This window comes from Micromonospora sp. NBC_00617 (genome assembly GCF_045161355.1).
In the GTDB taxonomy this organism is placed as follows: Bacteria; Actinomycetota; Actinomycetes; order Mycobacteriales; family Micromonosporaceae; genus Micromonospora.
The window spans coordinates 4,869,549-4,984,172 of record NZ_CP107751.1 but is presented as its reverse complement, the minus strand read 5'-3'; the positions used below and the strand labels follow the sequence as shown (position 1 = coordinate 4,984,172).

General features: G+C 71.7%; 105 protein-coding genes, 1 tRNA gene and 2 pseudogenes (1 of these 108 cut by a window edge). 62 read left to right on the top strand and 46 right to left on the bottom strand.

The window, feature by feature from the left end:
* Positions 1 to 302: 302 nt before the first annotated feature.
* The 5 genes from OG505_RS22805 to deoC all read right to left on the bottom strand — a co-directional run bounded on the left by OG505_RS22805 (position 303) and on the right by deoC (position 5,146).
* A complete protein-coding gene (locus OG505_RS22805) occupies positions 303 to 1,208 on the bottom strand; it encodes a M56 family metallopeptidase (protein ID WP_405427380.1) in 906 nt (301 codons plus the stop codon).
* A gap of 10 nt (positions 1,209 to 1,218) precedes the next feature.
* The gene (locus tag OG505_RS22800) at positions 1,219 to 1,692 is read right to left on the bottom strand and encodes a BlaI/MecI/CopY family transcriptional regulator (RefSeq protein ID WP_405427378.1); all 474 of its coding nucleotides are present in this window, start codon (positions 1,690 to 1,692) and stop codon (positions 1,219 to 1,221) included.
* A gap of 219 nt (positions 1,693 to 1,911) precedes the next feature.
* Positions 1,912 to 2,730, bottom strand: coding sequence for an aldehyde dehydrogenase family protein (locus OG505_RS22795; RefSeq protein ID WP_405427376.1), 819 nt, complete (start codon positions 2,728 to 2,730; stop codon positions 1,912 to 1,914).
* Complete coding sequence (locus tag OG505_RS22790; protein ID WP_405427374.1) at positions 2,723 to 4,180, bottom strand: aldehyde dehydrogenase family protein; 1,458 nt, start codon at positions 4,178 to 4,180, stop codon at positions 2,723 to 2,725. Before OG505_RS22790 ends, OG505_RS22795 begins: the two co-directional genes overlap by 8 nt.
* 6 nt (positions 4,181 to 4,186) lie before the next feature.
* Positions 4,187 to 5,146, bottom strand: a complete 960-nt coding sequence (gene deoC, locus OG505_RS22785; protein WP_405427372.1) for a deoxyribose-phosphate aldolase — start codon at positions 5,144 to 5,146, stop codon at positions 4,187 to 4,189.
* 123 nt (positions 5,147 to 5,269) lie between these two features.
* On the opposite strand from deoC, the gene upp reads away from it, so the two are divergent.
* Positions 5,270 to 5,902 (top strand): uracil phosphoribosyltransferase, encoded by a 633-nt coding sequence (gene upp, locus OG505_RS22780; RefSeq protein WP_405427370.1) that lies wholly within the window; start codon positions 5,270 to 5,272, stop codon positions 5,900 to 5,902.
* 198 nt (positions 5,903 to 6,100) lie between these two features.
* On the opposite strand, the gene OG505_RS22775 is transcribed toward upp, so the two are convergent.
* Positions 6,101 to 7,774, bottom strand: coding sequence for a phospho-sugar mutase (locus tag OG505_RS22775; protein ID WP_405427368.1), 1,674 nt, complete (start codon positions 7,772 to 7,774; stop codon positions 6,101 to 6,103).
* Between the two features lie 47 nt (positions 7,775 to 7,821).
* Positions 7,822 to 9,888 (bottom strand): serine/threonine-protein kinase, encoded by a 2,067-nt coding sequence (locus tag OG505_RS22770; RefSeq protein ID WP_405427366.1) that lies wholly within the window; start codon positions 9,886 to 9,888, stop codon positions 7,822 to 7,824.
* A gap of 206 nt (positions 9,889 to 10,094) precedes the next feature.
* Here OG505_RS22770 and OG505_RS22765 point away from each other — a divergent pair, with 206 nt between their 5' ends.
* Complete coding sequence (locus OG505_RS22765) at positions 10,095 to 11,678, top strand: methylmalonyl-CoA mutase (protein WP_405427365.1); 1,584 nt, start codon at positions 10,095 to 10,097, stop codon at positions 11,676 to 11,678.
* A 446-nt stretch (positions 11,679 to 12,124) separates the two neighbouring features.
* A complete protein-coding gene (locus tag OG505_RS22760) occupies positions 12,125 to 13,384 on the top strand; it encodes an amidohydrolase (RefSeq protein WP_405427363.1) in 1,260 nt (419 codons plus the stop codon).
* Here OG505_RS22760 and OG505_RS22755 read toward each other — a convergent pair.
* Entirely contained in the window at positions 13,341 to 14,306 is a 966-nt protein-coding gene (locus OG505_RS22755) for a DUF4349 domain-containing protein (RefSeq protein ID WP_405434646.1), read from the bottom strand. The two genes, OG505_RS22760 and OG505_RS22755, sit on opposite strands and share 44 nt — an antisense overlap.
* Positions 14,307 to 14,399: 93 nt before the next feature.
* Here OG505_RS22755 and OG505_RS22750 point away from each other — a divergent pair, with 93 nt between their 5' ends.
* From OG505_RS22750 to OG505_RS22735, 4 genes are all read left to right on the top strand, one after another.
* On the top strand, positions 14,400 to 15,032 hold the full coding sequence (locus OG505_RS22750) for an MBL fold metallo-hydrolase (RefSeq protein WP_405427361.1): 633 nt from the start codon (positions 14,400 to 14,402) through the stop codon (positions 15,030 to 15,032).
* Positions 15,033 to 15,036: 4 nt separating this feature from the next.
* Complete coding sequence (locus OG505_RS22745) at positions 15,037 to 16,017, top strand: hypothetical protein (protein WP_405427359.1); 981 nt, start codon at positions 15,037 to 15,039, stop codon at positions 16,015 to 16,017.
* 98 nt (positions 16,018 to 16,115) lie between these two features.
* Positions 16,116 to 16,853 (top strand): SCO6745 family protein, encoded by a 738-nt coding sequence (locus OG505_RS22740; protein ID WP_405427358.1) that lies wholly within the window; start codon positions 16,116 to 16,118, stop codon positions 16,851 to 16,853.
* 58 nt (positions 16,854 to 16,911) lie between these two features.
* Positions 16,912 to 17,871 (top strand): GNAT family N-acetyltransferase, encoded by a 960-nt coding sequence (locus tag OG505_RS22735; RefSeq protein WP_405427356.1) that lies wholly within the window; start codon positions 16,912 to 16,914, stop codon positions 17,869 to 17,871.
* A 72-nt stretch (positions 17,872 to 17,943) separates the two neighbouring features.
* Here OG505_RS22735 and OG505_RS22730 read toward each other — a convergent pair whose 3' ends face one another.
* The gene (locus OG505_RS22730; protein WP_405427354.1) at positions 17,944 to 18,399 is read right to left on the bottom strand and encodes a gamma-glutamylcyclotransferase; all 456 of its coding nucleotides are present in this window, start codon (positions 18,397 to 18,399) and stop codon (positions 17,944 to 17,946) included.
* A 165-nt stretch (positions 18,400 to 18,564) separates the two neighbouring features.
* Here OG505_RS22730 and OG505_RS22725 point away from each other — a divergent pair, with 165 nt between their 5' ends.
* The gene (locus OG505_RS22725) at positions 18,565 to 19,968 is read left to right on the top strand and encodes an NAD(P)H-quinone dehydrogenase (protein ID WP_405427352.1); all 1,404 of its coding nucleotides are present in this window, start codon (positions 18,565 to 18,567) and stop codon (positions 19,966 to 19,968) included.
* A 42-nt stretch (positions 19,969 to 20,010) separates the two neighbouring features.
* On the opposite strand, the gene OG505_RS22720 is transcribed toward OG505_RS22725, so the two are convergent.
* On the bottom strand, positions 20,011 to 20,667 hold the full coding sequence (locus OG505_RS22720) for a DUF998 domain-containing protein (protein ID WP_405427350.1): 657 nt from the start codon (positions 20,665 to 20,667) through the stop codon (positions 20,011 to 20,013).
* Positions 20,668 to 20,975: 308 nt separating this feature from the next.
* On the opposite strand from OG505_RS22720, the gene OG505_RS22715 reads away from it, so the two are divergent.
* Positions 20,976 to 22,763: a cell wall-binding repeat-containing protein gene (locus tag OG505_RS22715; protein ID WP_405427348.1), complete on the top strand. Its 1,788-nt coding sequence runs from the start codon at positions 20,976 to 20,978 to the stop codon at positions 22,761 to 22,763.
* Between the two features lie 23 nt (positions 22,764 to 22,786).
* On the opposite strand, the gene OG505_RS22710 is transcribed toward OG505_RS22715, so the two are convergent.
* Positions 22,787 to 23,407: a DedA family protein gene (locus tag OG505_RS22710; protein WP_405427346.1), complete on the bottom strand. Its 621-nt coding sequence runs from the start codon at positions 23,405 to 23,407 to the stop codon at positions 22,787 to 22,789.
* Between the two features lie 518 nt (positions 23,408 to 23,925).
* Here OG505_RS22710 and thrS point away from each other — a divergent pair.
* Complete coding sequence (gene thrS / locus OG505_RS22705) at positions 23,926 to 25,143, top strand: threonine--tRNA ligase (protein WP_405427344.1); 1,218 nt, start codon at positions 23,926 to 23,928, stop codon at positions 25,141 to 25,143.
* 57 nt (positions 25,144 to 25,200) lie between these two features.
* On the opposite strand, the gene OG505_RS22700 is transcribed toward thrS, so the two are convergent.
* The 4 genes from OG505_RS22700 to OG505_RS22685 are packed head-to-tail and all read right to left on the bottom strand — an operon-like array spanning position 25,201 to position 29,950.
* Positions 25,201 to 27,273, bottom strand: coding sequence for an ABC transporter ATP-binding protein (locus OG505_RS22700; RefSeq protein ID WP_405427342.1), 2,073 nt, complete (start codon positions 27,271 to 27,273; stop codon positions 25,201 to 25,203).
* On the bottom strand, positions 27,270 to 29,003 hold the full coding sequence (locus tag OG505_RS22695; protein ID WP_405427340.1) for an ABC transporter ATP-binding protein: 1,734 nt from the start codon (positions 29,001 to 29,003) through the stop codon (positions 27,270 to 27,272). Before OG505_RS22695 ends, OG505_RS22700 begins: the two co-directional genes overlap by 4 nt.
* Positions 28,997 to 29,479: a MarR family transcriptional regulator gene (locus OG505_RS22690; protein ID WP_234587371.1), complete on the bottom strand. Its 483-nt coding sequence runs from the start codon at positions 29,477 to 29,479 to the stop codon at positions 28,997 to 28,999. The genes OG505_RS22695 and OG505_RS22690 overlap by 7 nt, the downstream gene beginning before the upstream one ends.
* 24 nt (positions 29,480 to 29,503) lie before the next feature.
* Positions 29,504 to 29,950, bottom strand: a complete 447-nt coding sequence (locus OG505_RS22685; protein ID WP_405427338.1) for a DoxX family membrane protein — start codon at positions 29,948 to 29,950, stop codon at positions 29,504 to 29,506.
* Between the two features lie 84 nt (positions 29,951 to 30,034).
* Between OG505_RS22685 and OG505_RS22680 the strand changes: the two genes are divergently transcribed.
* Complete coding sequence (locus tag OG505_RS22680; RefSeq protein WP_405427336.1) at positions 30,035 to 30,586, top strand: TetR/AcrR family transcriptional regulator; 552 nt, start codon at positions 30,035 to 30,037, stop codon at positions 30,584 to 30,586.
* A 131-nt stretch (positions 30,587 to 30,717) separates the two neighbouring features.
* On the opposite strand, the gene OG505_RS22675 is transcribed toward OG505_RS22680, so the two are convergent.
* The 3 genes from OG505_RS22675 to OG505_RS22665 all read right to left on the bottom strand — a co-directional run bounded on the left by OG505_RS22675 (position 30,718) and on the right by OG505_RS22665 (position 35,642).
* On the bottom strand, positions 30,718 to 31,923 hold the full coding sequence (locus tag OG505_RS22675) for an IS110 family transposase (protein ID WP_405434360.1): 1,206 nt from the start codon (positions 31,921 to 31,923) through the stop codon (positions 30,718 to 30,720).
* A 243-nt stretch (positions 31,924 to 32,166) separates the two neighbouring features.
* Entirely contained in the window at positions 32,167 to 33,606 is a 1,440-nt protein-coding gene (locus tag OG505_RS22670) for a GuaB1 family IMP dehydrogenase-related protein (protein ID WP_405427334.1), read from the bottom strand.
* Between the two features lie 284 nt (positions 33,607 to 33,890).
* Positions 33,891 to 35,642 carry an acetyl/propionyl/methylcrotonyl-CoA carboxylase subunit alpha gene (locus OG505_RS22665; RefSeq protein WP_405427332.1) on the bottom strand — a complete coding sequence of 584 codons (1,752 nt, stop codon included), beginning with the start codon at positions 35,640 to 35,642 and terminating at the stop codon, positions 33,891 to 33,893.
* A 139-nt stretch (positions 35,643 to 35,781) separates the two neighbouring features.
* On the opposite strand from OG505_RS22665, the gene OG505_RS22660 reads away from it, so the two are divergent.
* The 3 genes from OG505_RS22660 (at position 35,782) to OG505_RS22650 (ending at position 38,280) form a co-directional block, all read left to right on the top strand.
* Complete coding sequence (locus OG505_RS22660) at positions 35,782 to 36,393, top strand: PadR family transcriptional regulator (RefSeq protein ID WP_405434644.1); 612 nt, start codon at positions 35,782 to 35,784, stop codon at positions 36,391 to 36,393.
* Positions 36,394 to 36,546: 153 nt separating this feature from the next.
* A complete protein-coding gene (locus OG505_RS22655; RefSeq protein ID WP_355062909.1) occupies positions 36,547 to 37,506 on the top strand; it encodes an ATP-binding cassette domain-containing protein in 960 nt (319 codons plus the stop codon).
* Between the two features lie 18 nt (positions 37,507 to 37,524).
* On the top strand, positions 37,525 to 38,280 hold the full coding sequence (locus OG505_RS22650) for an ABC transporter permease (protein WP_354854032.1): 756 nt from the start codon (positions 37,525 to 37,527) through the stop codon (positions 38,278 to 38,280).
* 204 nt (positions 38,281 to 38,484) lie between these two features.
* On the opposite strand, the gene OG505_RS22645 is transcribed toward OG505_RS22650, so the two are convergent.
* The 5 genes from OG505_RS22645 to OG505_RS22625 all read right to left on the bottom strand — a co-directional run bounded on the left by OG505_RS22645 (position 38,485) and on the right by OG505_RS22625 (position 43,512).
* Positions 38,485 to 39,138 carry an O-methyltransferase gene (locus OG505_RS22645; RefSeq protein WP_355062911.1) on the bottom strand — a complete coding sequence of 218 codons (654 nt, stop codon included), beginning with the start codon at positions 39,136 to 39,138 and terminating at the stop codon, positions 38,485 to 38,487.
* The gene (locus OG505_RS22640) at positions 39,135 to 39,953 is read right to left on the bottom strand and encodes a Maf family protein (protein ID WP_405427329.1); all 819 of its coding nucleotides are present in this window, start codon (positions 39,951 to 39,953) and stop codon (positions 39,135 to 39,137) included. Before OG505_RS22640 ends, OG505_RS22645 begins: the two co-directional genes overlap by 4 nt.
* Before the next feature lie 307 nt (positions 39,954 to 40,260).
* Entirely contained in the window at positions 40,261 to 41,352 is a 1,092-nt protein-coding gene (locus tag OG505_RS22635; RefSeq protein ID WP_405427327.1) for a S8 family serine peptidase, read from the bottom strand.
* A gap of 1,408 nt (positions 41,353 to 42,760) precedes the next feature.
* Positions 42,761 to 43,219, bottom strand: coding sequence for a hypothetical protein (locus OG505_RS22630; protein WP_405427325.1), 459 nt, complete (start codon positions 43,217 to 43,219; stop codon positions 42,761 to 42,763).
* An 89-nt stretch (positions 43,220 to 43,308) separates the two neighbouring features.
* Positions 43,309 to 43,512: an acyl-CoA carboxylase epsilon subunit gene (locus OG505_RS22625; RefSeq protein ID WP_405427323.1), complete on the bottom strand. Its 204-nt coding sequence runs from the start codon at positions 43,510 to 43,512 to the stop codon at positions 43,309 to 43,311.
* Positions 43,513 to 43,602: 90 nt separating this feature from the next.
* On the opposite strand from OG505_RS22625, the gene OG505_RS22620 reads away from it, so the two are divergent.
* Both OG505_RS22620 and OG505_RS22615 read left to right on the top strand, forming a co-directional pair.
* The gene (locus OG505_RS22620) at positions 43,603 to 45,585 is read left to right on the top strand and encodes a protein kinase domain-containing protein (protein ID WP_405427321.1); all 1,983 of its coding nucleotides are present in this window, start codon (positions 43,603 to 43,605) and stop codon (positions 45,583 to 45,585) included.
* An 87-nt stretch (positions 45,586 to 45,672) separates the two neighbouring features.
* The gene (locus OG505_RS22615) at positions 45,673 to 45,906 is read left to right on the top strand and encodes a hypothetical protein (protein ID WP_405427319.1); all 234 of its coding nucleotides are present in this window, start codon (positions 45,673 to 45,675) and stop codon (positions 45,904 to 45,906) included.
* Between the two features lie 82 nt (positions 45,907 to 45,988).
* On the opposite strand, the gene OG505_RS22610 is transcribed toward OG505_RS22615, so the two are convergent.
* On the bottom strand, positions 45,989 to 46,741 hold the full coding sequence (locus tag OG505_RS22610; protein WP_405427317.1) for a GH25 family lysozyme: 753 nt from the start codon (positions 46,739 to 46,741) through the stop codon (positions 45,989 to 45,991).
* A 128-nt stretch (positions 46,742 to 46,869) separates the two neighbouring features.
* On the bottom strand, positions 46,870 to 47,415 hold the full coding sequence (locus OG505_RS22605) for a Uma2 family endonuclease (RefSeq protein WP_405427315.1): 546 nt from the start codon (positions 47,413 to 47,415) through the stop codon (positions 46,870 to 46,872).
* A gap of 90 nt (positions 47,416 to 47,505) precedes the next feature.
* Between OG505_RS22605 and OG505_RS22600 the strand changes: the two genes are divergently transcribed.
* The 4 genes from OG505_RS22600 (at position 47,506) to OG505_RS22585 (ending at position 50,659) form a co-directional block, all read left to right on the top strand.
* Entirely contained in the window at positions 47,506 to 48,249 is a 744-nt protein-coding gene (locus OG505_RS22600; protein WP_405427313.1) for a M50 family metallopeptidase, read from the top strand.
* A gap of 22 nt (positions 48,250 to 48,271) precedes the next feature.
* Complete coding sequence (locus tag OG505_RS22595; protein WP_405427312.1) at positions 48,272 to 49,255, top strand: ketopantoate reductase family protein; 984 nt, start codon at positions 48,272 to 48,274, stop codon at positions 49,253 to 49,255.
* A gap of 62 nt (positions 49,256 to 49,317) precedes the next feature.
* The gene (locus OG505_RS22590; protein WP_405427310.1) at positions 49,318 to 49,818 is read left to right on the top strand and encodes a SigE family RNA polymerase sigma factor; all 501 of its coding nucleotides are present in this window, start codon (positions 49,318 to 49,320) and stop codon (positions 49,816 to 49,818) included.
* On the top strand, positions 49,811 to 50,659 hold the full coding sequence (locus OG505_RS22585) for a hypothetical protein (RefSeq protein WP_405427308.1): 849 nt from the start codon (positions 49,811 to 49,813) through the stop codon (positions 50,657 to 50,659). Before OG505_RS22590 ends, OG505_RS22585 begins: the two co-directional genes overlap by 8 nt.
* A 113-nt stretch (positions 50,660 to 50,772) precedes the next feature.
* Here the strand turns inward: OG505_RS22585 and OG505_RS22580 are convergent, their stop codons facing one another.
* Positions 50,773 to 52,356, bottom strand: coding sequence for an acyl-CoA carboxylase subunit beta (locus OG505_RS22580; protein ID WP_405427306.1), 1,584 nt, complete (start codon positions 52,354 to 52,356; stop codon positions 50,773 to 50,775).
* Positions 52,357 to 52,441: 85 nt separating this feature from the next.
* Here OG505_RS22580 and OG505_RS22575 point away from each other — a divergent pair, with 85 nt between their 5' ends.
* Both OG505_RS22575 and OG505_RS22570 read left to right on the top strand, forming a co-directional pair.
* Entirely contained in the window at positions 52,442 to 53,317 is an 876-nt protein-coding gene (locus OG505_RS22575; protein ID WP_405427304.1) for a biotin--[acetyl-CoA-carboxylase] ligase, read from the top strand.
* A gap of 228 nt (positions 53,318 to 53,545) precedes the next feature.
* A complete protein-coding gene (locus tag OG505_RS22570) occupies positions 53,546 to 54,118 on the top strand; it encodes a PH domain-containing protein (protein ID WP_405427302.1) in 573 nt (190 codons plus the stop codon).
* 50 nt (positions 54,119 to 54,168) lie between these two features.
* Here OG505_RS22570 and OG505_RS22565 read toward each other — a convergent pair whose 3' ends face one another.
* From OG505_RS22565 to OG505_RS22550, 4 genes and pseudogenes are all read right to left on the bottom strand, one after another.
* On the bottom strand, positions 54,169 to 54,918 hold the full coding sequence (locus OG505_RS22565; protein ID WP_405427300.1) for a MaoC/PaaZ C-terminal domain-containing protein: 750 nt from the start codon (positions 54,916 to 54,918) through the stop codon (positions 54,169 to 54,171).
* Complete coding sequence (locus tag OG505_RS22560; protein ID WP_405434642.1) at positions 54,915 to 55,631, bottom strand: GtrA family protein; 717 nt, start codon at positions 55,629 to 55,631, stop codon at positions 54,915 to 54,917. Before OG505_RS22560 ends, OG505_RS22565 begins: the two co-directional genes overlap by 4 nt.
* Positions 55,632 to 55,694: 63 nt before the next feature.
* Positions 55,695 to 56,389: pseudogene (locus OG505_RS22555) on the bottom strand (GtrA family protein).
* A 57-nt stretch (positions 56,390 to 56,446) separates the two neighbouring features.
* Positions 56,447 to 56,536, bottom strand: a pseudogene (locus OG505_RS22550) (GtrA family protein); the annotation flags it as partial.
* A 137-nt stretch (positions 56,537 to 56,673) separates the two neighbouring features.
* Between OG505_RS22550 and OG505_RS22545 the strand changes: the two are divergent.
* The 4 genes from OG505_RS22545 (at position 56,674) to OG505_RS22530 (ending at position 62,156) form a co-directional block, all read left to right on the top strand.
* Complete coding sequence (locus OG505_RS22545; RefSeq protein WP_405427298.1) at positions 56,674 to 58,518, top strand: phosphoenolpyruvate carboxykinase (GTP); 1,845 nt, start codon at positions 56,674 to 56,676, stop codon at positions 58,516 to 58,518.
* Between the two features lie 36 nt (positions 58,519 to 58,554).
* On the top strand, positions 58,555 to 59,415 hold the full coding sequence (locus OG505_RS22540) for a hypothetical protein (protein WP_357573312.1): 861 nt from the start codon (positions 58,555 to 58,557) through the stop codon (positions 59,413 to 59,415).
* A gap of 796 nt (positions 59,416 to 60,211) precedes the next feature.
* Entirely contained in the window at positions 60,212 to 61,354 is a 1,143-nt protein-coding gene (locus tag OG505_RS22535; RefSeq protein WP_405427296.1) for an NAD(P)/FAD-dependent oxidoreductase, read from the top strand.
* Between the two features lie 31 nt (positions 61,355 to 61,385).
* Positions 61,386 to 62,156, top strand: a complete 771-nt coding sequence (locus OG505_RS22530) for an isoprenyl transferase (RefSeq protein WP_405427294.1) — start codon at positions 61,386 to 61,388, stop codon at positions 62,154 to 62,156.
* A 28-nt stretch (positions 62,157 to 62,184) separates the two neighbouring features.
* Here OG505_RS22530 and otsB read toward each other — a convergent pair whose 3' ends face one another.
* From otsB to OG505_RS22515, 3 genes are all read right to left on the bottom strand, one after another.
* Positions 62,185 to 63,009: a trehalose-phosphatase gene (gene otsB, locus OG505_RS22525; protein WP_405427293.1), complete on the bottom strand. Its 825-nt coding sequence runs from the start codon at positions 63,007 to 63,009 to the stop codon at positions 62,185 to 62,187.
* Between the two features lie 67 nt (positions 63,010 to 63,076).
* A complete protein-coding gene (locus OG505_RS22520; RefSeq protein WP_405427291.1) occupies positions 63,077 to 63,430 on the bottom strand; it encodes a hypothetical protein in 354 nt (117 codons plus the stop codon).
* Positions 63,431 to 63,592: 162 nt separating this feature from the next.
* The gene (locus tag OG505_RS22515) at positions 63,593 to 64,036 is read right to left on the bottom strand and encodes an XRE family transcriptional regulator (protein ID WP_405427290.1); all 444 of its coding nucleotides are present in this window, start codon (positions 64,034 to 64,036) and stop codon (positions 63,593 to 63,595) included.
* Between the two features lie 264 nt (positions 64,037 to 64,300).
* Between OG505_RS22515 and OG505_RS22510 the strand changes: the two genes are divergently transcribed.
* The 7 genes from OG505_RS22510 to OG505_RS22480 all read left to right on the top strand — a co-directional run bounded on the left by OG505_RS22510 (position 64,301) and on the right by OG505_RS22480 (position 71,306).
* Positions 64,301 to 64,657, top strand: a complete 357-nt coding sequence (locus tag OG505_RS22510) for a hypothetical protein (RefSeq protein ID WP_405427288.1) — start codon at positions 64,301 to 64,303, stop codon at positions 64,655 to 64,657.
* A 31-nt stretch (positions 64,658 to 64,688) separates the two neighbouring features.
* Positions 64,689 to 65,024, top strand: coding sequence for a hypothetical protein (locus tag OG505_RS22505; protein ID WP_007455629.1), 336 nt, complete (start codon positions 64,689 to 64,691; stop codon positions 65,022 to 65,024).
* Between the two features lie 391 nt (positions 65,025 to 65,415).
* Entirely contained in the window at positions 65,416 to 66,831 is a 1,416-nt protein-coding gene (locus OG505_RS22500) for a PhoH family protein (RefSeq protein WP_405427286.1), read from the top strand.
* Positions 66,832 to 67,109: 278 nt separating this feature from the next.
* Positions 67,110 to 67,790 (top strand): lytic transglycosylase domain-containing protein, encoded by a 681-nt coding sequence (locus OG505_RS22495; RefSeq protein WP_405427284.1) that lies wholly within the window; start codon positions 67,110 to 67,112, stop codon positions 67,788 to 67,790.
* 115 nt (positions 67,791 to 67,905) lie between these two features.
* A complete protein-coding gene (locus OG505_RS22490) occupies positions 67,906 to 68,559 on the top strand; it encodes a rhomboid family intramembrane serine protease (protein WP_405427283.1) in 654 nt (217 codons plus the stop codon).
* A gap of 105 nt (positions 68,560 to 68,664) precedes the next feature.
* The gene (locus OG505_RS22485) at positions 68,665 to 69,633 is read left to right on the top strand and encodes an NAD(P)/FAD-dependent oxidoreductase (RefSeq protein ID WP_405434640.1); all 969 of its coding nucleotides are present in this window, start codon (positions 68,665 to 68,667) and stop codon (positions 69,631 to 69,633) included.
* Between the two features lie 65 nt (positions 69,634 to 69,698).
* Positions 69,699 to 71,306, top strand: a complete 1,608-nt coding sequence (locus OG505_RS22480; protein ID WP_405427281.1) for a hypothetical protein — start codon at positions 69,699 to 69,701, stop codon at positions 71,304 to 71,306.
* 170 nt (positions 71,307 to 71,476) lie between these two features.
* Here the strand turns inward: OG505_RS22480 and OG505_RS22475 are convergent, their stop codons facing one another.
* Complete coding sequence (locus OG505_RS22475; RefSeq protein WP_405427279.1) at positions 71,477 to 71,635, bottom strand: hypothetical protein; 159 nt, start codon at positions 71,633 to 71,635, stop codon at positions 71,477 to 71,479.
* 236 nt (positions 71,636 to 71,871) lie between these two features.
* Here OG505_RS22475 and OG505_RS22470 point away from each other — a divergent pair, with 236 nt between their 5' ends.
* Positions 71,872 to 72,054 carry a hypothetical protein gene (locus tag OG505_RS22470; protein ID WP_405427277.1) on the top strand — a complete coding sequence of 61 codons (183 nt, stop codon included), beginning with the start codon at positions 71,872 to 71,874 and terminating at the stop codon, positions 72,052 to 72,054.
* A gap of 19 nt (positions 72,055 to 72,073) precedes the next feature.
* Here OG505_RS22470 and OG505_RS22465 read toward each other — a convergent pair whose 3' ends face one another.
* Positions 72,074 to 73,045 carry a DMT family transporter gene (locus OG505_RS22465; RefSeq protein ID WP_405427275.1) on the bottom strand — a complete coding sequence of 324 codons (972 nt, stop codon included), beginning with the start codon at positions 73,043 to 73,045 and terminating at the stop codon, positions 72,074 to 72,076.
* On the bottom strand, positions 73,042 to 74,073 hold the full coding sequence (glpX, locus tag OG505_RS22460; protein ID WP_405427273.1) for a class II fructose-bisphosphatase: 1,032 nt from the start codon (positions 74,071 to 74,073) through the stop codon (positions 73,042 to 73,044). Before glpX ends, OG505_RS22465 begins: the two co-directional genes overlap by 4 nt.
* A gap of 158 nt (positions 74,074 to 74,231) precedes the next feature.
* On the opposite strand from glpX, the gene OG505_RS22455 reads away from it, so the two are divergent.
* The 3 genes from OG505_RS22455 (at position 74,232) to OG505_RS22445 (ending at position 77,072) form a co-directional block, all read left to right on the top strand.
* Positions 74,232 to 75,056 (top strand): DUF4245 family protein, encoded by an 825-nt coding sequence (locus tag OG505_RS22455; RefSeq protein ID WP_405427271.1) that lies wholly within the window; start codon positions 74,232 to 74,234, stop codon positions 75,054 to 75,056.
* 119 nt (positions 75,057 to 75,175) lie between these two features.
* The gene (locus tag OG505_RS22450) at positions 75,176 to 75,988 is read left to right on the top strand and encodes a hypothetical protein (RefSeq protein WP_405427269.1); all 813 of its coding nucleotides are present in this window, start codon (positions 75,176 to 75,178) and stop codon (positions 75,986 to 75,988) included.
* Between the two features lie 232 nt (positions 75,989 to 76,220).
* Entirely contained in the window at positions 76,221 to 77,072 is an 852-nt protein-coding gene (locus tag OG505_RS22445; RefSeq protein ID WP_405427267.1) for a hypothetical protein, read from the top strand.
* Positions 77,073 to 77,136: 64 nt separating this feature from the next.
* Here the strand turns inward: OG505_RS22445 and OG505_RS22440 are convergent, their stop codons facing one another.
* Together OG505_RS22440 and xseA are read right to left on the bottom strand one after the other, a co-directional pair.
* The gene (locus OG505_RS22440; RefSeq protein WP_234584122.1) at positions 77,137 to 77,358 is read right to left on the bottom strand and encodes an exodeoxyribonuclease VII small subunit; all 222 of its coding nucleotides are present in this window, start codon (positions 77,356 to 77,358) and stop codon (positions 77,137 to 77,139) included.
* A 30-nt stretch (positions 77,359 to 77,388) separates the two neighbouring features.
* Positions 77,389 to 78,639: an exodeoxyribonuclease VII large subunit gene (gene xseA, locus OG505_RS22435; protein WP_405427265.1), complete on the bottom strand. Its 1,251-nt coding sequence runs from the start codon at positions 78,637 to 78,639 to the stop codon at positions 77,389 to 77,391.
* A 135-nt stretch (positions 78,640 to 78,774) separates the two neighbouring features.
* Between xseA and OG505_RS22430 the strand changes: the two genes are divergently transcribed.
* On the top strand, positions 78,775 to 79,749 hold the full coding sequence (locus tag OG505_RS22430) for a 4-hydroxy-3-methylbut-2-enyl diphosphate reductase (protein ID WP_405427263.1): 975 nt from the start codon (positions 78,775 to 78,777) through the stop codon (positions 79,747 to 79,749).
* Between the two features lie 101 nt (positions 79,750 to 79,850).
* Positions 79,851 to 80,261, top strand: a complete 411-nt coding sequence (locus OG505_RS22425) for a hypothetical protein (protein ID WP_405427261.1) — start codon at positions 79,851 to 79,853, stop codon at positions 80,259 to 80,261.
* 17 nt (positions 80,262 to 80,278) lie between these two features.
* Here the strand turns inward: OG505_RS22425 and OG505_RS22420 are convergent, their stop codons facing one another.
* Entirely contained in the window at positions 80,279 to 81,427 is a 1,149-nt protein-coding gene (locus OG505_RS22420) for a DNA recombination protein RmuC (RefSeq protein ID WP_393043755.1), read from the bottom strand.
* Between the two features lie 54 nt (positions 81,428 to 81,481).
* Here OG505_RS22420 and OG505_RS22415 point away from each other — a divergent pair, with 54 nt between their 5' ends.
* Positions 81,482 to 82,312: a hypothetical protein gene (locus tag OG505_RS22415; protein WP_405427258.1), complete on the top strand. Its 831-nt coding sequence runs from the start codon at positions 81,482 to 81,484 to the stop codon at positions 82,310 to 82,312.
* A 129-nt stretch (positions 82,313 to 82,441) separates the two neighbouring features.
* On the opposite strand, the gene ppc is transcribed toward OG505_RS22415, so the two are convergent.
* The 4 genes from ppc to OG505_RS22395 all read right to left on the bottom strand — a co-directional run bounded on the left by ppc (position 82,442) and on the right by OG505_RS22395 (position 88,020).
* The gene (gene ppc, locus OG505_RS22410) at positions 82,442 to 85,228 is read right to left on the bottom strand and encodes a phosphoenolpyruvate carboxylase (protein ID WP_405427256.1); all 2,787 of its coding nucleotides are present in this window, start codon (positions 85,226 to 85,228) and stop codon (positions 82,442 to 82,444) included.
* 128 nt (positions 85,229 to 85,356) lie between these two features.
* Positions 85,357 to 85,503 (bottom strand): hypothetical protein, encoded by a 147-nt coding sequence (locus tag OG505_RS22405; protein WP_405427254.1) that lies wholly within the window; start codon positions 85,501 to 85,503, stop codon positions 85,357 to 85,359.
* Positions 85,504 to 85,916: 413 nt separating this feature from the next.
* A complete protein-coding gene (locus tag OG505_RS22400; RefSeq protein WP_405427252.1) occupies positions 85,917 to 86,846 on the bottom strand; it encodes a helix-turn-helix domain-containing protein in 930 nt (309 codons plus the stop codon).
* A gap of 259 nt (positions 86,847 to 87,105) precedes the next feature.
* A complete protein-coding gene (locus tag OG505_RS22395) occupies positions 87,106 to 88,020 on the bottom strand; it encodes a cyclase family protein (RefSeq protein WP_405427250.1) in 915 nt (304 codons plus the stop codon).
* 692 nt (positions 88,021 to 88,712) lie between these two features.
* Here OG505_RS22395 and mfd point away from each other — a divergent pair.
* The 4 genes from mfd (at position 88,713) to OG505_RS22375 (ending at position 96,030) form a co-directional block, all read left to right on the top strand.
* A complete protein-coding gene (gene mfd / locus OG505_RS22390) occupies positions 88,713 to 92,411 on the top strand; it encodes a transcription-repair coupling factor (RefSeq protein WP_405427248.1) in 3,699 nt (1,232 codons plus the stop codon).
* A gap of 146 nt (positions 92,412 to 92,557) precedes the next feature.
* Positions 92,558 to 93,325 (top strand): hypothetical protein, encoded by a 768-nt coding sequence (locus OG505_RS22385; protein WP_405427246.1) that lies wholly within the window; start codon positions 92,558 to 92,560, stop codon positions 93,323 to 93,325.
* A 2-nt stretch (positions 93,326 to 93,327) separates the two neighbouring features.
* Complete coding sequence (locus OG505_RS22380; RefSeq protein WP_405427244.1) at positions 93,328 to 94,320, top strand: nucleoside triphosphate pyrophosphohydrolase; 993 nt, start codon at positions 93,328 to 93,330, stop codon at positions 94,318 to 94,320.
* A 90-nt stretch (positions 94,321 to 94,410) separates the two neighbouring features.
* The gene (locus tag OG505_RS22375) at positions 94,411 to 96,030 is read left to right on the top strand and encodes a DUF885 domain-containing protein (protein ID WP_405427242.1); all 1,620 of its coding nucleotides are present in this window, start codon (positions 94,411 to 94,413) and stop codon (positions 96,028 to 96,030) included.
* A 6-nt stretch (positions 96,031 to 96,036) separates the two neighbouring features.
* On the opposite strand, the gene OG505_RS22370 is transcribed toward OG505_RS22375, so the two are convergent.
* Positions 96,037 to 96,729: a hypothetical protein gene (locus OG505_RS22370; protein ID WP_405427240.1), complete on the bottom strand. Its 693-nt coding sequence runs from the start codon at positions 96,727 to 96,729 to the stop codon at positions 96,037 to 96,039.
* 213 nt (positions 96,730 to 96,942) lie between these two features.
* Here OG505_RS22370 and eno point away from each other — a divergent pair, with 213 nt between their 5' ends.
* The 5 genes from eno to OG505_RS22345 all read left to right on the top strand — a co-directional run bounded on the left by eno (position 96,943) and on the right by OG505_RS22345 (position 101,047).
* Entirely contained in the window at positions 96,943 to 98,226 is a 1,284-nt protein-coding gene (eno, locus tag OG505_RS22365) for a phosphopyruvate hydratase (RefSeq protein WP_234584107.1), read from the top strand.
* 78 nt (positions 98,227 to 98,304) lie between these two features.
* Entirely contained in the window at positions 98,305 to 98,943 is a 639-nt protein-coding gene (locus OG505_RS22360; RefSeq protein ID WP_405427238.1) for a septum formation initiator family protein, read from the top strand.
* 34 nt (positions 98,944 to 98,977) lie between these two features.
* The gene (locus tag OG505_RS22355) at positions 98,978 to 99,535 is read left to right on the top strand and encodes a DUF501 domain-containing protein (protein WP_405427236.1); all 558 of its coding nucleotides are present in this window, start codon (positions 98,978 to 98,980) and stop codon (positions 99,533 to 99,535) included.
* Positions 99,532 to 100,053, top strand: a complete 522-nt coding sequence (locus OG505_RS22350) for an amino-acid N-acetyltransferase (protein ID WP_234584104.1) — start codon at positions 99,532 to 99,534, stop codon at positions 100,051 to 100,053. Before OG505_RS22355 ends, OG505_RS22350 begins: the two co-directional genes overlap by 4 nt.
* 52 nt (positions 100,054 to 100,105) lie before the next feature.
* The gene (locus tag OG505_RS22345; RefSeq protein WP_405427234.1) at positions 100,106 to 101,047 is read left to right on the top strand and encodes an exopolyphosphatase; all 942 of its coding nucleotides are present in this window, start codon (positions 100,106 to 100,108) and stop codon (positions 101,045 to 101,047) included.
* 141 nt (positions 101,048 to 101,188) lie between these two features.
* Here the strand turns inward: OG505_RS22345 and OG505_RS22340 are convergent, their stop codons facing one another.
* Positions 101,189 to 101,368: a helix-turn-helix transcriptional regulator gene (locus OG505_RS22340; protein ID WP_405427232.1), complete on the bottom strand. Its 180-nt coding sequence runs from the start codon at positions 101,366 to 101,368 to the stop codon at positions 101,189 to 101,191.
* Positions 101,369 to 102,002: 634 nt separating this feature from the next.
* Here OG505_RS22340 and OG505_RS22335 point away from each other — a divergent pair.
* From OG505_RS22335 to OG505_RS22285, 11 genes are all read left to right on the top strand, one after another.
* Positions 102,003 to 102,335, top strand: a complete 333-nt coding sequence (locus OG505_RS22335; protein ID WP_007455685.1) for a PadR family transcriptional regulator — start codon at positions 102,003 to 102,005, stop codon at positions 102,333 to 102,335.
* The gene (locus tag OG505_RS22330) at positions 102,332 to 103,345 is read left to right on the top strand and encodes an HAAS signaling domain-containing protein (protein ID WP_405427229.1); all 1,014 of its coding nucleotides are present in this window, start codon (positions 102,332 to 102,334) and stop codon (positions 103,343 to 103,345) included. The genes OG505_RS22335 and OG505_RS22330 overlap by 4 nt, the downstream gene beginning before the upstream one ends.
* A 130-nt stretch (positions 103,346 to 103,475) precedes the next feature.
* Positions 103,476 to 103,958 carry a hypothetical protein gene (locus OG505_RS22325; RefSeq protein ID WP_405427227.1) on the top strand — a complete coding sequence of 161 codons (483 nt, stop codon included), beginning with the start codon at positions 103,476 to 103,478 and terminating at the stop codon, positions 103,956 to 103,958.
* Between the two features lie 225 nt (positions 103,959 to 104,183).
* Positions 104,184 to 104,870 (top strand): dienelactone hydrolase family protein, encoded by a 687-nt coding sequence (locus tag OG505_RS22320; RefSeq protein WP_234584100.1) that lies wholly within the window; start codon positions 104,184 to 104,186, stop codon positions 104,868 to 104,870.
* On the top strand, positions 104,863 to 105,603 hold the full coding sequence (locus OG505_RS22315) for a uracil-DNA glycosylase (protein WP_405427225.1): 741 nt from the start codon (positions 104,863 to 104,865) through the stop codon (positions 105,601 to 105,603). Before OG505_RS22320 ends, OG505_RS22315 begins: the two co-directional genes overlap by 8 nt.
* Before the next feature lie 20 nt (positions 105,604 to 105,623).
* A complete protein-coding gene (locus tag OG505_RS22310; protein ID WP_405427223.1) occupies positions 105,624 to 106,433 on the top strand; it encodes a DUF4129 domain-containing protein in 810 nt (269 codons plus the stop codon).
* Between the two features lie 16 nt (positions 106,434 to 106,449).
* Complete coding sequence (locus OG505_RS22305; RefSeq protein WP_405427221.1) at positions 106,450 to 107,037, top strand: hypothetical protein; 588 nt, start codon at positions 106,450 to 106,452, stop codon at positions 107,035 to 107,037.
* Positions 107,037 to 108,044, top strand: coding sequence for an AAA family ATPase (locus OG505_RS22300; protein ID WP_405427219.1), 1,008 nt, complete (start codon positions 107,037 to 107,039; stop codon positions 108,042 to 108,044). Before OG505_RS22305 ends, OG505_RS22300 begins: the two co-directional genes overlap by 1 nt.
* Positions 108,044 to 109,501, top strand: coding sequence for a DUF58 domain-containing protein (locus OG505_RS22295; RefSeq protein ID WP_405427217.1), 1,458 nt, complete (start codon positions 108,044 to 108,046; stop codon positions 109,499 to 109,501). Before OG505_RS22300 ends, OG505_RS22295 begins: the two co-directional genes overlap by 1 nt.
* A gap of 139 nt (positions 109,502 to 109,640) precedes the next feature.
* A complete protein-coding gene (locus tag OG505_RS22290) occupies positions 109,641 to 110,204 on the top strand; it encodes a hypothetical protein (RefSeq protein WP_405427215.1) in 564 nt (187 codons plus the stop codon).
* A 103-nt stretch (positions 110,205 to 110,307) separates the two neighbouring features.
* Positions 110,308 to 111,639 (top strand): NAD(P)/FAD-dependent oxidoreductase, encoded by a 1,332-nt coding sequence (locus OG505_RS22285; RefSeq protein ID WP_405427213.1) that lies wholly within the window; start codon positions 110,308 to 110,310, stop codon positions 111,637 to 111,639.
* Positions 111,640 to 111,731: 92 nt separating this feature from the next.
* Here the strand turns inward: OG505_RS22285 and OG505_RS22280 are convergent, their stop codons facing one another.
* Entirely contained in the window at positions 111,732 to 113,591 is a 1,860-nt protein-coding gene (locus OG505_RS22280; RefSeq protein WP_405427211.1) for a hypothetical protein, read from the bottom strand.
* Positions 113,592 to 113,692: 101 nt separating this feature from the next.
* On the opposite strand from OG505_RS22280, the gene OG505_RS22275 reads away from it, so the two are divergent.
* Positions 113,693 to 113,773: transfer RNA gene (locus OG505_RS22275), tRNA-Leu, on the top strand.
* 111 nt (positions 113,774 to 113,884) lie between these two features.
* Positions 113,885 to 114,624, top strand: partial view of a Bax inhibitor-1/YccA family protein gene (locus tag OG505_RS22270; protein ID WP_405427209.1) — the 5' portion only. The gene runs 76 nt beyond the window's last position; only the first 740 of its 816 coding nucleotides appear in the window; its start codon is at positions 113,885 to 113,887; its stop codon lies beyond the right edge, outside the window.

Genomic DNA, 114,624 nt, shown 5'->3' with positions numbered 1-114,624 from the left:
GTAGCCTGGCTACATAACACTACTACGTCTCGTCGTAGATGATGCTACGACGGGACGTAGTAGGCGTGGTGGTCGGGAGGGGTGGGCGACGCTCCGCCAGACGGGGGGCCACCCACCCACCCGCCCACCCTCGATGCGCCGCCTTTGCTCTGCTTCAACCCACGCAACGGTTCTGCCGCGAATGCGGTGCGTGGGTTGAAGCAGAGCAAAGGGAGACACGACCAGTTGCCCACCCCGACGGCAACACCACGCCGTGACTCCCGAGCAGTGACAGTTGCAGTGGAGCGGGACGGGTTGGCGCGTCAGCTCAGGAAGAGCGTGACCGGGAGGGCGACCAGGGTGGTGGCCACCGCGAGGGCCGTGGCGCCGAGGGCCCGGGGCGGCCGGTCGGCGACCAGCAGGCGCTGTACGCGTACGTCCAGGTCGCGGTCGCCCAGGCCCAGGGCGCCGGCCGGGGTGACCCGGTGCCCGGCGGCGGCGAACCGACGAAGCGCGCCCGCCAGTGGCGCCTCGGCGTGCAGCTCGCGGGCCTTGTCGTCGGCGCGCATCTCGACCAGCAGGGCGACCCGCTCGTGTGCGTCACGGACCCAGCCGAACCATGGCAGCGCCCGGCAGAGCGCGGTGAACGGCAGCAGCACCAGATCGTGTCGCTCGTGGGCGTGCGCGCGCTCGTGGGAGAGCACGGCGGCCAGTTCGGCGCGGTCCAGCAGGCTCAACGTGCCCGCGCTGACCACCACCTGCGGCTTCACGCCCGGCAGGCAGTACGCGGCGGCGCTCGGATGGTCCAGGACGAGCGCCCCGGGGGCGGCCGGGTCGTCCCGGGCCACCAGGGTCAGCAGGTCCCGGTGTCGGCGCTGGGCGCGGATGGTCCCGTGGATGCTGCGGACGGTCGTGGTGACGAGCACCGCTCCGATGCCGAAGCCCACCCCGACGCCGGCGAGGTGGCGGGCGGTCACGCCGATCGGCAGGCTGCCGTGGGCGAGGTCGGTGGTCAGGGCGACCAGCGCGCTGCCGGTCGGCAGGTCGTACGCGGTCAGCCCGAGGGCCATCGGCAGGCCCATCGCGGAGAGGCCCACCGCCAGCCCGACGGCCTGCCAGCAGACGATCGCCACCCGTGGACTGCGCCACGTCCAGGTGGAGCGGGCCAGCACCTGCGCGGTCAGATAGCAGGCCAGCATGGTGGCGGCGAAGTGCACGGCGTAGGCCATGGCGCGTGCCCTACCGCTCCGCTGCCTCGCCGGCCGGCCGTCGGCCCGCCGGCGGATCCACCCGGTCGGTCAGGGCGTCGGCCCCGCCCGTGTCGCCGTCGGCGGAACCCGGCCCGGCCAGCCCGGCCTCGCTGCCCAGGGCGGCCCGCAGCACCTCGGCCTCGGTGCCGGTCACCGAGCGGGCGAAGCGCACCAGCGCGGCGTCGCGGCTGCCGCCCAGGTCGAGGGCGTCGAGCATGAGCTGGGCGATGTGCGCCTCACGGCTGGCCGCCGGCCGGTAACGCCAGGCGCGGCCCTCGCGTTCGCGCTGCACCATGCCCTTGCCGGCGAGCCGGTCGAGAACTGTCATCACAGTCGTGTACGCCAGCTCGCGGCCGTCGAGCGCGTCGGCCACCTCGCGCACGGTCACCCCGTCCGACGTGCCCGGGACCACGTCCCACAGCACGTCCATCACCGCACGCTCAAGATCGCCCAACCGAGTCACAAACGCAATCCTACCCCCGGTAGTAGACCTCCCGGCCCCCGCGCCCGATCGCCCCGCTGACCGGCGACCCGACGTCGGGCAGGACCCGCAAGCCGACCCACCCCGACGAACCCGGCCCACGTCAGGTTTTCCGGGGGAGCCCGCCCACGCAGGGATCAAGCCTGACCGCCCGGAGTGGGCGGGCTCCCCCGGAAAACCCCTAGGCTGAGCAAACGACGATCACACCCCCTTGGGGTGCCACACCGTCTTGGTCTCCAGCAGCGCGGTCATCCGGGTCAGGCCCGGATCGGCGGCCCAGTCCGCCTCAGCCGGCCGGAGCACCCGCTTGAGGTTCTCCGCGGCCTTGACCTCAAGCTCGGTGGCGAGCGACGCGTCGGTCACCCCGGTCAGGTCGATCGCGTTGACGTCCATGTGCGCCGCCAGCGCCGGCGCGGTCTCGGTGATCGCGCCGGTGAGGATGTTGACCACCCCGCCGGGCAGGTCGGAGGTGGCCAGCACCTCGGCCAGCGTCACCGCCGCCAGCGGCTCCGACGGCGAGGCCGCCACCACCACCGTGTTGCCGGTGACGATCGCCGGGGCGATCACGCTGACCAGACCGAGCAGCGCCGGGCGTTCCGGCGCCACCACGGCGACCACGCCGGTCGGCTCGGGCGCGGAGATGTTGAAGTAGGGGCCGGCGACCGGGTTGGCGCCGCCGTACACCTGGGCGAGCTTGTCGGCCCAGCCGGCGTACCAGACCCAGCGGTCCACCGCCGCGTCCACCTCGTCGCCGGGCACGCCCAGGGCGACGAACTGCTCGCGGCGGCCCTCCAGCATCTCGGCGGCCCTATAGAGGATCTGACCCCTGTTGTACGCGGTCGCGCCGGCCCAGCCCTTCACGGCGGCGCGGGCGGCGACCACCGCGTCCCGGGCGTCCTTGCGGGAGGCCAGTGACACATTCGAGGACTGCACGAGATACGACCGTCCCGACTCGCTGCGCGGGAACTTCCCGCCGATGAAGAGCTTGTACGTCTTGCGTACCGCGACCCGCTCAGACATTGAGGTACCCCTCCAGCCCGTGCCGGCCGCCCTCGCGACCGTAGCCCGACTCCTTGTAGCCACCGAACGGCGAGGTGGGGTCGAACTTGTTGAACGTGTTGGCCCAGACGACGCCAGCGCGCAGCCGGTCGGCCATCCACAGGATCCGGGAACCCTTGTCGGTCCAGATGCCCGCCGACAGCCCGTACGGCGTGTTGTTGGCCTTCTCGACGGCCTCGGCCGGCGTGCGGAAGGTGAGCACCGACAGCACCGGGCCGAAGATCTCCTCGCGGGCGATCCGGTGGGCCTGGGTGACCCCGGTGAAGATGGTGGGCGCGAACCAGAAGCCGCGGTCGGGCAGCTCACACGGCGGTGACCAGCGTTCGGCGCCCTCGGCGGAGCCGGCGTCGGACAGCTCGCGGATCCGCTCCAGTTGCGCGGCGGAGTTGATCGCGCCGACGTCGGTGTTCTTGTCCAGCGGGTCGCCGACGCGGAGCTGGGCCATCCGCCGCTTCAGCGACTCCAGCACGCGGTCGGCGACGTTCTCCTGGACGAGCAGGCGGGAGCCGGCGCAGCAGACGTGCCCCTGGTTGAAGAAAATGCCGTTCACGATGCCTTCGACGGCCTGGTCGATGGGGGCGTCGTCGAAGACGATGTTGGCGGCCTTGCCGCCCAGCTCCAGGGTGAGCTTCTTGCGGGTGCCGGCGACGGACCGGGCGATGGCCCGGCCGACTTCGGTGGAGCCGGTGAAGGCGACCTTGTCGACGCCGGGGTGCTCGACCAGCGCGCGGCCGGTGTCGCCGGCGCCGGTGACGATGTTGACCACGCCGGCCGGCAGGTCGGCCTGCTGGCAGATCTCGGCGAACAGCAGCGCGGTCAGCGGGGTGGTCTCGGCGGGCTTGAGCACCACCGTGTTGCCCGCGGCGAGCGCCGGGGCGATCTTCCACGCGAGCATGAGCAGCGGGAAGTTCCACGGGATGACCTGCGCGGCAACCCCAAGGGGTTGCGGGTTCGCCCCGCCGTGCTGGCTCGTCGGCCTCCGGCCGAACCCGGCGTACTCCAGCTTGTCGGCCCAGCCGGCGTAGTAGAAGAAGTGCGCGGCGACCAGCGGCAGGTCGACATCGCGGGACTCACGGATCGGCTTGCCGTTGTCCAGTGACTCCAGGACGGCCAGCTCGCGGGAGCGCTCCTGGATGAGCCGCGCGATCCGGTACAGGTACTTCGCCCGGTCGCGGCCCGGCATCGGACCCCAGACCTTGTCGTACGCCGTGCGGGCGGCGCGGATCGCGCGCTCCACGTCCTGGGCGCCGGCCTCGGCGATCTCGGCCAGCACCTCCTCGGAGGCGGGGTTGATCGACTTGAAGCTGCCGCCGTCGGTCGGATCGACGAACGCGCCGTCGATGAACAGCCCGTACGAGGGCTTGAGGTCCACCACCGAGCGGGACTCGGGGGCGGGGGCGTATTCGAACATCGGCTATCAGTCCAGGGTGAAGTAGTCGGGACCGGAGTAGACGCCGGTCGTCAGCTTGGTGCGCTGCATGAGCAGGTCGTTGAGCAGGCTGGACGCGCCGAAGCGGAACCAGTCCGGGTCGAGCCAGTCCGCGCCGACGGTCTCGTTGACCATCACCAGGTACTTGATGGCGTCCTTGGTGGTCTTGATGCCGCCGGCCGGCTTCACGCCGACCTGTCGCCCGGTCGCCGCGCGGAAGTCGCGGACCGCCTCCAGCATCACCAGCGTCACCGGCAGCGTCGCCGCGACGGGGACCTTGCCGGTGGAGGTCTTGATGAAGTCGCCGCCGGCCAGCATGGCCAGCCAGGAGGCCCGGCGCACGTTGTCGTACGTGGCCAGCTCACCGGTCTCCAGGATCACCTTGAGGTGGGCGTCCCCGCAGGCTTCCTTGGTGGCCACGATCTCGTCGTAGACCTCCTGGTAGCGCCCGGCCAGGAACGCGCCCCGGTTGATCACCATGTCGATCTCATCGGCGCCGGCCGCGACGGCGGCCCGGGTGTCGGCCAGCTTGATCTCCAGCGGCGCCTGACCCGACGGGAACGCCGTCGCCACGCTCGCCAGGTGCACGCCGGACCCGCGCAGCACCTCGGCGACGTACGGGACCATCGCGGGGTAGACGCAGACGGCGCCGACGTGCGGGCAGGACGGGTCGGCCGGGTCGGGGCGCAGCGCCTTCGCGGCCAGCGCGCGCACCTTGCCGGGGGTGTCCGCCCCTTCCAGGGTGGTCAGGTCGACCATCCGGATCGCCAGGTCGATCGCCTGGGCCTTGGCGGTGGTCTTGATGGAGCGGGTACCAAGCTGTGCCGCCCGCTGCTCCGCGCCGACCTGGTCCACGCCGGGCAGGCCGTGCAGGAAGGTCCGCAGAGCGGTCTCGGATCGTCCCAGCTCGGAGAGGTCCGACCGGGCCGACGTCGTTGTCGCCGTCATGCCGAGAAGTCTACGCACGGAACCGCTGAGTGATCTTGGTCACGGTGGGCCCGACGTGAGCGGCGTCGCCGGTCGGACCGCACCCGCACCAGCGCGCCGAACGGCCCGGTAGGTTGGGCGATCGTGGACGTACACGTCATTGACCACCCGCTGGCCCAGTCCCGGTTGACCGCCATGCGGGACGCGCGCACCGATTCCTCGACGTTCCGGGCGGCGCTGCACGAACTGACCACCATGCTGGTGTACGAGGCGGCGCGCACCTTCCCCGTCGAGCGGTACCCGGTGCAGACGCCGGTCACCAGCACCGAGGGCACCCGGCTGGCGAACCCGCCGCTGCTGGTACCGGTGCTGCGGGCCGGCCTGGGCATGGCGGACGCCGCGCTCGGCCTGCTGCCCGAGTCCTCGATGGGCTTCGTCGGCCTGGCCCGCGACGAGGAGACCTACGAGCCGCGCGCCTACATGGAGTCGCTGCCCCGGGATCTCGCCGGCCTGCCGGTGCTGGTGCTCGACCCGATGCTGGCGACCGGCGGTTCGCTGGAGCACTCCTGTCGGCTGCTGGCCGATCGGGGCTGCACCGACATCACCGTGCTCTGCGTGCTCGCCGCGCCGGTCGGCATCGAGCGGCTGGAGCGCTCCGGGCTGCCGTTGCGCCTGGTCACCGCCTCGATCGACGAGGGCCTCAACGACAGCATGTTCATCGTCCCCGGGCTCGGTGACGCCGGTGACCGCCAGTTCGGCGGCATGCCCCGGTTCTGATCTTCCACCCGGTCCGGGCCGGGTGCCTGGCCGCAGCGGTCGACGCGGCGCTCGGCAAGCGCGCCTGACCGTCGGGGCCAGCCCTCCCCCTGACGTCCTTTGCTCTGCTTCAACCCGCGCAACACAATCGGCCGCCGAGTGTTGCCTCCGCTGAAGCAGAGCAAAGGACCCGTGACAGGTGGGTGGGGGCGGTCGCGGTCAGATGCCGAGGGCGGCGGCGATCTCGGCGCGCAGCAGCGCGACCGCCGCGCCGGCCCGGCTCCGGGCGGCGGCGACGCCGCCGTCGGACACCGGCTCCACCACCTCGAGGTACGCCTTGAGCTTCGGCTCGGTGCCGGAGGGGCGAATCACCACCCGGGCCCTCGCGGTACGCAGGATCACCACGTCCGACTCGGGCAGCAGGTCCCGGACGCTGTCGACCGGCTGCCCCAGCAGCGTGGTCGGGGTGGCCGCCCGGATCCGGGCCATCGCGTCGGCGATCTCCCGCAGGTCGTCCACCCGGGCGGAGAGCTGGTCGGTGTGGTGCACGCCGAACTCGGCGGCCAGCTCGTCCAGCCGGTCGGTCAACGTACGACCCTGCACCTTGAGGCCGGCGGCCAGCTCGGCCACGGTCAGCGCGGCGGTGATGCCGTCCTTGTCCCGGACGTGCTCCGGGGCGACGCAGTAGCCGAGGGCCTCCTCGTAGCCGAAGACCAGCGGCGCGCTTCCGCCACCGGCCCGGACGATCCACTTGAACCCGGTGAGCGTCTCGTCGTAGGGCAGGCCCCGGGCCGCGCACATCGCCCGCAGCAGGGACGACGAGACGATGGTGGTGGCGTAGAGCCCGGTCACCCCGCGTCGCATCAGGTGGTCGGCGAGCAGCACGCCCACCTCGTCGCCGCGCAGCATCCGCCAGCCGCGCCCGTCCTCGCCTTCCCGGACGACCACCGCGCAGCGGTCCGCGTCCGGGTCGTTGGCGATGGCGAGGTCCGCGCCGGTGGCGTCGGCCAGCGCGATCAGCCGGTCCACCGCCCCCGGCTCCTCCGGATTGGGGAACGACACGGTGGGGAACTCCGGATCGGGTTCGGCCTGGTCGGGCACCACGCCGGGGATCGGGAAACCGGCCCGGACGAACGCCGCCGTGAGCACCGCCGCGCCCACCCCGTGCAGCGGGGTGTACGCCACCGACAGGTCCCGCGGCCCGTCCGGGTCGATCACGGCGGTGGCCCGTTCCACGTACGCGGCGACGAGGTCGTCGCCGAGCACCTCGCCGGGCCGGCCCAGCGGCACCTGGGTCAGCGGTCCGACCGCCCGGATCGCGGCCTCGATGCCGGCGTCGGCCGGCGGCACGATCTGCGCCCCGGCGCCCAGCTCGCCGCCCAGCTCCGCGCCGAGGTAGACCTTGTAGCCGTTGTCCTGTGGCGGGTTGTGGCTGGCCGTGACCATGACACCGGCCACCGCGCCGAGCTGGCGCACCGCGTACGCCAGCACCGGGGTGGGCAGCGGACGGGGCAGCAGCAGCGCCGGCCGGCCGGCGCCGGTGGCCACCTGGGCGGTGCGCTCGGCGAACTGCCGGGAGCCGTGCCGGGCGTCGTACCCGATCACCAGGGGGCCGGCGCCGCCCTGGGCGGCGAGCCAACCGACCAGCCCGGCGGCGGCCTGGGTGACCACGGCGAGGTTCATGCCGTTCGGGCCGGCGCGCAGCGGGCCGCGCAGGCCGGCGGTGCCGAAGGTCAGGGGACCGGCGAACCGGTCGGCCAGCTCCGGCGCGCTCGCCGGCAGCCGGTCGAGCACCGCCGTCAGCTCGTCCCGGCTGGCGGGGTCGGGGTCGTCGGCCAGCCAACGTCGGGCTTGCTCGCGAATGTCGTCGATGTCAGTGGTGTCCGCCGCCATGCCCCTTGATAGCACGCCGGCGGATCACCGCTGTCGGTTCCCTCGGCTCAGCCGTCGCCGGTGAGCTGGAACGTGCGCACCATCTCGTCGAAGATCGGCTTGCTCTCGGCGAACTTGGCGTCGTTGGCGGTGAGATAGAACGAGTACGCCTTGCCGTCCTGCGCCACGCCGCGCCAGATGCCGTGCCGCATGGTGTCGCCCGCGCCGCAGGTGTATTCGAATTCGGCGGCCGGCTTGTCGGCCAGCTTGGTCTCCGTCGAGGCGACCTGCGCGTACGGCTTCACGCAGGAGGTGCTCCGGGTCTTGAGGCCGTTCTCGGCCGTCTCGGCCCACCGGGTGGAGCTGCTGGACCACTTCTCGGTGATGATGCGCACCTTGCGGCCGCTGTCCTCCGGGTCGATGTAGTCGGTGTACGAGCCGCCGGTGGCCTTCTTCCAGCCCTTGGGCACCATGACCTGGATGCCGCGGGCCGCGTGCTCCTGCATCTCGACGCCCGAGGACGCGGGCGCGGACGGGGTGGGCTGCGCCTGCGGGGTGCTCGGGCCGGGGTCGTCGCCGCCGGAGAGCGCCACGATGCTGATCAGCAGCAGCACGGCCAGGCCGCCGGCCGCGGCGAGCTGCACCTTGCGCGGCCAGCCCTTCACGGTGGTGACGAGTTGGCCCCCGGTGGCGCGGACCTTGTCCAGGGCGCCGCCGCCCGCGGCGGTGGACGGTGTCGTCCAGGGCTGGCCGGTGCCCGGCACCGACCACTGGTTGCCGCCGCCGTAGGTGCTGCCGCCGATGCGCTGGGTGGCGTCGGGCGTGCCGTAGCCGACCGGCTGCGTGGCATCGGGCCGGCTGCCGTAGGTAACCCGCTGGGTGGCGTCGGGGTGCGCGCCGGCGTCCACCCGCTGGGTGGCGTCCGCGCTGCCGCCGTAGGTGGGCCCAGCGGCGGGACGGCCCGGGGTGGGCATCGCGCCGGTCGGCGTGTGCAGCGGACCGGCGAGCGCGTCGGCGCTGGTCTCGTCCAGCGCGGCGGCAGCGGTGGCGGCTGCGCTGGCCGGTTGCGGGCGTTCGCCCCGGCGCAGCGCGGCCAGCCGGTCGGTCAGCGACTCGCCCGGGGCCAGCATGGCCCGACCGCCGATCTGGTCCTCCGGCTTCGGCTCCGGCTGGGCCGGCTGGTGGACGGGGGCCGGGCGCTGCTGCACGGGCACCACGGCGTACGGGTCGGTGACCGAGTGCACGGCGGTGGCGGTGCTGCCCAGCGGGCCGGCGAGCAGCTCACGCAGCATTCCCCGGGAGGTGTGCACGTCCAGTCGGCGGGCCGGGTCCTTCTCCAGCAGACCCATCAGCACCCGGGTCAGGGCGCCGCTGCGCTGCGGCGGGGCCGGCGGGTCCTCGACGACTGCGTGCATGGTCTCGATCGGGTCGCCCTTGTCGAACGGCGGACGCCCCTCGACGGCCGTGTAGAGGGTCACACCCAGCGAGAAGAGGTCGCTCGGCGGGCCGAACTCCTGGCCCATGGCCCGCTCGGGCGAGATGAAGTGCGGTGAGCCGAGCACCATGCCGGGGGTGGTGAGCTGCACGTCGGTGGGCATCCGGGCGACACCGAAGTCGGTCAGCACACAGCGCCCGTCGGTGCAGATCAGCACGTTGGCCGGCTTGACGTCGCGGTGCAGCACGCCGATGGCGTGCGCGACCTCCAGCGCGCCGAGCAGCGCGATGCCGATCTTGGCGACCGCGCGGGGCGCGACCGGACCGTCCTCGATGACCATGTCGGCGAGGCTGCGGGCGTCCAGCAGCTCCATGACGATCCACGGCCGACCGGCCTCGGTGACCACGTCGTACACCTGCACCACGGCGGGGTGCTGGATGGCGGCGGCGGCGCGGGCCTCGCGCAGCGTCCGCTCGTACATGGCGTCGCGGTCGCTGGGTGCCAGGCCCGGGGGAAGGACGACCTCCTTCACCGCCACGTCGCGGCGAAGCAGGGTGTCTGTGGCACGCCACACCGTGCCCATACCGCCGTTGCCCACCGCGGACCGCAGCGAGTACCGGCCACCGATGGTGGTGCCGGGCGCTGCTCGTCCGCTGGCGGGACTTACCTGTCCGCCGCTCCACGTCGGGATCTGAGTCACAGAAAAGCCACCGGGGGAAATCGAGGGGGGCTGGGACACAACCCCCCTATCTTGCTGGTTCCGACGCCCGATGCGAAAGCCGACGCGGCGGACGTTTACCGAAGTCCACAGATCGTGCCCGTGCGTTCACCTCCCGTCGACCGGTCGGGACGCACTGTGCGGTATCCCTCACCCGGCCTCGGGCCAGGGCGTCCTACCATCCGGGGATGAGCGAACCGCGGTCAAGCGAGTCCGGTTTTCCGATCAAGGGCGTCTACACGGCAGCCGACCTTCCGGAGGACCTGGACTCCCGGCTGGGCGGTCCGGGCGACTTCCCGTACACCCGGGGGGTCTACCCCACGATGTACACCTCCCGTCCGTGGACCATGCGCCAGTACGCCGGCTTCGGCACCGCCACCGAGTCCAACGCGCGGTACCACCAACTGTTGCGGGCCGGCACGACCGGTCTCTCGGTCGCCTTCGACCTGCCGACCCAGATGGGGTACGACTCGGACGACCCGATCGCGCACGGCGAGGTCGGCAAGGTGGGGGTGGCCATCGACTCCATCGAGGACATGCGGCTGCTCTTCGCCGACATCCCGTTGGACAAGGTCTCCACCTCGATGACGATCAACGCCCCCGGCTCGGTGCTGCTGCTGCTCTACCAACTCGTCGCCGAGGAGAACGGGGTGCCGGGCTCGGCGCTCAACGGCACCATCCAGAACGACATCCTCAAGGAGTACATCGCCCGCGGGACGTACATCTTCCCGCCGAAGCCGTCGCTGCGGCTGGTCGCCGACACCTTCGCGTACTGCCGCAAGGAGGTGCCGAAGTGGAACACGATCTCCATCTCCGGCTACCACATGGCCGAGGCCGGCGCGACGCCCGCGCAGGAGATCGCGTTCACGTTGGCCAACGGCGTGGAGTACGTCCGGGCCGCGCTGGCCGCCGGGCTCGCGGTGGACGACTTCGCGCCCCGGCTGTCGTTCTTCTTCGTGGCCCGTACGACGCTGCTGGAGGAGGTGGCGAAGTTCCGCGCCGCCCGGCGGATCTGGGCCCGGCTGATGCATGACGACTTCGGCGCCAAGGACCCGAAGTCGATGATGCTGCGCTTCCACACCCAGACCGCCGGTGTGCAGCTCACCGCCCAGCAGCCGGAGGTGAACCTGGTCCGCGTCGCGGTGCAGGGCCTGGCCGCGGTGCTCGGCGGCACCCAGTCGTTGCACACCAACAGCTTCGACGAGGCGATCGCGCTGCCCACCGAGAAGGCCGCCCGGCTCGCGCTGCGCACCCAGCAGGTGCTGGCGTACGAGACGGACCTGACCGCCACCGTCGACCCGTTCGCCGGCTCGTACGTGGTGGAGGCGATGACCGCCGAGATCGAGGCCGCCGCCGTGCAGCTGATGGAGCGGGTGTCCGACCACGGCTCGGCCGTCGACGCGATCGAGGCCGGGTTCCAGAAGCGGGAGATCGAGCAGTCCGCGTACCGGATCGCCCAGGAGATCGACTCCAGCGAGCGGGTGGTGGTGGGGCTCAACCGGTTCACGATCGACGAGGAGGAGCCGTACGAGCCGCTGCGGGTCGACCCGGCGATCGAGGCCGCGCAGGCCGAGAAGTTGGCCCGGCTGCGCGCCGAGCGGGACGCCGACGCGGTGACGCGTGCCCTCGCCGAGCTGCGGGCCGCCGCCGAGGGCTCGGACAACGTGCTGTACCCGATGAAGGAGGCGCTGCGGGCCCGGGCCACGGTGGGCGAGGTCTGCGGGACGCTGCGCGAGGTGTGGGGGCTGTACCGGCCCACCGACCGGTTCTGACCGGAAACGCCCCGGGTGTGTGTCCGCCCGGCGTTGGGGGTACGCCGACGGGATGCGTGCCGTGACGCACACGGTGTGCGGTCGGGATGGGCGGACGTATGTGAGCGTCCTTGTCCAGCCCGTTGCGGAGCGTGGTCGTCTTATTGTCGGAGTGTCAGTTCATCACCCCGACTAATGCGACAATTCGCAGAGCGGGCCCATGGGCCGCAGGGCGATTCGTGGCCACCCGGTTTGGTTACGCGTTGTAGGAGGTGAGGGGGCAGATGACGGCGTTCGAACGCGATCTACCTGCGGTCCCGCACCTTGACGAACGCCCTCAGCAGGGCATACGTGACGCTGCGCGGTCCGATCATCACCGTAACGAGGTTGCGCAGCGTCACCGTCGGAGGTCTAGGCTGTCTGCTGTCCCCGATGATCCATCCATTTCTAGTGATCGAGAATTCGACGTGACGAGTGCGTTGACGCTGCCCACGGGCGGCCAGCTGGCGTCGTCCTGGCCGGAGCCTCCGCCCGGGTCCCAGCCCCTGCCCCGCGACCTGGACCACCTCCTCGCCCTTCGGGTACCAGGGCTCATCGCCACGCGCCGTCACCTCCACTCGCACCCCGAGTTGTCCGGTACGGAGTTCGAGACGGCGGCCCTCATCGCCCGGGAGCTCTCCCTGGCCGGCCTGCACCCTCGGCTGCTGCCCAAGGGCAACGGCGTGATCTGCGACGTCAACGGCCGTCCCGACGGCCCGATCATCGCGCTGCGTGCCGACATCGACGCCCTGCCGCTCGACGACCCCAAGGACGTGCCGTACCGCTCGACCGTCGAGGGCGTCTGCCACGCCTGCGGCCACGACGTGCACACCTCGATCCTGCTCGGCGTCGGCATGCTGCTGGCCCAGCTCGCCGACCTCGGCGAGCTGGACGGCCGCGTCCGGCTCATCTTCCAGCCGGCCGAGGAGATCCTGCCCTGCGGTTCGCTGGAGGTCATCGAGGCCGGCGGCCTGGACGACGTCGTGCAGATCTTCGCGCTGCACTGCGACCCGAACCTGCCGGTGGGCCAGGTCGGCCTGCGGGTCGGCCCGATCACGGCGGCCGCCGACAACGTCACCGTCCGGCTCTCCGGGCCGGGCGGGCACACCGCCCGCCCGCACCTGACCGTCGACCTGGTCGACGCCCTCGGCCGGCTGATCACCGAGGTGCCGGCCCTGGTCAGCCGCCGGGTGCCGGCCAACAGCGGGCTGCTGCTGGTGTTCGGCCACGCTTCGGCCGGCACCCGTTACAACGTCATCCCCTCCGAGGCGTCCGCCTCGGGCACCCTGCGCGTCATGAACCGCGACACCTGGGAGCAGGCTCCCAAGATCGTGGCTCAGGTGGTGCGGGACGTGATCGCCCCGACCGGCGCCACCGTCGACCTGGAGTACCTGCGCGGCCGGCCGCCGGTGAGCAACGACGCCCGGGCGATCCAGGTGCTGACCGCCGCCACCAGCGCCGCCCTCGGGCCGGAGGGGATCGCCGAGACACCCCAGAGCATGGGCGGCGAGGACTTCTCCTGGTATCTGGAGTACGTCCCCGGCGCACTCGCCCGCCTCGGTGTGGGCCGTACCGGGCCCAACGTCGATCTGCACCGCGCGTCCTTCGACGTGGACGAGCGGGCCATCCCGGCCGGCGTACGCGTCATGGTGCAGACCGCGCTGCGGGCACTGGTGGCGGCGCGCTGACCGGAGCGACCAGCGCCGGCGTCTTCCGTCGCCGGCCCAGCACCACCAGCAGAACCGCCAGCGGTACGCCGAACGCCACCAGCCACGGCAGCAGCGCGCCCAGGACGGTGAGCAGGATCGTCATCGAGGTGACGAACGCCTCCCAGCCACCCCTGAGCCCGACCAGGAAGCCGGTCTCGGCCTTCTCCTCGCTGGTCTTCGCCGCCGGCCCGACCAGCGACACCGTGATCGTGGACAACGCGGTCAGGTCGGCCAGCCGCCGCTTCTTGGCCTCCAGCGAGGCCAGGTCCGCCTCGCGGCGACCCAACTCGTTCTCCAACGACACCAGGTCGGTGATCGAGTTGGCGCGGGCGAGCAGCCGCCGTGCGCTGTCCACGCGCGCCCGCTGAGTGATGATCCGGGCCTCCAGGTCGACGGTCTCCTCGGTGACGTCCTGGGTGTTGATCTCCCGGCTCTCCTGCCGGCCGAGCTTCGCGACCTCCTCCACGACCCCGGCGAACTTCGCCGCCGGCACCCGCAGCTGCAACTCCGCCACGTCATCGGCCTCGGCGCTGCGTCGCTGGTCGCCGCCGATGAAGCCACCGGCCCGGGTGACCACGGCGCTGACCTCACGGGCGGCGGCATCCACATTGGCCACCTGCACCCGCATCGATCCGGTGTAGATGATCGCCCGCTGGTCGACCCGCAGATCCGGAGCGCCGGCCCCGGCCGCCCCCGCCGCCGCGTCCGCGCCGCTGCCCTTGTCGGCCGCCCCGGCCTCCACCAGCGGGGCCTTGGCTGCCGGGCCCGCCGAGTCGGCCGATCCGCTGTCACCGGCGCCGCACCCCGCGAGGGCCAGCGCCGCCGTGAGTGCGCCTGCCGCCAGTAGTGCGCCGCGGCGTCGTCCTGTTCGTCCGTCCATCCCCGCTCCCATCGTCATCAGCTCCAGTGGCGATAGTTCGGACGCGACGCGCCCGCCGGCTGGTTCCGGCAGACTGCGCTGAGGACATCACGATTCGATAGTCGAGGAGTCACAATGCGGCTCACCAAGTACGCCCACTCCTGCCTCCGGGTGGAACACGACGGGGGAGTGCTCGTCGTCGACCCCGGGATGTTCAGCGACCCCGCGACGGCGTTGGACGGTGCGGACGCGGTGCTGATCACCCACGAACACCCCGACCACCTCGACCTCGCCGCGGTGCGCCTGCAGCTGGACCGGCAGCCGTTCGGAATCCACGGGCCCGCCTCGCTCGCCGAGGCCCTGGGCGACGCGGCCGAGGCGTTGCGCCCGGTCAGCCCCGGTGAGTCGTTCACGGCCGCCGGGGTCGCCATCCGCGCGTACGGCGGGCGGCACGCCGTGATCCACCCCGACATCCCGGTGGTGGACAACCTCGGCTACCTGATCAATGACGTGGTCTACCACCCGGGAGACTCCCTGGTGGTGCCCGACGAGACGCCCGTCGACACGCTGTTCGCGCCGATCCACGCCCCCTGGTCGAAGTTCTCCGAGGTGGTCGACTTCATCCGGGCGGTCGCGCCGCGGCGCGCGTACGCCCTGCACGACGCGTTGCTCAACGACAACGGGCTGGCCGTGCTCGACCGGCAGTACGCCGCGCTGTCCGGCACCGACTACCAGCGCCTGGAGCCCGGTAGCCGGGTGGACGTCTGACGCGATGCCGGGCCCCTCCGCGGAGCTGGTGCAGCAGCTCTACCGCACTCCACCGGACCGGTTCGTGGCCGCCCGGGATGCCGCGGTGGCCGAGGCCCGCCGGGCCGGCGACCCGACCGCCGCCCGAGAGCTGGCCCGGCTGCGTCGCCCCACGGTCGCCGCCTGGCTGGTGAACCTGCTCGCCATCCGACGTCCCGAGCTGGTCGCCGATCTGGTCCAGCTCGCCGATGCCCTGCGAGCCGCCCAGCGGGAGCTGCGCGGGCCCCGGCTGCGGGAGCTGTCCGCCCAACGCCGGGCGGTGGTCGGGGCCCTGGTCGCCGAGGTCCGCAAGCTCGCCGCCGCGGAGCCGGCGGCGCCGCCGGCCGGTCGACTGCCACTGGCCGAGGTGGAGGCGACTCTGAATGCGGCGCTCTCCGACGCCGAGGTCGCCGAGCAGGTCCGGACCGGACGCCTGCTCCGCTCGGCCACCTACGCCGGCTTCGGTGAGGTGCCCCGACCGCAGCTGCGGCTGGTCACCGGCGACGAGGAGGAGGAGCCGGAGGCCAAGCGCCCTGCCCGCCGGCCGGGCGTCCAGCGCGGGGGCCGCGAGGCCGCCCCCGACCGGGCCGGGGAGCGGGCCGCGCAGGCCGAGCGTGCGGCCCAGCGGGCGGCTCGGACCGAGCGGGCCCGGCGCCGCCGGGCACTGGACCGCGAGCTGGACCGCGCCCGGGCCGACCAGCAGCGGGCCGAGGACGAGTTGACCGAGGCGACCGGGCAGGAGCGCGACGGCACCGCCGTACTCGACGGGATCGAGACCGAGCTGGCCGAGCTGGAGCGACGGCGGGCGGTCGCCGAGCAGGACCTCAGCCGAGCCAAGCTGGCCCGGCGGGCGGCCGAGCGGGCGGTGACGGTGGCCCGGCGGCGCTCGGGCGAGGTCGAGGCCGCCGTCGAGGCATTGGCGGCCGAAGAGGGGGATGCGGACGCGGGCGGTGGCGCGGCAGACTGACCATCGATGGACGACGACGAGCGGGTGGGCCGTCCGGGGCCAGCCGTCCCCGGCCGGAGCGCCGTCGCCGTGCCGCGACCCCCGCAGGCGGCGCCTCGATGACGCCGGAGCAGATCGCCGCCGCCGGCAAACCCGTCATCCTCGATCTCGGCGACGGGTTCAGCAAGTGCCCGAGCACGCTGCGCCGGGCCCGGCAGCTCGGCATCTCCGGCTGGGCCTTCTACATCTCCGGTCGGGCCGGCGCACTCGGTGACGTACGGGCGGAGACGGCCGCCGCGGCCATCGGCTTCGTCGCACCCGACGCGGTCGCCGACGGCTGGGACGCCGCCGTCCGGGTCCTGAGGCCGGCCGAGGTGGCCGCCGCGAGTCTCGTCGAGTGCTGCCGATGGGGGGCGCAGGAGCTGGCGGTGCAGCCGGGGGCCGAGCGCCTGGCCGGCCTCCTCGAGCGGGCGGTGGCCGCCGCGGACGCCAGCGGCATGCCGCTCTTCGCCGCGTGGCGGGCCATGCCGCTGCCGGATCTCTCCCCGGGCGCCCGGAGCGCCGTCGGGCTGCGACTGCTGCGGGAACACTTCACCGGCGCCTATCTGCTGGCGGTGCGCGCCGCCGGCATGACCCCGCTGGAGGCGGTGCTGGCCGGGCCGGAGGGTGAGGCCGGCGCGGTGGCGTACGGTTGGCCGCCGCCGTACCCGCCGGTCGGGCCCTTGGTGCGTCGGCGGCTCTGGGCGGAGGCGGTGACCAACCGGCTGACCGCGCCGGCGTTCGCGGCGCTCGGCCCCGCCGGCGGCGCCGAGCTGGTGGAGCTGCTGCACCGCACCCGTGCCGGCCTCGCCGGCTGAGCGGCCCGGGGCGAAAATAGGCGGCGTCGTCGGCCGGCTGCTGCCAGGATCTTCTGCCGTGACTCTTCCCGCTGGCTGGACCACACGCCGCCCCACCCTCGACGACGTGCCGGCGATCCTCGCGGTGGTGCACGCGGCCGACACCTTCGCCATCGGCCATCCCGACTTCGACGCCGAGGACGTCGAGCAGTCGCTGACGGCCCCCTACTTCGACCCGACCCGGGACTCCTGGCTGGCGTTCGACCCGGACGGCGCCGTGGTCGCCTGGGCGACGGTGGACAACCCGACCGGGGTCGGCCGGGAGTTCGTGGAGGTCTACGTCGACCCGGAGCGGGCCGCCACCCTCCGCGCGCCACTGCTGGCCCGTCAGCTCGATCGGGTCGCCGAGCGCGCCGCCGAGCGGCGACTGCCGGCGCTCACCGTCCGGTGCGCGGTGTTCGCCCCGGAACGCGACTGGGCCCGGGACCTGCGCGCCGCCGGGTTCACCGTGGCCAAGCGGTACGTCCGGATGCGCCGCCCGCTGGCAGACCTGCCGACCGAGCCGTCACCGCCGCCCGGGGTCACGGTGCGGCCGGTTCGTCCGGACGACGAGGCCGAGCTGCGGGAGTTCCACCGGATCCACGACGTCGCGTTCGGCGACACCCCGGATCACGAGCCGCTGTCGTACGAGCGGTGGCGGGCCCGGATCGGTGACGTGACCGCCTGGGACGAGTGGTTCGTCGCCGAGGTCGACGGGGTGCTCGCCGGTGCCTTGCAGTCCTCCGACCAGGCGCTCGACCAGCAGCAGGGCTGGGTGAAGAGTTTGTCGGTGCTGCCCGCGTACCGTCGGCGGGGGGTGGGTGCGGCGCTGCTGCGCCGCGCGTTCGTCCGCTACGCGGCGAAGGGTCGGGAGTCGGCCGGTCTGGGGGTGGACCTCACCAACCCGACCACCCCGCTGTCGCTGTACGAGTCGGTGGGCCTGCGGGAAACCCTGTGGACCGACATGTACGAGCGGGTCGTCCCCGCCGCCGGTGTGTGATTGACGACCCCGGCCGGGCCCGGCGGGCAGTCGGGTCGGCGACGGTTGCAGACTGAGGGCGTGGGATATGCGCTACGGGGACGCGGTGCCGGTGGGACGGGACCGCAGCTCGGTGACGTAGTCGTCCGGCGCACCCGCCTTCTCGGCGGCGTTCGCGATCTCGGACAGGTACCACGAGGTCGGCAGGCCGCCCTCGTACCCGTCGAACACGTAGACCCACGCGGTCACGTCGCCGTCGAGGGTCGAGACCCGGACGTGCAGCTTGCGGTACGTGCCGGCGGTCACCCCCTCGATCTCGTCGAGCTGGGCAGCGTCGTACGGGTGAATGTCGTAGATCGCCACGAACACCCGGTCGCCGGGGGACTCGACGACGGTGCTCACCGCGCCCTCCCAGCCGATCACGTCCTCCCCGGCGAAGGTCAGCCGCCACCCCTCCAGCCAGCCGGTGCCCACCATGGGCGAGTGCGGGCAGTAGGCCCGCATCCGGGCCGGGTCGAGGTTTGAGCCGTAGGCGGCGTGATGACGCACGGCGATGACGATAGCCCGGCGGGCCGGTGGGGGAGAATACGACTGTGCGTGTCGGACGCGTTCGGGAGAAGAAAGTCTCTGTGAGCATCAACGAAGGGCGAACGTGGTGAGCGCGAGGAGTGCAGCGCAGCGGAGCCCCGCAGTCGCGAGCGAAAGGATGGCTCTGTGAGCCGGATCGTGATCATCGGCGGTGGGCCGGCCGGGTACGAGGCGGCGTTGGTCGCCGCCCAACTGGACGCCGATGTCACCGTGGTCGAGGCCGACGGCGCGGGCGGGGCCTGCGTGCTCTCCGACTGCGTACCGTCGAAGACGTTCATCGCCAGTTCCCAGGTGGTCACCGGTTACCGGGACACCGAGGAGTTCGGGGTGCACTCGGACGGCCTGGAGGCGGTCACCGTCGACGCGCAGGCCGTGCACGAGCGGGTCAAGCGCCTGGCGCTGGCGCAGTCCGCCGACATCCACGCCAAGCTGCTCAAGGCCGGGGTCACCTTCGTGGCCGGCACCGCCCGCCTGGGCGAGGATGCCCTCGGGCACACCCACCGCGTCATCGTCACCCCCGCCGACGGCGGCGAGGAGTACTCGATCGCCGCGTCCACCGTGCTGGTGGCCACCGGCTCGACACCCCGCCAGTTGCCCACCGCCGTGCCGGACGGCGAGCGCATCCTGACCTGGCGTCAGGTGTACGACCTGCCGGAGCTGCCCGAGCACCTGATCGTGGTCGGCTCCGGCGTGACCGGCGCCGAGTTCGCCAGCGCGTATTTGGCGATGGGGGTCGAGGTCACCCTGGTCTCCAGCCGGGACCGGGTGATGCCGCACGAGGACGCCGACGCGGCGTCGGCCATCGAGCGGGTGTTCCGCAACCGGGGCATGAACATCCTCAACAACTCCCGCGCCGACGCGGTCCGGCGTACCGCCGACGGGGTCGAGGTGGAGCTGTCCGACGGACGCCGGGTCACCGGCTCGCACGCGCTGATCGCGGTCGGCTCGATCCCCAACACCGCGGACCTGGGCCTGGCCGAGTACGGCGTGGAGCTGGGCCGGGGCGGCTACGTCACGGTCGACCGGGTTTCCCGGACGAACGTGCCCGGCATCTACGCCGCGGGCGACTGCACCGGCGTGCTGCTGCTGGCGAGCGTGGCCGCCATGCAGGGCCGGATCGCGATGTGGCACGCCCTCGGCGAGGCCGTCCGCCCGCTGCGGTTGCGGACCGTCGCGGCGAACGTCTTCACCGACCCGGAGCTGGCCACCGTGGGCGTCTCGCAGGACGAGGTGGACGCGGGCAAGGTGCCGGCCCGGCAGGTGATGCTGCCGCTGTCCGGCAACGCCCGGGCCAAGATGGACGACCTGTCCGACGGCTTCGTGAAGCTGTTCTGTCGGCCGGCGAGCGGCCAGGTGGTGGGCGGCGTGGTGGTCGCGCCGAAGGCCAGCGAGCTGATCCTGCCGATCACCATGGCCGTGGAGAACAACCTGACGGTCAACGAGTTGGCGCAGACGATCACCATCTACCCGAGCCTGTCCGGCTCGATCACCGAGGCGGCCCGCCAGCTCATGCTCCACGAGCTGGAGTGACCCGCCACCCTCTCCGCCGATCGTGGAGCTGTGGTGGGCGGTCTAGGCCGTTAGGTCCCTTTCGCGAGGCACCACAACTCCATGATCGACCGCCGTCGGGCGGCGGGACAGGGTCACGGCGACCGTGCACAGGAGGGTGACCTCGGTGAGGATGAGCAGGCGTTCGGCCAGGCCGATCAGCACCCGGTCGCCCGGGTATGCGGACCAGACCATGGCCGCCGCCAGGGTGACGCTGGCCAGCACCAGGCCGCGGAGCACCCGGGACACCGGAGCGAGCTCGGGCCGGCGGGCGAGCAGCCAGCCGCCGACCGGCAACGCCAGGAACGCGACCATCGAGGCGTACCGGTGCAGGTAGGCGGCGGTCGTCATGGCCGTGCCCGGCTCGTTCGTCGGCACCGCCGCGGCCAGGAGCAGGCCGGCCACCCAGGCGCCGAGCAGCAGTTCCGTCAGCCGGTGGCCACGGCCGGGCGCCGCGCTGCGGATCGACCGGAGGCCGAGCAGAAGGGCGGCGGTGGCCGCGGCCAGCACCACCATGGCGACGTCGATGACGCCGCCCCGGTCGGAGACCGCGAAGTCGCTGACGGTCAGAGCCCACGGGCTCAGGTCGTCGTTGACGTCGAGGTGGCCGATCACGGTGAGCAGCGTCGCGAGGGCGATCCCGCCGAGGGTCAGTAGGCCGGTGCTCCGGGTTCCAGGCATGCCTCAGCCTGGCCTCGCGGACGCCCCAGCCGGATCCGGGACCGCCACCGAGAGTGATCCCCGGGACCACCCCTAGAGGCCCCCTAGAGGGCCGTTGGAGTTCGCCTCGTTGATGTCGCCGGCATGACCCTCAGCCGCGGTTCTCCAAACCCGGTCGCCCGCTCCACCCCGGGCCGCAGCGCGGGGGCGTCGACGAGGCACTGGTGCGTGCGTTGGTCGACCGAGTCGGGGACGGCGCCGCCACATGGACATATCGTTGTGGCTTGATGAGGGATTCGGCAGCCTCGCATCGAGCGTCTACTGCTCTCATGCGACTCGCGAAGTTTGCCGTGCCCGCGGTGTTGACACTGCTCACCACGCTCGTCACGGTGGCCGGGGCGTCGGCCGCGGAGCCAACATACGACGTCGACCGCTTGTGGGGGGCGGACCGTTTCGCCACGTCCGCCGCCGTGTCGCAGCGGTATTACCCCGCCTCGGGGGTGCCGGTGACGTACATCGCGAACGGGCTGAACTTCCCGGATGCGCTGAGCGCGGCGCCGGCCGCCGCTCGTGAGGGCGGGCCGTTGTTGATCGTGCGACCGGACTCGATCCCCGACGTGATCTCCACCGAGCTGAATCGGCTTGCTCCGCGGAAGATCGTTGTGGTGGGTGGGCCGAGTGTGGTCAGCGACCAGGTGTACGCGCAGCTGTCGGCACACGCAGCAACGATCAATCGGGTGTCCGGATCGGACCGCTACGAGACCTCGCTGGCCATCTCGCGGTACGCCTTCCCGGCCGGGTCGAGCACCCGGGCGTTCATCGCCACGGGGCGCAACTTCCCCGACGCCCTCGCCGCTGCGGGCGCCGCCGGTGCCGCAGGCGGGCCGGTGATCCTGGTCGATGGGAGCAGCACATCAGGGCCGACTCCGGCGGTGACCACCGAGCTGAACCGGCTGGGGGTCACGAACGTGGTACTCGCCGGCTCGCCGCCGGTCGTGTATCCGCAGATCGAGCGCCGGCTGAATCAGTCGTACCAGGTGGAGCGGTACGCGGGTGCCGACCGCTATGGCACGTCGGGAGTGATCAACCGAGAGAGCTTCACGAGCGCGGGGCACATTTTCGTGGCGACGGGCGCGGCGTTCCCGGACGCCTTGGCAGCGGCGGCGGTCGCGGGCGCCCGTCACGAGCCGCTGTACGTGTCGCCCGCGAACTGCATTCCGCCGTACGTGCGGGAGGACCTGGAGACGCGGGGCGTGACGGCGGTGACGCTCGTCGGCAGCACCGGCGTGCTCGGCAGTGGCGCGGAGGCGCTCTCGCGGTGCCCCCTGCCCCAGTGGCTGGTCAAGCTGAACCAGGTCCGGAGCGAGGCCAACCTCCCGGCCCTGGTGGAGAACGTCCGCTACAGCGGGGACATCGCGGCTCACATCTTCTATCTGGAGAAGACGGGGCAGTTCCAGCACGGGGAGGATCCGAACAACGAGTGGTACACCGAGCGTGGCGCGAACGGCGGCTCCAACCTCATGGACGGCGGGACGCTACGCACCGAGAACTGGCTGAACGCGCCATTCCACCTCGCCGACTTCCTCGACCCGGGGGTGAACGCGGCGGGGGCGTACGGCCACTACTACTCCGGCGAGGGAACGAGCTGGATCGAGCCCGGCGCCACGGGTGTGCAGGCCGACCCAGTCGCGAGCGGCTGGCCCCGTGCCTGGCCGTCGAGTTCGACCGTTCTCCCCGCCGAGCTCACGGTGATCGGCAACGAATGGCCGAATCCCGTCAGCTCCTGCGGGCGCGCCTACACCGACCGGTTCAACCAGATGTTCCCGCAAATCGGGCTTCCGATCTACGTGGCGTTCGACCCGAACGCCGCCGATATCACGACCGCCACCGCGACCTTCAAACGCGGGTCGACCACCCTGACAAGCTGTGTCGTCACCGGCGCCACCTACACGAACCCCGACGCTGATGCTCAGGCCCTCGGCCGCAACATCCTCAACTCCCACAACGCGGTGTACGTCGTGCCGCTCGACCCGCTCGCTCTGAACACCACCTACACGCTGAGCGTCACCACGAACCGCGGCTCGATGTCGACGAGCGTCCGCGTCGGAAACAGCTAGCCCCGGCCGGTGCCGGCTGGAACTCAGTCGACCGGGAGGTCCGGGACGGCGGCGGTGCGGGCGTGGCGGGCACCGACCAGGGTCATCGCCCATCCGGCTGCGGCGAAGCCGGCCGCCGCGGCGGCGGCGATGATGGCCAGCCGCCAGGCCGACTCGGTCAGCGCGGTGCCGCCCAGGTGCCCGATAAGCGCCCCGTAGGTGGCCCAGCCCAGCGCGGCGATCGTCTCGTAGAGCGCGAACAGCCGGTACGGATATCGGCTGCGGCCGGCCGAGAAGCAGGCCGCCATGCGCCCGCCGGGCACGAACCGGCAGAGCAGGATGACCAGTGGGCCGGGCTGGCGTAAGCCCTGCGTGACCCGGCTTGCCATCCGGCGGGCCCGGCTGGGTTCGGCGTGCCGGGGTGCCCGGCGGTCCGGTGCGCCACGGCCGAGCAGGTAGCAGGCGAGGTCGCCGGCGAACACGCCGAGCGCGCCGACGGCGATGGTGACCGGGAGGCTGAGGCCGCCGTACACGGTCAGCGCGCCGCTGGTGATCATGACGATCTGGGTGGGGATCACCGGCACGAAGGCGTCCACGATCAGCAGGCCGAGCAGCACCAGGTACGCCCACGTCGGCGACGCGACGTCAGTCAGTAGTTCGGGCACGCCTGCCACCTCGCCGGATGCGGCCGATTGAGTGTCTCGAGCCTGACGACGTGTCCGGCGTCACCGTGGACAGCCCCGGCCCGTCGTGACCGTCGACACCACAGGGCCACCCCGTTCCAACGAGGCGAACCGTCCTCAGGTGACGGGTCGGCGGGCGTCCCACAGCGGCCCGAGGCGGTCGGCGGATCGGCGTCCCTCGGCGTACCGTGGTCGGCGCGGCCCAGCGCGTCGGGTCCCCCGTTCCTGACGATTCGGGTCGCCCAGGGCCGCCGGCGGGTCCCGCGCCGGCGGCCCGCCTCCTCTCCCACCGCCGCAAATCCGGGTGCGTCCCCGACCGCCCGAGGGATACCGTCGCCGCATGCGCAGCGCGGTAGTGATGACGACGACGCCGGGTGTCCCCGGCGTGCCGCTCTGACGTAACCACCGTCGACCAGGCCCCGGGGCGATCCGCCCCCGAGGGCCGCACGGCGTTCGGTGTCCAGGTCGCCTCCGGGTCGTCCCCGATCCAGGAGCCCGACATGATCGACCACCGCAAGCTCGGCCGTGAGCTGGAGCTGTTCGTCTCCGATCCGCTGGCCGGCGCCGGCCTGCCCATCTGGCTGCCGGCCGGCGCCGCCGCCCGGCACGCCGTCGAGGAGTACGTCCGGGACCTGGAGCGTCGCTCCGGCCACCAGCACGTCTACTCGCCGCCGCTGGGCAAGCGCGAACTCTTCGAACTCTCCGGCCATCTCGGCTACTTCGCCGACGACATGTTCCCGCCGATGCGGCTCAGCGCCGACGACGAGTTCGTGCTCCGCCCGGCGCTCTGCCCGCACCACGCGCTGGTGTTCCGCGCCCGGGGCCGCTCCTACCGGGAGCTGCCGCTGCGGATCGCGGAGCTGGGCGGGATGTACCGCTCGGAGCGCTCCGGCGTGCTCGGCGGGCTGTCCCGGGTACGTGCCATCTCGCTCAACGACGCGCACACCTTCTGCGCCCCGGACCAGGTCGGCGCGGAGGTCGCCGAGATCCTCCGGCTGATGCGCGCCGCGCACGCCGCGCTCGGCGTCCGCCCTGCGGGGTTCCGGCTGTCGTTGCGCGGGCCGGGCGAGAAGTACGTCGGCGACGACGCCCAGTGGGCCCGCGCCCAGGACCTGCTCCGCGGCGCGCTGGCCGGGGTGGAGTACGTCGAGGCCCCCGGGGAGGCCGCCTTCTACGGCCCGAAGATCGACGTTCAAATCGTCGACGCGGCCGGTCGCGAGTCGACCATCTCCACCATCCAGGTGGACTTCGACAAACCGGAGAAGTTCGATCTGTCGTACACCGATTCCGACGGCAGTCGGCGGCGGCCGGTCATGCTGCACCGCAGCCTGGTCGGCAGCATGGAGCGGCTGTTCGCGTACCTCGTCGAGGTGCACGAGGGCGCGTTCCCGGCCTGGTACGCGCCCGTCCAGTTGGTGTTGCTGCCGGTGGACGACGCGCAGGCCGACGCTGCGGCGGAACTGGCCAGGGCGGCCGTCGACGCCGGCCTGCGGGTCGAGGTCGACACCGCCGGCTCGCTGGGCGCCCGGGTACGGGACGCGGCCCGCCGCCGCGTCCCGTACCTCGGGGTGCTGGGTGCCCGGGAGGTGGCCGACGGCGCACTCGCCCTGCGCCTGCGCGACGGCCGCGCCCTGGCCCCGATGCCCGCCGCCGCCGCGCTCGCCCTGATCGGCCGGCAGGTCGCCGCGCGCGCCGCCGACCTGCTCCCGGCGGACTGATCCGCCCACCGGGCTGGGGTGGACCGTCGATCGTGTGGCGCGCACGGCGGTCCGCCCTCAGACCGACGCCGGCTGGGCCCCGGCGGGCGCGGCTGGTTCCTCGTCGACCGCGGCGCCGGTGAACTGTGAGCGGTAGAGCCGGTGGTACGCGCCGTGGGCGGCGAGCAACTGCTCGTGGGTGCCCTGCTCGACGATGCGGCCGTTCTCCATCATCAGGATCAGGTCGGCGTCGCGGATGGTGGAGAGCCGGTGCGCGATGACGAAGCTGGTCCGGTCCGAGCGCAGCGCCGCCATCGCCCGTTGGAGCAGCACCTCGGTGCGGGTGTCCACCGAGCTGGTCGCCTCGTCCAGGATCAGCAGGGACGGTTCGGCGAGGAACGCCCGGGCGATCGTGATGAGCTGCTTCTCGCCGGCGCTGACGTTGCTGCCCTCCTCGTCGATGACCGTGTCGTAGCCGTCCGGAAGGCTGCGCACGAACCGGTCCACGAAGGTGGCGCGGGCCGCGGCGACGATCTCCTCCTCGGTCGCGTCCGGCCGGCCGTACGCGATGTTGTCGCGGATGGTGCCGCCGAAGAGCCAGGTGTCCTGGAGCACCATGCCGATCCGTCCGCGCAGGTCGTCGCGGCGCATCGTGGTGATGTCCACCCCGTCGAGGGTGATCCGGCCGGCGTCCAGCTCGTAGAACCGCATGATCAGGTTGACCAGGGTGGTCTTGCCGGCGCCCGTCGGGCCGACGATGGCCACCGTGTGCCCCGGCTCGGCGACCAGCGACAGGTCGTCGATCAGCGGCTTGTCCGGCTCGTAGCGGAACGAGACGTGCTCGAATTCGACCCGGCCGTGCGGGTCGACGACCCGGGTCGGCTGAGCCGGGTCGGGGCTCTGCTCGTCGGCGTCGAGCACCGCGAAGACCCGCTCGGCCGACGCCACCCCGGACTGGAGCAGGTTCGCCATCGAGGCGAGCTGGGTCAGCGGTTGGGTGAACTGGCGGGAGTACTGGATGAACGCCTGCACGTCGCCGAGGCTCATCGTCCCCGAGGCCACCCGCAGTCCGCCGACCACGGCGATGGCCACGTAGCTCAGGTTTCCGATGAACATCATCGACGGCATGATGATTCCGGAGATGAACTGGGCGCCGAAGCTGGCCCGGAACAGCTCCTCGTTCTTCGCGTGGAACTCCGCCTCCACCTCGCGCTGCCGGCCGAAGACCTTCACCAGCTCGTGACCGGTGTACGCCTCCTCGATCTGGCCGTTCAACTCGCCGGTGTGCTTCCACTGGGCGATGAACTGCTGCTGCGAGCGCTTGGCGATGCGCTGGGTGACCAGCACCGACAGCGGTACGGCGACCAGAGCCACCAGGGCCAGCAGCGGGGAGATCCAGAACATCACGGCCAGCACGCCGATGACGGTCAGCAGCGAGGTGAGCAGCTGGCTCAAGGTCTGCTGGAGGCTCGTCGAGATGTTGTCGATGTCGTTGGTGACCCGGCTGAGCAGCTCACCGCGGGGCTGGCGGTCGAAGTAGGGCAGCGGCAGCCGGTTGAGCTTCTCCTCCACCTCGGCGCGCAGCCGCAGGACGGTGCGCTGGACCACCCCGTTGAGCAGCCAGCCCTGCCACCAGGACAGCACGCTCGCCGCCAGATAGAGCCCGAGCGCCAACAGCAGCACCCGACCCAGGGCGTCGAAGTCGATGCCCACTCCGGGCACCACGTCCATCCGGGCCAGCATGTCGGCGAAGCTCTCGTTGCCGCTGGCCCGCGCCGCCGCGACGGCCTGTTCGGTGGTCGTGCCCGGGGCCAGTCGCCGACCGACCACCCCACTGAAGATCAGGTCGGTGGCGTGGCCGAGGATCTTCGGGCCGGCCACGCTGAACCCGACGCTCACCACGGCGAGGGTGATGATCGCGGTCAGGTGCAGCCGGTGCGGGCGCAGCCGGCCGAGCAGCCGTCGGGCCGACGGCCCGAAGTTCATCGACTTCTCGGCGGGCATCCCCGCGCTCATCCAGGGCGGGCCGCCGCCCTGCCGGCCGGCCGGCAGCCGCTTCGGCGTCGCCGCGCCGCCGCCGGGTTGCTGCGTGTCACCGCCCGGCTTCTGACTGGGTACGGTAGCGGTCCGCGACTCGTCGGGCTCGCTCATGCCGCCACCTCCGCCGTCTGCTGGGAAGCCACGATCTCGGCGTACGTCGGGCAGGTCTCCAACAACTCCGCATGTCGTCCCACTCCGACGACCCCTCCGTTCTCAAGCACGATGATCTGGTCGGCGTCGACGATCGTGGACACCCGCTGGGCCACGATCACCACCGCCGACTGCGCGGTGACCGGGCGCAGTGCCGCCCGCAGCCGCGCGTCGGTGCCGAGGTCGAGCGCCGAGAACGAGTCGTCGAAGAGGTAGATCTCCGGCTGTCGGACCAGGGCACGGGCGATGGCGAGGCGTTGCCGCTGTCCACCCGAGACGGTGCTGCCGCCCTGGGCGATCGGCGCGTCCAGGCCGCCGGGCATCTGGGCCACGAAGTCGCGGGCCTGCGCGATCTCCAGCGCCGCCCACAGTTCCTCGTCGGTGGCGTCCGGGTTGCCGTAGCGCAGGTTGCTGGCGACCGTGCCGGTGAACAGGTAGGGCCGCTGCGGCACCAGGCCGATGCGTCGCCACAGCTCGTCCGGTTCCAGTTCGCGGACGTCCACCCCGTCGACCAGGACCGCGCCGCCGGTGACGTCGACCAGGCGGGGTACGAGCGACAGCAGTGTCGTCTTGCCCGCGCCAGTGCTGCCGATGATCGCGGTGGTGGTGCCCGCGGTGGCCTTGAAGGAGATGTCGCGCAGCACCGGCTCGACCGCGCCCGGGTACTGGAAGCGCACCTCGCGCAGCTCCAACTCGGCCCGGCTGGGCAGCTCGGTGACCGGCGCGGCGGCGGGGACCACCGAGGAGTCGGTGTCCAGCACCTCGACGATCCGCTCGGCGCAGACCGCCGCCCGGGGCACCATCATCAGCATGAAGGTGGCCATCATCACGGCCATCAGGATCTGCATCAGGTACTGCAGGAACGCGGTGAGCGCGCCGATCTCGATCGCGCCCGAGTCGACCCGCTGCGCGCCGAACCAGAGCACCGCCACGCTCGACACATTCAGCACCAGCATGACCACCGGAAAGATCAACGCCAACAGCCGTCCGGTACGCAGGGCGGTGGCGGTCAGGTCGGCGTTGGCGACACCGAAGCGGTCCGTCTCGTACGGCTCGCGGACGAAGGCGCGGACCACCCGGATGCCGGTGATCTGCTCGCGCAGCACCCGGTTGACCGTGTCGATCCGGGTCTGCATCAGCCGGAAGCCCGGCACCATTCGCCGGATGATCGCGCTCAGCGCGACGGCCAGCACCGGCACGCTGACCAGCATCAGCCAGGAGAGCCCGATGTCCTCGCGCAGCGCCATGAAGACGCCGCCGACGCTCATGATCGGAGCGGCGACCAGCATGGTGCAGCTCATCAGCACGAGCATCTGCACCTGTTGCACGTCGTTGGTGTTGCGGGTGATCAGCGACGGTGCGCCGAACCGGGCCACCTCACGGGCGGAGAAGAGGTTGACGTGTGCGAACAGCCGGGCGCGGACGTCCCGGCCGAAGCCCATCGCCGTCCGGGCGCCGAGGTAGACGGCGGCGATCGAGCAGACGATCTGGACCAGGCTGACCAGCAGCATCCAGCCGCCGGTGTGCACGATGTAGTCGGTGTCGCCCCGGGCCACGCCCATGTCGATGATGTCGGCGTTGAGGCTGGGCAGGTAGAGCGAGGCCATGGTGCCCACGAACTGGAGCAGCACCACCGCCAGCAGCGGTCTCTGGTACGTGCGCAGTTGACCGCGCAGCAGTCGGATCAGCACGACGGTTCCTTCGCGTCGGTAGGTCGTCCGGTCATCCGCGGGTCGTCCCCGCTGCCGATGACCTCGAGCAGGAACTCCCGGATCACCTGGGCTTTCGCCGGGTCGGCGTCGACCGAGGTGAGCGGGCTTCCGGAGTGCATGAGGGCGCCCAGCGCGGCGACCCGCTCCCGCCCGGCGGGGGTGATGGCGAGTCGGATGCTGCGCCGGTCGCTGTCGTCGCGCTGCCGCTCGACCAGACCGTCACGTTCGAGCGTGTCGACGATGCCGGTCAGGGTCGCCGGGCGGACGAACCCCTTCTCGGCGACCTGGCGGTGGGGCAGCTCGCCGTGTCGGGCGAGTGTCATCAGGGTGATCATGCCGGCCTGGGTGAGGCCGTGCTCCTCGGCGAGATAGCGGTTCCACCGTTGCCCGACGAGGTGCCCAGCCACCACCAGCAGCCGACCGAGCGGCACATCCTGGAGGGTGACGAGTTCCACGGGGTTACATTAGCTCCCTGATAGTCAGGGGCCAAACGAAATAGCCGCAGCCGTGGCGACGAACACGAGTTGCAGGACGGTGCGCTGCCCGAGCGGGGTGACCGGGCGTCCGGCGAGGGTCAGTTCGCGGCGCGCGGCCGAGACGTTGGCCGGGAACATCGCGAGCATGAGCAGGCCGAGCCCGGCCGCGGCCAGCCGGGCGGTCGTCGGGATCAGCAGCCCGACGGCGCCGGCCAGCTCCAGCACGCCGGTGACGGTGACCAGCAGATCGGGCCGGGGTAGGCCGGGCGGGACCATCGCGATCAGGTCGGCCCGGCGCTGGCCGACGAAGTGGGCGAGGCCGGTCACCAGGAACAGCAGTGCCAGTCCGACCCGCAGCGCGGGATGCCAGCCGTCGAGTACGGCGACGCCGGCCAGGCCGGCCAGTCGGGCCAGGGCGGTGCCGACCACAAGGGCGATCAGGGGTGCCATCGAAATCCTCCTCGGCGCAATCTTGTCGGTGACAAGATTGCGCGATGCAGTGGCATCTTGTCAATGGCAAGATAAGATCTGGGCATGACCGAGACGCGTGGCTACCACCACGGCGACCTCCGTCGCGCCCTGCTCGCGGCGGCGCTCGACGCGATCGAGGAGGTCGGGCCGACCGCGTTGAGCCTGCGCGACCTGGCGCGTCGGGCCGGCGTCTCGCACGCCGCGCCCGCCCACCACTTCAGCGACAAGGCCGGCCTGCTCACCGCCCTCGCCGCTCAGGGCTTCGACCTGCTGGCCCAGATGTTGAGCGCGGCGGGAGACGACCTGCTGACCGCCGGAGTCGCGTACGTCGACTTCGCCGTCGGGCACCGCGCGCACTTCGAGGTGATGTTCCGGCCCGAGCTGTACCGGGCCGACGACGCGGAGCTGATCGCCGCCCGGGAGCGCGCCGGCGCCGCCCTGCGTTCGGGGGTCGCCGCACTACCAGCCGGAGGCGACCCCAACCGGGACGCCCTCGCCGCCTGGTCGATCGCCCACGGCTTCGCAACCCTCTGGCTGGCCAACGCCCTTCCGGACCGGGTAGGCGACAACCCGAGCGAGGCAGCCCGCCAAATCCTGAGCCGCCTAACCACCTAACTCCAGCCCGCTCCCACCCGCCCCCGCCCTCCTCGGTTGATCATGAAGTTATCGCCCCGACACGCCGATGCGGGAGGCAATAACTTCATGATCAACGGGGTGGGGGTGGGGGGGGTGTCCCTATGGTTTTGTCAAGCGGCGACGGTTGCGGTAGGCAGCGGGCGTTGCTGGTAGGGGACCTTGTCGCGGAGCATCGCGAACAGGACGTCGACGCGGCGTCGGGCGAGGCAGATCAGGGCCGCGTTGTGGCGTTTGCCTTCGGCGCGTTTCCGGTCGTAGTAGGCGCGGCTGACCGGGTCGGCCAGGGCTGCGAACGCGGCGAGGAAGAAGGCGCGTTTCAGCTGTTTGTTGCCGCCCCGGGGTGGGTGTTCACCGCGGATGCTGCTGCCGGAGCGGCGGGTGACGGGTGCCAGGCCGGCGTAGGCGGCCAGATGGCCTGGGCTGGCGAACGCGGTGCCGTCGCCGACTTCGAGCAGGATCCTCGCAGCGGTCCTGACGCCGATGCCGGGCATCGAGGTCAGGACCTCGGAAAGAGGGTGCGCATCAAGCATCCTGTCCACCTCGACGGCGACCTGGTCGCGCTGTTTGAGCACGTCGCGCAGGCTGTCAGCCAGCCGGGGCAGGACCGTTTCCGCAGCGGCCGTGCCCGCGACGACCACGGTCTGCTCGTCCAACGCGGTCATGACCTGCTCGATGAGACGTTCGCCCATGCGGGGCGCGTTCTTGCTGGCGATGGCGGTGAGTTTGCGGCGGCCGGCCTTGCGCAGCCCGGCCGGTCCGCCGCAGCGCGACAGCAGCTCCAGGACGGCTTTGTGCTGCACCTTCGGTCCCAGCACCCGTTCCAGAGCAGGGTGGATTTGCGTGAGCAGCCCGCGGATGCGGTTGGCGACCCGGGTGGCCTCGCCGGCCAGGTCGTCGTCGAAGCCGACCAGGACCTCGAGTTCGGCCAGGGTCTCGTCGCCGACGTCGACGCGGCGCAGCGTGTGCGGCAAGGTGCGGGCGGCGTCGGCGATCACGTAGGCATCGCGGGCGTCGGTCTTGGCGCTGCCGGGGTGCAGGTCGGCGATCCGTCGCATCGCGAGTCCGGGCAGGTAGGCCACTTGATGACCGCACGCTCGGGCTACCGCGACGGGCAGCGCGCCGATCGTCGCGGGCTGGTCGACCACGACCAGGACGCGGCCGTGGCGGCCGAGCTTGTCGAACACCTGCCGCAGTTTCGCCTCGGTGTTGACCAGCGCCGCGTCGTGCAGCCGTTTGCCGTCCCGAGTCAGCGCGACGGCGTGGTGGCCGTCCTTGCCGACATCGAGACCGAGAAACACCTGGTAGTCGCCGTGCACCGCATCGCCTCCCCGCGACGTCACCCGTCAACCCGGTCGATCAGGCGTCGACTGCCGGCAGCCACGTTACGAAGAGACCTACCCCAACAAAACGGGTGGCCGTGTCCCTATCAGCGGTCCATCGGCGCCACCCGGCCCGGCGACAACACCCCCCGGATCATCCGTACGACAGGGGCAGTAAGTCATACCGAGCCGGGCGACCGAGCAGTCCCCGGCTGGGGACGATCAAAAAGGTAACGGGGGTTACCAGCTGGTGGGGAGTGGCATTCCCTCGGTGAAGCCGGCGGCGCTCTGCACGCCGACGATCGCGCGCTCGTGGAACTGCGTCAGGTCCCGCGCTCCGGCATAGGTGAAGGCGCTGCGGACCCCGGCGATGATCTCGTCGATCAGATCCTCGACGCCGGGCCGGGTCGGGTCCAGATACATCCGCGCCGAGGAGATGCCCTCCTCGAACACCGCCTTGCGGGCCCGGTCGTACGGGCTGTCGTCGGCGGTACGGGCGCTGACCGCCCGCGCCGAGGCCATCCCGAAGCTCTCCTTGTACCGCCGACCGTCCGGCTCGGTGTAGAGGTCACCGGGGGACTCGTAGGTGCCGGCGAACCAGGAGCCGATCATCACGTTCGACGCGCCGGCGGCGAGCGCGAGCGCCACGTCGCGGGGGTGCCGCACCCCGCCGTCCGCCCAGACGTGCCGACCCAGCTCGCGGGCCGCCGTCGAGCAGTCCAGCACGGCTGAGAACTGCGGCCGGCCCACGCCGGTCATCATGCGGGTGGTGCACATCGCGCCGGGACCGACGCCGACCTTGATGATGTCCGCGCCGGCCTCGACCAGGTCGCGTACGCCCTCGGCGGTGACCACGTTGCCGGCCGCCACCGGTACGCCCGGGTCCAGCTTGCGGACCGCCCGCAACGCCGAGATCATCCGCTCCTGGTGGCCGTGCGCGGTGTCCACGACCAGCGTGTCCACACCTGCCTCCAGCAGCGCGGCGGCCTTGCCGGTGACGTCGCCGTTGATCCCGACCGCCGCCGCGACGCGCAGCCGTCCCCGGTCGTCCACGGCCGGCGTGTAGAGGGTGGCCCGCAGCGCGCCCTGCCGGGTCAGCACGCCGACCAGCCGACCGTCGGCGTCCACCACCGGAGCGAGCCGGCGCCGGCCGGCGGAGAGCAGGTCGAAGCCGGTACGCGGGTCCGCGTCCGCCGGGATGGTGTGCAGCTCGGTGGACATCACGTGCCGCAGCTGGGCGAACCGGTCCACGCCCGTGGTGTCCGCCTCGGTGACCACGCCCACCGGCCGACCGGCCTCGTCGACCACGATCACCGCGCCGTGCGACCGCTTCGGCAGGAGGTGGATGGCGTCCCCGACGGTCTCGGTGGGGCCCAGGGTGATGGGTGTGTCGTAGACCAGGTGCCGCTGCTTGACCCAGGCGACGACGTTCGCGACGACCTCGATCGGGATGTCCTGCGGGATCACGGCGATCGCGCCCCGCCGAGCCACCGTCTCGGCCATCCGCCGCCCGGCGACCGCCGTCATGTTCGACACCACCAGCGGGATGGTGGTGCCGGTGCCGTCGCCGGTGGAAAGGTCGACGTCCAGCCGGGAGCCGAGGTCGGAGCGGGCCGGCGCCATGAAGACGTCGGTATAGGTCAGGTCGTGCGCGGGAACCGCGCCGTGAAGGAAGCGCACCTGAACATCATTCCTGCTCGCGCGCACTCCCGCCGCCGCTGGTGGCCCAAACCACCCCCACCGCCCGACCTGTGCGGCGGTCACGAGCCGTCGGTGTCGGCCGCCGCGTGCGCCCGAGCCGCTCCAGGTGGACCTGCTCGAGCAGGCGTGCTTCGACGAGGGCGTCACGCTCCATCGATACGCCGTCCGGGACGTGCGCACGCCGCTGCCGCAGACCGCGTAACCGACTTCGCGCCGAGCCAACCGCGGCTGCTCCACCAGCAACAAAGTCTCGCGCTCGCCCCTCAGGCGATGGTGCAGATGGCGGCGCCGGCGGTGATCACGGCACCGACCTCGGCGGTGAGCCCGCTTACCGTACCCGCCTTGTGGGCGTGCAACGGCTGCTCCATCTTCATCGCCTCGAGCACCACCACCAGGTCGCCTTCGGCCACCGTGTCGCCCTCGGCGATCGCGATCTTGACGATCGTGCCCTGCATGGGGGAGGTGAGCGCGTCGCCACCGACCGGGGCGCCCGCCTTGGCTCCACCCCCGCGCCGAGTCGGCTTGCGGGAGGTGGGCGCCGCGGTGGTCGTACTCCCGCCGAAGCCGGCGGGGAGGCTGACCTCGAGGCGCTTGCCGGCGACCTCGACCACGACGGTGTCGCGTTCTTCCGGCGCCTCGGCGGCGCCGGCGGCGGCGACGAACGGCGGCACGGTGTTGTGGAACTCGGTCTCGATCCACCGGGTGTGCACGGTGAACGGTTCGGCGGTGAACGCCTCGTCCCGCACGACCAGGCGGTGGAACGGCAGCGCGGTGGCCATCCCGTCGACGACCATCTCGTCGAGCGCGCGGCGGGCGCGCTCCAACGCCTCGGTCCGCGTCTCACCGGTGATGATCACCTTGGCCAGCAGCGAGTCGAAGTTGCCGCCGATCACGTCGCCGGCCGAGATGCCGGTGTCCACCCGGACGCCCGGGCCGGTGGGCAGGCGCAGCGTGGTGACGGTGCCCGGCGCGGGCAGGAAGTTGCGGCCCGGGTCCTCACCGTTGATCCGGAACTCGATGGCGTGCCCGCGCGGCGTCGGGTCCTCGGTGATCCGCAGCTTCTCACCGTCGGCGATCCGGAACTGCTCGCGGACCAGGTCGATGCCGGCGGTCTCCTCGGTGACCGGGTGCTCGACCTGGAGTCGGGTGTTGACCTCCAGGAAGGAGATCGTGCCGTCCTTGCCGACCAGGTATTCCACCGTGCCGGCGCCGTGGTAGCCGGCCTCCCGGCAGATCGCCTTGGCGCTGTCGTGGATCTGGGCACGCTGGGCGTCGGTGAGGAACGGCGCGGGGGCCTCCTCCACGAGCTTCTGGTGCCGGCGCTGCAACGAGCAGTCCCGGGTGCCCACGACGATCACGTTGCCGTGCTGGTCGGCGAGGACCTGCGCCTCGACGTGCCGGGGCTGGTCCAGGTAACGCTCGACGAAGCACTCGCCCCGACCGAACGCCGCGACCGCCTCCCGGGTGGCCGACTCGAAGAGCTGGGGGATCTCCTCCATGGTGCGGGCGACCTTGAGGCCGCGCCCACCACCACCGAAGGCGGCCTTGATGGCGACCGGCAGGCCGTGGTCGACGGCGAACGCCATCACCTCGTCCGGGCTGCCCACCGGATCGGGGGTGCCGGGGACCAGCGGAGCGCCGGCGCGCTGGGCGATGTGCCGGGCGGTCACCTTGTCGCCCAGGTCGCGGATGGCCTGCGGGGTGGGGCCGATCCAGGTCAACCCCGCGTCGATGACCGCCTGGGCGAAGTCGGCGTTCTCACTGAGGAAGCCGTAACCCGGGTGTACGGCGTCGGCGCCGGCCCGGGCGGCGACGTCGAGCAGCTTGTCGATGCGCAGGTACGTCTCGGTCGCGCTGTCCCCGCCGAGCGCGTACGCCTCGTCCGCGAGCGTGGCGTGCAGGGCGTCGCGGTCGGAGTCCGCGTACACGGCGACGCTGCCCAGGCCGGCGTCACGGCAGGCGCGGATGACCCGGACGGCGATCTCGCCGCGGTTGGCGATGAGTACCTTGCGCACCTCGTGGCTCCTCCCGGCAGGTTACTGACCGGGAGTGTATCGGCCACGCGGGCCGACCCTAACGATCGCTCAGTGTGGGGTGCGGCACTGAAGTTTAGTCAAACTTGGCTATTACGCTTGTGTGGTGTCTGCGACTCGGATGATGATTCTCGGCCTGGTGCGGTGGATGCAGCCCGTACACGGCTACGACGTGCGCCGCGAGCTGCTGAGCTGGAGCGCCGACAAGTGGGCGAACGTGCAGCCCGGCTCGATCTACCACGCGCTGCGCAAGCTCACCGAGGAAGGTTTGCTGCGGGCCGTCGCCACCGAGCAGGTCGGTGCCCGGCCGGCCCGCACCACCTACGAGGTGACCCCGAAGGGGGAGGACGAGTTCGAGACCCTGCTGCGCAACTTCTGGTGGAACTTCACCGAGCCGGTCGACCCCTTCACGGCTGCCTTCTCATTCCTGCCAGCGATGCCGCGGTCCGAGGCGGCGGCGGCCCTGCGCAACAGGGCCAACCTGCTGCGGGCCGGCATGGAGTCGATGCGTGCGTCGCTCCAGTCGGACTGGGTTCGCAACACAAAGCCGGTGCACGTCAGTTGGATGTTCGAGCTGTGGTCGGCGCGGGCGGACGCGGAGCTGAACTGGTGTGAGCGGATCGCCGACCGGATCGAGTCCGGAGTGTCGTACCTGCCTGCTGAGCTGGCGAACGCCGAGGGTTGGTCGGGTCGACGGGAGGGCGAGGAGCGGATCGATCGTGACGCGAAATAATCAACGTTGACTAGAAACGCTATATCGCGTTAGCCTGCTGGCGGCACAGCGGGGGAGTGCGCCGTTCGGCGTCGTCCCACTCGACGGCCGGCACGGCCGGCCCGACCGACACTCGACGGCCGGCACGGCCGGCCCGACCGACCAGGAGCAGAAATGATCGAGACCAGGGGGCTGCGGAAGTCGTTCCGCTCCCGCGCGGGTCGAGAGACGAAGACGGTGGACGCCGTGCGGGGCGTCAACCTCCAGGTCGCCGAGGGGGAGATCTTCGGCTTCCTCGGCCCCAACGGCGCCGGCAAGACCACCACGCTGCGGATGCTCGCCACGCTGATCGAGCCCGACGGCGGCGAGGCCACCATCGCCGGGGCCGACCTGCGCAAGGATCCGGCGGAGGTCCGCCGCCGGATCGGGTACGTCCCGCAGGGCGGCAGCACGTGGGACGAGTCCACCGCCCGCGAGGAGCTGGTCCTGCACGCCCGGATGTACGGCATCGGCAAGGCCGACGCGCAGCAGCGCGCCGCCCGCGCCCTGGACGCCTTCCAGCTCACCGAGTACGCCGACCGCAAGTGCAAGACCTACTCCGGCGGCCAGCGCCGACGGGTCGAGATCGCGCTCGGCATCATCCACGAGCCGAAGATCGTCTTCCTGGACGAGCCGACCACCGGCCTCGACCCGCAGAGCCGCGCGCACATGTGGGACGAGATCCGGCGACTGCGCAGCGACGGCATGACGGTCTTCATCACCACGCACTACCTGGACGAGGCCGACGCGCTCTGCGACCGCATCGCGATCATGGACAACGGCGAGGTCGTCGCCGAGGGCACCCCGGCCGAACTCAAACGGGAGATCTCCGGCGACGTCGTGCTCGTCGGTCTCGACCTGGCAGCCACCCCGCAGGCCGCCCAGGCGCTCGACGGCGAGCCGTACGTCAACAAGCTGGAGACCGCCGACGAGGGCGGCCTGCGCCTCTACGTCGACGAGGGCGCCACCGCCATTCCCCAGGTGCTGCGCCGACTCGACCACGCCGGGCTGGAGCTGCGCTCGATCGAGCTGCACCGGCCCAGCCTGGACGACGTCTTCCTGACCAAGACCGGCCGCTCGCTGCGCGAGTCCTGACCACCGGAGAGACGACTCATGAAATTCGCCCGCGACACGTGGCTGATCTTCCAGCGGCAGATCCAGCTCCTGCTGCGCAACCCGGTCTGGGTCTTCGTCGGCGTGTTCCAGCCGGTGATGTACCTGCTGCTCTTCGCCCCGCTGCTCAAGCCGGCCCTGAACGCGCCCACCCAGGCCGCCGCCTACAAGATCTTCGTGCCGGGTCTGCTGGTGCTGCTGGCCATCTTCGGCGGCCTGTTCCAGGGCTTCGGCCTGATCGCCGAGCTGCGCGCCGGCGTCATCGAACGGTCCCGGGTCACCCCGATCAGCCGGCTCGCCCTGCTGCTCGGCCGCTCGCTGCGCGACGTGGTCTCGCTCATCGTGCAGGCGGTCATCATCACCCTGCTGGCGCTCCTGTTCGACCTGCGGGTGTTCATCGGCGACCTGCTGCTGGCGTACCTCATGCTCGCCCTCATCGCGCTCATGACCTCGGCCGTCTCGTACGGCGTCGCACTCAAGGTCAAGAGCGAGGACGCGCTGGCCCCACTGATGAACACCGTGGCGCAGCCGGTGCTGCTGCTCTCCGGCATCCTGCTGCCGCTAACCTTCGCGCCGGGCTGGTTGCAGGGCATCGCCGACTGGAACCCGTTCTCCTGGGCGGTCGACGGCACCCGTGCGCTCTTCGCCGGCGACCTGGCCAGTGACAAGGTCTGGCAGGGCCTCACCATCACGGCGGTCCTCGCCGCGCTGGGGGTCTTCTGGGCCGCCCGCCAGTTCGCCCGCAGCGTCCGCTGACGCTGGCGCCTGCCGAAATTCGGGGTGCCCCTCCTGCGGGCACCCCGAATTCGTGCTGACGGCGCTGCGCGCCAGGCGGGTTGCCGGCGTCTCCTCGGTGCTCAGCGGTCGTGGCGGTGGCGGCGGTGTGCTCAGCGGTCGTGGCGGTGGCGGTGGTCAGCGGTGGCGGTGCTCAGTGGTGGCGGCGTTCAGTGGTGGCGGCGTTCAGCGGACCCGGGCGAGGGTGAGGCCGTCCGCGATCGGCAGCATCACCGGGTCGACCCGTACGTCGGCAAGCACCTCGTCGTTGAAGGCGGCGATCGCCCGGTCGTTGGCGTCCCGCGGGGCGATCACCCGTCCGCCGCGCAGCACGTTGTCAACGGCGATCACCCCGCCCGGTCGCATCCGGGGCACCAGCTCGGCCCAGTAGACCGGGTACCCGGTCTTGTCCGCGTCGATGAACGCGAAGTCCAGGTGACGCTCGTGCGGCAACTCCCGCAGCGTCTCGCCGGCCGGGCCGATCCGCAGGTCGATGCGGTCCTGCACGCCGGCGCGGGCCCAGTACCGCCGGGCGATGCCGGTGAACTCCTCGGAGATGTCGAAGCAGGTCAACCTCCCGCCCTCGGGCAACCCCCGGGCGATGGCCAGCGCCGACAGGCCGGTGAACGTGCCAACCTCGACGGCCTGCCGTACGTCCAGCAGTCGGGTCAGGAACGTCAGGAACGCGGCCTGCTCCGGCGCCACCTGCATGGAGGCGTGCTCGGGCAGCACCGACCGGGTCTCCTCGGCCAGGTCCTGGATGATCTCGTCCGGTGGGGCGCCGTGCGCGACCAGGTAGGCGTGCAACTCGTCGGTGAGTGGGATCGACTTCGTGGTCATGAGCGGACGTTACCGAGCGGCTCGACCGATTGGCCGCCCGGCGCGACCTTTGTCCACAGGTCCGTGATCTGCAACCCCAGTTCGGCGAGGAGCCGACGCAGCAGCGGCATCGACAATCCGACCACGGTCCCCGGGTCGCCCTCGATCCGCTCTACGAACGGCCCGCCCAACCCGTCGATCGTGAACGCGCCCGCCACCGCCAGCGGCTCGCCGGTGGCGACGTACGCGGCGATCTCGTCGTCGCTGATGTCCGCAAAATGGACTGTCGTCGAGGCAACCGCCTCCGCGCGCCGCCCACTGACACCGTCGATCAGGCAGTGCCCACTGTGCAGCACACCGCTGCGTCCCCGCATCCGCAGCCAACGCCGGGTGGCGTCGGCCGGATCCGCCGGCTTGCCGAGAATCTCCCCGTCGAACGCGAGCACCGAGTCACAGCCGATGATCAGGGTCCGCTGAGCGGTGCCTGCGGTGCTGGGAGTGGTGTTTCCGCTGGCGTCGGTGCCGGTGCCTGCAGTGCTGGGGGTGGTGTTTCCGCTGGTGCCGGTGCCGGTGCCGGTGCCTGCGGTGCTGGGGGTGGTCGCGGCGGTGGTGGCTCGCCCGTTCGCCGTGACGGCCGGACTCAGTCGGGCCAGCACTGCCTGCGCCTTGAGCCGAGCCAGCTCCAGGCACAGATCCTCGGCCCGATCGGTCACCACCAGGGACTCGTCCACCCCACTGACCAGCACATCCGGCTCGATGCCAGCGGCCTGGAGAGACTTGCGACGGGCAGGGCTGGCCGAGGCGAGCACGAGGCGGAGCGGCAGGGAATCAGACACCAGCCCGACGTTACCGGCTCACCACCCGCCACACCGGTCCACCCGCCCGCGTCGCTCTCGACGCTGTGCTCGTCATGCCCACACGGCCCCGCGCTCTTGATCCCATGGCGGACCCGTGCCCTTGATCCACTCCACATCGCCGATATCGGCCTATCAACCACCCACGAAAGCCCCACATCGCCGATATGAATTCGATCAACCCGCCGACCCCACCGTGATCGACTCGACTTCATGGATATCGGGGTATCCGCTCGCCCGGACACCCCGATTTCAAGGATCCCGAGTCGATCAACGCGCTCCGGCTCGCTCAGCGACTGATTCTGGGCGGCGGATCATCACCACGCCGACGACGTCGTACCACCAGCGCCCATCCGACGCCAGCGGCCACGATCACGCCGAGAGTGGCCAGACCACGAGCTGTCGCGCCAGCACTGCCCTCACCAGGCCGAGCGTCGGCCGTCGTGGTCGGGCCAGCGCTGGCCGGAGCGCTCACCGACTCAAACCCCAGAGGGGGTACGTCTGCCGTCAGCGCTGCCACAAGATCGATCACGCCGTACCCGTACTCATCGTCCCGGCCCGGCGGACCCTTGTCGATGGCAGTGGCCGTAAGTCGATGCGCCACCTCCTGCGCCGGCAGGTAGGGGTACTTCGACCTGATCAACGCCGCCGCCCCAGCCACAATCGCCGTCGCACTCGAAGTGCCCGTGCCCTTCGAGTACTTTCCGCCGTAGCTGGTGCTGTAGATATCGACCGCTGGTGCGACCACGTCGATCTCCGGGCCGGTCACCGAAACGGCGGCATGCTGTCCGTTGCGATCAACGCCACCAACAGCAATTACGCCTTCCTCGGTCGCTGGATAACGCACGCCCGTATCGGCGGGCTCATTTCCTGCAGCAGCTACGATTACAATGTTGGCGTCTTGGGCGGCTCTTAGAGCTTGCTGAAGTCGCACACTTGCGCCGGCGACTGCTGAAATGCTAATGACATCTGCGCCGCTCTCAATGGCGAACTCGATGCCAACGGCCAAGGCGTCTGGCTCGCCGTTACCGCCGGGCGGGGTATCGAAGATGGGTAAAACCTTCGCCTTCGGTGCGATTCCAAGTGCCCCTTGATTATTTCTCCCGTGCGAAGCTATTAACCCGGCCATTGATGTCCCGTGGCTGTCCCGATCTTGACGTCCGTGGCCCTCTCCTCCTGGGATTACGTCAGTGCCTTCCAGGAGGTTTTCTCGCAAGTCTGGGTGAGCGTCAACCCCAGTGTCTGGTACCGCTACGACCACCCCCGAACCCTGGCTTACCAAGTGCGCTTCGGGGACGTGCAGAAAGGGCAGATGCCATTGATCGCCTCGGATAAGTTCTGCTTCTTTTGGTGAGGGCGCAGATCCAGCTGGTAGCAACATTGCGGCCACAGCGAGTCGAAGTGCGCCGGATCGGAGTGACCCGATCACCTGTTAAAGCCAATAGCCGGTCCGGGATCGATTGGCCCTTCTCCCTCCGGTGGAAGGACTACCGGTGCCACGCCTTGTTCTGTTTCCCATGGGTGGTCAGGGTCCCACGAGGGCAAATCATTTCCGTCTGGCCGGGCCTGCGATCGGGTGCTTCCGCTAATTCCGGGTGCCCCACCGAGTGGAAGATTGTGGCTCCCAATGAAACTGCGACCTCCGCTTGGCCGGGTGCCTGCAGCGCCAGTGGGGGAGGTCCCGGCACCGCCGCCACCAATGACCCCGCCCACTGGATTGACCCTCCGAGGTGGCGTGGGTTTGTTGGTGGATGAACCGGTGCCTGAGCCTGGAATCCCTCCGATTAGGCCGCCGGCGGGCGGAGCGGAGCGGCTAGGAGGAATGGGGCGGGAGTTTGTTGCATCGGTGCCTCCGCTGACCGGCCTTCCGGGGAAGCCAGGCGATCCCTTGCGCAGCTCTGATGACGGCCTTAGAGATCCCGATATCGAGGGTGGCGTGGGTATTGGACCAAGTCCGATAGTGGTGGGCGATCCCGCCGTTCCCGGTAACTGAATGGAGGGGGGCGTAATGCTGGACGGTGAGAAATTCCCAGCGGTAGCGCCACCTAATATTGGGCCGATTGTGGGCCCTGACGAGGGTGAGGGTGTAGACGACGGCCGCGAAGGCGCGCTCGGCGAATTGGTGTTGGGAGGGGGTAGAGGTACCGGCATGATCGGCGGTATAACGGGCACTGTCTGATCGCCGTAGACATCGGGGTTGTCTGGCTGCTTCGAGATTCTCGGCGCCGCAGGGGGTTTTTGGAGGGTGGCTTGGGCTTGTTGGAGTTCGCCACTGAGGTTGAACATCATGGCCCGCGCCTGCACGTTCAGCCGTTCCAGGTCGCTGTCCGTCACCGGTGACTCGACCACCCGGTTGCCCATGATCGCTTTGGGGTCGGCGGCTGTGGCGTCGTACGCCTGCTTCTGCTGGAGCTTGGTCGCGTACTCCTCGTGGATCTTGCGAAGCTCGGCGCGGGTGGTGCCGATGGCCTGGGTGGCGGCGGACAGCGCGGTGTAGTTCGCGGCGGCGGCGTCGTGGGTGTGCCGCACCTTGGCGATCAGGTCGTCGAGTTGGGCGATGTACGTGCCGGAGGCGGCGCTGGTCTCCGGGGGCCACGCTTCGGCGAGCCCGCGCCGGTACTCCTGGAGTCGGCCGAGGTGGATCTGGGCCAGGTCGCAGACCTTGCGCCAGCCGGCGACCTGTTTCCAGTGGTTGGTGGTGTCATGGTCTTGGAGGCACGCCCACATGCTGTTGACGTCCATCAGGTGCCAGTCGGTCTGGCCGGAGGTGCGGCCGCCACCTCGTTCGATCATGGCAGGACCACCGGCCTCTGGCTGTCGGGGCCGGTGGGATCGGTCAGCGTCGGCGTCCGGCCGCCGGGCAGAACGGTCCCGGGGTCGGCGAGGGCCCGCTGGACGTCCACGGCGCGGGCGGCGGAGAAGGCGTCGCTGTCGGCGTACTGGGTGGCGACCCGGTCGGCGACGGCGGCGAGGTGGCCGGTTGCGCCCCGGACGGCGTACACCATGTCGGCGGTGGCCTGCTGCGTCTCGTGGTGGGCGTGCAGGAAGGTGACCAGCTCGATGAACGCGTCGCAGGGGTTGGGCACCTTCGCGGACATGTCGTCGGCGATGTACGACAGGTGGGGCGCGTAGTTGCGTTCGACCTCGGCGGCGAGCCGGTCGGCGAACTCGCGGAGCTGGCGGATGTCGGCCTCGATGCCGCCGTAGCTGTGCAGCCAGGGCGCCGGCTGGTCCTCTTCGGGGATCATCGATCCTCCCTATCCGTCACGGCACCGTTTCCCTGAGTGAGGTTAACGGCTGCGCGCCATCCTGGCAGCCCCCACCGGGGCGACCCGGGTCAGCGAGGAAGACGAGGAAGGCCGGAGGCACGCCAGGTGTCGGGGCGGGCCGGGCGACCGCTGCGGGCCCACGCGGACGTGGTCGCCGGTGCGGGGGCGGCGGCCGGGCGGGACCGCACGACGATCGCACCGACCAGAGCGGCCAACTCCTCGGCGGTGGGCACGCCGCGAACGACCCGGAACAGCGGCTCTTCGGCAGACATGCCGCCAGGGTACGCGGCCCGAAGTCATCCGAAGCGAACAGTGGCGTGCCGGCGGTGTGACCGTCGGCGGGTCCGGGTACCGTCTCAGCGATGTCGAACGCGCTTCCCCAACTCGTCGCTGACCGATACCGGCTTCTGTCGCCGCTCGGCCAGGGCGGCATGGGTCGGGTGTGGAAGGCGCGCGACGAGGTGTTGCACCGCGACGTCGCGATCAAGGAGTTGGTGCCGCCTCCGGGCCTCACCGACGAGGAACGCCGCGAGATGCGGGAGCGTTCGCTGCGCGAGGCGCGGGCCATCGCCCGACTCAACCACGTCAACGTGGTACGCATCTTCGACGTTCTGCGCACCGACGGCGACCCGTGGATCGTCATGGAGTACGTGGCGTCGAAGTCTCTGCAGGACACCCTCGCCGAGGACGGGCCGGTGTCGGTGGCCCAGACCATCGAGATCGGTCTGGGTGTGCTGGGCGCGCTGAACGCGGCCCACAAGGCCGGCGTCATGCACCGCGACGTCAAACCGGGCAACGTGCTGCTGGGCGATGACGGCCGGGTGGTGTTGACCGATTTCGGTCTCGCCACGATCCCCGGCGACCCGAACGTCACCCGCACCGGCATGGTGCTCGGTTCGCCCGCGTACATCTCGCCGGAGCGGGCCCGGGAGGGCACCGCCGGTCCGGAGGCCGACCTGTGGTCGCTGGGCGCGACGCTCTACGCGGCGGTCGAGGGCAAGTCGCCGTACGCGCGGCCGTCCGCGATCGCCACGCTGGCCGCGCTGGCCACCGAGCCGATGCCGCCGCCGAAGAACGCCGGCCCGCTCAAGCCGGTGCTCAACGGGCTGCTCCAGAAGGACCCGAACGAGCGGATCACCGCCGAAGTGGCGGAGCGGCTGCTGCGCCGCGCCGGAGGCAAGCGGGCGCGGGGGATCTCACTGCTCGATGGCGTACGCCGGCCGGGGCCGAACGGTCCGCGTGAGCCGCGCCCGCCGCTCGTGCCGGCGCCGCGCCCCGCCGAGGAGAGCGCCGCCCGTCCGGTGTCGCCGCCTGCGCCGCGTACCCCGCCGCCGGTCGCCGCCGCTGCGACCGGGCCGGCGGCTGTCGACGCGACGCCGACGGAGGTCGTGCCGGCCGACGCCGACCCGACGGCGGCGGTGCCGGCCGAGCCGACCGCGACGATTGACCGCCCGGCCACGCCAGAGGCCGACCCGACCGCGACGGTGGCGGCCGCCGACGACAACCCCGACGACGGTACGGCGGAGGCCGACGAGCCGACGGCGGTCGACGGTCCGCCGGTGGCACCGGAGCAGCGCAAACCCCCGACCCCCACGTCGGTCATGCCCCCGGTGAGTCCGGCGGGGCGCGCGGCGGTGCCGGTGTTCGACGGTACGAAGCCGAACAACACCCGCCGGAACGTGCTGATCGGGGCGCTGGTGGCCCTGCTGCTGGTCGGCCTCGTGGTGATCGTGCCGATGCTGACCAAGGGCGACGACACCGAGACCCCGGGGGCCGGCCCGACGACCGGGGCAGTCGCGTCGTCGGCCCCGGCGCAATCCTCCGCTCCGGCGGCGCCTCCACCCACCACTGGCGCACCGAGTGCGACGCCCTCGGCCACGCCGTCGGCAGACCCGAACGCGCTGCCGGCGGGCTGGAAGCTGCACAAGGGGCCGACCTTCTCCATCCCGCTTCCACCCGGCTGGAGCGGCCGTCAGACCAGCTCGGACACGGTCGTCTTCAACCAGTCCAACGGGCCTGGCAAGATGCTGGTCCAGTGGAATTCCGACCCGAAGAAGGACGCGGTCGTCGACTGGAAGGGTCAGGAACCGAACCGTCGGAGGCTGGTCAGCAACTATCAGTTGGTGGGCAGCATCAAGGCCTGCGACTGGTATCGGACCTGCGCCGACTGGGAGTGGTTGGAGACCCGGAACAACACCCGCATCCACGTGCGCAACCGGGGCTTCGTAACCGCAACCAACCGGGGTTACGCCATCCGTTGGGAGATCGCGGATAAGGACTGGCAGGCCAACCTCGCCAACTTCGACCAGGTCGTCAAGGGCTTCGACCCCGACCGGGTCAACTGAAAGGCGTTCCGCACCTTCGCGAACCTGTCTCGCATGATCTTGCGTCGTTCGGGGTATCTGATCTCCAACGACGGAGGGAGGTGCGACATGGGTTACCGATACAGGAACGCCCGGCCCCGGCTGGCACTGTGGATGCTCGTCGCACTCGGCGATGTGGCACTGCTGCTGATCAGCGTTGGGCTTCCGGTATTCGTCGCGCTGTTGGGCGTCGTTGCCATCACCGTTGGTGCGGTGGGCGTCCGGCGGCTCAGCCGGCGGGACGCGCTGGTCCGCGAGGATGCTCCGGTGATGGTGCCGGCGATGAGCCGACGGCGGGCCTGACCCGTACGCGGTGGCGTGGCGGCAGCCGGACCGATTGTCGACCGTGAGGTGACCGTCGATCCCGCTGCCGCCAACCGCCCGATCAGGTGTTGTTGGCCAGCGCGATCAGTCGGCTCCGGTCACCGTTCCAGTAGTTGCGGTCCACGTTGCCGCTGATCCCGGAGACGGCGCCGCTGCTGGTGTACTGCCAGAAGCTCCACACCGGCGCACCGGCCGGCAGGGCGCCCGGCGTGCTCGCCCAGCGGGCCAGCCAGAGCGGGTGGTTGGCCCACGGGCCGGTCCAGCTGCCCGTGCACTGGTTCCACCAGCTGGTGGTGGTGTAGATGACCGCGTACCGGCCGGTGCGGGACCGGTAGGTGTTCAGGAAGTCCTGCACCCAGTTGCGCATGCCGGTCGTGCTGAGGCCGTAGCAGTAGCCGCCGCTGTACGGGTTGCCCTCGATGTCGAGCGCCGCCGGCAGGGTGCGGCTGTCCGCCGACCACGCGCCACCGTTGGACGCCAGGTAGTTGGCCTGGGTGGAGCCGGCGGAGATGTTCGGCCGGGCGAAGTGGTACGCCCCGCGGATCACCCCGGCGTTGTACGCGTTGACGTAGTTCGCGTTGAAGCTCGGGTCCTTGTAGCTGGTGCCCTCGGTTGCCTTGATGAAGGCGAACTCGATGCCCGCGTTGCGGACGCTGGTCCAGTTGATGCTGCCCTGGTAGTTGGAAACGTCGACGCCGGCGGTGGTGGCCGCCGCCGCCGGGCCGGCGGTCGCGACCAGGGTCGCCGCTGCGGTGGCGAGGACAGTGAGGCCGGCCGCGAGCGCGCGGCGCAGCGATGATCGGGTACGGGCCATGAGTGCCTCCAAGCACGCGGTCTATTGACGACCATCTTTGGAGGTTACTGCCCTAGATCACAAGAGTTGTCGAGAAAACTTTCATCGATGGCTGTCGGTGGTTTCCGAGGACTGCGGCGCGGAAACGATCAGCGCAGGGCGGCCGGGTCGAGCTGCCAACGGAACGGCTCGACGATGCTCAACGTCTCGCCGGCCTTGGCGACCTGGTCCTCGACGTAGTGCTCGCCGTCCAGCCGATAGAGCCGCAGCGAGTGACCGTCACCGTCCTGCTCGACCAGCAGATACCACGGGATTCGCGCGATGGCGTAGAGCTGCATCTTGACCAGCCGGTCGGCGGCGGCGTTGCCGGGCGGCAGGACCTCGCCGACGAGGACCACCTCAGCGGCCTCCACCACCGTGCCCTCGTCGTCGGTGTCCGCGACGACCACGTCCGGGATAGCGATCCGGTCCACCCCGAGCCTGACGTTTACCGCTCTGAACACCGCGAGGCCGCCTGCGGAACACTCGACGTGGTTTGCCAATCGACGTGACACCAATTGATGCCGCTTGCTCGGGACCGGGCTCACAAGCAGGATCCCGTCGACCAGTTCGATCCGGTCCGGCGTCTCACCAAGGGCAAAGTAGTCGTCCTCGGTCCAGGGGCCGATGTGGTGTTCCAGGGGTACCGATCTCATCCGCAATCACCTCGTTCCCCGCTCAGTCTCATGCCCTGCGAGCGGGTGCCTCGGGAGCGACACGGAACGCCGCCGGTAGGCTCGCGCCCCATGATGTCCATCGACGGGCTGGGCGAGAAGTGGGACACGCTGTTCGGCGCTCAGCCGGACCCGCCCCCGCTGCTGGTGTTGATCACCGCTGCGGTCGCGCTGGTGGTGGTGTCCACCCGGCTGCCGTGGCGGATCGCCCGCAACGCCATCACCATCGCGCACGAGGGCGGGCACGCGCTGGTCGCCCTGCTCACCGGCCGCAAGCTGCGCGGCATCCGGCTGCACTCGGACACCTCCGGCCTGACGCTCTCCGCCGGTCGGCCCAGCGGGCCGGGCATGATCCTCACGCTGCTCGCCGGCTACGTCGCTCCGCCGCTGGTCGGGTTGGCCGGCGCGTGGCTGCTCGGCGGCAACCGGATCACGCTGCTGCTCTGGGTGGCGGTGGTGCTGCTGCTCGCCATGCTCGTCATGATCCGCAACGCCTTCGGCGTGGTGTCGCTGCTGGTCACCGGGGCTCTGGTGCTCGTCGTCTCGTGGTACGCCACGCCGCAGGTGCAGGCCGCGTTCGCGTACACCGGGGTGTGGTTCCTGCTGCTGGGCGGGGTGCGGCCGGTGGTGGAGCTGCAACGGCTGCGCTCCCGCGGCCGGATGCCCGCCTCCGACGCCGACCAGCTCGCCGGACTGACCCCGTTCCCGGCGTTCTTCTGGGTGGTCCTCTTCGCCCTGGTCAACCTGGCCGCCCTGGTCGCCGGCGCGCTTCTGCTCACCGGCTCCATCCTCACCGACGCCGGCCTGACGCTCTGACCTTACGGGGCAGAATGAGGCCATGCGATACGTGATCATCGGGGCGGGAGCGGTCGGCGGGACCATCGGCGTACGGCTGGCGCAGGCCGACCGGGACGTGACAGTGGTGGCGCGCGGCGCGCACCTGGACGCGATCCGGGAGCGCGGCCTGACGCTGCGGCAGCCGGACGGCGACGTGACCGCCCGGCTCGCCGCCGTGGACGGCCCGGACGACCGGCCGCTGCCGGCCGACACGGTGCTGGTGCTCACCGTCAAGTCGCAGGACACCGAGGCCGCGCTGGCGACCTGGGTGGACGCGCCGGTCGCCGGTGGTGGCACGGCCGGCGAGCGGCTGCCCCTGGTCACCGCGCAGAACGGGGTGGCCAACGAGCGGGCCGCCCTGCGGCTCTTCGCCGACGTGCACCCGGTCTGCGTCTGGCTGCCCGCCACCCACCTCGACCCGGGCGTGGTGGTGGCCAACGGGCACCCGCACCCCGGGATGCTCCACATCGGCCGGTACCCGGGCGGCGCCGACGACACCGACCGGGCGATCGCCGCCGACCTGACCGCCGCCGGCTTCGTCGCGCCGGTGCGCGAGGACGTGCTGCGCTGGAAGTACGGCAAGCTGCTCAACAACCTCGGCAACGGCCTCCAGGCGTTGCTCGGGCAGGACATCCCGGACGCGTTGGCCGAGCGGGTACGCGCCGAGGGCGTCGCCGCGCTCGCCGCCGCGCGCATCGGGCACACCTCCCCGGCCGAGGAGAAGGCCGAACGCGGCGACCTGGTGCAGCAGCGCCCGGTCGACGGCACGAGCCGCTCCGGTGGATCCACCTGGCAGAGCCTCGCCCGGGGCGCCGGCTCGACCGAGGTGGACCACCTCAACGGAGAGGTCGCGTTGCTCGGCCGGCTGCACGGCGTACCGACGCCGGCCAACGTGGCCGTGCAGCGGGCGGTACGGCGGGCCACGCGGGAGCGGATCGCGGCCGGCGCGTTCCCGCTCGCCGAGCTGGAGAAGATGATCGCCTGACCGGGGCAACCGACGGCCGTGTCCGGCGCGTGTTCCCTGCGACCGACACGGGGAGGTAGCGGGTGCCGGACGTCGACGGGTTCGACGAGTTCTACCGGGGGAGCCGACAACGGCTGCTCGGTTTCGTCTACGCCCTCACCGGCGACCGGGTCGAGGCCCAGGACGCGGTGCAGGAGGCGTACATCCGGGCGTGGCAGCGCTGGTCGACGATCAGCGGGTACGACGACCCGGAGGCGTGGGTGCGGGTGGTGGCCAGCCGGATCGCGGTCAGCCGCTGGCGCAGCCTGCGCAGTCGCGCCCGCGCGTACCTGCGTCACGGCGCGACCGAGACCGTTCCCGGGCCGGGCACCGACACGGTCGAGGTGGTCGCCGCGCTGCGTCGACTGCCTGAGGAGCAGCGCACCGCCATCGCCCTGTACTACCTGATGGGTATGCCGGTCGCCGAGGTGGCGCGGGAGACCGCCGCCCCGGTGGGCACGGTCAAGGCCCGGCTCTCCCGGGGGCGTACCGCGCTCGCCGGTCTGCTCGCCGTCTCTGATCTGGAGGAGGCCGCCGATGCGTGACGACCTGGCATTCGTCGAACAGATCCACCGGGAGTTGCAGGGCGTGCGCTGGCCAGCCGCGCAGGAGATCCGCGCCCGGGCCCGTCGTCGCAGCCAACGCCGGATCGTGGTGGCCACCGTCGTGTTGGCTCTCACCGGTGCCTCCGCCGTGGCGACCGCCGCCCCGGGACAGTCCCCGGCGCCCGGTCTACCGGCGGCCGCGCCGACCCGGCACGAGATTCCCCTCGACGCACTCCTGCAGCCGGCAGATCTCCAGCAGCAGGTCTACACGCAGCTCAGCCAGTCAGGGCTGGGCGAGCCGGTCCGGCTGGAGGAGACGCTCGGCTACTGCCGGACGAGCCAGGGACTGTCCGACGGATGGCAGACGTCGAACGTGTCCCGCTCGCAGACCCTCATGCGTAGGCACTCCCCGGACCACCTCGTGGAGGGTGATGTCCTGCTCATGCAGGATCTCTTCCGGCTGGCGCCCGAGACGGCCAGACAACTCTTCGTCGGCTTGGACGACGTGGTCGCCCCGTGCGCCCGGTGGCGGACCGTCGGGCAGGCAGAGGTGAACGGGACCACGCAAATGACAGAGGTGATCCACCGGTGGTCGGTGGCCCGGCGGGGTTTCGCCGGGGATGACGCGGCGATCCTGCGGGATTCGCTCACCGCCGACCGGGACGTGCAGACCGGGCAAGCGTTGAGCGACGAGCCGACGCCCCTCCTCCTGGCCGTCGTGCGGGTCGGCGACACCGTCTCGGTGCTTCGTCCCGGGTACGACGGCACCGAATCGGATCTCGTCCAGCTCGCGGAGGCGGCGGCGGCCCGAATGTGTGCCGCAGCGAACCCGGCCTGCTGACCCTTCCTGATCGCACAACTACGGGGATGTTGCTGCCTCCCGGCGCTGGGAGGCAGCACTTTCCCCGAAGTTGCGCGGATCAAGCGGGCAGGGCGTCGCGCGGGAGAAGCGCCTCAGAGCGGGATGTTGCCGTGCTTCTTCGGCGGCAGGGTCTCGCGCTTCGTGCGCAGGACGCGCAGCGCCCGGACGATCTGGGTGCGCGTCTCGTGCGGCGGGATCACCGCGTCGACGTACCCGCGCTCGGCGGCCACGTACGGGTTGGCCAGGGTGTCCTCGTACTCGGCGATCTTCTCGGCCCGGACCGCCGCCGGGTCCTCGGCGCCGGCCAGCTCCGAGCGGTAGAGGATGTTCACCGCGCCCTGCGCGCCCATCACGGCGATCTGCGCGGTCGGCCAGGCGAAGTTCAGGTCCGCGCCGAGGTGCTTGGAACCCATCACGTCGTACGCCCCGCCGTACGCCTTGCGGGTGATCACGGTGACCTTCGGGACGGTCGCCTCGGCGTACGCGTAGATGAGCTTGGCGCCCCGGCGGATGATGCCGTCCCACTCCTGGCCGGTGCCGGGCAGGAAGCCGGGCACGTCCACGAAGGTCAGCACCGGGATGTTGAACGCGTCGCAGGTGCGCACGAACCGGGCGGCCTTCTCCGAGGCGGCGATGTCCAGGGTGCCGGCGAAGTGCATGGGCTGGTTGGCGACAACGCCGACCGGGCGGCCCTCCACCCGGCCGTAGCCGACCACGATGTTCTGCGCGTAGAGCGGCTGGACCTCCAGGAACTCCCCGTCGTCCAGGACGTGCTCGATGACCGTGTGGATGTCGTACGGCTGGTTGGCCGAGTCCGGGACGAGCGTGTCCAGCTCGCGGTCCTCGTCGGTGATCGTCAGGTCGGCGGGAGCCTCGAAGACGACCGGCTCGTCGAGGTTGTTCGACGGCAGGTACGACAGCAGGGCCCTGACGTAGTCGACCGCGTCGTCCTCGTCGGTGGCGAGGTAGTGCGCGTTGCCGCTGCGCGTGTTGTGCGTGCGGGCCCCGCCCAGCTCCTCCATGCCGACGTCCTCGCCGGTCACCGTCTTGATCACGTCGGGGCCGGTGATGAACATGTGCGAGGTCTGGTCGACCATCACGGTGAAGTCGGTGACCGCCGGGGAGTAGACCGCGCCCCCGGCGCAGGGCCCCATCACCAGCGAGATCTGCGGGATGACCCCGGACGCGCGGACGTTGCGGAAGAAGATCTCCCCGTACAGGCCGAGCGACACCACGCCCTCCTGGATGCGGGCGCCGCCGGAGTCGTTGATGCCGACGACCGGGCAGCCGATCTTCATGGCCAGGTCCATCACCTTGACGATCTTCTCGCCGAAGACCTCGCCGAGCGAACCACCGAAGACCGTGAAGTCCTGGGCGAAGACGCACACCTGCCGGCCGTCCACCGTGCCGTAGCCGGTCACCACACCGTCGCCGTACGGGCGGTTGCGCTCCAGCCCGAAGGCCGTGGACCGGTGCCGGGCCAACCCGTCCAGCTCGACGAAGGAGCCCTCGTCGAGCAACATCTCGATCCGCTCGCGGGCGGTCTTCTTGCCCCGCGCGTGCTGCTTCTCGACCGCACGCGCCGACCCGGCGTGCACCGCCTCGTCGACCCGGCGCTCCAGGTCCGCCAGCTTGCCCGCGGTGCTGTGGATGTTGGTCCCGGTCTCGGTAGTCACCCAGGGAATATAACGATGGTTCAGGTCGGCGCTGCTGTGCAGTACGCCTCAGTACCTCCCGCGGTCACCGCCGTAGGCTGACGGGATGCCGGGTTCCCCGTACACCGATCTGGACCGACCGCCGCTGTCGGCGGCCCGGCTGCGGCGCGCGCTGGTCGCGCCGAACGGGCCGTGGGCCCGCCTGGAGCTGCACGCCCAGACCGGCTCCAGCAACGCGGACGTGGCCGAGGCCGCCGCGGCGGGCGAGCCGGAGGGCCTGGTGGTGGTCGCGGAACGGCAGACCGCCGGCCGTGGTCGGCGCGGCCGGGTCTGGCAGTCACCGCCGCGCGCCGGAATCGCCACCAGCGTGCTGCTGCGGCCCGGCGAGGCCGTGCCGGACCGCGGCTGGGTCGCGGTGCCGTCCACGGCGTACGGGTGGCTGCCGCTGCTCGCCGGCGTCGCGCTGGTCGAGGCGGTGGACCGGCTGGCCGAGTTGGAGGCCACCCTCAAGTGGCCCAACGACCTGCTCATCGGCGACGCCAAGTGCGCCGGCGTGCTGGCCGAGGCGGTGCCCGGGCGCTCCTTCGCCCAACCGCCGGCCATCGTCCTCGGCGTCGGCCTCAACGTGACCCTGCGCGCCGACGAGTTGCCGGTAAACCCGACCGGGCTGCCGGCCACCTCGCTGCAACTGGCCGGTGCGACGGCCACCGACCGGGATCCGCTGCTGCGGGCCCTGCTGCGGGCCCTAGCCGACTGGTACGACCGCTGGCGTTCCACCGGCGGGGACGCCGTGGCCAGCGGCCTGCGCGACGCGTATGTGGCGGCCTGCGCGACGATCGGCCGACAGGTACGCGTTCTGCTGCCCAACGGCGGCGACCTGACCGGCACCGCCACCGGCATAGACAACGACGGCCAGCTCCAGCTGTCCACCCCCACCGGAACCCGCGTGATAGCCGCAGGAGACGTGCTCCACCTCCGCTGAACCCCAACCCCCGCCCCGCCCCGCCCCCGCCCCGCCCCCGCCCCGCCCCCGCCCAGCCCCGCCCCCGCGATCTTGCGGTTTCTGTCGTGGCAAAACCGGCTTAGGCCGCGTAACGGCGACCGAAAATGCAAGATCGCGGAAGGTGGGGTGGGGCCGCGTGGCGGATGTTGCGGTGGGGCTCGGGGGGTTTACCGTCGGCGCGTCGAGTAACTGGCGTTGGAGGTTGTCGTGGCGTTTCCCGAAGACGTGCTCACGAAGGACGAGCACGTCGTGCTGCACCTGCACCCGCACTGGAAGGCGCTGATCCGGCCGATCGTGGTGCTGGTGCTGGCCATCGCCGCGGTGGTGGTCGGCGTGCTCCTGCTGCCCGAGAGCAGCGGTGGTTCGATCGCGCTGGCCGTGATCGGGGTGATCGCCCTGGTCGCGGTCCTCTGGCTCGGTCTGTGGCCGTTCCTGGTCTGGCGTACCACCCACTACCTGTTCACCAACGAGCGCGTGCTGTTGCAGCAGGGCGTCTTCTCCCGGGACCGGCGGGACCTCCCGCTCACCCGGGTCAACGACCACTCGATGAACCAGCACTTCTTCGAGCGGCTGCTCGGCTGCGGGACCCTCACGATCGAGTCAGCCGGCGAGCGCGGCCAGTCGGTGCTCGTCGACGTGCCGGGTGTCAGCCGGGTGCAGACCACGCTCTACGAGCTGGTCGAGGAGCAGCACGACAAGCACTCGCTGGGCGACGGGGAGATGCGCGACATCCTCGCCGACATGCGCGAGGGCAAGCCGTTGCGCGACACCACGAGCTGATTCCGTTCAGCGCTGACCGTCCCGGCCCCGAACGCGCCGGGGCGGGGCGGTCAGGCGCGTTGTTCGGCCACGGGCCCCGCGGACGCTGACGGCCGTCCGGCCTCGGACGGCCCGGCCTCCGCTCGTCCGCCCTCGGACGGCCCGATCTCCGCTCGTCCGGCCTCGGCTGGCGGGGGCCCGGCCTCGGCTGGCCCGGTTTCCGCCGGTCCGTCCTTGGCTGCTCCCTCCTCCGCCGGTCGGGTCTTGGCGGCGTCCCTTTCCGGCGGGCCGCTCTCGCCTGGTGTGGCCTCGGGGGCCGTCTCGACCGGGCGTAGCGCGAACCAGCCACGGAAGCGGGTCCGCAGCACCTCCTGCTCGGGCCGGTTGTCCGGGCCGAGGCGGAGCATGGTGCCGGTGAGGATGACGGTGCCGAGCCCGGGGCGGGCGGCCGACGGGCGGGCGCCGATCACGTCGACCCGGACGGCGAGACGGTCCCCGGCGCGTACCGGGGCGAGCCACCGCAACTCCTCCAGACCGGGGGAGGCGTCCGCCGCCGCGCGGGACAGCAGGTGATCGACGTACGCCCGCATGAACAGGCTGACCGTGTAGAAGCCGCTGGCGATCACGCCGCCGTGCCGACTGGCCTCGGCCAGCTGCGGGTCGACGTGGTACCACTGCGGGTCGAAGCGACGGGCGAAGGCCAGCATCTCGTCGCCGTCCACGGTCACCGTCCCGAGGTCCACGGTGAGCCCGGGGACGAGATCCTCGAAGAACAGCGCGGCGGGCGCCCCGGTGCCGGAGCGGATGGCGGGAGGCGTCACCGGCGGGGCGCTCGACGGGTGCCGGCGTGCAGCTCCGCGGCGAGTTCCGCGTCCAGATCGGCGGGGAGGCCGGCGGTCAACGGTGCGGGCCGTTGCTGGGCGGGAGCGGCGCCGGTCGGGCCGGGTGTCGGGTCGGGGCGGTCACTGGACTGCGACTCTTCCAGCTCGGAGACGGATTCGGCCAGCTCGGCGACCGGGTCCATCTCGGCCATGGTGTCCCACTCGTCGCGCGGGATGTCGTGCCAGGTGGGCTCGGCCTTGGTCTCGTCCTCGGCCGGGGAGACGGGCTGGAAGACGAAGGTCCGGTACGACCAGAACCGGAACAGCGTGGCCAGCAGCACACCGGCGGTCTTCGCCACGTTCAGCCCCAGCAGACCGTGCACGCCGAGCCCGTACTTGGCCGCGGCCACGGCGCCCAGTTCGATGAGCAGGCCAGCCCCGTTGAACACGAAGAACAGGATGTACTCCCGACGAAGCGCCGATTTGGGGCGATCCCGGTACGTCCAGTGGCGATTCATCAGATACGACGTGATCGTTGCGACGATGGTCGCGATCACGGTCGCCTTCAACTGACCGTTGACGAAAACGGTAAGTGCAAGGACATTGAACACCGCGTAATTGATGACGGTGTTGACGCCGCCGACGATGCCGAATTTGAGCGCCTCGTTGATGAACTTCTGCCAACGTTTAGGCAGCAGACGGACAAGACGCATGCGAAACACCTTAGGGCAGTCGGTGAAGCCGGCGATCACCGGCCGGACGAGGTGGGCGGCGGGTCACGCACCGTGGTCTCGGTCGTGCTCCACCTGCGGAACGATCGGAGTTCCCGCTTCGACGAAGACGAACCGCCGGTACGACCAGAATCGGAACAGCGTCCCGAGGCCCGTGCCGACGACGAAGCTGGCGATGTTGTCGGCCAGCTGTGTCTGGAACACGCCCGGCCAGATGCTGCCGAGCCCGTACCGGCTGATCGCGAGGCAGGCCACCGCGATGCCGAGGCCGACGGCGTTGAAGAAGAAGAACAGCGCGTACTCCCGCGCGGGGTTGCTGCGCTGGCGGTGCCGCCAGGTCCAGAACCGGTTGCCGAGGAAGGCGAAGGTCGCCGCGATCACGGTCGAGATCGTCTTCGCCGTCACCTGCTCCATGCCCTGCGCGGTGGTCAGGTAGTTGAAGAGCGCGAAGTCGATGAGGAAGGCGATCCCGCCCACGGTGGCGAACTTGCTCAGCTCGCGCACGAGGTGACCGAAACGGTCGAGCAGTCCGCGGATCAGACCCGGTCGGGTCTGCCGGGGACCCGGTTGCTCCCCGGTCATCGTGGCGGCCACGGGGCGAGCCTACCGGCTGTCGGCCCGTCGGCGGGGTAGCAACGGCGACCGCGCATCGTCGCTCGTGCCGGCCCTTTTCACCCGGTACGCCGCAGGTGAACGCAGCGTGACCAGGGGGGAGGACTGACGCGCCCCGGAACGGGAATCCCCGTACCGGTCGGCCGGGCGGGTTGGCGGCCCGACCGCAAAGCGCGTCGACCGGGGTGCACGACAAGATTTGCGTGAAACTGCGCAGGAAAGCGGGTATCAGATCGTGATGCCGCAGCGTGGCCGTACCTTGTGCAGTTCTTCACAACGAGTCCCACTGACTAGGAAGGCTGCCCGGTTTACGCTGAGGCCAATCCCAGGTTTCCACGAAGGCGGCGCGTGGCGTCGCTGAGAACTCGTGCATCCCATAGATCGGTCAGCGTCGACCACAAGGAGATGTGTCATGGTTGCTCCGGCTGTAGTGCGGGGTATCGATCAGGCCCCGACGTCCCATCCGAAACTGCTTGCCTGGGTCCGTGAGGTCGCGGAACTGACCACCCCCGACCGGGTCGTGTGGGTGGACGGGTCGGACGAGGAGTGGCGTCGCCTCACCGATGAGCTGGTCGAGGCCGGCACCCTCATCCGGCTGAACCCCGAGAAGAAGCCGAACTCGTTCTACGCGCGCACCGACCCGACGGACGTCGCCCGGGTCGAGGAGCGCACCTACATCTGCTCCGTCGACGAGGCGGACGCCGGCCCCACCAACAACTGGATGGCGCCGGCCGAGATGAAGCGGACGATGACCGAGTTGTACCGCGGCTCGATGCGCGGGCGCACCATGTACGTCATCCCGTTCGTGATGGGCCCGGTCGAGGCCGAGAGCCCGATGTTCGGCGTCGAGATCACCGACAGCCCGTACGTGGTCGCGTCCATGCGCATCATGACCCGGATGGGCGCGAAGGTCCTCGATGCAATGGGGGACGACGCGGGCTTCGTGCACGCGTTGCACTCGATCGGCGCCCCGCTCGCCCCCGGTCAGCAGGACGTGGCGTGGCCGTGCAACGACACCAAGTACATCTCGCACTTCCCGGAGACCCGGGAGATCTGGTCGTTCGGCTCCGGGTACGGCGGCAACTCGCTGCTCGGCAAGAAGTGCTACTCGCTGCGGATCGCCAGCGTGATGGGCCGGGACGAGGGCTGGCTCGCCGAGCACATGCTCATCCTCAAGATCACCTCGCCCGAGGGCAAGGTCCACCACATCGCCGGCGCCTTCCCGTCGGCCTGCGGCAAGACCAACCTGGCCATGGTGGAGCCGACCATCCCGGGGTGGAAGGTCGAGACCATCGGCGACGACATCGCCTGGATGCGGTTCGGCCCGGACGGCCGGCTCTACGCGGTCAACCCGGAGTACGGCCTCTTCGGCGTCGCGCCCGGCACCGACTGGAAGACCAACGCCAACGCCATGCGGACGTTGGACCGGGGCAACTCCGTCTTCACCAACGTCGGCCTCACCGACGACGGTGACGTCTGGTGGGAGGGCATGGGTGAGCCCCCGGCGCACCTGATCGACTGGAAGGGCAACGACTGGACGCCGGAGAGCGACAGCCTCTCCTCGCACGCGAACAGCCGGTTCTGCACCCCGATCACCCAGTGCCCGATCCTCGCCGACGAGTACTTCGACCCGAACGGCGTACCGATCGACGCCATCCTCTTCGGTGGTCGCCGCCGGGACACCATCCCGCTGGTGACCGAGGCCCGCGACTGGGTGCACGGCGTCTACATGGGCGCCACGCTCTCCTCGGAGACCACCGCCGCCGCGTCCGGCGCCGTCGGTGTGGTCCGCCGCGACCCGATGGCGATGCTGCCGTTCATCGGCTACCACGCCGGTGACTACTTCCGGCACTGGATCGAGATGGGCAAGGGCGCCGACGGCGACGAGTCCAAGCTGCCGAAGATCTACTACGTCAACTGGTTCCGCAAGGACCCGGACGGCTCGTTCCTCTGGCCCGGCTTCGGGGAGAACTCCCGGGTGCTCAAGTGGGTCGTCGAGCGGATCGAGGGCACCGCCGACGCGGTCGAGACCCCCGTGGGCATGGTGCCGACCGCCGACGCGCTCGACGTCGAGGGCCTGGACATGACCCCGGAGGACGTCCGAATCGCGCTGAAGGTCGACCCGGACGAGTGGCGCAACGAGCTGCCCCTGATCACCGAGTGGTTCGAGAAGTTCGGTGACAAGCTGCCCGGCGTGCTCTGGGCCGAGTTGGACGCGCTGCGCGCCCGCCTGGACGCCGTACAGCCGCAGCGCTAGGTGTGAACATCGCCTGACGCGGGCAACAACGGACCCATGAGGACGGCCGCCGAGACCGAGGTCCGGCGGCCGTCCGCCGTCCGGGTGCTCACCTTCCTGCTCGCGACGACGGCGGCGGCCACCGTCGTGGTCGAGCTGCTCAACTGGTGGTACGCCCCGGAGCAGGGCTTCGGCCTGGCCGTGCGCACCGGCTGGGCCATGCTGCGCTCGTTCGGTTTCCTGCTGCTGATCGGGCACGTCCGCCGGGGCCGCACGGTGGCCCGTCCGTTCGGGCTGATCCTCGCGGTCACCACGATCTTCGCCGTCGGCCGGCTGATCGTGCCTCGGCAGGGCGTGCCGCCGCTGCCCGGGCTGCTCGGCTTCGCCCTGCTCACCGCGCTCTGTGTGGCGGTGGTGTGGATGCTCTACCGCTCGTCGGCGCTCGCTGGGCATCTGGTTCGGCACCGGCCCCGGCTGGTCATCGACAGGGCCGGCATCTCCTGGCGCGAAATCCCGCCGCGTCGGCCGCAGGCCAGCGGTTGGTTGCTGACCAGCCGAGTCGCGGCGTTCACCTACAGTCCGTTGATGCTGGTGCCGGCGCTGGTGGCCGGAGGCGCGATCCTGGACGACCGTCTGTCCGCCGTACCGGCCGTGCTGTTCTGGTTCGGCGCCGGCATCGCGGCCAGCTACGCGGTGCTGTTCTGCACCGCGTTCCTGATGCGCGGCAAGGACTGGGCGCGGGGTCTGCTGGTCGTCGTCACGCTGGCCGTGCTGGCCGTGGACCTGCCACTGTGCTGGTGGCTGTTGGGCGTGGACGGCCTGATCCGCGACGGCGCCCCGCTGCTCGCCGCCGCCGCGCTGGCCCTGTACGGCCTGCGCCGGGCCTCCCGCGCCCCAGACGCCGCCGCCCCGGTCTGAGAGCCCCGCAGGCTGCTCCCGGGTCCGAGCGGTGCGCGAGCTGACGGGTTGGCGGGTGCTGTCGGGTTGGCCCGGGTGTGGGCTGGCCCTGCGGTGGGCGGGGTTGGTGGGTGCTGTCGAGCTGCTCCGGATATGGGCCGGCCCTGCGGTGGGCGGGGTTGGCGGGTGCTGTCGAGCTGCCCCGCATATGGGCCAGCTCTCCGTGGCCCCTGCATGCCGCTTCGGCAATGGTGGGGAAACTGGCGCCCTGGGTGGGCGGCGGGCGTGGCTCCGACCATGATCGACTCGCGATCGCCGATATCGGGGTGATCGGGCGACCTGGATACCCCGATATCGGCGATCCCGAGTCGATCAATGCCTGACGTCGAGCCATCGGAGCCACTCTGCCCCACCTTTGGGGCAGCTCGACAGGCAACGCAGTAGGCGGCAAGGGTGCCGCTCCGGACCCGTTGGTTCAGCCGTCCGCTTCGTGGCCGCCGCTTCGTCGTCGCCGGTTTCCGTAGCCGCCGGTTGGTGGCCGCGCGACCGTGGCCGCCGGTCTGGGGTTGTCGGTCTGGGGTTGTCGGTTTGAGGGCTTGGGATGTTCGGCTCGGCGGGGTCGTTCGGCTTTCGGGGCGGCCCGGCCGTGCGGCCCGGCCGTGCGGCAGCGGTGCGGGCGGGCGGCAGCGGTGCGGGCGTGCGGCCAGGGGGCAGGATGGCGGGTGATGTCGGTCCCCGCGGCCGGTGTCGACGGCCCAGGTGATCGTCGGGCGGGACGGGTACGAGCCGCGCCGCCCCGGTCGGAGGGAGGCGCGCGGTGAGCGACGAGTTCGACGTGGTGGTGGTGGGGGCGGGGCCGGCCGGGGCGGCCGCGGCGCTGGCGGCGCGCCGGGCGGGCGCCAGTGTGTTGCTGTTGGACCGGGCGGACTTTCCCCGGGACAAAGCCTGCGGCGACGGGATCGCCGCGCACTCGGTGGACGTGCTCGCCGAGCTGGGCGTGACCGAGGCGGTGGCCGGCTACGCCGCGCTGCCCGCGCTGCGGATGGTCTCCCCGGGCGGCCAGGCGGTCGCTCGGGCGCTGCCCCGGCCCGCGTACACGGTGCCTCGGGAGGTCTTCGACGCGCGGCTCGTGGCGGCCGCGGTGGCCGCCGGGGCGCAGTTGCGCCGGCACAGCGTCCGGCGGGTCCAGCCGCGCTCCGACCGGGTGGTGCTCGACGGGGAGCTGTCCGGCCGGGTGGTGGTGGGTGCGGACGGCGCCGGGTCGGTGGTGCGCCGGGCCCTCGGCCACCCGGTGAACCCCGACCGGCACCTGGCACTGGCCATCCGGGGTTACGCCCCGGCGCTGCCCGGCCCACCCGAGCAGCTCATCGTCACCTCGAAGGCACGCTGGCCGGCGTACGCCTGGTCGTTCCCGATCGGCGACGGGCGGGCGAACGTCGGGTACGGGGAGGTGCTGCGCGGCGAGCCGCTGAGCCGGGCGTACCTGCTGGACCGGCTGGTCGCGCTGCTGCCCGGCACCGACCTGTCGACGGTGACCGCGCTGCGCGCCCACCACCTGCCGCTGTCCACGCACCGGCCGGCCCCGGGCCGGGACCGCACCCTGCTGGCCGGCGACGCCCTGTCGCTGATCAACCCGTTCACCGGGGAGGGCATCTTCTACGCGCTGCTCTCCGGTGCGCTGGCCGGTGCCGCGGCGGCGCGTGCGCCCGAGGCGGCGGCCCGTCGCTACGCCGTAGGCCTGCGTCGTCGCCTCGGCACCCACCTGCGGCACAGCTCGGTCGCCGCGTGGTTGGCACGACGGCGGCGGGTGGTCGACGCGGCGGTCCGGGCGGCCCATCGAGATGACCGTGTGTTCGACGATGTGGTCGAGCTGGGGCTCGGCGACGGGCGGCTCACCGCCCGTACGCTGGGCATGATCGGCATCGAACTGTCCGGCGGGGATCGGCCTCCGAAGGGGTGATCCCGCTGACGGGTCGCTACGCTGCTAGGTGATGACGCTGCGGAACCTTATCTACTCCGTGTACGAGCGCCGGCTCACGGCGAAGCTCGCGGGCAAGCCGGTGCCCCGACACGTCGGGGTGATGTGCGACGGCAACCGCCGGTGGGCCAGGGAGATGGGCTTCGTCGACCCCAACGACGGGCACCGGGTCGGCGCGGCGAAGATCAAGCATGTCCTCGGCTGGTGCGATCAGGCCGGCATCGGGCACGTGACCCTCTACCTGCTGGCCACCGACAATCTGCGCCGCCCGGCCAGCGAGCTGGACCCGCTGCTGCAGATCATCGAGGACCTGGTGGTGGAGCTGGCCGAGGAGGGCAACCCCTGGCGGCTGCGCATCGTCGGCGCGCTGGACCTGCTGCCCGCCCAGACGGCGGCGGCGCTCAAGGGCGCCGAGGAGCGCACCCGGGACCGCAGTGGCGGCGCGGAGGTCAACATCGCCGTCGGGTACGGCGGCCGGCGGGAGATCACCGACGCGGTCCGTTCACTGCTGCTGGAGCACGCCGCCTCGGGCGGCACGATCGAGGAACTGGCCGAGGTGCTGGACGTCGAGCACATCGCCGAGCACCTCTACACCCGCGGCCAGCCCGACCCCGACCTGGTCATTCGCACCAGCGGCGAGCAGCGGCTGTCCGGTTTCATGCTCTGGCAGTCCGCGCACTCGGAGTTCTACTTCTGCGAGCTCAACTGGCCGGATTTCCGGCACATCGACTTTCTGCGCGCGCTGCGCTCGTACGCCACCCGCCAGCGCCGGTACGGCGTCTGAGCCCTGCTGCCGGCGGAGGTGAGCCCGGTCAGGGCAGCCGGGTCAGAGCCCGGGTGAGGAAGTCACCCAGTGCGGCCGGAGACTCGATGGTCAGGTCGGCGGCGTTGGCCACCTCCTGACCGGTCTCCGGGTTGGCGACGGCCACGCAGACGCCGAAGAAGTCCGGGTCCGCCTCGGCGCGGGCGCGTAGCGCCGCGAACGCCTTGATGTCCGAGACGTCGTCGCCGAAGTACCAGGCGCCGGTGGCCCCCTGGACCACCTCGCCGATCACCATGCCCTTGTCCCGGTCGACGGGCGGCTTGAGCTCCAGCACCATCCGCCCCGCCTGCACCCGCAGCCCCAGCCGGTCGGCCTGCGCCTGCCCCCACTGCTGCACGGTCGCGCCGAGCTGCGGCGCGGTACGCCAGTGCAGCGCGACCGAGAGCCGCTTGAACTCGACGAGCGTGCCGGGTGGCAGCTCCGCCCGGGCCAGGTCGGCCAGCTCGGCCATGGTCGGCACCCACGGCAGGGCGGTGGGCTCGGTGACGGTCTCGCCACCGGAATGGCTGTGCTCCAGCCCGTAGAGACCGTAGAGGTCGACGCCGCTCACCTCGCCGAGGCGGTCCCGGAGGAACTCCACGGGCCGCGCGGAGACGATCGCGATCCGCTGCACCATCGGGGCCAGCGCCTCGATCGCGGCGAGCGCGTTGGGCGCGGGGCGGACCGCCGTCGGGTCGTCGTCGACGGGCGCGAGTGTGCCGTCGAAGTCGAAGAAGAGTACGGTCCCCGCCGCCCGGCCGGCAGTGATCTGCCATGCCTGATCGGCGTTCAACGGGGTCCTCGGCTGGTGGTTGCCCAGATTCAACGGCGGCACGCGCGTCAGCGTACCCCGGCGTTGAGGGCTCATTCCTGGCCGAGCACCACCGCTCGGCGGCGCGCGATCAGCGTTCGGCGGCTCCCCGTCCGCGGCGTCCGAATGGCACCACCGCAGCATCCTGCCCGTGGCTGAGCAGGTAGCCCTCCACGAAGCCGGTGTTGCGGTCCCCGGTGCGGGTCTCGATCTCGTTGAGCCGTGCCACCAGGAACTCGGTGAGTGCGCTGATCCGGTCGTTGAGCCGCTCGTGCAGCTCCGCGACGACGGCCAGGACGACCGCCGTGCCGGCGCTGGTGAGGGCGAGAAGGTTGACGAGCAGCGGCAGCTGCCCACCGTTGACCGCGAGGGTCACCACGTTGCCGGTCGCCCACAGTGTCATCGACACCGTGGCGACCACGACTGCCCACCACTTCAGGGTCATGGAGAGACCCCTCCTTATGTCCCGCAGGGCTGGGTTCGGCCTTGTCCCGTCCCCCCGCCGATGACGAGCCCAAGCAGTACGAGTACGGACGCTAGCGTGCCCGTTCCTGCCCCGGAGCGAAACGAATGAACCTGACCAGGCGTTCTTTCGCCATCTGAGGAACTAGCCTGCCTGATTGCCTCTATTTCGGACATCGACCGGCAGCGTTGGGCGGTATGCGAGATATTTGATGGTTTCGCGGATGTGGAACTTCTCCGCGTCCGACACGTTCGGGTCGACGAGGCGGCGCAGCAGAGCCTCCACGTCCGGGTCCATCGGTGGGGCCGGCTGGCCGGCGCGGGGGCCGTTCGCGGTGCGGTCCCAGCCGAGCGCGGCGAAGGCGGCGGCCGGATTCAGGCCCAGGCCCTCGCAGAAGGCGACGACGCGTTCGGCCTCGGGGTCGCTGGCCCAGTCCCCACGGACCCACCGGTTGATGGTCTGCCGGGAGACGCCGGTACGTCGGGACACCTCGGTGCCGCTCCAGGCCCGCGTCGCCCGCGCCTCGTCGAGGGCACGCCGGACGAAGGTGGCGAAGGCGATCTTTCGCGCATTGGCCGTCTCGGTCACCCCGTGACGGTACGGCCAGCCTGGCTCGGGCGTACGCCCAGGCACGCTGCTGTCACGCGGACGTGACGGCTCTCTCGGATTCGTGGCAAACGATCCAGCGTCGCTCTGGAGGGGTGTCACCCGGGCAGGATAGATGTCCGTAGTGGCGAATGTAAGCGGACGAAAAGCTGATACTGTCACGCTCATGGGACAATCTACGGTGTGTCACGTGCATGAGACGACTGGTGCTCACATGCGTCACGCCCCCGGTGCCGAGGGGGTGTGGTGACCGAGCTCGCCACCCGAGCCCAGGCCTTCGGGCTGATCGCCGAGGGAGTGGCCGCGGGACTGAGTGCCCCGTGGCGCCTCTATCTCGCCCAAGGCTGCCGATACCTGTCGCTGAGCGTGGGCGACCGCACCGAGTGGAACGCCTGGCGTACCCACCTCGGCTGCCCCGAGTTGAGCGTCCGGGTCTACGACGCCGGCGGGGAGATTCGCCGTTCCTCCGTCGCCGAGGTCGTGCTGGACGGCTGCCGGATCAGCGTCGAACTGGTCGAGGAGGTCAGCACCGACGATCTGGACCGGCTGCTGGTCGCGGATCCCACCGCCGACCCCACCGCGGCCGAGCCGGAGGAACGATGACGCGGCGTCCGGGCCGGGCCGGGGCCGCCCGATGAGCCCGTTCCTCGTGGTCTTCCTCGTCCTGGTGCTGGGTGCCACCAGCTACGCGGCTGGTCGGCTGCACGGGCAGCTCAGCTACCGCATCGGCTACCGCTTCGGCTATCGGCAGGGCTACTTCGACGGTGACCGGGGCGCCTGGAACCGGCGTCGACGCGACGCCCAGGCGGCGATCGCCTCCGCCCTGTCGGTCTCCTCGGCGGGGGCCGTCCGCTCCGCCGGCACGGTGGCCCGCCCCGGCACCACGTACACCGGCTCGTCGTTCACGGCGCCGGCCGCCCCCATCACCGGGCGGCACCCGACCGGCACGCTCGTTCGACGGACCGGCTGAGCCGGCCGGCGGGCCGCCGCGAGCGGTCCCGCCGACCGGCGCCGAAGAACGCGGTGCGTCGTCCGCGGCGGACACGCACCGTCGGGGCCACGTCAGACCGGTGACGGTGGCCCCGCCGGCCGGGATGCGCGTAGGGGGCATGCATCCCGGCCGGCTCGCCGCGCCGCGCCGCCGGCTTCTGCGGGGCACCGTTGCCGGAGATCCACGATCGCCCCTAGCCGGGACGGTCCGCCGCCGCTAGCGTCTAGGCATGGCACGGGGTTTTCCCGAGCCAGCCGGTCCGCCCGGATCTGCGACCTCGCGCACGGGGTTCCGCATCCGACCCCGTGTCCCCGGGCACCGGACGAGGCGGAACACGGGTGGCCGGGTGCCCATCCGTCGGAGCAGGCCTGTGACGACTCGCCGTACCACCGCCGGTGCCGACCAGACCCTGGCCGCGACTGCCACGACCCGCCGTGCCTCCCGGAGCCGCCGTACGGCGGCAACCGCGCCGGCCGACCCCAAGGAGCCGCGACCAGCGGGCCAGGCGTTCGTTCTGGACACGTCCGTGCTGTTGTCCGACCCGGCGGCGTTCCACCGCTTCGCCGAGCACGAGGTGGTGCTGCCGCTGGTGGTCATCACCGAGTTGGAGGGCAAGCGGCACCACCCGGAGCTGGGCTGGTTCGCCCGGCAGTCGCTGCGGATGCTGGACGAGCTGCGGATCCGGCACGGCCGGCTGGACACGCCGGTGCCCGCCAACGACGCCGGCGGCACGCTGCGGGTGGAGCTGAACCACACCGACGACGGTGTGCTGCCGCCCGGTTTCCGTACCGAGAGCAACGACGCCCGGATCCTCTCCGTGGCGCTCAACCTCGCCGCCGAGGGCCGGGACGTCACGCTGGTCAGCAAGGACATGCCGCTGCGGGTCAAGGCCGCCTCGGTGGGTCTGCGCGCCGACGAGTACCGCCACGGCCAGGCCAGCGACCCGACCTGGACCGGCATGTCCGAGCTGGAGTTGGGCGAGGAGCAGATCTCCGCGCTGTACGCCGGCGACACGCTCGACGTCGACGAGGCGGCGGGTCTGCCCTGCCACACCGGCCTGGTGCTGCACTCGACGCGCGGCTCCGCGCTGGGTCGGGTGCTGCCGGACAAGTCCGTCCGGTTGGTGCGGGGCGACCGGGAGGCGTTCGGCCTGCACGGCCGCTCGGCCGAGCAGCGCGTCGCCCTCGACCTGCTGCTCGACGAGACGATCGGGATCGTCTCACTGGGTGGGCGGGCCGGCACCGGCAAGTCGGCGTTGGCGCTCTGCGCCGGGCTGGAGGCGGTGATGGAGCGTCGCCGGCACAAGAAGGTGATCGTCTTCCGCCCGCTGTACGCCGTCGGCGGTCAGGAGCTGGGCTATCTGCCCGGGTCGGAGTCGGAGAAGATGTCGCCGTGGGCGCAGGCGGTCTTCGACACGCTCGGCGCGGTGGTGCACGAGAACGTGCTGGAGGAGGTCACCTCGCGGGGCATCCTGGAGGTGCTGCCGCTGACCCACATCCGGGGGCGCAGCCTGCACGACGCCTTCGTGATCGTGGACGAGGCCCAGTCGCTGGAGCGCGGCGTGCTGCTGACCGTGCTCTCCCGGATCGGGCAGGGCTCCCGGGTGGTGCTCACCCACGACGTCGCCCAGCGGGACAATCTGCGGGTCGGCCGACATGACGGCGTGACCGCGGTGATCGAGGCGTTGAAGGGTCATCCCCTCTTCGCCCACGTCACGCTCAGCCGGTCGGAGCGTTCGCCGATCGCCGCGATGGTGACCGACCTCTTGGAGGACATCCCACTGTGATGGGGGTTTTGTAGGCTTTCGTCCGCATTTTTGATGTGGCACAGATCACAAAGGTGCCGGTTGGTTTCCCATCAGTCTCACTGTGCGCGATGGTGTCCCACGAGCGCCCACGCACCACAGGCATCGTTGGCGATCGTTCGTCCAGGCTCTGGGCGGCATCGGTGGCGGTCGGTGCGTCGGCGCGACCGGCTCACCGGTCGGGGCGCTCACGGCACGGCTGAAGGCCCACCTGGCCTGGCGTCGCGTCGTGTCCTTGCCCCCAACGAAGGGACCACTTCGTGAGTCGGCTGTGGAGCCGGTTGGGCGCCCGTACGGCCGCTGTCGCGCTGCTCTCCGTGGGCGTTGCCGGTGGCTTCTACCTGGGCGAAGACCGGGAAACCCAGCAACAGGGCCTGTCCGCGCAGGAAAGCGTCGAGGTCGACCGGATCGACTTCGCCTACCAGCGCGAGCGCCAGGCCAGCCACCAGATCGCGTTCGCCCGGCAGCGGGCCGCCGAGTACCAGGCCAAGCTGCGGGCGGCTCAGGCCGCCAAGGAGGCCGCCGAGCGGGCCCGCCGGGCCGAGGCCGCCGCGGCGTCGCGCAAGCGCGAGCGCGAGGCCGCCGCCAAGGAGGTCGCCAAGCCGTACGACGGGCCGATCCCGGCGTCCTGCGCGGAGTACAGCGGCAACCGCAAGATCGGCTGCGCGCTGATGATCGAGGCGGGCTTCGGCATCGCCGAGTTCCCCTGCCTGGAGAAGCTCTGGACCAAGGAGAGCGGCTGGAACCACAAGGCCAGCAACTCCTCGTCCGGCGCGTACGGCATCCCGCAGTCGCTACCGGGCAGCAAGATGGGCTCGATCGCGGACGACTGGCGGACGAACCCGGCCACCCAGATCAAGTGGGGGCTGGGCTACATCAAGGGCCGGTACAAGACGCCCTGTGGCGCCTGGAGCAACTTCCAGAACAACGGCAACTACTGACGCTGTCGAGCGGCGGGGCGGGTGGGCTACCACCCGCCCCGCCGTCGCGCGTACGCCGGGCAAGCCGGCGGGACGCGAGTGGCGGCCGGCCCCTTTTGCTGATAGCAGTTGTGGGGTGACCCTGCACCCGCACAACGACGACCCCTACCGGTTCGGCACCGAGGCGTTCTACGCCGCGCTCGGCCGGGCCTTCGTCGCCATGTGCGCGGTCGTCCCGTTCCTCTTCCTCATCGAGGCCGTCGACCAGGGGCTCGCGTTCGGCCTGGACGCGACCGCCGGCATCATCCCGCACCGCATCGACGGTCTGGACGGCGTCTTCTTCTCGCCGTTCCTGCACCACGGCTTCGACCACCTCTACAGCAACAGCATCCCGCTGATCCTGCTGGGCACCTTCGTGCTGGCCGCCGGCGCCCGCCGCTTCCTCTGGTCAACCCTGATCATCATTCTGGTCAGCGGGCTCGGGGTCTGGTTCACCGGCTCACCCAACTCGGTGGTGGTCGGTGCCAGCGGGGTGATCTTCGGTTACCTGGGCATCCTGCTCACCCGGGGCATCGTCGAGCGCAGTTGGTGGAACTTCGCCGTCTTCCTGCTCGTCGGTCTGCTCTACGGCTGGCAACTGGTCGGCATCCTCCCCACCGACGAGCGGATCTCCTGGCAGGGCCACCTGTTCGGGCTGCTCGGTGGCGTGGTGGCGGCGATCCTGTTCCGCCGCCGAAGGCCGGCAGTGGACGGCCCGGACTACTCGGGATCCCCCCTCAGCCTGCCCTGACCTGCTCCTCGGCGCGCCCCTGGGACATGCTTGCCCGACCGCTGCGACCCGCCTACTGTCGAGATCAGCAAGCGTTGATCCGTGAGCGGAAAGCGACGGTACGCCATGCGCGAGGTCGACGTCGCCGTGATCGGGGCCGGTCCAGCCGGCCTCTTCGCCGCGTACTACGCCGGGTTCCGAGGGTTGTCCGTGGCGGTGATCGACGCGCTTCCGGAGCCGGGCGGTCAGGTCACCGCCATGTACCCGGAGAAGCTGATCCTCGACGTGGCCGGCTTTCCCGCCGTGAAGGGCCGCGACCTGGTCGCCAACCTGGTCGCCCAGGCGGCGCCCTTCGGCCCGCAGTACCTGCTCGGCACGAGGGCCGAGAAACTGTCGTACGCCGATGACCGGCCGGTGCTCGGCCTGGCCGGCGGCGAACAGCTCGGCTGCGGCGCGGTCGTGATCACCGGCGGGCTCGGCAGCTTCAGCCCACGGCCGCTGCCCTGCGCCGACGGCGCTCCCGGCGCCGGCATCGTCTACTTCGTGACCGACCCGGCCGAGCTGACCGACCGGGACGTGCTCATCGTCGGCGGCGGCGACTCGGCCTTCGACTGGGCGCTGGCCCTGCAACCGCTGGCCCGCTCGGTGACCCTGGTGCACCGGCGGGAGAAGTTCCGGGCACACGCCTCGACGGTCGCCCGGGTGCTGTCGCTGCCGGTGCGGGTGGTGGTCAACGCCGAGGTCACCCGCCTGATCGGGGACGCCACGGTGACCGGCGCCGAGGTGACCGTGCGCGGTGGCGCGGCCGAGACCCTTCCGGTGGACACGGTCGTCGCCGCCCTCGGCTTCACCGCCGACCTGGGCCCGCTCGCCGAGTGGGGCCTCCGGCTGGACCGCCGGCACATCCTGGTGGACAGCGCCATGGCGACGAACCTGCCCCGGGTCTTCGCGGCCGGCGACATCACCGAATACCCGGGCAAGGTGCGGCTCATCGCCACCGGCTTCGGCGAGGCCGCGACGGCGGTCAACAACGCGGCGGTCGCCATCGACCCGAGCGCCCACCTGTTCCCCGGGCACTCCTCCGACGCGGGCTGACCGTCGGTATCGGACACACACCGGCGCGTGTCCGGACCGAGACGCGCCGGGTCGATCCTGAGGCTATGACGGGGCCCGAGACATCGCGTGACGGCGCACCCACGACGCTGGCGTGGCTCTGCCACCCGGCCACTCTCCTGGCCTTGGTCGTGCTGCTGGTCAACGACCACGTGTTGAAGGCGGCGTTTCCCGGCCTGCTCACCGGCAAGCTGAGCGACGTCGCCGGCCTGGTGCTCGCGCCGCCGCTGGTGGCGGTGCTGCTGACTCTCGTGGTGCCGCGGCTGCCGGCCCGGGCGGCCGCGCTGGTCGGCCTGGTCGCGGTGGGCGCCGGGTTCGCGGTCGTCAAGTCGAGTGGGTACGCCGCTGAGCTTGCCTCCTCGGCGTGGACCGCGCTGGCGGGGCCGTCACTGGTCCGGGCCGACTGGACCGACCTGTTCACCCTGCCCGCGCTCGGGCTGGCGTGGTGGACTTGGACCCGGGCTCGGAGGCGACCGGTGCGTCACCGGGCGGCTCGGCTGGTCCGACTGCTGGTGGTGCTGCCACCGGCGGTGTTGGCGGTGGCCGCCACCAGCGCGGTCCACTACCCGTACGCGCTCGGGACCACGACGCTCGACGGCCGCCCGGCGATCTCGATCGGCGCAGGCTTCGAGGATCCGTACATGCCGGACGAGCCGGCCGACGGCCGTTGGCGGGTCAGCGAGGACGGCGCGACCACCTGGCGAGAGTCCACCGACGACGAGGAGGCCCGGCTGGACGCCCAGGAGTCCCCGCGCCAGCAGGCGTGTGCGCCGGACGACTCCCGACGCTGCTACCGGGTGGTCGCCGGGCACCTGCGGGTGGAGCAGAGTGACGACACCGGAGTGACCTGGCGGGTGGCCTGGGAGGTGTCGGACGCGCGGCGCGACGAGTTGGCCCATCGGTACGAGAGGCCCGGTGACCCCCGCCGCCACTTCTCCGCACGGGAACTCGTCGTCTACCCGCATGCCGGGGGTGGCCACGAGGTGCTGGTCGCCAACGGCCGGGACGGATTCCTGCGCCGTCTGTCGGACGGCGGATGGCGGCGCGAGGGCTTTCTCAGCCTCCGGTCGTACATGGCTGACACGCCCGAACTGCCCGCCGTGTACGACGGCGGGCGGGTCCAGCGCACGATCGACGTGTGGCTCGCGATCGCGCTCGCGCTGCTGCTCGGCTGCGCGGTCACCGTGGTCGCCGGTCATCTGGCGATCCGACGTGGTGGCGGCGGTCGCGGCTGGGGGATCGCCGGGGCCCTCACGATTCTCCTGGCCGGACTCTTGTTGGAGGCTTCCTGGTCCCAGGCCGACGGCACCGGCGTGGTCACAGCGCTGCTCGTCGTGTTATTGGGCGCGCTGGCGGTGGCAGTGCTGCTCCTCGTACCGTGGCTCGGCCCCGCGCCGGGCCCTTGGGTCGGGTGGACCGTGGGCAGCCTCCTGCTTACCGTGATCCTGGCCGGGCTACCGATGGCCGGTTGGCTGAACGGGACCCCGGAACAGACCCGGGTCGCGGTCATGCTGGCCCTGCTGGCCACCGTGCCGGGACTGCTACTGGCCGTTCGGCTCGCCAGCCTGGCAGACCCGACCCGTGCGGAGAACCGGCGCGACAGGCCGCCCTACCCGCCGTACCAACCTCTGCCGCCACGGGCACCGCTCCACTGACGCCTGGGGCGACCCGTCCCAAGGCCGTCCGGGGCGCGGGAGGTCGTTGGCAGGGTAGATCTTGGACACTTTCCGTTAGCAGCTAACGGAAAGTGTCCAAGATTGCCAGCGATGGCGGGTGAAGCGGTCGACCGACGGGCGTTCGCGGTGAGGCTCTTGGAATAGATCATTTAGGTGAACGGTGTGCGCCTGGTCCACCCGACGAACCGAGTGAACAGCGCCTCTGGTCCGGGCATCTCGTCGGGGTTGAGCCGCACCAGGTCCCCGGTCGCGTCGAACAGGTAACCCGCCATCTCGATTGCCAGCCCGACCGGGTCGTCGTCGTACACCGCCCGCAGGGTCAGGCGGGCGGACGGGCACGGCCAGGTGCCGCAGCCACGCCGGCAGACCCAGATCGGGCGGACAGGAGCGTGCCCAGCGGAAATCGGAAGGCGATGAGCAGGCGTTGCGGTGCGCGACGACATGCTCCCATCATGCGTTGCCCGTTTACGTCCGTCAACAATCAAAACCAGCAACGTGCCACGTTGCTGGACAGCTAGCACACGTTGTTGCTTACCGTCAAGGCATGGATCTGGTCGGCGTTGCGGAGATCCGGGACATGCTCGGCGGGATCAGCCGGCAGCGGGTCAGCATCATCGCGAACAGCAAAGGGTTCCCCGACCCGGTTGCCGTGCTCGCGATGGGCAAGGTGTGGCGTCGGCGGGACGTTGCCCGCTGGATCGCCGAGCACCGACCCAACCAGGACTGAGCCGAAACCCCGGCGTCGGTCAGCGGCGGGCGGGTGGTGCCAGCGCGGCGATCAGCACGGCCACCATGGTCAGCGCGGCCCCGAGCAGGGTGTTCACGCCGGGGTGCGAGGCCGCGGTGGGCAGCACCAGGTCCAGCAGGACGGCCCCCACGATCTGACCGGCGATGGTGGCCAGGCCGAGCAGCAGCACACCGGTGAACCGCACGATCGCGGCGGCGATCGCGATGAACACGATGCCGATCGGGCCGCCCAGGTAGAGCCACGGCTCGCTCGGCAGGTGCCCGGTCGGCCAACCTCGTACCGCGATGTCGATGGCGAACGCGACGAGCAGGGTGGTCGTGCCGACGGCGAAGTTGACGAGTGTGGCGGTCAACGCGCTGTCGGCCGCCGCCCGGACCCGCCCGTTGACCGCCTGTTGCCAGGCCGTGCCCACCCCGGCGACCAGTGGCAGGAGGGCCAGCGCCAGCGCGCCCGGAGCACCGAGCCGGTCACCGACCGCCAGGCCGACCGCCAGCACGGTGAGGACCGCGCCGGCAAGCCGTTGCCGGGTAACCGGCTGCTGGCCGCTCGGGCCGATGCCGGCCCGGTCCACGGCGAGGCTGCTGCCGGACTGACCGGCGACCACGGCGACGGTGAAGACCGCCACGCCCAACGTGCCGATGGTGAGGCCCTGGGAGGCCACCAGGAACGCGCCGCACATCCCGCCCAGGCACTGCCACGGTCGGAGCGCGCCCGCCGCGAGGGCGCGACGCAGCGCGGTCAGCCCCCGTCGCCCGCCGGGGGTGGCGGGCACCAGCACCAGCAGCACCACCAGACCCAGCCCGAACGAGACCACCGCGGCGGCGAACCCGTCGGCCAGGCGTACGCCCAGCTCGCCGTTGATCCGGGACTGCACCGCCACCGCGACTCCCGAGACCGACGCCAGCGCGACACCGGCGATCCGGCGGGTCGCGGAGAGAGCCTGCGGTGTCGCGGCGCCGGTCGCGATCACTCCTGCTCGGCCAGCGGACGACCGTCGAAGTCGACTGCGGAGTAGAGCGCCAGCTTCTCCAGCCGGTGGTACGAGTCGATCACCCGGATGGTGCCGCTCTTCGAGCGCATCACGATCGACTGGGTGTACGCGCCGCCGGCCCGGTACCGCACCCCGCGCAGCAGGTCCCCGGAGGTGACCCCGGTCGCCACGAAGAAGCAGTTGTCCCCGGTGACCAGATCGTCGGTGCCGAGCACCCGGTCCAGGTCGTGCCCGGCGGCGAGCGCCTTCTCCCGCTCCTCGTCGTCGCGCGGCCAGAGCTTGGCCTGCATCGCCCCGCCCATGCATTTCAACGCGCAGGCCGAGATGATGCCCTCCGGCGTGCCGCCGATGCCCATCAGCACGTCGACGTCCGACTCGCCCCGGGCGGCCGCGATGGAGCCGGCGATGTCGCCGTCGGAGATAAAGCGGATGCCCGCCCCGGTCCGGCGGATCTGGGTGACCAGGTCGTTGTGGCGGCTGCGGTCCAGCACGCAGACCGTCACCTCGGACACATCGGTGCCCTTGACCTTGGCGATCCGGCGCACGTTCTCGGCCACCCCGGCGTTGATGTCGATCACGTCGGCGTACGCGGGACCGACGGCGAGCTTCTCCATGTAGAAGACCGCGCTCGGGTCGAACATGGCACCTCGCTCGGAGACGGCGAGCACCGCCACCGCGTTCGGCATGCCCTTGCTCATCAGGGTGGTGCCGTCGACCGGGTCGACCGCGACGTCCACCTCGGGGCCGGTGCCGTCGCCGACGTGTTCGCCGTTGAAGAGCATCGGGGCGTTGTCCTTCTCGCCCTCGCCGATCACCACGACGCCACGCATCTGAATGGAGTTGATCAGCTTGCGCATGGCGTCGACGGCGGCTCCGTCGCCACCCTCCTTGTCGCCCCGGCCGACCCAGCGGCCGGCTGCCATCGCCGCGGCCTCGGTGACCCGGACCAGGTCGAGGGCCAGGTTCCGGTCGAGATCCTGCGGGATCCGCGTCCTGGTGTTCGTCATGACGGCTGCTCCTCCTCGCGACGGTGCGGGGACGGCCGGCGGCGGAGCGGTCCCGCTGCCGGCTTTGTCGCTGATCCTCACACGATGGCCGACCGGGCGTCGGCGCGGGGCGGTGATGGGCCGGATACCGCCGGTCGGGCGGCTGCGAAGATGGCAGGGTGGAACCCGCACAGCCTGCCGACCGCGTACCCGTCGACCGCACGCCGCCCGATGGCCAGCCGCCGATCGACCAACCCGCCGACACCGAGCCTGCCGCGACCGGCCCGACGACGCCGGCCGCCGGTGAGCCGGCCCTTGTCGCTGGTGAGCCGGCGCCGGCTGCCGATGAGCCGGCCCTCGTCGCTGGTGAGCCGGCGCTGGACCCGTCGGCGCGGCCTTCGGTCGCCGGGCCGGGTGACGCCGCCGGTGGGCCCGACGACGTCACGGGCACCGGTGAGCGGTCCGCGCCGCCGCCACGGGTGGCAGTGGCGGCGATCAAGGCCGAGCGGTCGCCCAAGGACATGGCGATCTCGCTGTTGGTGCTGCTGATCCCGATCGCGCTGCTGCTGGCGTTCTACCGGGGTTTCCTCGGCGGCGATCAGGCCACCACGGTCGATTCGGCCCCGGCGATCGAGCAGGCGCGATCGGCGAACACCTTCGGTGTGAGCGAGCCGCAGGGGCTCGACTCCGGCTGGCGTACGGTCAGCGCCCGCTACCAGACCGTCCAGGGCGGCGCGAAGCTGCGGATCGGCTACCTGACGCCGGAGGGGCGGGGTGTCCAGCTGCTGCAGAGCAACGTCCCCGCGGAGCAACTGCTCCCCGCCGAGCTGACCGACCAGAGTCAGCCACAGGGCCCGACGGAGCTGGCCGGGCGCACCTGGCAGCGCTACACGGCCCGGGGGAACCAGCAGGCGCTGGTGCTGCTGGAACCGACCCGCACAGTGCTCGTCGTCGGTGATGCCCGGGACGACGAGCTGCGCGACCTTGCCGGCGCGCTGCGCTGACTGTCCGACATCGATACGCCCGCCGCGTCGCTGGGGGGCGTATCCGTTAGGCTCCCTCGGCTCGGTCCGGTCCGCACACAGCGGCCGGGCCATGTCCATCTCTGTGAAGTGAGATCTCAGTGAACATTCGACGGTGGAGCTTCGGCTTCCTCGCCGCCACCCTGCTCGTACCCGGCCTGGCCGCGTGCAAGTCCGACGCTGCCGAGCCGGCCGCTGCGCCCAGCCCGTCCGCCCCCGCCGTACCGGCCGACCCGAAGGAGGCGCTGCTCGCCTCCACCAAGGAGATGGCCAAGGGCGACTTCACCTTCACCCTGACCGGCGCCGACCTGACCGGCAGCGGTCTGGTGCACAAGCCCAGCAACAGTGCGCAGTTCACCATGAAGCTGGGCGACGCCTCCCAGGACGTGTCGATGGAGATGGACCTCGTCTACATCGACTCGGAGAGCTGGGTGAAGTTGGAGATCGGCGGGGCCATGGCCGCCATGATCCCCGGCGCGGCGAAGAACAAGGGCAAGTACCAGCACCTCGACAAGACCAAGGTCAAGGACGTCAAGGACCTCCAGCTCGACCCGGAGACGCTCGACCCGGTCGACAGCGAGACGCTGGTCAAGGGCGTGACGGACGTGCAGAAGACCGGCGAGGGCACCTACGCCGGCAAGATCGACATCAGCGCCTCCACCGAGTCGGTCGCCCTCGACGAGGACGTCGTGACCGCGCTGGGCACGCAGGCCAAGGCGCTGCCGTTCACCGCCAAGCTGGACCCGCAGGGCCGCCTCACCGAGCTGGTCATCTCGGTGCCGGCCGCCGGCGAGACCGCCGCGCACGACATCAAGATCGGGTACGCGGGCTACGGCACCGGCACCGGCGCGAAGAAGCCGCCGGCGGACAAGGTCGTCGAGGCCTCGGCCGAGACGTACGAGCTGTTCAAGTAGGTCGGCACGACGGATCGGGGTGGCCCTGGGCCACCCCGATCCTGCTTTCGGGGCGGATCGGCGCGAGCAACCGGACGACAAGGGTGATTGTTCGACGGGTCGACAGGGAACAAGGAGGGAGTGATCCGGGCGCGCTGCTCGGCCCGGATCGCGCGACGTGGCCGAAGGGCTGCCGCGTCGCCCGGTTTCCGGCGCCGACCAGGTCGTCGGGTGACCCCCTTGGGAGACACGTATGACTGTTCGACGACTCGGTGCCGGCCTGGTAGCCGCCGCCCTGTTCACGCCCGCCCTGGCAGCCTGCGCCGGCGGTACGACCGGCACCGCCGGATCGACCGCGTCCTCCACGGTGAGCGCGTCCGGCGCACCCAGCGCGTCCGGCGGCACGCCCGTGCCGGGCGACGCCAAGCAGGCGCTGCTGGACTCCACCAAGGAGATCAGCAACGGCAACTTCCGGTTCACCCTCTCCGGCGCCGGCTCGGCCGCCGAGGGGCTGGTGCACCAGCCGAGTCAGAGTGCCGCGATGAAGATCTCCATCGGCGGCCCCTCCTCCGACCTGGCGATGAAGCTCGACGTGATCCACGCCAAGCCGGACAGCTGGGTGAAGCTGGAGCTGACCGGCCCCACCGCCGACAGCCTGCCCGCCATCAAGCAGCTCAACCTCGGCAAGTACCAGCACCTCGACCAGGCCCGCATCAAGGGCAACAAGAACCTCGGCTTCGACTTCGAGAAGGTCGACCCGGCCGGCAGCGCGGTGCTGACCCAGGGCATCACCGAGGTCCGCAGCACCGGCACCGGCACGTACGCCGGCACCATCGACGTCACCAAGGCCGCCGAGGCCGGTTCGCTGAACGCCGCCACGATCGCCGCGCTGGGCACCCAGGCGAAGACGGTCCCGTTCACCGCGAAGGTCGACCCGCAGGGCCGGCTCAGCGAGTTGGTGCTGCAACTCCCGGCCGCCGGGCAGACCGCCGCTCAGGAGATCAAGATGACGTACTCCGACTACGGTTCCGCCACCGCCGCGCAGAAGCCGCCGGCGGCCCAGGTCGTCGAGGCGCCGGCCGAGCTCTACAGCCTGTTCAACTGACCGTCGTACGCCGGTGGGGCGGTTCCGGCCGCCCCACCGCCGGTTCCGGTCACCCCGTCCGAGGTCAGGACGCGGGGTCCTGCCGGGCGGCGTCGATCCGCGCCCGAGCGCCGTCCAGCCAGCGCTGGCAGATCACCGCCAGCGCCTCGCCGCGCTCCCAGAGCGCCAGCGACTCCTCCAGGGACGTGCCGCCGGCCTCCAGCCGCTCGACCACCGAGGCCAGTTCGGCGCGGGCCTGCTCGTAGCTGAGCCGCTCGTCCGGCCCGGCCTTCGTGTCGTCAGTCATCGCGTCCATCTCAGCACGCCCCCGTCCGGGTCACCGCGTCGCCACTGCGCCGTCGACCGTCGCGGTCAGCTCACCGTCGGCGAGGCGGACCCGCAGCGGGTCGCCCTTGCCGACCTCGGCCGCTGCCCGTACGACGTGCCCGTCGGCGCGTTGCACGATCGCGTACCCCCGGTCCAGGGTGGCGGCGGGGGAGAGGGCGCGCAGCCGGGCCAGGGTGTGCCGCAGATCGTCGTCGGCGCCGGCGAGCCGGTGGTCCAGGCAGCGGCCGGCGCGCTGGCGCAGCCCGGCCAGCTCCGTCGCGCGGTGCTCCACCATCACCTGGGGCCGGGCCAGCACGGGCCGGGACCGCAGACCGTCGAGGCGGTGGGACTCCCGGTCGACCAGGTTGCGGACCGCCCGCTCGAGTCGGTGCCGGGCCTGACCGATGAGGCGTACCTCCTCGGTGAGGTCGGGGACCACCCGCTTGGCCGCGTCGGTCGGGGTGGAGGCCCGCAGGTCGGCGACGTAGTCGACAAGCGGCGCGTCCGTCTCGTGACCGATCGCGCTGACCACCGGCGTACGGCAGCCGAACACGGCCCGGCAGAGCGCCTCGTCGGAGAAGGGCAGCAGGTCCTCGATGCCGCCACCACCTCGGGCGATGATGATCACGTCGATGCTCGGGTCGGCGTCCAGGACCTTGAGCGCGTCGACGATCTGCGGCACGGCGGACGGGCCCTGCACGGCCACGTTGACCGTCCGGAACTCCACGGCCGGCCAGCGCCGCCGGGCATTGGTCAGCACGTCCCGCTCGGCGGCCGACGCGCGGCCGGTGATCAGCCCGATCCGGCCGGGCAGGAACGGCAGCCGGCGCTTGCGCGCCCGGTCGAACAGCCCCTCGGCGGCGAGCAGCTTCTTGAGCTTTTCCAGCCGGGCCAGCAGCTCACCGAGCCCCACCTGCCGGATCTCGTCGGCCCGCAGGCTCAGTGTGCCCCGCGCGGCGTAGAACTCCGGCTTGGCGTGCAGCACCACGCGGGCGCCCTCGCGCAGCTCCGGCGCACCGGCGTCCAGCACGTCGCGGTTGGTGGTGACGGTCAGGCTCAGGTCGGCCGAGGGATCACGCAGGGTCAAAAAGACCGTGGTGGCCCCGGGACGGCGGCTGATCTGCGCGACCTGTCCGTCCACCCACACCCAGCCGAGCTTGGCGATCCACGCACCGACCTTCTGCGAAACGACCCGAACCGGCCAAGGCTCCTCCGCGCTGCTGCGCGCCGCGTCCCCGCCAACCCCACTCACCCAACCCACCCTACGGATCCTCTCGGTGATCAAGAAGTTTGCGTCATCCTCGGGCGTGGTTTTGACGCAAACCTCTTGATCACCGGGTCGGGGGCCCGGGTTGTGGGCGGTGGTGGGTTGTCGGCGGGCACGTACGATGGGGGGGTGACTGATCTCCGGACCGGCAAGCGCGTGCTCCTGGCCAAGCCCCGCGGCTACTGCGCGGGTGTTGACCGCGCCGTGCAGACCGTCGAGGAGGCGCTGAAGCTCTACGGCGCCCCGATCTACGTGCGCAAGCAGATCGTGCACAACAAGCACGTCGTGCAGACGCTGGAGGCCCAGGGCGCGATCTTCGTGGAGGAGAACGAGGAGGTGCCCGAGGGCGCCACCGTCATCTTCTCCGCGCACGGTGTGGCCCCCGAGGTCTACGAGCAGGCCCGGGAGCGCTCGCTGAAGGCCATCGACGCGACCTGCCCGCTGGTCACCAAGGTGCACCAGGAGGCGAAGCGGTTCGCCGCCGAGGACTACGACATTCTGCTGATCGGCCACGAGGGGCACGAGGAGGTCATCGGCACCGCCGGTGAGGCTCCCGCGCACATCCAACTCGTGGACGGCCCGGACGGCGTCGACAAGATCACCGTTCGCGACCCGGAGAAGGTCGTCTGGCTCTCCCAGACCACGCTCTCGGTGGACGAGACGCTGGAGACGGTCGCCCGGCTCAAGACCCGGCTGCCGCTGCTCCAGTCCCCGCCCAGTGACGACATCTGCTACGCCACGTCCAACCGGCAGCACGTCGTCAAGGAGATCGCCCCCGAGTGCGACGTGGTGATCGTCGTCGGCTCGACGAACTCCTCCAACTCGGTCCGGCTGGTCGAGGTTGCCCTGGACGCCGGCGCCCGCGCCGGCCACCTGGTCGACTTCGCCCACGAGATCGACGACGCCTGGCTGGCCGACGCCCGCACGGTCGGGGTGTCCTCCGGCGCGAGCGTCCCGGAGGACCTGGTCGACGATGTGCTGACGCACCTGGCCGCTCGCGGGTTCGACGACGTCGAGGAGATCACCACCGCCAACGAGCGGCTGACCTTCTCGCTTCCGCAGGAGCTGAAGCGGGACATGAAGGCCGCCGCGACCCGCGGCTGAGCACGTTCGGGCGCCGGAGCACGGCGGCACGCCGTGCCGCCGGTGATCAGGCGGCGAATCACGGTGGGAACGCCGCGCCGTCCCGGCGCGTCGAAAGCGGCATGAAGAACCTTCGGCTCGTCGTCCCCGCCCTGGTCGCCCTCGCGGCGCTGAGCGCCTGCGGGGGGACGGACGGCTCCACCACCCCCGGAGCGCCGACGGCAACGGCTGGGCAACCCACCCCGGCGTCACCCAGCAGTTCCGCACCGGCGATCACGCCCTCCGACCCGCTCAAGTCGCCGGGCGGGCCCACCGTCCCGCCGCCGGTCGGCGCCACCGAACTCACCGGCACGATCACCGCCGGGGTGGAGCCGAACTGCCTGCTGCTCGACGGCTACCTGCTGGTGGGCGGCCCGCGGGACGTGCTGGCCGCCGGCACCCGGGTCACCGTCACCGGTCGGGTCGAGACCGGCATGATGACCACCTGCCAGCAGGGCACGCCCTTCGTCGTCGAGAGCGCCAACCGCCGCTAGGAAAAGGCGCGGTGCGGTCAGCGGTCGGCGTCGTCCAGCAGCTCCGGCGCCTGGGGCTGGCGGGGGGTCAGCTCGACCTGGGCGGGGGTCGCCAGCTCGTCGTCCGAGACGCCCAGCTCGGCGAGCTTGCGGGCGCTGACCAGCACCCGCGCCTCCAGCGAACCGACCGCCCGGTTGTACGCGGTCACCGCGCCGGCCAGCGACGAGCCGAGCTTGCCCACATGGTCACCGAGGGTGGAGAGCCGGCCGTACAGCTCCCGGGCGAGGGTGTGCACCGCCACCGCGTTGCGGGCCAGCGCCTCCTGCCGCCACGAGTAGGCCACCGTGCGGAGCAGGGCGACCAGGGTGGCCGGCGTGGCCAGCACCACGTTGCGGGCGAACGCGTGCTCCAACAGCGTCGGGTCGCGTTGGAGCGCGACGTCGAGGAACGGGTCGGCGGGCACGAACAGGACCACGAACTCGGGCGAGCTGTCGAACGCCGTCCAGTACGACTTGGCGGCCAGGGCGTCGACGTGCCCCCGCAGGTGTCGGGCGTGGGCGTCGAGGTGGGTGTCCCGGCCGCGCTCGTCGCGGGCCTCCATCGCGGTGAGGTACGCGTCGAACGGCGCCTTCGCGTCCACCACCACCGACCGGCCCCCGTGCAGGCGGACCACCAGATCCGGGCGGACGACCTGGTCGTCGGTGGCGGCGGTGACCTGCTCGGAGAAGTCGCAGTGCTCCAGCATGCCGGCCGCCTCGACGATCCGGCGCAGTTGGTGCTCGCCCCAGCGGCCCCGCACCTGCGGCGCGCGCAGCGCGGCGACCAGCTGCTTGGTCTCGGTGCGCAGCTCCCCGGAGACCGCATTCATCGAGCGGACCTGCTCACGCAGCTCGGCGTACGCGTCGACCCGGTCGTGCTCCAGCTCGGCGACCCGCTGCTCGTAGCGGCGCAGGCTGTCGTGCAGCGGCGCCACGGCACGGGCCACCGCCTCCTGCGACTGCGCCGTGGCCTCGTAGCTCAGCGCCCGCATGGACTGCTCCAGCCGCCCCTCGCCCTCCCGCGTCGCCGTCAGGGTGGCATCCAGCCTGGCGATGTCGGCTGCCGACCGGGACCGGGCCGCCAGCCAGCCCACCGCCCCGCCGGCACCGAGGCACACGATCACCACCAGCAGCGTCGAGACGTCCATCACCGGAGCTTGCCAGACGGGTACGACGTGACACCCGGGGGTACGTTCGATGACATGGAACTTGTGCTGTGCCTCGCGATCGTGCTGGTCGGTGCACTCGGCGCTGCGGCGCTCATCCGCGCCCAGGGCACCGCCCGCCGGCGCACGGAACTGGGCGACGCCCGCGCCGAGGCGCACCGCTGGTACGAGCGCCTCGGTGGTCAGCTGTTGACCCTTCAGGGCGACGAGCCGGCGGTCCGCCAGGCGCTGGCCGACGCCGGTGAGCGGTACAACGCGGCGGGTTCGCAGTTGGAGCAGGCGCGTACGCCGCACCAGTTCGCGCTCGCCCGGGAGACCGCGCTGGAAGGACTGGCGTACATCCGGGCGGCGCGGACCGCGCTGGGGATCGATCCCGGCCCCGAGGTGCCGGCGCTGGCCGCCGCGCGGGGCGTCGGGCAGCTCACCAAGGAGCGCGAGGTCGACGTGCAGGGGCAGACGTTCCGGGCCGGCCCGCAGCCCGGCCGGCAGACGCCCTACTACTACCCCGGCGGCCGCTACCAGGGTCGGCCGGTGCCGGCGGGCTGGTATTCGACGCCGTGGTGGAAGACCGCGTTGGGCGCGGGGGCCGGTGTGCTCGGCGGCATGTTGATCGCCGACGCGCTGTTCTCGCCGGCCTTCGCCGACCCGGGCTACGGGTACGACGAGGGCTACCAGGAGGGCTTCGGTGACGGCGCCGACTACGCCGACGGCCAGGGCGGCGACTACGGCGACCAGGGCGGCGACTTCGGTGGCGGCGACCAGGTGGGCGGCTTCGGCGGCGGTGACTATGCCGCCGGCGACTTCGGCGGTGGAGGTTTCGGTGGCGGTGACTTCGGCGGCGGCGACTTCGGCGGCGGCGACTGGTGAACGCCGGGCGCCCTGACTGAGGGCGGCGACTGGTGATCGGCGAGGGCCGCTGATCGTTGAACACCGCTGGCTGATCATGCGGAACGGGCCCCGGTCGTGGTGACCGGGGCCCGTTGCCGTACTGCCTGATCAGCCGGTGTTGCGCATACCGGCGGCGATGCCGTTCACCGTGGTGAGCAGCGCCCGCTCCAGGGCCGTGCCGTCGCTCGGGGCGCGTCGGCCACCCGGGGCGGTGGCCACCGCACGGCCGGCCGCTCCGGACTCCCGGTACTGCCGCAGCAGCGCCACCTGGAGGTGGTGCAACGGCTCCAGGTAGGTGTCCCGGACGGCCAGGGTGCGCTGAAGCACTGGCGAGTTCTCCAGCAGGGCGGGTGAGGACGTGACCGCCAGCACCTCGCGCTTGGTCAGCTCGTACTCCAGCTCGATCTGCTCGAAGATCGGGTGCAGCTTCTTCGGCACCAGGGTCTCGACGTATCGGCGGGCGATGCTCAGGTCGGTCTTGGTCACCATCATCTCGACGTTCGACAGGAACGTGCGGAAGAAGTGCCAGTTGCGGTGCATCTCGGCCAGCACGTCCGCCAGCCCGGCCTCGCGGGCGGCGGCCAGCCCGGAGCCGACGCCGAACCAACCCGGCACGATCTGCCGGGTCTGCGTCCAGCCGAACACCCACGGGATGGCCCGCAGCCCGGAGAGCCCGGCGCCCGTGTTGGGGCGCTTCGCCGGCCGGGAGCCGATGTTCAGCGCGCCGAGCAGCTCGGTGGGGGTGGACGCCCAGAAGTACGCCGGCAGGTCCGGGTCCTCGACGAGCGACCGGTACGACCGGAACGCCGACTCGGAGACCACGTCCATCGTCGCGTCCCAGCGTTCCAGCATCTCGGCCGGCTGCCGGGGCGCGGTGTGCAGCAGCGTCGCCTGGAGCACGGCGGCGAGGGTCAGCTCCAGGTTCTCCCGCGCCAGCGAGGGCAGGGTGTACTTGTCGGAGATCACCTCGCCCTGCTCGGTCACCTTGATCGCGCCGTCCAGCGTGCCGTACGGCTGCGCCAGGATCGCCTCGTGCGTCGGGCCGCCACCGCGGCCGACAGTGCCGCCGCGACCGTGGAACAGCCGCAGGCGTACGCCGTGCCGGGCGGCCACGTCGCGCAGCGCGCGTTGGGCCCGGTGGATCGACCACTGGCTGGTGGTGATCCCGGCCTCCTTGTTGGAGTCGGAGTAGCCGAGCATGACCTCCTGCACGTCGCCCCGGGCCGCGACGAGCGCCCGGTACGCGGGCAGCGACAGCAGCTCGTCGAGGATCTCGCCGCCGGCGTTCAGCTCGCCCGGGGTCTCCAGTAGCGGCACGAAACCGATCCGGGCCCGGCCGCTGTGCACGTCGACCAGCCCGGCCTCGCGGGCGAGCACGACGGCGGCGAGCACGTCGTCCACGCCGAGGGTCATCGAGATGATGTACGACTCGATCACCTCGGTGCCGAACCGGTCCTGCGCCTCACGGATCGTGCTGAACACGTCGAACGTCTTGCGGGCCGTCTCGCTCAGCGGGGTGTCCAGGGTGGACAGCGGCCGGCGGCCGGTGAGCTCGTCGGCGAGCAGCTTGGTGCGCTCCAACGGGCTCAACGCCGGGTAGTCGGACACCTCGCCGACGGCCTCGTACAGCTGGGCGAGCACCGCGTGGTGCGCCTCGGCGTGCTCCCGGACGTCCATGGTCGCCAGGTGCAGGCCGAACGCGGAGACCGTCCGGATGGTGGAGGCCAGCCGGCCGACGGCGGTGAGCTGCCCGGAGTTGCGGGCCAGCGAGGCGCGCAGCAGGTCCAGGTCGACGATCAGCTCGGCGGAGCCGCGGTAGTCGCGGCCCGGAACGTGGGCGGTGCCCTGGCGGAGCCGCTGCCGGGTGTTGGCCAGCTTCGCCTTCACGCAGCGTGCCTTGAGCCGGTACGGCTCCTCGGCGTTGACCCGACGGAACCGGGGGGCCACCTCGGGCAGCGCGTCGAGGTCGGCGGCGAGGCTGGCGGAGAGGTCCAGCGACACCCCGCGCAGTCGGCGGGACACCGAGACCTCGTTGATCAGGTGATCCATCGCCTTCTCGGTGGCCGCGATGCCGTGCTCGTGCTGGATGGTCAGCACCTCGCGGGTGACCGCCGGGGTGACGAACGGGTTGCCGTCCCGGTCGCCACCGATCCAGGTGCCGAAACTCAGCGGGCGGGCCGTCGGCGACGTCTCCACGCCGAGGGTGCGCAGCGTGTCGGCCAGGTCGTCGAGCACCTGCGGCGCGGCCTCGGCGTACAGGTCGCGCAGGTAGTAGATGGCGTTGCGGGCCTCGTCGGTCGGGTCGGGCCGGTCGAGCCGCAGCTCGTCGGTCTGCCACATCAGGTCCAGCAATTCGGCCAGCCGGCGGTTGGCCGGGCCCTCGTCGCTGGCGCCGTAGAGGATCGCGTTGGCGGTCTCGGTGTCCAGCTCGTCGGCGATGGCCCGCAGCTTGGACAGGATCGAGCGGCGGGCCGCCTCGGTCGGGTGGGCGGTGAAGACCGGCCGGACCGCCAGCCGGCGGGCCGCGGCAGCGATCTCCTCGGCCGGCACCCCCCGCTCGGCGATCATCTTGGCCGCCTGGTCCAGCCAGCCGCCCTGCACGGCGCGGCGGCGACGCAGATCCCGAGCGCGGTGCACCTGCTCGGTGATGTTGGCCAGGTGGAAGTAGGTGGAGAAGGCGCGGGCCAGCTTGGTGCCGGTGGTCACGTCGAGCCCGCCGAGCCGCTCGGCGGCGGCCGGGACGTCGGAGCGGACCTGGGCGCGGATCTCCTCGACGAGGTCGAGCAGCGGGCGCCCCTCCTGGCGGGCCAGGGTCTGGCCGAGGAGGGTGCCGAGTCGGCGGATGTCAGCGCGCAGCGCGGCGTCCGGGCCGTCGTGGTCGTGCTGGTCGGTCACGATGCGCTCCTTACGCGAGTACGAAGGACAGCGCTGTCCGACTCCCTGGATGGTATCCGCGTCGGGCCGGCTGGCAGGAGGGGCTCTCCGCATGCCGCGCCGTGACACGGAACACCCCGGAGATCACTTCAGGGTCTTGCGCCGGCGGTCGCCCGATGCCCCCGCACCCGGGTCGCGCCGGAGCCCGGGTCGGCGTACTCGATGGCCTTGATCTTGTCGGTCCGGTCGCGGACGGCGGCCAGGACCGTGCGCGCGGCCTGGTCGCTCGTCGCCACGCCGACCGGCACGTCCCGGGGTGGGGCTGGTGCAGGGCGCCGACGTACGCGGCGATGAAGGCGGTGGCCAGCGCGAGGGTGCCGAGCAGGAAACCTGCGGTGCGGGGGAGCCAGTCGCGTACCCGGGCCTCCGGCACCTCGTCCACCAGGCCAGCCTAGGGGGTGTTTGCCCTGTTCACGGCATTTCCCGGCGAGCGGCGAAGGTGAGCAATTTTCTTCAAGACCGTCCCGGGTGCCGCTCGGGAGGATGGTCTCCGTTGGTCCGGAAGTCACCCGTCAGGGGTGGCCGGATCGGGGCACACGGGCCTGTTCGGGGGGGTCCGACGCCTCGGTCGGACCGGTCGCGGGCCGCTTCGTGCGCGACTGAAGGAGGTGCCGTACCCCCCGTACGGCACCTCCGCCCGCCTCCGGGCTCAGGCTGTCGCGGACGGGTCCTCGCCGGTCGCGGTGAGCAGGCGGCGCAGTCTGGCCGGCGGGTGACCCACCTGCTCGCGGACCACCCGGGTCAGGTGTGCCTGGTCGGCGAAGCCGTACTCGCTGGCGAGCGCGCCGAGCGGGCGGCCGTCGGGCTCGGCGAGGGTGTCCAGCACCGCACGCACCCGCAGTCGGTTGCGGTAGGCGGTCAGGCTGCTGCCGGTCATCCGCTGGAACACCCGGCTGAGGTGGTGCGGTGAGCTGCCCACCTCCCGGGCCACCTCGTCAAGGCCCATCGTGAACCCCGAGTTGGCCAGCACCTCCCGGGCCCGGTCGGCGAGCCGCCGGTGCGCGGCCAGCGTCGCCGGCCGGCGACGGACCGCCCGCTCCACCGCGCCGTCCTCGCTGTCCTCGCCGTCGGAGGTGAGGGCGCTGTGGCCCAGCAGGCGAGCCAGGAACCGCTGGAGCCGCTCGGCCATCTCGAACCCGTCCAGCCCGCGCCGGAACTCCGCCACCAGCAGACGGTGCGCCAGGTCCAGCGTGGCGTCCGAGGTGCCGGCCCAGCCGGCCCGGTCCATCCAGCGCTCCGCGTCCGGCCGTTGCGCCAGCACCGCCGAATCAATCTCCAGGCAGGTGTACGAGTCACCGCAGCCGAACGGGTGCGCCACCGCCATCTCGTCGCCGGGCCGGGTCAGCAGCATCGAGGTGGCGTCGGAGAGTTCCACGCAACCGTTGAGCCGGCGCCGGTACGCCCCGGAGCGCCCCAGGACGATCTTGTGCCGGTCCTCCGCGACCGTCTCCGTCCAGCCGTGGTTCTCCACGATGCAGCGCACCTGGTAGATCAGCATTCCGTCCGGATGCCCCAGCACCCGCCACCGGGCTGGCGTGGTGCGACGACGTGGATCACTGCCGACTCCCTCAGCGGGCATCGTCCCCCCTTGGTACGGCGATCTCGGCACTACCCGGCTCGATTCTGATCACTCACCAACCCCCTGGTCCACCTCGAGCGGCGGATCGCTCCGACCCGGCTCTGCGGGTTCGCCCCGGCCGTGCCCGGCCGACCTGGGCCGCTGCGGTCAGACCGGCTCGTTCTCGGGTCGGTCGGCTCGTTCTCGAATCGGTCGGCTCGTGGGGTTCCCGTGGCGGATGGTCGGCCGGGTGTTCCGCCGATCGGGGAGTTGGCGTGGATCAGGGATTGACGACGGCGAAGGCGCGGACCGGGAAGGTGCCCATGCCGGCCACCATCGGTGGGGCCGCAGTGAAGCGGAACCCGCTCGGCGGCAGCGCGCCCAGGCCGGTCAGGTGCTCCACGATCGGGACGCCAGCGGCGAGCAGCGTGCTGTGCGCGGGGCGTACGCCTCCGGCCGCCGGGCTCATGTCGTCGATGTTGATCGAGTCGATGCCGACCAGGGCCGCGCCGGCGTCGACCAGCGCCCGGGCGGCGTCCCCGGTCAGGTACGGCGCCTCCGGTGCGCCGTACCGCTCGGTGCCGAAGTGCACGTCCCACCCGGTGTGCAGCAGCACAGCGCGCCCGGCCACCTCGTACGGGGCCAGCATCAGCCGGTCCACGGCTCGGGTGCCGGCCGGTACGCGGACCAGCACCCCGGGCAGGTCGGCGAGGCGGTCCAGCGACACCCCGGTCAGGTCATCGCCGCCGGACCAGCGGTGGGCGGGAGTGTCCACGTACGTGCCGGTGTTGGCGATCATGTCGATCCGGGCCACGTGGAACTCGGTGCCCGGCGCGTACCGCTCGCGGGACGCCGCGAAGGTCAACCAGTCGGTGAGCCGAGGAGCGGGCCACCCCGGCAGCGTGGTCATCCCGTCGCGGATCAGGTGGCTCAGCTCGACCAGCCGGCGATCGGCGCCGGACTCGTCGACGCCGACGCCCCGGCCGCCCTTGTGCGGCTCCTCGATGATCGTCTTCGCGCTGATCCGTACCTCGGCGACCATCAGCAGCCCGACGTGCCGGACGAACAACGCCGCCAGATCTTCGTCGGTGATCTCCCGACCCGGAATGTCCAGCCGGAACCCCTCGGTGCGCAGCCCGCCGCCGTTGGCGAAGCTCACCTCCGCGTCGAACTGTGCGCGCCACTGCTCACCCATCCCGAAACCCGACCACGCCTGCCGGCGGCGGTCAAGATCTGTTTGTGGTTTTCGGCCACCTCGAGCATGCGGGGGTTCGGCCGTCTCGGGCACGGCCAAAGCTGGCCCGCCGCTCTTCGCCTGTGATCCGCCGCCTGTGATCCGCCGCCTGTGATCCGCCGCCTGTGGTCGGCCGCCTGTGGTCGGCCGCCTGTGGTCGGCGTCTTCCAGTCGGCCAAGATCGTGCTCGATCCGGGAAAGAGTGCCCTCCGCCGGCTCGGAGACCACTGCATCCTGGAACGAGCACGATCTTGGTCGGTGTCGCCCCATGCAAGGCGGCAGCGCGCCCCATCGCCCCGCGCGCTCAGCGTGTCCGCGCGCTCTGGCGCGGCCGACGGCGCTCCCACCCGCAAGATCCGCACAACATCAGGGAAGTTGCTGCCTCCCGCGCCCCGGAAGCAGCAACTTCCGGGAAGTTGCGTGGATCTTGGAACGAGGGGTGGCCTGCGCAGGAGCGGACCCGTGCCGGGTCCGCGGACCTGGGTCGGGGGTGCGGATCTAGGCCGGGGGCGGGGTTCGGGGCGCGGGGCGACGCGACCTGGGCGGAACGGGGTGGGTGTCGGTGCACGGGGATAGGCTGGTTGGCGTGCACCCCCCGTCCGGCTGGACGAGGGGCCGAAGTGGTGTGCGCCGACTCCCCTGAAAGGATTCCCTTGCTCACCGGTCTGTTCTCCGCCGCCCTGGCCGACCCCGGGCTGACCCGGGCGCGTGACCTGGCGCGCTCCGGTGCCGCCCAGGTCGACGGCCTCGACATCACCGCTCCGGCCGCGCTGCGCCCGTTCGCGGTGGCCGCCGTCGCGGCCGACCCGGACGGCACCGGTGGCGGGGCCGGGCGGCCCGTGCTGGCGGTGACCGCCACCACCCGGGAGGCCGACGACCTGGCCGCCGCGCTGGGTGGGTTGCTTCCGGCCGAGCAGGTGGTGGTCTTCCCCTCCTGGGAGACGCTGCCGCACGAGCGACTGTCGCCACGCTCCGACACGGTGGGCCGCCGGCTGGCCGTGCTGCGCCGCCTCGCGCACCCCGAGTCGACCGACGCGCACGGCCGCACCGGGCCGCTGCGGGTGGTCGTGGCGCCCGTCCGTTCACTGCTGCAACCGCAGCTCAAGGGCCTCGGCGACCTGGAGCCGGTGCAGCTCGCCGCCGGCGAGGAGGCGGACCTGGAAGAGGTCGCCCGCCGGCTGACCGACATGGCGTACGCCCGGGTCGACCTGGTCACCAAGCGCGGCGAGTTCGCGGTGCGCGGCGGCATTTTGGACGTCTTCCCGCCCACCGACGAGCACCCGTCCCGGGTGGAGTTCTGGGGCGACGAGGTGGAGGAGATCCGCACCTTCGCCGTCGCCGACCAGCGGACCATCGAGCAGGTTCCGCTCCTGTGGGCGCCGCCCTGCCGCGAGTTGCTGCTCACCCCGGCGGTCCGCGACCGGGCCGCAGCGCTCGCCGAGCAGCACCCCGAGCTGGCCGAGATCCTGGACAAGCTGGCCGAGGGCATCCCGGTGGAGGGGATGGAGTCGCTGGCCCCGGTGCTGGTCGGCCCCGACTCGCTGGAGTTGCTGCTGGACGCCATGCCGGCCGGCACCCACGTCCTGCTGTGCGACCCGGAGCGCATCCGCACGAGGGCGCACGACCTGGTGCGTACCTCGGAGGAGTTCTTGCAGGCCAGCTGGGCCGCCGCCGCGGTCGGTGGCCAGGCCCCGGTGGACGTCGGCGCCGCCGCCTTCCGCACCCTGGGCGAGGTCCGCGCCACCGCCGCCAACCTCGGCCAGCCGTGGTGGACGCTGTCCCCGTTCGGTCTGGGCGACGACCCTCATTCGGTCCGGAGTGCCGGCTCCCGGCGCGGAGGCCGAATTATGGGCGAAGCCGAGACGGCGCAGGCGCGGCAGCCCTGGGAGGACGCGCCCGAGGAAGCCGTGGTCACCCCGGACGACGCCATCGCGGTGACCCTCGCCGCCCAGCCGGCCCCGCTCTACCACGGCGAGACCGCGCGGGTGGTCGACGACCTCAAGCGCTGGGCCGGCGAGGGCTGGTCGATCGCGCTGGTCTTCGAGGGGCACGGCCCCGCCCAGCGGGCGGTGGAGGTGCTGCGCGACGCCGGGCTGGGCGCCCGGCTGACCGAGGAGGTGCCGACCGCGCCCGCCCCCGGCGAGATGGTCGTCACCTGCGGCGCGCTGGGCAGTGGGTTCGTCGACGAGGCGTCCCGTTTCGTGCTGCTCACCGGCAACGACGTCACCGGCGGTCGGGGCACTTCGACGCGGGACATGCGCAAGATGCCGAGCCGCCGGCGCAACACCATCGACCCGCTGGAGCTCAAGGCCGGCGACTTCGTGGTGCACGAGCAGCACGGCATCGGCCGGTACGTCGAGCTGGTGCAGCGCACCGTCAACGGCGCCAGCCGGGAATACCTGGTCATCGAGTACGCGGCCAGCAAGCGTGGCCAGCCCGGCGACCGGCTGTTCGTCCCGACCGACCAGCTCGACCAGCTCTCCCGTTACGTGGGCGGTGAGCAGCCGACGCTGCACAAGATGGGCGGCTCGGACTGGCAGAAGTCCAAGGCCCGCGCCCGCAAGGCCGTCCGGGAGATCGCCGCCCAGCTCATCCAGCTGTACGCCGCCCGCAAGGCGTCCAAGGGCCACTCGTTCGGCCCGGACACCCCGTGGCAGCGGGAGCTGGAGGACGCGTTCCCGTGGCAGGAGACGCCGGACCAGCTCGCCGCGATCGACGAGGTCAAGCGGGACATGGAACAGACCGTCCCGATGGACCGGCTGATCTGCGGCGACGTCGGCTACGGCAAGACCGAGATCGCGGTCCGGGCCGCCTTCAAGGCGGTGCAGGACGGCAAGCAGGTGGCGGTGCTGGTGCCGACGACGCTGCTGGTGCAGCAGCACTACAACACGTTCGCCGAGCGGATGAGCCAGTTCCCGGTCCAGATCCGGCAGCTGTCGCGGTTTCAGACGCCGAAGGAGACCGAGCGGACGTTGGAGATGGTCGCCGACGGCACCGTCGACATCGTCATCGGCACCCACCGGCTGCTCCAGACCGCGACCCGGTTCAAGCAGCTCGGTCTGGTGATCGTCGACGAGGAGCAGCGGTTCGGCGTCGAACACAAGGAGCACCTGAAGACGCTGCGCGCGTCGGTCGACGTGCTGAGCATGTCGGCCACCCCGATCCCGCGCACCCTGGAGATGGCGATCACCGGCATCCGGGAGATGTCCACCATCGCCACCCCGCCGGAGGAGCGGCACCCGGTGCTCACCTTCGTCGGCGCGCAGGACGACCGGCAGGTCGCCGCGTCCATCCACCGTGAGCTGCTCCGCGACGGGCAGGTCTTCTACCTGCACAACCGGGTCGAGTCGATCGACCGGGCGGCACGGCGGCTGCGCGAGCTGGTGCCCGAGGCGCGGGTCGCGGTGGCGCACGGCCAGATGGGCGAGGAAGCCCTGGAGAAGGTCATGGTCGGCTTCTGGGAGAAGGAGTTCGACGTCCTGGTCTGCACCACGATCGTCGAGTCGGGCATCGACATCCCGAACGCCAACACGCTGATCGTGGAGCGGGCCGACCTGCTCGGCCTGGCCCAGCTGCACCAGATCCGCGGCCGGGTCGGCCGGGGTCGGGAGCGGGCGTACGCGTACTTCCTCTACCCGCCGGAGAAGCCGCTCACCGAGCACGCCCACGAGCGGCTGGCCACCATCGCGCAGCACACCGAGCTGGGCGCCGGCATGTACGTGGCCATGAAGGACCTGGAGATCCGGGGCGCCGGCAACCTGCTCGGCGGCGAGCAGTCGGGGCACATCGAGGGCGTCGGCTTCGACCTGTACGTGCGCATGGTCGGCGAGGCCGTCTCCGCGTTCAAGGGTGAGCGGCAGGAGGACGAGACCGACGTCAAGATCGACCTGCCGATCGACGCGCACCTGCCGCACGACTACGTGAGCGTGGAGCGGCTGCGTCTGGAGATGTACCGCAAGCTCGCCGAGGCCCGCGACGAGGAGCGTCTGCGCGAGGTCGTCGCCGAGATGACCGACCGGTACGGCGAGCCGCCGGCCCCGGTGCAGAACCTGGTGGCGGTCGCCCGGTTCCGCCTGCTGGCCCGCCGGTACGGCCTCAGCGACGTGACCATGCAGGGCAAGCACATCCGGTTCGGGCCGCTGCCGCTGCCCGACTCGAAGCAGATGCGGCTCAAGCGCTACCACCCGGACGCCGTCTACAAGCAGGCCACCGACCAGGTCAGCGTGCCCCGACCGACCACCCGTCGGATCGGCGGCGAGCCGCTGCGTGACCAGGCGCTGCTCGAGTGGTGCGCGCAACTGCTCTCCGACGTGCTGGGCGCCCCCGCCCCGCTGGTCGCCGCGGCCGGCTGAGCACGGCGCCTCCGTCGTACCGGCCGGCCGCCGGTGCGGTGGAGGCGCCGGGGGCGCGCGGCGGGCGGAGTCGCCGGGCCGGCGCGCGGCGGGTGGAGGTGGGGGGCGTCACAGCGCCGGGGCGCTGACGTGAGAGAGTGACGGTCATGCGTGCTCGCCGTCTTGTCGCCGTCGCCACCGTGGCGGTCGGCATCGTCGCCCTCTCCGGTTGCCGTGCCGAGCCCGGTGTCGCCGCCTACGTCGGGGACCACCGCATCACCCAGGATGCGGTCACCGCCGTGCTGGACGACCTGCGGGCGAAGAATCCGACGCCCCCGGCGGACGACCCGTCCGCCGCCGCGCAGCCGCCGCTGCCCGGCCCGGCCCAGGTGGCCAGCGTGCTGGTGCTCGGCGAGGTGTGCGCGCGGGTGTCCAAGGAGAAGAACTACCAGCCGCGCGCCCAGGTGTCGCCCGAGCAGGCCGCCCAGCAGTTCGGGCTCTCGCCCGACACCCGGTACGTGCGCTCGGTCGCCGAGCTCTACACCTGCCTGTCCGGGGTGCCGTCCGGCGAGGCGGTCGCCCCGACCGACGAGGAGCTGGCCGACGTGGTCGCGGCGGGTCGCAAGGCCGCCAAGATCCCGGCCAACGTGAGCGACGAGGACGCCGCCCGTCAGCTCGACGGCGAGCAGTCGCGCGACCAGTTGCGCGCCGCGCTCGCGACCCGCAGGTCGCTGGTCGAGGCGGTCGAGAGCCACGACGTGACCGTCAACCCCCGGTACCGGCCGCTGGAGTTCCCGGTGCTGACCTTCGAGGGCAACGCTCCCGCGGTGAGCGTGCCGCTGGGCGAGGCGGGCTCCGGAACGGTCACCGACGTCTCCACCCCGGACGCGGTGCCGTCGAGCGCGAACCCGGACGCTGAGGGCACGGCCAGCTGAGCATGACGGCCCGGATCGTCCTGCTGGTCACCTCACCCCGGCTGCCGGCCGGCCTGCTGACCTCGGCCGCCTGGGATGTCGTACGCCAGCATCCGGTTCTGGCCGGCGCGGAGAGCGAGTTGACCACGGCCGTGCGTCAGGCGGGCGCCGAGGTGAGGATCGTGGAAGGCCCGGCGACGCAGCCACTGCTCGACACGGTCGCGGCGCACGGCACGGCGGTCTGGTTGGCCGGCCCGGCCGGCGACGAGGCCCTGGCCCGGGAGCTGGGTCTGCGGCTGGCCCGGGAGCCGGGGCTGGCCGAGTTGGAGCTGATGTACGGCTCGTGGGACCCGCCGGGGGCCCGGCTGCTCGACGCGGTGGCGGTGCTGGACCGGCTGGCTTCGCCGGGTGGCGACCCGTGGAAACGGGCACAGACGCACCGCAGCCTCGCCGGCTACCTGCTGGAGGAGAGCTACGAGGCGTACGACGCCATCAGCGCCGACGACACCGACGCGCTGCGCGAGGAGTTGGGCGACGTGTTGTTGCAGGTGGTGCTACACGCGCGGCTCGCGGAGGAGCTGCCCGAGGGCGAGCGGTGGACCATCGACGACGTGGCGGGTGGCCTGGTCGACAAGATGATCCGGCGCAATCCGCACGTCTTCGCCGGCGCCGAGGCGGGCACGTTGGACGAGATCACCGCCAACTGGGAGCGGATCAAGCGCGCCGAGAAGGCCCGGGATTCCGTCCTGGACGGTGTGGCGCTCAGCCAACCCGCCCTGGCCCTGGCCGCGCAGATCGTGGAACGTGCCACCCGCAACGGCATCGAGGTCCCGCCTCCGCTGGCCGCCACGCAGGTGGATGCCGAAGCGAGACTGGGTGCGAGCCTGCTGGCGACCGTCGTCGCGGCCCGGGCGGCGGGTATCGACCCGGAGGCGGCCCTGCGCCGGACCACCCTGGCCTACGCCCAAGCCGTCCGAGCCGCCGAAACCCAACCCCCACCCGTCGACCCGCGGTGATCAAGAGGTTCGCGTCAGGATCCGGCTCGGATCTGACCCAAACCTCTTGATCACCGAGGTGGGCGCGGAGGGCTGGGTAGGGTGGGGCCGGTGGAGGAGTTTGGGGTACTCGCGGAGCGGGTCGTTGAGGCTCTGCTGGAGTCGCGGCCGGGGGTCGCCACCGCTGCCGGGGATCATCGGTTCGATTCCCAGCTCCCGGATCTGTCCGCCGACGCGCTGGCCGACGATCGGGTGATGCTCTCCGACGCGGCGAACGCGCTGTCCGAACTGGACCCCGACTCGCTGGACGTCGACGAGCAGGTGGATCACGCGCTGCTCACCTCATTCGTGGACCGGGAGTTGTTCGAGCTGACCGAGATCCGGTCGCACGAGTGGGACCCGTTGCTCCACAACCCAGGCCCGCTGCTGCACCCGCTGCTGGCCCGCCCGTACGCCCCGGCCGAGGTGCGGTTGACCCAGCTGGCGGGCCGGCTCGCCGCCGTACCGGATGCCCTCGCGACCGCCCGCGCGACGCTGCGGGACATGCCGCGGATCCACGCCGAGACGGCGGTCGGGCAGTTCACCGGCACGGCCGCGCTGATCCGCGACGAGCTGCCGCCGCTGCTCGCTCAGGCCCCGAGCGCCCTCGACCGGGTCGAGCCGGCGGCCACCGCCGCGATCGCCGCGCTGGAGGAGTTCGTCGCCTGGCTGCGCGCCGGCCTGGCCGCCGACGCCGGCCCCGGCCGCGACCCGCGACTGGGCCGCCGCCGCTGGGAGGCGCGGCTCTGGCACACCCTCGACACCGAGCTGGGGGCCGCCGAGATCCAGCGCCGCGCCTGGGCCAACCTGGACCGGGTCACCGCGGAGATCCGTGCGGCGGCCGTGGAGCTGGTCGGCGGTCCGGCCGACGACGCGACCGTACGCCGGGCGCTGGACGTGCTCGCCGCCGAGCACCCGGACGACTCGACAATCGTCGAGCTGGCCGGGGTGACCCTGGACGAGGCGACCGACTTCGTCCGCACCCACGACCTGGTGACAGTGGTCGACGACCGGTGCGTGATCCAGGAGATGCCGGAGTTCGCCCGGGGTGTCGCGGTGGCCTACTGCGACGCGCCCGGCCCGCTGGAGACCGCCGTCCTGCCGACGTTCTACTGCATCGCGCCCACCCCGGCGGACTGGTCGGCGCGGCGCGTGGACTCCTTCTACCGCGAGTACAACGACCACATGGTCCGCAACCTCACCGTGCACGAGGCGATGCCCGGCCACTTCCTTCAGCTCGCCCACGCCCGGCGGCACGCCGGTGGCACGAGGGTGCGGGCGCTGGCCCGCTCCGGCCCGTTCGTCGAGGGGTGGGCGGTGTACGCCGAGGAGCTGATGGCCGGGCTCGGCTTCGGTGGCCTGCCGGTGCGGTTGCAGCAGCTCAAGATGCAGCTACGGATGACCATCAACGCGCTGCTCGACCAGTTGGTGCACGCCGAGGAGCTGCCCGAGGCCGAGGCCATGGCGCTGATGACCGGGCGCGGCTTCCAGGAGGAGGGCGAGGCGGCCGGCAAGTGGCGTCGGTCCCTGCTCACCTCGACGCAGCTCTCCACGTACTTCGTCGGGTACAGCGAGGTGGCCGAGATCGCCGCCGCCCGCCCGGAGGGGGTGTCGGCGCGCGACTGGCACGACGCGATGCTGGCCCACGACTGCCCACCCCCGCGCCACCTGCGCACGCTGCTGGACGTCTGAGGAAGGTCAGGAGCCGCCCGGCCGACGGTCCACCACGCCGGCTCCGGCGGGCGGGTCGAACGCGTTCTTCTCCACCGTCTCGGAGTAACTGCTCAACGCCAGCTCCATCGGTTTGCCGTCGACTTCGCCGAGGAAGCTGCCGAGCACGCCCTCGGTGGTCACGCAGGCGCTGAAGTCGCCGTCCGAGCGCTGCACCTCGACGCACGCGGCGTGATGCCCGGCGACGGTGGTGTCGCTCTGCTTGATCACCGCCTGCGGGTCGAGTGCGGCGGCGGTCAGCAGCCCGACCACCACCGGCGGGGTGAGGAGACCCTGCCGGTTCGCCTCGGTGAAGAGCGCCACGGTGGGCTTGCTGCCCGGGGTGGGTGGCGCCACCAGCGTGCACGCCATCCGACCGCCGGTCGCCGTGCAGCGGGTGACGGCATCCGGCGTGACGGTGAGCCGCCCACCCGGGTAGGTGTACGCGGAGCGGGCCGGATCCTGCGCCTGCACGATCGCGGCGGTCTGGCCGCCGGGCAGTTGGTAGGCGGCCGAGTAGGTCAACTCCAACGCCCGGTCGAGGCGGGCGGCGAGGTCGTTGACGAGATCCGAGCGACCCATGGCGGTGCCGGCGTCCTCGTATGTCTGACAGCCGGTGACCGTGAGCGACGCGATGACCGACACGGCGAGCATGCGGAGGGTGGTCGAGGCGGCGGGCATGGCGACCAGCCTGGTGGATCAAGTCGGCGCAGCGCAAACCCGTTGCCGGTTGACGCCCGGAAATCCGGGAATGTCCGTCAGTGCGGGGCGACTCGGGTGCGCGGGCGACGCCGTGCCCGATCCCGCCGCCCGATACGCTGCGTTCAACACCTGCCTCAGCCGCACCGTCGCGGCCCACCCACGGACCGGATCACAACAACGAGGAGCGACTCAGTGGCAACCATCGAGGGAATCGTCGCCCGGGAGATTCTCGACTCGCGGGGCAACCCGACGGTCGAGGTCGAGGTCGGCCTGGACGACGGCACGGTGGCTCGCGCCGCGGTGCCCTCCGGCGCCTCCACCGGCGCGTTCGAGGCGATCGAGCTGCGCGACGGTGACGCCGACCGCTACCAGGGCAAGGGCGTGGAGAAGGCGGTCTCCAACGTCGAAGACAAGATCGTCGACCAGATCATCGGGTACGAGGCCAGCGAGCAGCGGCTCATCGACCAGAAGATGCTCGACATCGACGGCACCGACAGCAAGTCGGAGCTGGGCGCGAACGCGATCCTCGGGGTCTCCCTGGCGGTGGCGAAGGCGGCTGCCGGCAGCGCCGAGCTGAGCCTCTTCCGCTACCTGGGCGGCCCGAACGCGCACCTGCTGCCGGTGCCGATGATGAACATCCTCAACGGTGGCGCGCACGCCGACTCCAATGTCGACATCCAGGAGTTCATGGTCGCGCCGATCGGTGCGCCCACCTTCCGCGAGGCGCTGCGCTCGGGCGCGGAGGTCTACCACGCGCTGAAGTCGGTGCTGAAGAAGAAGGGCCTGTCGACCGGGCTCGGCGACGAGGGTGGCTTCGCCCCGAACCTGCCCACCAACGCGGCTGCCCTGGACCTGATCGCCGAGGCGGTCGAGAAGGCCGGCTACCGGCTCGGCACCGACATCGTGTTCGCCCTCGACGTGGCGGCCACGGAGTTCTTCGACAACGGCACCTACACCTTCGAGGGCGCCGCGAAGTCCGCCGAGGAGATGAGCAACTACTACACCAAGCTGGCCGGTGACTACCCGATCGTGTCGATCGAGGACCCGCTGGCCGAGGACGACTGGACCGGCTGGCAGACGCTGACCGCGTCGATCGGCGACCGGGTGCAGATCGTCGGCGACGACCTGTTCGTGACCAACCCCCAGCGCATCGCCCGCGGCATCGCGGAGAAGGCGGCCAACGCCGTCCTCGTCAAGGTCAACCAGATCGGTTCGCTGACCGAGACCCTGGACGCGGTGGACCTGGCTCACCGGGCCGGCTTCAAGTGCATGATGAGCCACCGTTCCGGCGAGACCGAGGACACCACCATCGCCGACCTGGCGGTGGCCACCGGCTGCGGCCAGATCAAGACCGGTGCGCCGGCCCGCTCGGACCGGGTCGCCAAGTACAACCAGCTGCTCCGGATCGAGGAGGAGCTGGCCGACGCGGCGCGCTACGCGGGCGCCGGCGCGTTCCCGCGCTACCGTTCGGCCTGAGACGTGGTCGGGAAGCCCCACCGCGGGGCTTCCCGGCAATCTCTGTAACGCATGGAGCCTCGGGGGAGGGGTGTGACGATGCAGCGCCGCACACCGGGTGGTCAACGTCCCGCCCGTCGACCGGGTCAGTCCGGCCGACCGGGTGCTGGCCGGGCCACCCGTGGGTCGGTCCGCGAGACCGGTGTACGCGCCGAACCACGCGGCGCGGCCGGCCGGGCACCGGGCGCGGCCCGGGGCGCCGACGGCGTGCGCTCGGCGAACCGCCCGGCCGCCGCTCGGCGTACCGCCGCCGGTGGTGCCGTGAAGCGGCTCGCCGCACCCCAACCCCGCCGCTTCACCGGCCGGGCCACCGTGCTCTTCGCGGTGCTGATCGCGCTCGCCCTCGCGTACACCTATCCGGTCCGGGTCTACCTGGACCAGCAGGCCGACATCGAACGGATGGAGGCCGCGCAGGCGGCGCAGGAGGAGGAGATCGCCAAGCTCGCCGCCGAGGCCGCGAAGTGGAAGGACAAAGCGTTCATCGAGACCAAGGCCCGGGAGCGGTTCTTCATGGGCCGGCCGGGCGAGAAGTTGATGGTGGTGCTGAACGACCCGGAGGGCGCCGCCCGTGACGCCGGGAAGTCGCCCGGCCCGGGCGCCCCGGCCGGTCCGACGACCTGGTACGACACGCTCTGGTCGAGTGTGCGGGCGGCGGACAGCCAGCAGCCGGGCAAGTGAGCCACCGACCAGCACACCAGGAGAGACGAGCACCGTGACTGTCGCACCACCGCCGGAGCCGGCGGCGGATTCCGTACCCCTGCCGCAGCGGGAGCCGGCCACCGAGGCCGACCTGGCCGCGGTGGCGGCGCAGCTCGGCCGGACGCCCCGGGGCACCCGGGCGGTGGCCCACCGCTGCCCGTGCGGCCTGCCCGACGTGGTGGAGACGACGCCCCGCCTCGCCGACGGCACCCCGTTCCCGACGCTGTACTACCTGACCTGCCCCCGGGCCACCGCGGCGTGCAGCCGGTTGGAGTCGGCCGGGCTGATGCGGGAGATGGCCGATCGGCTGACGACGGATCCGGAGCTGGCCGCCCACTACCGGGCCGCGCATGAGGACTACCTGGCTCGCCGGGAGGCGATCGGCGAGGTGCCGGAGATCGCGGGCATCTCCGCCGGTGGGATGCCGGGCCGGGTGAAGTGCCTGCACGTGCACCTCGGCCACGCCCTGGGCGCCGGCCCCGGCGTGAACCCGTTCGGTGACGAGACGTTGGCGCTGGTCGAGCGCTGGTGGGCGAGCGGCCCCTGCGTCGACGTGCCCTCGGCCGAATGACGGCGCAGGCCGAGGGGCAGATCCTGGTGCGGCGGGCCCGTACCGGGGACGTACGGGGCATCCGCCGGTTGGTCGACACGTACACCGACGACCGGCGGCTGCTGAGCAAGGCCACCGTCACCCTCTACGAGGACGTGCAGGAGTTCCGCGTGGCGGTCCGGCCCGACGACGGCGTCGTGGTGGGCTGCGGAGCGTTGCACGTGATGTGGGAGGACCTGGCCGAGATCCGCACGGTGGCCGTCGACCCGTCCTGCCGGGGCCAGCGGATCGGGCACCGGCTGGTGGGTGAGCTGATCGACGCGGCCCGGGAGCTGGGCGTGGCGCGGATCTTCGTGCTCACCTTCGAGACCCGGTTCTTCGGCTCGTTCGGGTTCCGGGAGATCGACGGCGCTCCGGTGCCGCAGCCGGTCTACGAGCAGTTGCTGCGCTCGTACGACGAGGGTGTCGCGGAGTTCCTGGACCTGGAGCGGGTCAAGCCGAACACGCTTGGCAACACCCGGATGCTGCTGCGCCTCTGAGTGCGCGGGCTCGCGTCCGGGCGTCGACGACGGGCTGTCGTAGGGTTGCGGGGTGACGACGCGTGTTGCGGCCATCGACTGCGGGACCAACTCGATCCGACTGCTGGTCGCCGACCTGCCCGAGGAGACGGCCGGGCCGCAGGCCCCGCTGACCGACGTGACCCGGCGGATGGAGATCGTCCGGCTCGGGCAGGGCGTGGACCGGACGGGGCGGCTGGCACCGGAGGCGATCGAGCGGACGCGGGTGGCGCTGGCGTCGTACGCCGCCGACATCGAGAAGTTGGGCGCCCAGCGGGTGCGGATGTGCGCCACCTCGGCCTCCCGGGACGCTGCGAACGCGGCCGATTTCACCGAGATGGTGCGGGCCACCCTCGGGGTCGAGCCCGAGGTGGTCAGCGGCGACGAGGAGGCCCGGCTGTCGTTCACCGGCGCGGTGCGCGGCCTGCCCGCCGACGCTGTGGAGCCGTTCCTGGTGGTCGACATCGGCGGTGGCTCCACCGAGTTCGTGGTCGGTGACCGCGCCGGCGGCGTGCGGTCGGCCATCTCCGTGGACATCGGCTGCGTCCGGATGACCGAGCGGCACCTTCCGGGCGACCCGCCCACGCCGGAGCAGGTCGCGGCCGCTGAGGCCGACATCGCCGCCGTCGTGGACCGGGCGCTCGCGGCGGTGCCCGGCCGCGAGGCCGCCACCCTGGTCGGTCTCGCCGGTTCGGTCACCACCGTGGTCGCCATCGCTCAGGGCCTGCGGGAGTACGACCCGGAGCGCATCCACCACGCCCGCGTGTCGTACGAGGCGGTGGCGCGGGTGACCGCGGACCTGCTGTCCCGCACCAGCGCACAGCGGCTGGAGATCCCGGTGATGCACCCGGGCCGGGCCGACGTGATCGGGGCGGGCGCGCTCGTGCTCCGCGTGATCATGGAGCGGGCCGGGATGCCCTCGGTGGTCGCCTCGGAGCACGACATCCTCGACGGCATCGCCTGGAGCCTCCAGTAGGCCACCCCGGCCCTTGATCGACACGACATCGCCGATATCGCGGTATCCAAGCCACCCGGACACCCCGATTTCGCCGATCTCGTGTTGATCTCGGGTTCTGGCGTCGTCCTGGAGGTAATCGGCTTGGCGTAGGGCCGTACCTCAGTCTTCGTCGTCCAGGTTGGGGCGGTGCACCCGGATCCACGCTTCGATGTCTTCGGTCCGCCAAATCCGCCCCGTGGCCAGCGTCTCATACGGATCCGGCCAGTCGGGACGCTTCATGAGCTGTTCCACGCGCTGCCTACTGACGCCCAGCCGCGTCCGAATCTCGTGCGCGCCCATGAGATTCCGCCCCATTCCTCGGAGGCTAGACATGCCCCTACTAGGGGACGCCCTAGTTGGGCAACACCCTACTAGGGCCTTGACTAGAGGCTACGGTGCGACCACGCTTGGGGGATGGCTGCTCCCAACGTTTCCCCGGTTCACGACCGTCAGCGTCGGGCAGTGCGCCCACACCTGCCGATGCGACCACTCTGGCTGTGCCGAGTGTGCGCCGCCGCCTGGCCATGTCAGCCGGCGCGGCTGTTATTGACCATGGAGTACCGACGTGACCGGGTTGGCCTGAGCGTCTACATGGCTGGCCTGCTGTTCGAGGCCACCGCAGATCTGATCAAGCTCAATCCGAATCCGGCGCCATCCCCGGCCGACCTGTTCGCCAGATTCGTGGGCTGGACCGCCAGGGGGTGCGAGCCTGGCCCGACCGGCCCTGAAAGTCGTACCGTCGACCCCGCAGGCCGGGACGCGCCCCCGCACTCTCGGTGATCGACTCCAGGTCGGCGATGTCGGGGTATCCCCGATGGGCGGACGTCCCCACCTCGCCGATCTGGAGTCGATCACCGTCCCGCCGCACGACTGGCGCATGTCGGAGGGGCCGGATCGTTGACGCTACTCCGCATTGCGCACTAGCGTGCAATGCGTGGACACCACACAGTTGTTGAAGGGCGTGCTCGATCTGGCCGTCCTGGCCGTCCTCCGGGAGGAGGATGGCTACGGCTACGACATTCTGCGCCGGCTCCGCGAGGCCGGCCTGGAGGAGATCGGCGACGCCTCGGTCTACGGCACGCTGCGCCGTCTCTTCGCCGCCGGCCTGCTCACCACCTACGTCGTGCCGAGCGAGACCGGCCCGCACCGCAAGTACTACTCACTCAACGCGGCCGGGCGTGACCAGTTGACCCGCTCCGGCAAGCTCTGGCGCTCGTTCGCCACCACAATGGACACTCTGCTCGACGATCGGGGGCTGGCGGCATGACCGTCACGGAGCAGGAGATCACCGACTACGTGGCGCGGGTCCGGGCCGCTCTGGCCGACCTGCCACCCGACCGGCTCAACGAGCTGACCGAGGATCTCGCCGACCATCTCACCGAGGTCGCCGCCGAGGCCGAAGGCACCCTCGTCGAGCGGCTGGGCGAGCCGGAGACGTACGCCGCCGAGCTGCGCGCCGCTGCCGGCGTCGGCCTGGGTGGCGGGCGCAACCTCGACCAGCGGGTCGCCACCGCAGTGGTCCGGCTCCGCGGCCGGCTGCGCGCGATCGACACCCGGCTCGGCCCACCCCTGGGGTACGCGACGGCCAGCGACTTCCTCGGCCTGCTGCGCCCGGGTTGGTGGGTGCTGCGCGGCTATCTGGCGGCGATGCTGGTCACCGTGATCACCACGGGTGGCAGCTTCGGCCTGCTGCCCCGGTTCGGCGGGGAGCTGCTGGCCGGCCTGATCATGCTGGTCGGTTTCGTGCTCGCCTCGATCTGGCTCGGTCGCCGATCCGGTCAGTTGAGTCGCTGGCCACGGTCGGCGTTGCAGGTCGGCAGCGCGGTGCTGGTGGTGTTCGCGCTCTCCGCCCTGATGCAGGCCGAGGACCGGATGCGCTACGGCGACTACGGCTACGACCCGACGTCGGTCGACAACCCGTACGACCGGATCAGGGACGTCTTCGTCTACGACAGCGAGGGTCGGCTGGTGGAGAACGCCCGGCTCTTCGACGAGAACGGCAACCCGATCCGACTCGGCTATCCGGACTGCGTCGACCCCGCCGCGGCCTACGGCAATCCGCTACTGCGGGCCTACCCGTACTGCCCGGACCAGGCGCCCTTCGGGCCGCGGGGCCCGGGCATGCCCGGCCGGCCGACGAGCGGGCCGCAGCCGACCGACACGTCGACGCCGAGCGAAACCCCGGCGGCTCGGACCCCTGCGCCGACCCCGGCGAGCCCGAGCGTGACACCGAGCGCCACACCGAGTGGCGACCCGACGCCGACCGCGACGAGCTGACGGACGATGTGAACCAGATCATGCAGACGATGCTGGGAAATAGCTGAACGGACGAGGCGAGCGGGACGACACCGGAAATCAATGATCGTTACGGTGTCGTCTGCTCATCCACCCCTCGGAAGGAACCCCCGTGTCAGAGCAGGTCGCACCGCCCCCCGCGTCCGACGCCGCGCCGCAGCAGCCGGCCGTCGAGACGCCGCCCCCGGCCGAGCCGGAGGCGAAGAAGTCCGGTGGGAAGAAGGCGCTCGGCATCATCGGCGCGATCGTCGTGTTCCTCGTCATCGCCGGCCTGAAGTTCGGCATCGGCACGGCGATCGGCAACTTCTTGAACAAGGACGAGACGGCCGACGCCAAGGCCGGTGACTGCATCGCGGAACTGCCCGAGATCAAGGGCACCAAAGAGGAGAAGGTCGACGGCGCCAAGGTCGTCGAGTGCACCTCCACCGACGCCGCGTACAGCGTGGTCGGCCGGCTCGACGGGCAGACCGAAGCCCAGGCCAAGGCCGAGACCACCTGCAACGAGTTCTTCAAGGAAGACCAGGAGGGGTACGTCTTCTACAGCATCGAGTCGGGCAAGAAGGGCTACGTGCTCTGCCTGACCAAGAAGGCCTGACCGACAAGGTCTGACCGACAAGGTCTGACCGAGCGGAGAGACCGATGACGGCGGCGGGGGAGCGTTCCCCGCCGCCGTCGGCATACCCCGGTCACCGTCCGGCGAACAGGAGGTGAATGCCACTGTTCCGGCGTCTTCCCGGCGAAGACGCGGCATGGCAGGCTACCGGCACGTAGGACCACTGGGCGACCAGCCAACGATGACTGACCGCTAGGAGGACGGCCGATGGGCGACATGGTGAGCTACCGCAGCAACGGGGGTACGAGCGAGGGGTATCTCGCGATACCCGCCAGCGGCACGACCAGCCCCGCCGTCATCGTCATCCAGGAGTGGTGGGGTCTCGTCCCGCACATCCGGTCGGTCGCGGACCGGTTCGCCGAGGCCGGCTTCGTCGCCCTCGCCCCGGACTTCTACCACGGTGAGACCACCAGCGAGCCGGACGAGGCGCAGCGTCTGCTGCTGTCGATGCGGATGGACGAGGCGGCGAAGGACATCGCCGGCGCCGCCGACTACCTCGCGGGGCGGCCGGAGGTCGCCGGCAAGGTCGGCGCCGTCGGGTTCTGCGCCGGCGGCAGCCTGGCCCTCTGGTCGGCGACGCTCTCCGAGCGGATCGTCGCCACCGCCGGCTTCTATCCGGTGCTGCCCTGGGAGTCGATGCGCCCCGACTGGGTCGACTACGCCGGCAAGACGGCCGTCATCCACTGCTCCGAAGAGGACGGCACCTCGACCGCCGACGGTGTGCAGACCGCACGCCGGGCCATCGAGGAGGCCGGCGGCACCTGCCAGCTCTACGACTACCCGGGCACCTCGCACGCGTTCTTCAACGACGACCGGCCGGAGGCGTTCGACCAGCGTTCCGCCGCCAGCGCCTGGGCCCGCACCCTGGAACTCTTCCGGGCCAAACTTGGCTGAGCCGCGTACCCCCGAGCAGGTCGTCGCCCGCGCCGCGCGGGCGACCGACCTGGCCGACCTCGACGCGGCCGTCAGCGACTGTTTCGCCTGTCCGCGGCTGGTCCGCTGGCGGGAGGAGGTGGCCCGCACCCGGCGGGCCGCCTTCCGCGCTCAGGAGTACTGGGGTCGGCCGGTGCCGGGCTTCGGCCCCGCCGACGCCCGGATCGCCATCCTCGGGCTCGCGCCCGCCGCGCACGGTGGCAACCGCACCGGCCGGATCTTCACCGGCGACCGCTCGGGTGACGTGCTCTTCGCGGCCCTGCACCGGGCCGGGCTGGCGAACCAGCCGACCAGCGTCTCCGCCGACGACGGGCTGGCGCTGCGCGACACCCGTATCTTCTCGGCCGTCCGCTGCGCCCCGCCGGACAACAAACCCACCCCCCACGAGCGGGACACCTGCGCGCCCTGGCTGCACCGCGAGGTCACGCTGATCCGGCCCACCCTGCGCGTCGTGGTCGCGCTTGGCGCGTTCGCCTGGGCCGCGTGGTGGCCGGCGCTGCGCCAGGTGTACGGGCAGCGCCCGCCCAGCCCGCGACCGGCGTTCGGTCATGGGGCACACTGGTCCGGCGCGGCCGTGCCGGAGTTGCTCGGTTGCTATCACGTCAGCCAGCAGAACACCTTCACCGGGCGGCTGACACCGGGGATGTTGGACGATGTCTTCGGCCGGGCCAAGCAGCTGGCCGAAGTGGACTGAGAACGCGTGGGGTGGTGGCGATGACGAACGCAACACGCCCGCCCACGCCGTCCCCGGTCGCCGGATCGGGTGTGGTCCGCCCGGTGCTCGGCCTGCTGCGCCGGTGGTGGCCGGTGGGTGCGGTCGCGGCGCTGCTCGCGGCCGCCGCGCTGGCGTCGGCGCACTCGTCGATCGGCGCCAGTCAGATCCCGCCGGCCGCGGAGAACCTCCCCTGGGTGCCCGAATACCCGACGGACACGCCGTCGCCGCCCCCGTCGATCCCGGTCGAGCCGAGGGACGCCGGCGAGGCCACCCAGGCGCACATCCCGCAGTGGATCGTCACCGTGGCGATGGCTCTGCTCGGGCTGGCCATCCTCGCGGTGCTGGGTTATCTCAGCTGGATCCTGCTGCGTGGCGCGCTACGCCGCACCTCGCGGGCGCTGCCGGCGCAGCGGGCCCGGCGTACGGCCGAGGGCACCGCCCGCGAAGTGGTCGCCGCCCTGGACGCCGGCCTGGTGGAGCTGGACGACCAGGCGACCGATCCGCGCGTCGCGGTGATCGCCTGCTGGGTACGCCTCGAGGAGGCCGCCGCCGCGGCCGGTGTGCCCCGGCGTACCGGAGACACCCCGACCGACCTGGTCACCCGGCTGCTGCGGGGTGACCCGTCGACCGGGGTCCCGGCGATCGTCAGCGCCGACGTGCTGGCCGAGTTCGCGCACGTCTACCGCGAGGCCCGGTACGCCACGCGTGAGGTCGACGAGGGCACCCGCGACCAGGCCCGCGCCGCGCTGCGGCGGCTCCGCGGTGAACTCACCATCGTGACGGCGGGCGCCCCGGAGGTGCCGTCATGAACGGGACGGTGGAACTGTGAGCGGCAGCGCCAGCATCGACGACCTGCTGACCTTCGAGGAGGAGCGGCCGAGGCGGGACGACCGTGACCGGGGTGGCCGGGCCGGGCGCGTGTTCCGGGCCCTGGCCGGCAACGCCGGCATGGTCGCCGTGCTGGTCGTCGGGCTCCGGGCGGTCGGTCTGCAGATCTCGCTGATGATCCTGATCGCCGGGGTGTTCGCGGTGTCCGCGGTGCGCCGGATCGCCGCCGCCCTCGCGGCGCCACCGCCGCCGGCGTCCCGGCGCTCCTCCACCGCCCAGTACGAAGACGGCACCTGGAACTGGGGCGCCCGGGACGCGCTGCGCACCGCCATCAACGGCTGGCAACTTCCGCTGGACTGGTCCACGACGCGATCCGAACGCTTCACCGGGGTCATCCTGCCCCGGCTCGCGGAACTGGCCGACGAGCGGCTGCGCCTGAAGCACGCTGTGACCCGCGAGTCGGACCCGGTCCGCGCCCGTGCCCTGTTGGGTGACCGGCTGTGGACGTTCCTGGAATCCCCGCCCCGCCGCCCCCCGTCGCCGCGCGATCTCGCGGTGATCGTCGCCGAACTGGAGAAGATCTGATGAACGACGTGGACCGGAGCATGCCCGCCGCCGAGGTCGGTCGCCTGGCCCAAGCCGTCCTGGACGCGGTCGGCACCGTCGTGGTCGGCAAGCGGGACGCGTTGGAGCTGGTCCTCGCCGGGATCCTGGCCGGTGGGCACGTGCTCCTGGAGGACCTGCCCGGCCTGGGCAAGACGCTCACCGCGCGCTCCTTCGCCCAGGCGCTCGGGTTGGACTTCCGCCGGCTCCAGTTCACCCCGGACCTGCTCCCCGCCGACGTCACCGGCTCCTTCCTCTACGACCAGCGCAACGGCGACTTCACCTTCCGGGCCGGGCCGGTGTTCACCAACCTGCTCCTCGCCGACGAGATCAACCGGACGCCGCCGAAGACCCAGTCCGCGCTGCTGGAGGCGATGCAGGAGAAGCAGGTCTCGGTGGAGGGCGTGACGTACAAGCTGGACGAGCCGTTCCACGTGCTGGCCACCGCCAACCCCATCGAGTACGAGGGGACCTATCCGCTGCCCGAGGCGCAGCTGGACCGGTTCCTGCTGCGGGTCTCCTTCGGCTATCCGGAGCACGAGGAGGAGTGGGAGGTGCTGCGCCGTCGGATGGGCCGCCGCCGGGAGGAGGCGGACATCAAACCGGTCGTCGACGCCGCCACCCTGCGGGCGATGCAGGCAGCCCTGGAGGACGTGGTGGTGGAGGACTCCATCGGCCGGTACATCGTGTCGCTGACCGCGGCCACCCGGGAACATCCGTCGGTGCTGGTCGGCGCCTCGCCGCGTGGCTCGCTGGCGCTGCTGCTGCTGGCCCGGGTACGCGCGGTGTTCGGCGGCCGGGACTACGTGGTGCCGGAGGACGTCAAGGAGGTGGCGGCACCCGCCCTGGCCCACCGGATCACCCTGCGCCCGGAGATGTGGCTGCGCCGCGTCGACCCGGCCTTCGTGGTGGGTGAGGTGTTGGAGGCCACGCCCGCCCCGGCCAGCGGCGCGCTGCCCAGCTACGCCGCCGGCGGGCTCCGGCGCTGATGACCGGCCCGACCGCGCCCGCGTCGCGATCCACCGAGCCGGAGTCGGCCGCCGGCTGGGCGCCCACCCCGGCGCTCGGCCGCGCGGTGCTGCTCGCCGGCCTGTTGCTGGTGGCGGGGGTCCTGCTGGGGCGGGTCGATCTCGTCGTGCTGGCGGCCCCGTTCGCGTTGGGCACCGCGTACGCGCTGCGCCGCCGGCCCACGACGCTGCCGCAGGTCTGGATCACCACCGGGGACGACGGACCGCTCGTCGAGGGTGGCGAGGTGTCGGCCGCCGTCAGTGTCGGCAACCCGGACGCGATCGACTACGACCTCGTGGTGGTGCGGTCCCGGGTCTCGCCGTGGTTGCGGATCGCCCGTGCCGGTTTCGCCGGCACCGGCCCCGCCGACGATGCCCTGCCCGCCGACGCCCCGCCTGCCGGCGCCCCGCCCGCTGCCGGCACGTCCGCCGGCACTCGCCGTTCCGTCGCCGATCGGCCGTTCGTGACCTCGGTGCCCGCCGCCGCGGCGGTGGACCTGGAGTTGGCCGGCCGGGCTCTGCGCTGGGGCCGGCACCCGGTCGGTCCGGCCGGCGCGCGGGTCGCCGCGGCGGGCGGCCTGCTGGTCTCCCGAGCGGTGTACACCGAGCCGGTCGGGGTGCGGGTCTATCCGCGTACCGAACCGTTCGAGGCGGTGGAGGCGATGCCCCGCGCCGCCGGCCTGGTCGGCGCGCACCACTCCCGCCGACCCGGTGAGGGCGGCGAGCTGGCCGGCGTACGGATCTTCGCCCCCGGCGACCGGCTCCGCCGCGTCGACTGGCGGGTGTCGCTGCGCGCCCGGCAGTTGCACGTGGCGGCCACCCTCTCCGACCGGGACGCCGAGGTGGTGGTGCTGCTCGACGTGCTCGCCGAGGCCGGGCGCTCCGGCGGGGTGGACGGCTCCGCGTCGGTGCTGGACACCACCGTGCGGGCCACCGCGGCGATCGCCGAGCACTACCTGCACCGGGGCGACCGGGTGTCTCTTGTGGAGTACGGGCCGGGTGCTCGCCGGTTGCGCGCGGCCGCCGGCCGCCGGCAGTACCTGACCGTCCTGGAGTGGCTGCTCGACGTACGCGCCGAGGCCTCCCAGCACGAGCCGTACGACCAGGTCTTCGGCCCGCAGCAGCTCTCCTCGGACGCGTTGGTGGTGGTCCTCACCCCGCTGCTGGACGAGCGGTCGGCGCAGATGCTGGCGCGGCTGGCCCGCGCCGGTCGGTTCGTGGTGGCGGTCGACACGCTGCCGGCCAACCTCACGCCGCCGAAGGATCGGGGTTGGGCCGAGGTGGCGTACCGCCTGTGGCGGCTGGATCGGGAAACCATGATCGGGCAGCTCCGGGAGCACGGAGTGCCCGTCGTGCGCTGGGCGGGCGCGGGCAGCCTGGACCAGGTGCTGCGGGACGTGGCGCGGCTGGCGACGGCCCCAAGGGTCGGTTCCCGGTGAGCGCGAGGAGTGAGCCGGGTTTGCGAGCCCCGCAGTCGCGAGCGACAGACGGCCCGGTGAGCGCGAGGAGTGAGCCGGGTTTGCGAGCCCCGCAGTCGCGAGCGACAGACGGCCCGGTGAGCGCGAGGGGTGTGGGCAGATGATCGACACGATCACCGGACGGGTTCGGGCTGCTCAGGACGCTGTTTCCCGGATCAGCGCCGTTCCGCTGCTGGTCCGGGCCGCGATCTTCGTCACCGCCCTGGCCGGGCTGGCGCTGGCGTTTCCCGCCGAGGTGTTGACCGGCCGGCCGCTGCTGTTGCTGACGGTGGCCGCGCTGCTGCCCGCGATGGGTCCGCGGCGGCTGTGGCCGACCTTCGTGGCGCTGGTCATGGCCGGTGGCTGGCTGCTCGCCACCGACGGATACGGCCGACCGGTGGCGTTGTGGCGGCTGCTCGCCGTCGCCGCGCTGTTGTACCTGGGGCACTCCCTGTGCGCGCTGGCGGCGCTGCTGCCGTACGACGCGATGGTGGACCCGGAGCTGGTCACCCGGTGGTTGCTGCGGGTGGCGGCGGTGCTGTTGGGCACGGCCGTGCTGGGGGTGCTGCTGTTGCAGGCGGCGGGCCTGGGCGGGGAGGCCGGTCATCAGTGGGTCACCGTGCTGGGGCTGTTGGTGGCGGTGGGTCTCGTCGCGTTGCTGGGTTGGCTGCTGCGGCGTAGGTGAACCCCTGAGGAGACGGGGTTACGCAGGTCACAGGGGTTGTGCTCCGTCACAGATGAGGGGCGCGAGCGGGATTACCTGAGCCGGGCGGGGAAAGATAGACGACGTGAATCCGAAGCGGATCCTTGTGGTGGGTGCCGGGCACGTCGGTCTCTACGCGGCCCTGCGCCTGTCAAAGAAGCTCAGCTCCCGTGAGGCTGAGGTCATCGTCGTGGACCCCCAGCCCCACATGACCTACCAGCCGTTCCTGCCCGAGGCTGCGGCGGGGAACATCTCCCCCCGGCACGCCGTGGTGCCACTGCGGCGGGAGCTGCGGCGGTGCAAGGTGGTGGCGGGAACGGTCACGCGCGTCGAGCACGACCGCAAGGTGGCCACCGTGCAGCCGATCGTCGGCCCGGCCCGGGAGATCGCGTACGACCACGTGATCGTCGCGCCGGGTTCGGTGTCCCGGACGCTGCCGATTCCCGGCCTGCACGAGCAGGGCATCGGGTTCAAGACGATCGGTGAGGCGATCTACCTCCGTAACCACGTGCTGGACCGGCTGGACGTCGCGGCCGTGACCCCGGATGCGGAGGTGCGCCGCTCGGCGCTGACCTTCACGTTCGTCGGTGGCGGTTACGCGGGCATCGAGGCGCTCGCCGAGATGGAGGACATGGCCCGGGACGCCCTGCGCTACTACCCGGAGCTGAAGCCGGAGGACATGCGCTGGGTGCTCGTCGAGGCCACCCAGCGGGTGCTGCCCGAGGTCGACCGGGACATGGGCGCCTACACGGTGCAGCAGCTCATGAAGCGCGACATGGACATCCGGCTGGACACCCGCCTGGAGTCCTGCGTCGACGGGGTGGTCAAGCTCTCCGACGGGGACAGCTTCCGGTCCGACACGATCGTCTGGACGGCCGGCGTGAAGCCGTCGCCGATGCTGGACGCGACGGACTTCCCGCGTGACGAGCGCCGGCGGGTCACCTGCATCCCCACCCTCCAGGTGGTCGACGGTGACCGGGTCATCGAGGGCGCGTGGAGCGCCGGTGACTGCGCCGCCGTGCCGGACCTGACCAAGGAGCCGGGCAATTTCTGCTCGCCGAGCGCCCAGCACGCCGTGCGTCAGGCGGCGCGGATGGCCGACAACATCGTCGCGGTGATCCGGGGCCGCGAACCGGTCAACTACAAGCACAAGCACGCCGGCAGCGTCGCCAGCCTCGGCCTGCACAAGGGCGTCGCCCAGGTGTACGGCATCAAGATGACCGGCTGGCCGGCCTGGTTCATGCACCGGACGTACCACATGAGCCGGATCCCCTCGTTCAACCGCAAGGTCCGGGTGGTGGTGGACTGGTCGCTGGCGTTCTTCCTCAAGCGCGAGGTCGTCGCCCTGGGCCAGCTGCACGACCCGCGCGAGGAGTTCGTCGAGGCGTCCCAGCCGGTGGGCGCACCCCGCGTCTGACCCAGCCGAAAGGAAGGGCCCCTTCTTATCGGTTTCGGTATAGGAGGGGCCCCTTCCTAACGCCCGCCTGACATTGGCTGAGCGCGGCGGCGTCAGACCCGCCAGATCCAGGCGTCGGCGATGCGGGTGGCCGGGCCGTACAACTGCTCCAGGGTCGCCCGCAGGCTGTCGGCGTGCGGCGCGTCGTCGGCCAGTGCCACGCAGGACGCTCCCCAGAAGTCGACGTCCCGGGCGGCCTGCCGGCGCTGCTCGTCGCCGATGGCCGGCTGGTCGCCGCGGCGGGCGACGTCGGCCAGCAGGGCCGAGGTGGGCTGCTTGAAGGTGCCCATGGCCGCGGTGCCACCGCGCCCGTACGGGCCGATGAAGAACCCCTCGGGCAGACCGAACCCGGCGTCGGCGGCGGCTGCCCAGCGCATCGGCCACGGTTCCTTGGGGGTGGGCAGTGGCACCGGGACCAGCACCCCGCCCGGGCGGACGCACTGCCGCCAGTGCCCGCCGGTGATGAACTCCGGCACGGCGGGCCGCTCGGCGGTCGGCAGTGGGGTCGGAAAGATCGGCAGCAGGGCGGCGATGACGGCCAGCGGCACCAGCCGCCGCGCCCGGCCGGTGCCGCGCAGTGCCCGGTCGACGGCCACGACGAGCACCGTCGCCACGATCGGGAGCAGCGCCAGCCCGAACCGCATCGGCAGCGCGCCGTCCACCACCGGCAACCCGGCCAGCAGGGCGTACGGGCCGGGCAGCGCGGTGCGGGTGCCGCCGAGCACCACCTCCGGGCCGAGGGAGAGCGCGCCCATCACCAGCGCCGCCACCACGCAGGCGAGCACCAGCCGGCGCCGGCCGGCCCAGACCGCGCAGACGGCGGTGACCAGCAGCAGCGGCCAGCCGAGGAAGGTGTTGTACTCGGCGGGGCCGGTGGTCAGCCGGGACGCCTCGTCGCTGCCGGCGACCGACAGCGGGGAGACCGCCCACCAACTGCTGAGGTCGGCCGAGAAGTAGGCCGGGCTGAACATCCCGTCGGCGACGCCCTGCGGCCCGGCGAACTGGAACCACAGCGGGTAGCCGAGCACCAGCAGCGCCAGGCCGGCGGCGATCGCCAGCCCGCCGGCGAATCCGGGCAGCGCGCGCCGGGCGAGGTCCCGGTCCGCGACGGCGTAGCTGATCACCATCACCAGCAGTGCGACGGCGGAGAGGAAGAGGACCTCCTCGCCGATGAAGACCTGCGCGGTGACGGCCGCGGCCAGCCCGGCCGCGGAGCTGATCATCCGTCGTCGGTCGGGGCCGGCCGATCGGGCGCGGCCCGTCGCGTCGGGTGTCGTGGGGCCGGGGTCGGATGCGCGGAGCAGCCGGAGCACCAGCCAGATGATCACCGGCACCAGCCACTGCGCCGTCATGTGCAGGTGGCTGTTGGACTGCGAGATCATGCCCGGACCGAAGCCGCACAACCCGCCGCCGAGCGCGGCGGCGAGGCGGTGGGCGCGCAGCGTCCGGTGGAACAGCAGGTACCAGGCGAGGGCGGTGCCGGCCAGGTTGGCGGCGGCGAGCAGCGCGAACGTGGTGGGCGCGCCGAGTAGGAGGGTGATCGGCGCGCAGACCACACCGAGCGCGATGACCGTGGTGTTGGCCATCAGGTTGACGCCGTCCGGGGCGTTGAGCCGGTCGGTGAGCAGGTGGAAGTCGCCGAGCAGCGCCCTCGCGTCGACCGCCAGGAACCATTCGTAGAGCGTCTGGTCCTCGGGGTTGAGCGCCAACGTTCGCCCACCCGGGTCGGGCCACAGGCCGTGGGTCAGCCAGCCGGCCAGCGCCACCCAGGCCAACGCGATCAGCAGGTCTGCCCGGTGGCGGCGGACGGCGGCCAGCAGCCGGACGGCCCGGGGTCGGCGGTTGACCTGATCCTCGAGACGGAAGACCTGGTCAGGGGCGGCGTCGGGGGCCGTTGGGGCTGCGCTGCTCACGGCATCGACCCTAATGTGGCCAGCCCGGCGGGGTACGCCGGGTCGCCGCCGACCGGCTACGGTGACACTGCACCGTGCGTGTCGGCGCGCGGGTGCCACCCGCCCGGGTGGTGGAACGGCAGACACGGCCGCCTTAAAAGCGGCTGCCGAAAGGCGTGCGGGTTCGACCCCCGCCCCGGGCACCCAGCCGCCACGGCCTCCGCGTTCCCATCGTGATCACCAGGAGTGGGTCGGGCAGTTTACTCTTGGAGCGCACGTTCACGTGCAAACGACCCCCTGAGGGAGGCCAGACAGTGAAGACCTCGAACCCGGTGCTCGCCCGGCTCGGCCAGGCGGCCGAGCGGGAGCGCTCCGCCGGGTACGCACCGACCGGGCCGTACGGACAGCCCGGCATTCCCCAGCAGTACCCGTCCCAGGCCGGCTACCCGGCCGCGCCGCCGGCCGTGGCGCCGATGACCGTCGACGACGTCGTCGTCAAGACGGTTGCGCTGTTCGGCATCCTCGGCATCACCGCCGCGGCCGCCTGGGTGCTCGTGCCCGACGCGCTGGTCGGCGCCGCCTGGATGGGCGCGGCGGTCGTCGGCCTGGTGCTCGGCCTGATCATCTCGTTCTCCCGGATGGCCAACCCCGCGCTGGTCATCACGTACGCGGTCGTCGAAGGTGTCTTCGTCGGCATGGTCAGCAAGGCGTTCGAGTCCGCCTACGACGGCATCGTGCTCCAGGCCGCCGTGGCCAGCTTCGGCATCTTCTTCGTGATGACGATGATCTACAAGGCGAAGATAATCCGGGCCACCCCGGTCTTCGTCAAGGTCATGACTTCGGTGATCATCGGCCTCGCCGCGGTCATGCTGATCAACCTGGTGCTGGCGCTGTTCGGCATCAACACGGGTCTGCGTGACGGCAGCCCGCTGGCCATCGGCTTCAGCCTCGTCTGCATCGTGGTCGCGTCGCTGAGCTTCGTGCTCAGCTTCAAGGAGATCGAGGACGGCGTCCGGATGGGCCTGCCCCAGCGCTACTCCTGGGTCGCCGCGTT

Coding starts and splice junctions, on each gene's coding strand:
- OG505_RS22625 (WP_405427323.1), bottom strand. CDS start 43,512: ATGTCTGCCGAAGAGCCGCTGTTCCGGGTCGTTCGCGGCGTGCCCACC.
- OG505_RS22805 (WP_405427380.1), bottom strand. CDS start 1,208: ATGGCCTACGCCGTGCACTTCGCCGCCACCATGCTGGCCTGCTATCTG.
- OG505_RS22615 (WP_405427319.1), top strand. CDS start 45,673: ATGGGTTACCGATACAGGAACGCCCGGCCCCGGCTGGCACTGTGGATG.
- OG505_RS22545 (WP_405427298.1), top strand. CDS start 56,674: ATGGTTGCTCCGGCTGTAGTGCGGGGTATCGATCAGGCCCCGACGTCC.
- OG505_RS22715 (WP_405427348.1), top strand. CDS start 20,976: ATGCGACTCGCGAAGTTTGCCGTGCCCGCGGTGTTGACACTGCTCACC.
- OG505_RS22650 (WP_354854032.1), top strand. CDS start 37,525: ATGAAATTCGCCCGCGACACGTGGCTGATCTTCCAGCGGCAGATCCAG.
- OG505_RS22480 (WP_405427281.1), top strand. CDS start 69,699: ATGACGGGGCCCGAGACATCGCGTGACGGCGCACCCACGACGCTGGCG.
- OG505_RS22330 (WP_405427229.1), top strand. CDS start 102,332: ATGACCGTCACGGAGCAGGAGATCACCGACTACGTGGCGCGGGTCCGG.
- OG505_RS22350 (WP_234584104.1), top strand. CDS start 99,532: ATGACGGCGCAGGCCGAGGGGCAGATCCTGGTGCGGCGGGCCCGTACC.
- OG505_RS22290 (WP_405427215.1), top strand. CDS start 109,641: ATGATCGACACGATCACCGGACGGGTTCGGGCTGCTCAGGACGCTGTT.
- OG505_RS22750 (WP_405427361.1), top strand. CDS start 14,400: ATGCGGCTCACCAAGTACGCCCACTCCTGCCTCCGGGTGGAACACGAC.
- OG505_RS22645 (WP_355062911.1), bottom strand. CDS start 39,138: ATGACCACGAAGTCGATCCCACTCACCGACGAGTTGCACGCCTACCTG.
- OG505_RS22505 (WP_007455629.1), top strand. CDS start 64,689: ATGAGCCCGTTCCTCGTGGTCTTCCTCGTCCTGGTGCTGGGTGCCACC.
- OG505_RS22720 (WP_405427350.1), bottom strand. CDS start 20,667: ATGCCTGGAACCCGGAGCACCGGCCTACTGACCCTCGGCGGGATCGCC.
- OG505_RS22370 (WP_405427240.1), bottom strand. CDS start 96,729: ATGCCCGCCGCCTCGACCACCCTCCGCATGCTCGCCGTGTCGGTCATC.
- OG505_RS22745 (WP_405427359.1), top strand. CDS start 15,037: ATGCCGGGCCCCTCCGCGGAGCTGGTGCAGCAGCTCTACCGCACTCCA.
- OG505_RS22530 (WP_405427294.1), top strand. CDS start 61,386: ATGACGCTGCGGAACCTTATCTACTCCGTGTACGAGCGCCGGCTCACG.
- OG505_RS22795 (WP_405427376.1), bottom strand. CDS start 2,730: ATGTCTGAGCGGGTCGCGGTACGCAAGACGTACAAGCTCTTCATCGGC.
- OG505_RS22300 (WP_405427219.1), top strand. CDS start 107,037: ATGAACGACGTGGACCGGAGCATGCCCGCCGCCGAGGTCGGTCGCCTG.
- OG505_RS22425 (WP_405427261.1), top strand. CDS start 79,851: ATGAAGAACCTTCGGCTCGTCGTCCCCGCCCTGGTCGCCCTCGCGGCG.
- OG505_RS22320 (WP_234584100.1), top strand. CDS start 104,184: ATGGGCGACATGGTGAGCTACCGCAGCAACGGGGGTACGAGCGAGGGG.
- OG505_RS22415 (WP_405427258.1), top strand. CDS start 81,482: ATGGAACTTGTGCTGTGCCTCGCGATCGTGCTGGTCGGTGCACTCGGC.
- OG505_RS22585 (WP_405427308.1), top strand. CDS start 49,811: ATGCGTGACGACCTGGCATTCGTCGAACAGATCCACCGGGAGTTGCAG.
- OG505_RS22400 (WP_405427252.1), bottom strand. CDS start 86,846: ATGCCCGCTGAGGGAGTCGGCAGTGATCCACGTCGTCGCACCACGCCA.
- OG505_RS22635 (WP_405427327.1), bottom strand. CDS start 41,352: ATGTTGCTACCAGCTGGATCTGCGCCCTCACCAAAAGAAGCAGAACTT.
- OG505_RS22775 (WP_405427368.1), bottom strand. CDS start 7,774: ATGGCGGCGGACACCACTGACATCGACGACATTCGCGAGCAAGCCCGA.
- OG505_RS22560 (WP_405434642.1), bottom strand. CDS start 55,631: ATGCGTCTTGTCCGTCTGCTGCCTAAACGTTGGCAGAAGTTCATCAAC.
- OG505_RS22295 (WP_405427217.1), top strand. CDS start 108,044: ATGACCGGCCCGACCGCGCCCGCGTCGCGATCCACCGAGCCGGAGTCG.
- OG505_RS22765 (WP_405427365.1), top strand. CDS start 10,095: ATGAGCGAACCGCGGTCAAGCGAGTCCGGTTTTCCGATCAAGGGCGTC.
- OG505_RS22310 (WP_405427223.1), top strand. CDS start 105,624: ATGACGAACGCAACACGCCCGCCCACGCCGTCCCCGGTCGCCGGATCG.
- thrS (WP_405427344.1), top strand. CDS start 23,926: ATGATCGACCACCGCAAGCTCGGCCGTGAGCTGGAGCTGTTCGTCTCC.
- OG505_RS22385 (WP_405427246.1), top strand. CDS start 92,558: ATGCGTGCTCGCCGTCTTGTCGCCGTCGCCACCGTGGCGGTCGGCATC.
- OG505_RS22380 (WP_405427244.1), top strand. CDS start 93,328: ATGACGGCCCGGATCGTCCTGCTGGTCACCTCACCCCGGCTGCCGGCC.
- OG505_RS22575 (WP_405427304.1), top strand. CDS start 52,442: ATGCCGGGTTCCCCGTACACCGATCTGGACCGACCGCCGCTGTCGGCG.
- OG505_RS22655 (WP_355062909.1), top strand. CDS start 36,547: ATGATCGAGACCAGGGGGCTGCGGAAGTCGTTCCGCTCCCGCGCGGGT.
- OG505_RS22610 (WP_405427317.1), bottom strand. CDS start 46,741: ATGGCCCGTACCCGATCATCGCTGCGCCGCGCGCTCGCGGCCGGCCTC.
- OG505_RS22440 (WP_234584122.1), bottom strand. CDS start 77,358: ATGACTGACGACACGAAGGCCGGGCCGGACGAGCGGCTCAGCTACGAG.
- OG505_RS22680 (WP_405427336.1), top strand. CDS start 30,035: ATGACCGAGACGCGTGGCTACCACCACGGCGACCTCCGTCGCGCCCTG.
- OG505_RS22620 (WP_405427321.1), top strand. CDS start 43,603: ATGTCGAACGCGCTTCCCCAACTCGTCGCTGACCGATACCGGCTTCTG.
- OG505_RS22540 (WP_357573312.1), top strand. CDS start 58,555: ATGAGGACGGCCGCCGAGACCGAGGTCCGGCGGCCGTCCGCCGTCCGG.
- OG505_RS22605 (WP_405427315.1), bottom strand. CDS start 47,415: ATGAGATCGGTACCCCTGGAACACCACATCGGCCCCTGGACCGAGGAC.
- OG505_RS22595 (WP_405427312.1), top strand. CDS start 48,272: ATGCGATACGTGATCATCGGGGCGGGAGCGGTCGGCGGGACCATCGGC.
- OG505_RS22660 (WP_405434644.1), top strand. CDS start 35,782: ATGATGATTCTCGGCCTGGTGCGGTGGATGCAGCCCGTACACGGCTAC.
- OG505_RS22685 (WP_405427338.1), bottom strand. CDS start 29,950: ATGGCACCCCTGATCGCCCTTGTGGTCGGCACCGCCCTGGCCCGACTG.
- deoC (WP_405427372.1), bottom strand. CDS start 5,146: ATGACGGCGACAACGACGTCGGCCCGGTCGGACCTCTCCGAGCTGGGA.
- OG505_RS22700 (WP_405427342.1), bottom strand. CDS start 27,273: ATGAGCGAGCCCGACGAGTCGCGGACCGCTACCGTACCCAGTCAGAAG.
- OG505_RS22600 (WP_405427313.1), top strand. CDS start 47,506: ATGATGTCCATCGACGGGCTGGGCGAGAAGTGGGACACGCTGTTCGGC.
- OG505_RS22520 (WP_405427291.1), bottom strand. CDS start 63,430: ATGACCCTGAAGTGGTGGGCAGTCGTGGTCGCCACGGTGTCGATGACA.
- OG505_RS22470 (WP_405427277.1), top strand. CDS start 71,872: ATGGATCTGGTCGGCGTTGCGGAGATCCGGGACATGCTCGGCGGGATC.
- OG505_RS22740 (WP_405427358.1), top strand. CDS start 16,116: ATGACGCCGGAGCAGATCGCCGCCGCCGGCAAACCCGTCATCCTCGAT.
- OG505_RS22420 (WP_393043755.1), bottom strand. CDS start 81,427: ATGGACGTCTCGACGCTGCTGGTGGTGATCGTGTGCCTCGGTGCCGGC.
- OG505_RS22360 (WP_405427238.1), top strand. CDS start 98,305: ATGCAGCGCCGCACACCGGGTGGTCAACGTCCCGCCCGTCGACCGGGT.
- OG505_RS22340 (WP_405427232.1), bottom strand. CDS start 101,368: ATGGGCGCGCACGAGATTCGGACGCGGCTGGGCGTCAGTAGGCAGCGC.
- OG505_RS22485 (WP_405434640.1), top strand. CDS start 68,665: ATGCGCGAGGTCGACGTCGCCGTGATCGGGGCCGGTCCAGCCGGCCTC.
- OG505_RS22790 (WP_405427374.1), bottom strand. CDS start 4,180: ATGTTCGAATACGCCCCCGCCCCCGAGTCCCGCTCGGTGGTGGACCTC.
- OG505_RS22445 (WP_405427267.1), top strand. CDS start 76,221: ATGACTGTTCGACGACTCGGTGCCGGCCTGGTAGCCGCCGCCCTGTTC.
- OG505_RS22630 (WP_405427325.1), bottom strand. CDS start 43,219: ATGATCCCCGAAGAGGACCAGCCGGCGCCCTGGCTGCACAGCTACGGC.
- glpX (WP_405427273.1), bottom strand. CDS start 74,073: ATGACGAACACCAGGACGCGGATCCCGCAGGATCTCGACCGGAACCTG.
- OG505_RS22395 (WP_405427250.1), bottom strand. CDS start 88,020: ATGGGTGAGCAGTGGCGCGCACAGTTCGACGCGGAGGTGAGCTTCGCC.